General features: G+C 67.1%; 85 protein-coding genes (1 of these 85 running past the window's edge). 52 read left to right on the plus strand and 33 right to left on the minus strand.

Annotation, left to right across the window (positions count from 1 at the left end; translation table 11 throughout):
• From ASF61_RS19270 to ASF61_RS19280, 3 genes are all read right to left on the minus strand, one after another.
• A partial coding sequence (locus ASF61_RS19270; RefSeq protein WP_056159729.1) for a type VI secretion system Vgr family protein occupies positions 1–2068 on the minus strand: 2068 nt, incomplete at its 3' end.
• A 142-nt stretch (positions 2069–2210) separates the two neighbouring features.
• Positions 2211–3842, minus strand: coding sequence for an ATP-binding protein (locus ASF61_RS19275; RefSeq protein ID WP_056159732.1), 1632 nt, complete (start codon positions 3840–3842; stop codon positions 2211–2213).
• A gap of 1 nt (position 3843) precedes the next feature.
• The gene (locus ASF61_RS19280; RefSeq protein ID WP_082491826.1) at positions 3844–5277 is read right to left on the minus strand and encodes an ATPase domain-containing protein; all 1434 of its coding nucleotides are present in this window, start codon (positions 5275–5277) and stop codon (positions 3844–3846) included.
• A 209-nt stretch (positions 5278–5486) separates the two neighbouring features.
• Here ASF61_RS19280 and ASF61_RS19285 point away from each other — a divergent pair, with 209 nt between their 5' ends.
• Positions 5487–6377: a LysR substrate-binding domain-containing protein gene (locus ASF61_RS19285; RefSeq protein ID WP_056159739.1), complete on the plus strand. Its 891-nt coding sequence runs from the start codon at positions 5487–5489 to the stop codon at positions 6375–6377.
• Between the two features lie 4 nt (positions 6378–6381).
• Here the strand turns inward: ASF61_RS19285 and gudD are convergent, their stop codons facing one another.
• Complete coding sequence (gene gudD, locus ASF61_RS19290; RefSeq protein WP_056159742.1) at positions 6382–7725, minus strand: glucarate dehydratase; 1344 nt, start codon at positions 7723–7725, stop codon at positions 6382–6384.
• A 511-nt stretch (positions 7726–8236) separates the two neighbouring features.
• Between gudD and ASF61_RS19300 the strand changes: the two genes are divergently transcribed.
• A complete protein-coding gene (locus ASF61_RS19300; protein ID WP_082491827.1) occupies positions 8237–9469 on the plus strand; it encodes a glycosyltransferase in 1233 nt (410 codons plus the stop codon).
• A 104-nt stretch (positions 9470–9573) separates the two neighbouring features.
• Here ASF61_RS19300 and ASF61_RS19305 read toward each other — a convergent pair whose 3' ends face one another.
• A complete protein-coding gene (locus tag ASF61_RS19305; RefSeq protein WP_156369650.1) occupies positions 9574–10962 on the minus strand; it encodes a hypothetical protein in 1389 nt (462 codons plus the stop codon).
• A gap of 212 nt (positions 10963–11174) precedes the next feature.
• Between ASF61_RS19305 and ASF61_RS19310 the strand changes: the two genes are divergently transcribed.
• Both ASF61_RS19310 and ASF61_RS19315 read left to right on the plus strand, forming a co-directional pair.
• Positions 11175–12257 (plus strand): catalase family peroxidase, encoded by a 1083-nt coding sequence (locus tag ASF61_RS19310; protein ID WP_056159750.1) that lies wholly within the window; start codon positions 11175–11177, stop codon positions 12255–12257.
• Positions 12254–12790 carry a cytochrome b gene (locus ASF61_RS19315; RefSeq protein WP_056159753.1) on the plus strand — a complete coding sequence of 179 codons (537 nt, stop codon included), beginning with the start codon at positions 12254–12256 and terminating at the stop codon, positions 12788–12790. Before ASF61_RS19310 ends, ASF61_RS19315 begins: the two co-directional genes overlap by 4 nt.
• A gap of 12 nt (positions 12791–12802) precedes the next feature.
• Here the strand turns inward: ASF61_RS19315 and ASF61_RS19320 are convergent, their stop codons facing one another.
• Genes ASF61_RS19320 through ASF61_RS19335 form a run of 4 tightly spaced genes read right to left on the minus strand, consistent with a single transcriptional unit; the run spans position 12803 to position 18724 of the window.
• The gene (locus ASF61_RS19320) at positions 12803–15442 is read right to left on the minus strand and encodes an EAL domain-containing protein (RefSeq protein ID WP_056159757.1); all 2640 of its coding nucleotides are present in this window, start codon (positions 15440–15442) and stop codon (positions 12803–12805) included.
• A 1-nt stretch (position 15443) separates the two neighbouring features.
• The gene (locus ASF61_RS19325; RefSeq protein ID WP_056159759.1) at positions 15444–15899 is read right to left on the minus strand and encodes a hypothetical protein; all 456 of its coding nucleotides are present in this window, start codon (positions 15897–15899) and stop codon (positions 15444–15446) included.
• Positions 15900–15909: 10 nt separating this feature from the next.
• Positions 15910–17172 (minus strand): hypothetical protein, encoded by a 1263-nt coding sequence (locus ASF61_RS19330; protein WP_229205935.1) that lies wholly within the window; start codon positions 17170–17172, stop codon positions 15910–15912.
• Between the two features lie 55 nt (positions 17173–17227).
• Complete coding sequence (locus ASF61_RS19335) at positions 17228–18724, minus strand: tryptophan halogenase family protein (RefSeq protein ID WP_056159763.1); 1497 nt, start codon at positions 18722–18724, stop codon at positions 17228–17230.
• A 199-nt stretch (positions 18725–18923) separates the two neighbouring features.
• Between ASF61_RS19335 and ASF61_RS24425 the strand changes: the two genes are divergently transcribed.
• The 3 genes from ASF61_RS24425 (at position 18924) to ASF61_RS24430 (ending at position 23165) form a co-directional block, all read left to right on the plus strand.
• On the plus strand, positions 18924–20291 hold the full coding sequence (locus ASF61_RS24425; RefSeq protein WP_082491828.1) for an ATP-binding protein: 1368 nt from the start codon (positions 18924–18926) through the stop codon (positions 20289–20291).
• A 153-nt stretch (positions 20292–20444) separates the two neighbouring features.
• Positions 20445–21278, plus strand: a complete 834-nt coding sequence (locus tag ASF61_RS19345; RefSeq protein WP_056159766.1) for a response regulator — start codon at positions 20445–20447, stop codon at positions 21276–21278.
• Positions 21279–21542: 264 nt separating this feature from the next.
• Complete coding sequence (locus ASF61_RS24430) at positions 21543–23165, plus strand: methyl-accepting chemotaxis protein (protein WP_056159769.1); 1623 nt, start codon at positions 21543–21545, stop codon at positions 23163–23165.
• A gap of 160 nt (positions 23166–23325) precedes the next feature.
• Here ASF61_RS24430 and ASF61_RS23500 read toward each other — a convergent pair whose 3' ends face one another.
• On the minus strand, positions 23326–23667 hold the full coding sequence (locus ASF61_RS23500; protein WP_156369651.1) for a hypothetical protein: 342 nt from the start codon (positions 23665–23667) through the stop codon (positions 23326–23328).
• A 409-nt stretch (positions 23668–24076) separates the two neighbouring features.
• Here ASF61_RS23500 and ASF61_RS19355 point away from each other — a divergent pair, with 409 nt between their 5' ends.
• Entirely contained in the window at positions 24077–25330 is a 1254-nt protein-coding gene (locus tag ASF61_RS19355; RefSeq protein WP_082491829.1) for a sugar MFS transporter, read from the plus strand.
• A gap of 73 nt (positions 25331–25403) precedes the next feature.
• The gene (locus tag ASF61_RS19360) at positions 25404–26360 is read left to right on the plus strand and encodes a glycoside hydrolase family 6 protein (protein WP_082491830.1); all 957 of its coding nucleotides are present in this window, start codon (positions 25404–25406) and stop codon (positions 26358–26360) included.
• Positions 26361–26441: 81 nt separating this feature from the next.
• Here the strand turns inward: ASF61_RS19360 and ASF61_RS19365 are convergent, their stop codons facing one another.
• From ASF61_RS19365 to ASF61_RS19375, 3 genes are read right to left on the minus strand one after another with little or no spacing between them, the layout of a single operon-like run.
• Positions 26442–28187, minus strand: coding sequence for a bifunctional diguanylate cyclase/phosphodiesterase (locus ASF61_RS19365; protein WP_056159773.1), 1746 nt, complete (start codon positions 28185–28187; stop codon positions 26442–26444).
• Positions 28177–29523: a sensor domain-containing diguanylate cyclase gene (locus ASF61_RS19370; RefSeq protein WP_229205949.1), complete on the minus strand. Its 1347-nt coding sequence runs from the start codon at positions 29521–29523 to the stop codon at positions 28177–28179. Before ASF61_RS19370 ends, ASF61_RS19365 begins: the two co-directional genes overlap by 11 nt.
• 5 nt (positions 29524–29528) lie before the next feature.
• A complete protein-coding gene (locus tag ASF61_RS19375) occupies positions 29529–29918 on the minus strand; it encodes a PAS domain-containing protein (protein ID WP_056159776.1) in 390 nt (129 codons plus the stop codon).
• Positions 29919–30180: 262 nt separating this feature from the next.
• On the opposite strand from ASF61_RS19375, the gene ASF61_RS19380 reads away from it, so the two are divergent.
• The 8 genes from ASF61_RS19380 to ASF61_RS19420 all read left to right on the plus strand — a co-directional run bounded on the left by ASF61_RS19380 (position 30181) and on the right by ASF61_RS19420 (position 45628).
• Positions 30181–31713: a CitMHS family transporter gene (locus ASF61_RS19380; RefSeq protein WP_056159780.1), complete on the plus strand. Its 1533-nt coding sequence runs from the start codon at positions 30181–30183 to the stop codon at positions 31711–31713.
• Positions 31714–31786: 73 nt separating this feature from the next.
• Positions 31787–31972, plus strand: a complete 186-nt coding sequence (locus tag ASF61_RS19385) for a hypothetical protein (RefSeq protein ID WP_056159783.1) — start codon at positions 31787–31789, stop codon at positions 31970–31972.
• The gene (locus ASF61_RS19390; protein ID WP_056159786.1) at positions 31969–32946 is read left to right on the plus strand and encodes an alpha/beta hydrolase; all 978 of its coding nucleotides are present in this window, start codon (positions 31969–31971) and stop codon (positions 32944–32946) included. The genes ASF61_RS19385 and ASF61_RS19390 overlap by 4 nt, the downstream gene beginning before the upstream one ends.
• Before the next feature lie 67 nt (positions 32947–33013).
• Positions 33014–34735: a ubiquinone-dependent pyruvate dehydrogenase gene (poxB, locus tag ASF61_RS19395; RefSeq protein ID WP_056159789.1), complete on the plus strand. Its 1722-nt coding sequence runs from the start codon at positions 33014–33016 to the stop codon at positions 34733–34735.
• 13 nt (positions 34736–34748) lie between these two features.
• Positions 34749–35882, plus strand: a complete 1134-nt coding sequence (locus ASF61_RS19400; RefSeq protein WP_056159792.1) for an NADH:flavin oxidoreductase/NADH oxidase — start codon at positions 34749–34751, stop codon at positions 35880–35882.
• Between the two features lie 46 nt (positions 35883–35928).
• Positions 35929–42444: a DUF4011 domain-containing protein gene (locus ASF61_RS24250; protein WP_229205936.1), complete on the plus strand. Its 6516-nt coding sequence runs from the start codon at positions 35929–35931 to the stop codon at positions 42442–42444.
• A 316-nt stretch (positions 42445–42760) separates the two neighbouring features.
• Positions 42761–44359 (plus strand): mechanosensitive ion channel family protein, encoded by a 1599-nt coding sequence (locus ASF61_RS19415; protein ID WP_229205937.1) that lies wholly within the window; start codon positions 42761–42763, stop codon positions 44357–44359.
• 303 nt (positions 44360–44662) lie between these two features.
• Positions 44663–45628, plus strand: a complete 966-nt coding sequence (locus ASF61_RS19420) for an MBL fold metallo-hydrolase (protein WP_056159795.1) — start codon at positions 44663–44665, stop codon at positions 45626–45628.
• On the opposite strand, the gene ASF61_RS19425 is transcribed toward ASF61_RS19420, so the two are convergent.
• Both ASF61_RS19425 and ASF61_RS19430 read right to left on the minus strand, forming a co-directional pair.
• Positions 45610–48210, minus strand: a complete 2601-nt coding sequence (locus ASF61_RS19425) for an ATP-binding protein (RefSeq protein ID WP_056159798.1) — start codon at positions 48208–48210, stop codon at positions 45610–45612. The genes ASF61_RS19420 and ASF61_RS19425 overlap by 19 nt on opposite strands.
• 169 nt (positions 48211–48379) lie before the next feature.
• On the minus strand, positions 48380–49687 hold the full coding sequence (locus ASF61_RS19430) for an MFS family transporter (protein ID WP_056160252.1): 1308 nt from the start codon (positions 49685–49687) through the stop codon (positions 48380–48382).
• A 188-nt stretch (positions 49688–49875) separates the two neighbouring features.
• Between ASF61_RS19430 and ASF61_RS19435 the strand changes: the two genes are divergently transcribed.
• The 3 genes from ASF61_RS19435 (at position 49876) to ASF61_RS19445 (ending at position 52497) form a co-directional block, all read left to right on the plus strand.
• Complete coding sequence (locus ASF61_RS19435) at positions 49876–50220, plus strand: hypothetical protein (RefSeq protein ID WP_056159801.1); 345 nt, start codon at positions 49876–49878, stop codon at positions 50218–50220.
• Between the two features lie 232 nt (positions 50221–50452).
• Positions 50453–51925, plus strand: coding sequence for a hypothetical protein (locus ASF61_RS19440; RefSeq protein ID WP_056159804.1), 1473 nt, complete (start codon positions 50453–50455; stop codon positions 51923–51925).
• Positions 51922–52497, plus strand: a complete 576-nt coding sequence (locus ASF61_RS19445) for a TadE/TadG family type IV pilus assembly protein (protein WP_082491831.1) — start codon at positions 51922–51924, stop codon at positions 52495–52497. The genes ASF61_RS19440 and ASF61_RS19445 overlap by 4 nt, the downstream gene beginning before the upstream one ends.
• Before the next feature lie 30 nt (positions 52498–52527).
• Here ASF61_RS19445 and ASF61_RS19450 read toward each other — a convergent pair whose 3' ends face one another.
• Positions 52528–52923: a RidA family protein gene (locus ASF61_RS19450; protein ID WP_056159807.1), complete on the minus strand. Its 396-nt coding sequence runs from the start codon at positions 52921–52923 to the stop codon at positions 52528–52530.
• 104 nt (positions 52924–53027) lie between these two features.
• Between ASF61_RS19450 and ASF61_RS19455 the strand changes: the two genes are divergently transcribed.
• The 5 genes from ASF61_RS19455 (at position 53028) to ASF61_RS19475 (ending at position 59558) form a co-directional block, all read left to right on the plus strand.
• Positions 53028–53957, plus strand: coding sequence for a LysR family transcriptional regulator (locus tag ASF61_RS19455; protein WP_056159810.1), 930 nt, complete (start codon positions 53028–53030; stop codon positions 53955–53957).
• A 124-nt stretch (positions 53958–54081) separates the two neighbouring features.
• Positions 54082–54891 (plus strand): ABC transporter ATP-binding protein, encoded by an 810-nt coding sequence (locus tag ASF61_RS19460; RefSeq protein ID WP_056159811.1) that lies wholly within the window; start codon positions 54082–54084, stop codon positions 54889–54891.
• A 2-nt stretch (positions 54892–54893) separates the two neighbouring features.
• Positions 54894–56330: a DUF3526 domain-containing protein gene (locus tag ASF61_RS19465; RefSeq protein WP_056159816.1), complete on the plus strand. Its 1437-nt coding sequence runs from the start codon at positions 54894–54896 to the stop codon at positions 56328–56330.
• Positions 56327–57730, plus strand: coding sequence for a DUF3526 domain-containing protein (locus ASF61_RS19470; RefSeq protein WP_056159818.1), 1404 nt, complete (start codon positions 56327–56329; stop codon positions 57728–57730). The genes ASF61_RS19465 and ASF61_RS19470 overlap by 4 nt, the downstream gene beginning before the upstream one ends.
• Before the next feature lie 91 nt (positions 57731–57821).
• The gene (locus ASF61_RS19475; protein WP_082491833.1) at positions 57822–59558 is read left to right on the plus strand and encodes a pyridoxal-dependent decarboxylase; all 1737 of its coding nucleotides are present in this window, start codon (positions 57822–57824) and stop codon (positions 59556–59558) included.
• On the opposite strand, the gene ASF61_RS19480 is transcribed toward ASF61_RS19475, so the two are convergent.
• A complete protein-coding gene (locus ASF61_RS19480; RefSeq protein WP_056159821.1) occupies positions 59559–60335 on the minus strand; it encodes an OBAP family protein in 777 nt (258 codons plus the stop codon).
• Positions 60336–60531: 196 nt separating this feature from the next.
• Here ASF61_RS19480 and ASF61_RS19485 point away from each other — a divergent pair, with 196 nt between their 5' ends.
• A complete protein-coding gene (locus ASF61_RS19485; RefSeq protein WP_056159824.1) occupies positions 60532–62814 on the plus strand; it encodes a bifunctional diguanylate cyclase/phosphodiesterase in 2283 nt (760 codons plus the stop codon).
• 41 nt (positions 62815–62855) lie between these two features.
• Here ASF61_RS19485 and ASF61_RS19490 read toward each other — a convergent pair whose 3' ends face one another.
• Positions 62856–63854, minus strand: coding sequence for a YihY/virulence factor BrkB family protein (locus ASF61_RS19490; RefSeq protein WP_056159827.1), 999 nt, complete (start codon positions 63852–63854; stop codon positions 62856–62858).
• A gap of 146 nt (positions 63855–64000) precedes the next feature.
• Here ASF61_RS19490 and ASF61_RS19495 point away from each other — a divergent pair, with 146 nt between their 5' ends.
• From ASF61_RS19495 to ASF61_RS19520, 6 genes are all read left to right on the plus strand, one after another.
• Positions 64001–66298 (plus strand): FdhF/YdeP family oxidoreductase, encoded by a 2298-nt coding sequence (locus ASF61_RS19495; protein ID WP_056159829.1) that lies wholly within the window; start codon positions 64001–64003, stop codon positions 66296–66298.
• An 84-nt stretch (positions 66299–66382) separates the two neighbouring features.
• Positions 66383–67963: a bifunctional diguanylate cyclase/phosphodiesterase gene (locus ASF61_RS19500; protein WP_056159832.1), complete on the plus strand. Its 1581-nt coding sequence runs from the start codon at positions 66383–66385 to the stop codon at positions 67961–67963.
• Positions 67964–67991: 28 nt separating this feature from the next.
• Positions 67992–69212 (plus strand): SpoIIE family protein phosphatase, encoded by a 1221-nt coding sequence (locus ASF61_RS19505; RefSeq protein WP_056159834.1) that lies wholly within the window; start codon positions 67992–67994, stop codon positions 69210–69212.
• Positions 69213–69223: 11 nt separating this feature from the next.
• Positions 69224–69781 (plus strand): SiaB family protein kinase, encoded by a 558-nt coding sequence (locus ASF61_RS19510; RefSeq protein WP_056159837.1) that lies wholly within the window; start codon positions 69224–69226, stop codon positions 69779–69781.
• Positions 69782–69786: 5 nt separating this feature from the next.
• Positions 69787–70167, plus strand: a complete 381-nt coding sequence (locus ASF61_RS19515) for a DUF1987 domain-containing protein (RefSeq protein WP_056159840.1) — start codon at positions 69787–69789, stop codon at positions 70165–70167.
• Positions 70164–70898 carry a GGDEF domain-containing protein gene (locus tag ASF61_RS19520; protein WP_056159843.1) on the plus strand — a complete coding sequence of 245 codons (735 nt, stop codon included), beginning with the start codon at positions 70164–70166 and terminating at the stop codon, positions 70896–70898. The genes ASF61_RS19515 and ASF61_RS19520 overlap by 4 nt, the downstream gene beginning before the upstream one ends.
• Positions 70899–71060: 162 nt before the next feature.
• Here ASF61_RS19520 and hmgA read toward each other — a convergent pair whose 3' ends face one another.
• Positions 71061–72356 (minus strand): homogentisate 1,2-dioxygenase, encoded by a 1296-nt coding sequence (gene hmgA, locus ASF61_RS19525; RefSeq protein WP_056159846.1) that lies wholly within the window; start codon positions 72354–72356, stop codon positions 71061–71063.
• A 135-nt stretch (positions 72357–72491) separates the two neighbouring features.
• On the opposite strand from hmgA, the gene ASF61_RS19530 reads away from it, so the two are divergent.
• The 9 genes from ASF61_RS19530 (at position 72492) to ASF61_RS19570 (ending at position 85580) form a co-directional block, all read left to right on the plus strand.
• On the plus strand, positions 72492–73400 hold the full coding sequence (locus ASF61_RS19530) for a LysR family transcriptional regulator (protein WP_200919917.1): 909 nt from the start codon (positions 72492–72494) through the stop codon (positions 73398–73400).
• A 158-nt stretch (positions 73401–73558) separates the two neighbouring features.
• Positions 73559–73975, plus strand: coding sequence for a hypothetical protein (locus ASF61_RS19535; RefSeq protein ID WP_156369652.1), 417 nt, complete (start codon positions 73559–73561; stop codon positions 73973–73975).
• Positions 73976–74149: 174 nt separating this feature from the next.
• Entirely contained in the window at positions 74150–76303 is a 2154-nt protein-coding gene (locus ASF61_RS19540) for an ATP-binding protein (RefSeq protein WP_229205938.1), read from the plus strand.
• Positions 76304–76646: 343 nt separating this feature from the next.
• Positions 76647–76835, plus strand: coding sequence for a hypothetical protein (locus ASF61_RS19545; protein WP_056159857.1), 189 nt, complete (start codon positions 76647–76649; stop codon positions 76833–76835).
• A gap of 107 nt (positions 76836–76942) precedes the next feature.
• A complete protein-coding gene (locus ASF61_RS19550; protein ID WP_056159860.1) occupies positions 76943–77521 on the plus strand; it encodes a (2Fe-2S)-binding protein in 579 nt (192 codons plus the stop codon).
• Complete coding sequence (locus ASF61_RS19555) at positions 77518–78567, plus strand: xanthine dehydrogenase family protein subunit M (protein WP_200919913.1); 1050 nt, start codon at positions 77518–77520, stop codon at positions 78565–78567. The genes ASF61_RS19550 and ASF61_RS19555 overlap by 4 nt, the downstream gene beginning before the upstream one ends.
• Positions 78564–80855 carry a xanthine dehydrogenase family protein molybdopterin-binding subunit gene (locus ASF61_RS19560; RefSeq protein ID WP_056159866.1) on the plus strand — a complete coding sequence of 764 codons (2292 nt, stop codon included), beginning with the start codon at positions 78564–78566 and terminating at the stop codon, positions 80853–80855. The genes ASF61_RS19555 and ASF61_RS19560 overlap by 4 nt, the downstream gene beginning before the upstream one ends.
• A gap of 175 nt (positions 80856–81030) precedes the next feature.
• Positions 81031–83364 (plus strand): glycoside hydrolase family 2 TIM barrel-domain containing protein, encoded by a 2334-nt coding sequence (locus ASF61_RS19565; RefSeq protein ID WP_056159869.1) that lies wholly within the window; start codon positions 81031–81033, stop codon positions 83362–83364.
• Positions 83365–83477: 113 nt separating this feature from the next.
• A complete protein-coding gene (locus tag ASF61_RS19570) occupies positions 83478–85580 on the plus strand; it encodes a LamG-like jellyroll fold domain-containing protein (protein ID WP_056159875.1) in 2103 nt (700 codons plus the stop codon).
• 21 nt (positions 85581–85601) lie between these two features.
• Here ASF61_RS19570 and ASF61_RS19575 read toward each other — a convergent pair whose 3' ends face one another.
• The 6 genes from ASF61_RS19575 to ASF61_RS19600 all read right to left on the minus strand — a co-directional run bounded on the left by ASF61_RS19575 (position 85602) and on the right by ASF61_RS19600 (position 92944).
• Positions 85602–87143: a cryptochrome/photolyase family protein gene (locus ASF61_RS19575; RefSeq protein WP_056159878.1), complete on the minus strand. Its 1542-nt coding sequence runs from the start codon at positions 87141–87143 to the stop codon at positions 85602–85604.
• A 16-nt stretch (positions 87144–87159) separates the two neighbouring features.
• Positions 87160–87585 carry a BLUF domain-containing protein gene (locus ASF61_RS19580; protein WP_056159881.1) on the minus strand — a complete coding sequence of 142 codons (426 nt, stop codon included), beginning with the start codon at positions 87583–87585 and terminating at the stop codon, positions 87160–87162.
• 29 nt (positions 87586–87614) lie between these two features.
• Positions 87615–88322 carry a GTP cyclohydrolase I gene (gene folE / locus ASF61_RS19585; RefSeq protein ID WP_056160258.1) on the minus strand — a complete coding sequence of 236 codons (708 nt, stop codon included), beginning with the start codon at positions 88320–88322 and terminating at the stop codon, positions 87615–87617.
• A 30-nt stretch (positions 88323–88352) separates the two neighbouring features.
• On the minus strand, positions 88353–89399 hold the full coding sequence (locus tag ASF61_RS19590) for a MerR family transcriptional regulator (protein ID WP_082491835.1): 1047 nt from the start codon (positions 89397–89399) through the stop codon (positions 88353–88355).
• Positions 89400–89578: 179 nt separating this feature from the next.
• Positions 89579–91780: an ATP-binding protein gene (locus ASF61_RS19595; RefSeq protein WP_056159884.1), complete on the minus strand. Its 2202-nt coding sequence runs from the start codon at positions 91778–91780 to the stop codon at positions 89579–89581.
• Between the two features lie 3 nt (positions 91781–91783).
• A complete protein-coding gene (locus ASF61_RS19600; protein WP_056159888.1) occupies positions 91784–92944 on the minus strand; it encodes a pyridoxal phosphate-dependent aminotransferase in 1161 nt (386 codons plus the stop codon).
• Between the two features lie 121 nt (positions 92945–93065).
• Here ASF61_RS19600 and ASF61_RS19605 point away from each other — a divergent pair, with 121 nt between their 5' ends.
• Positions 93066–94235, plus strand: a complete 1170-nt coding sequence (locus ASF61_RS19605) for a branched-chain amino acid ABC transporter substrate-binding protein (RefSeq protein WP_056159892.1) — start codon at positions 93066–93068, stop codon at positions 94233–94235.
• Between the two features lie 58 nt (positions 94236–94293).
• Here ASF61_RS19605 and ASF61_RS19610 read toward each other — a convergent pair whose 3' ends face one another.
• A complete protein-coding gene (locus ASF61_RS19610) occupies positions 94294–96594 on the minus strand; it encodes an outer membrane beta-barrel family protein (protein ID WP_056159895.1) in 2301 nt (766 codons plus the stop codon).
• A gap of 169 nt (positions 96595–96763) precedes the next feature.
• Here ASF61_RS19610 and ASF61_RS19615 point away from each other — a divergent pair, with 169 nt between their 5' ends.
• Positions 96764–97156 carry an OsmC family protein gene (locus ASF61_RS19615; RefSeq protein ID WP_056159899.1) on the plus strand — a complete coding sequence of 131 codons (393 nt, stop codon included), beginning with the start codon at positions 96764–96766 and terminating at the stop codon, positions 97154–97156.
• Between the two features lie 93 nt (positions 97157–97249).
• Positions 97250–98920 carry an ATP-dependent DNA helicase RecQ gene (locus ASF61_RS19620; RefSeq protein WP_056159902.1) on the plus strand — a complete coding sequence of 557 codons (1671 nt, stop codon included), beginning with the start codon at positions 97250–97252 and terminating at the stop codon, positions 98918–98920.
• On the opposite strand, the gene ASF61_RS19625 is transcribed toward ASF61_RS19620, so the two are convergent.
• The 3 genes from ASF61_RS19625 to ASF61_RS19635 all read right to left on the minus strand — a co-directional run bounded on the left by ASF61_RS19625 (position 98886) and on the right by ASF61_RS19635 (position 102058).
• The gene (locus tag ASF61_RS19625) at positions 98886–100130 is read right to left on the minus strand and encodes an esterase-like activity of phytase family protein (RefSeq protein WP_229205939.1); all 1245 of its coding nucleotides are present in this window, start codon (positions 100128–100130) and stop codon (positions 98886–98888) included. The two genes, ASF61_RS19620 and ASF61_RS19625, sit on opposite strands and share 35 nt — an antisense overlap.
• 140 nt (positions 100131–100270) lie before the next feature.
• Complete coding sequence (locus ASF61_RS19630) at positions 100271–101527, minus strand: GTP-binding protein (RefSeq protein WP_056159904.1); 1257 nt, start codon at positions 101525–101527, stop codon at positions 100271–100273.
• 102 nt (positions 101528–101629) lie between these two features.
• Positions 101630–102058 carry a Fur family transcriptional regulator gene (locus ASF61_RS19635; RefSeq protein ID WP_056159907.1) on the minus strand — a complete coding sequence of 143 codons (429 nt, stop codon included), beginning with the start codon at positions 102056–102058 and terminating at the stop codon, positions 101630–101632.
• Positions 102059–102291: 233 nt separating this feature from the next.
• Between ASF61_RS19635 and ASF61_RS19640 the strand changes: the two genes are divergently transcribed.
• Positions 102292–103074: a Crp/Fnr family transcriptional regulator gene (locus tag ASF61_RS19640; protein WP_056159910.1), complete on the plus strand. Its 783-nt coding sequence runs from the start codon at positions 102292–102294 to the stop codon at positions 103072–103074.
• A gap of 37 nt (positions 103075–103111) precedes the next feature.
• On the opposite strand, the gene ASF61_RS19645 is transcribed toward ASF61_RS19640, so the two are convergent.
• Positions 103112–103336: a hypothetical protein gene (locus tag ASF61_RS19645; RefSeq protein ID WP_056159913.1), complete on the minus strand. Its 225-nt coding sequence runs from the start codon at positions 103334–103336 to the stop codon at positions 103112–103114.
• Positions 103337–103549: 213 nt separating this feature from the next.
• Here ASF61_RS19645 and ASF61_RS19650 point away from each other — a divergent pair, with 213 nt between their 5' ends.
• Together ASF61_RS19650 and ASF61_RS19655 are read left to right on the plus strand one after the other, a co-directional pair.
• A complete protein-coding gene (locus ASF61_RS19650; protein ID WP_056159917.1) occupies positions 103550–104998 on the plus strand; it encodes a SulP family inorganic anion transporter in 1449 nt (482 codons plus the stop codon).
• 44 nt (positions 104999–105042) lie between these two features.
• Positions 105043–105270, plus strand: a complete 228-nt coding sequence (locus ASF61_RS19655; RefSeq protein ID WP_056159920.1) for a hypothetical protein — start codon at positions 105043–105045, stop codon at positions 105268–105270.
• Between the two features lie 64 nt (positions 105271–105334).
• On the opposite strand, the gene pal is transcribed toward ASF61_RS19655, so the two are convergent.
• The 3 genes from pal to ASF61_RS19670 form a co-directional block, all read right to left on the minus strand.
• Positions 105335–105865: a peptidoglycan-associated lipoprotein Pal gene (gene pal / locus ASF61_RS19660; RefSeq protein ID WP_056159922.1), complete on the minus strand. Its 531-nt coding sequence runs from the start codon at positions 105863–105865 to the stop codon at positions 105335–105337.
• Between the two features lie 114 nt (positions 105866–105979).
• On the minus strand, positions 105980–108217 hold the full coding sequence (locus ASF61_RS19665) for a UvrD-helicase domain-containing protein (RefSeq protein ID WP_082491836.1): 2238 nt from the start codon (positions 108215–108217) through the stop codon (positions 105980–105982).
• Positions 108218–108220: 3 nt separating this feature from the next.
• Positions 108221–109375: a LacI family DNA-binding transcriptional regulator gene (locus tag ASF61_RS19670; protein WP_056159926.1), complete on the minus strand. Its 1155-nt coding sequence runs from the start codon at positions 109373–109375 to the stop codon at positions 108221–108223.
• Positions 109376–109568: 193 nt separating this feature from the next.
• Here ASF61_RS19670 and ASF61_RS19675 point away from each other — a divergent pair, with 193 nt between their 5' ends.
• From ASF61_RS19675 to ASF61_RS19695, 5 genes are all read left to right on the plus strand, one after another.
• Entirely contained in the window at positions 109569–110831 is a 1263-nt protein-coding gene (locus ASF61_RS19675) for an Hsp70 family protein (protein ID WP_056159928.1), read from the plus strand.
• A complete protein-coding gene (locus ASF61_RS19680; RefSeq protein WP_056159931.1) occupies positions 110824–111441 on the plus strand; it encodes a PolC-type DNA polymerase III in 618 nt (205 codons plus the stop codon). Before ASF61_RS19675 ends, ASF61_RS19680 begins: the two co-directional genes overlap by 8 nt.
• A 102-nt stretch (positions 111442–111543) precedes the next feature.
• Positions 111544–112983 carry a tetratricopeptide repeat protein gene (locus ASF61_RS19685; RefSeq protein ID WP_056159935.1) on the plus strand — a complete coding sequence of 480 codons (1440 nt, stop codon included), beginning with the start codon at positions 111544–111546 and terminating at the stop codon, positions 112981–112983.
• Between the two features lie 88 nt (positions 112984–113071).
• A complete protein-coding gene (locus ASF61_RS19690) occupies positions 113072–113710 on the plus strand; it encodes a methylamine utilization protein (RefSeq protein ID WP_056159938.1) in 639 nt (212 codons plus the stop codon).
• Between the two features lie 10 nt (positions 113711–113720).
• Positions 113721–115343 carry the 5' portion of a bifunctional diguanylate cyclase/phosphodiesterase gene (locus ASF61_RS19695; protein ID WP_056159941.1) on the plus strand. The gene runs 798 nt beyond the window's last position, so only the first 1623 of its 2421 coding nucleotides appear in the window; it begins with the start codon at positions 113721–113723; its stop codon lies beyond the right edge, outside the window.

The following is a 115343-nucleotide window of genomic DNA, read 5'->3' on the forward strand; positions in this document are numbered from 1 at the left end:
GGGCGCTTTCTTCGATCTGGGTGATGGCTTCGCTGGCGTCCATCTGGCTGCCGGTGGCGCTGCCGCGGGCGTTGGTCGTGAGCAGCAGGCCTTTGCCGGCGCGCAGGGCAACGCTGTGTTCGGTTTTCAGTTCGGCGCCGAAGCCGGCTGTTTGCAGGCGCTGGTTGTCGCTYTGGTGGCGCAGGTGRCCCAGGTTSAGCTCGGCCGTGCCCTGGTGGGCGGTGGCGTGGCGTTGCAGCGCCAGGCGCGACTGGCCGGGGCTGTCGTCGAACACCAGCTGGCTGTAGGCGCCGCTGCCGCCCTGGCTGGCCTGCATGGCCTGGGTCTTGATGCCTGACAGCGCGGCCGGGTGGGCATGGSCGCCGGCTTCGCCGGGGAACCAGGCCGGGGCGTTGCCGGTGGCCGCGCCGGCGCCGCCGCTGACCTGGTTGTGCTGGGCGTCGGCCTGGCCGCGGCCGTTGTAGACGSTGCCCARCACCACGGGGCGGTCAATATTACCTTCCAGRAAATCGATCAGCACTTCCTGGCCGACGCGGGGCAGGGCGTTGCTGCCCCAGTTGGCGCCGGCGATCGGCGCCATCGGCGTGGCCACGCGTACCCAGGTGCCGGCGCGATCGTCGCCGGGGTGGCTTTGCGCGCCGCGCTGCCAGTGGAACTGCACCTTGATGCGGTGGTCGCGGTCGGTGTGGATCGGCGTGTCCGCCGGTCCCACCACGATCGCGGTCTGCTGGCCGTGGATGGTCGGACGCGGGTGCAGCAGGCGGCCATGGGCGTCGGCACCGCTGCTGCGGTAGGGGATGTTATTGCGAATGGCGTCGATGCGGTTGCGGTAGAGCGGCCGCTGGCCTATTTGCTTGCCCACCGCGTGCAGACTGGTGTTTTCCTCCAGTTCCAGCACGGCATCGAGCATACCCTGGCCCAGGCGCTGCATCAGCCCCGCCTTCATGTCGGCGCTCAGGTTGTTGTGCATCAGGTGCACCACGCGCACGACCAGGAGGCTGCGCTCGTCGTCGCTGGCGGCCAGGTCGAACTGGGCCTGGCCGGTCAGCGCAAACGTGGTGCCGGGCGCCAGCGTACGCACGGTGCCGGCGCCGACGTACACTTCGCGCGCTGCGTCGAGCGCCTGCAGTTGGTTGTCGGCGATGCGCTGGCCTTGCTCGCGCGACGGGTAGGCATAGGCGCCCGGGTGGTCGCGGCTGAGCAGCGGCATCGGCGCGCCGTCACCGCCGGCGCCGGTGGCCGAGGCGGTCACGGTCCGGGTGTCGAGTGCGCGGTAGTCCCAGCTGCCCAGTTCGATGGCATTGGTTTGCAGGCGCAGCTCGGCACGCCAGCGGTCCATGCTGTCCTGTTGCATGGTCGCGCCTGGCTGGGTGTAAGCGATGGTAGCCTGCGCGTTTGGTTTGAAGCTGCCGTTATGGTCGGCAATCACCATCGTGTGGCTGCCGAGCCCGGGGCTGGCGCTGTCGCCGCTGTGCTCGAAATAGTGGAACAGGCCTTCCTCGTGCATCAGTCTTTCGGCGAAGGCCAGGTCGCTTTCCTGGTACTGGGTGGTGATGCTGCGTTTCGGATAACTGGCCCGGTCGAGGATGTCGAAGCGCCAGGCCGGTGCCAGTTTGCCTTGCCCCTGGTAGGCGGCGAAGACGGTGTCGAGGATGTCGAACACCGTCACGTCCTGGAAGATGCGGCTGTCGCGGCCGGTGGCCAGGAAGGCGGTCCATGGCGCGATGGTCAGGTTGTAGCGGGCGAAGCCGCCGTTGGCGCCAGCCATTTCCACTGCCGTCACATGACCGTGAAAGGGGCGCAGCTGCTCGCGGCTGGCGGCTGTCATCAGTTCGATCAGGACCGGCTGGCCGATCAGCGCCTTGAGCGCGATGTCGGCATCGAGCGAAAGCGCGGCCACCTTGAAACTGAAACCGCTGCTGAGACCTTCTTCGCCGCGCACGCATTCGGCCAGCAGCTTGTCCGGGCCGAGCGGAGTGTGCAGCTGAATGATCCGGTTGGTCTGGGCGTAGCCGGCAAACAGCGATCCGGGATCGCCTGACAGGGTAAAAGGCGTTGTTTGCGACATCGATAAAGTACTCCGGTGTGACAACCGCTGGCGCAATGCGGTCCTGGCGATAGAATCCAGGCAACATTACACCCTAGAAAATAGTCGCTGACAAGAGCGATTCGATTGACGCCAGCCAGGCCCGCGCGCGGTTGGAGCGGGCCTATCTGGCCAATCCTGCCGACAAGGTTGCCGCCAGCACGCTGGGCGTGTAGGGCTTGCGCACGAACTGCACGGGCAGGTTGCCGAGCCGCTCCGGCTCGCCGATGAAGCCGCTGGTCAGGATCACCGGCAGGGCCGGGTGGCGCGCGAGGATCTGTTTTGCCATTTCCACGCCGTCGATCGAACCGGGCATGCGCACGTCGGAAAAGACCAGGTCTATCTGGTCCAGCGGACTTAGCATGGCTTGGTCGGCGTCGTGGGCGATGCAGACCCGGCAGCCGAGCGACGCCAGCATTTCAGTCGCATATTCGGCCACGAAGATATCGTCTTCCACGCACAGCACCTTGAGCCCGGCCAGCGCTTCCGGCGCCACTCTGGCTTCGTCGGAGGCCGCCGTCGGGCCCGTCGCATCGGTAGCTGCGCTGGCCGGCAGCACGATGCAGACCGTGGTACCTTCGGGCGAACTGCGCAGGTAGGCGGCGCCGCGGCTCTGGTGGGCATAGCCGTACACCTGCGACAGCCCGAGCCCGGTACCCTTGCCCAGCGGCTTGGTGGTATAAAACGGCTCAAATGCCTGGCGGGCGACGGCCGGCGACATGCCGTGGCCGGTGTCGCGCAGGGCGATCTGCACGAAGCGCCCCTTGAGCGCTTCGAGCTCGGGAAAATCGTTGTCGGGCAACTCCAGGTTCGCGATTGACAGGGTGACCGCGCCGCCGGCGACCATGGCGTCGCGCGCATTGACCACCAGGTTCAGGATGGCGATTTCGAGCTGGGCCAGGTCGGTTTGCACCAGCCATGGCGTCTGCGCGACCTCCACCTTCAGCGTCATGTCGCGTCCGAGCGAATGGCGCAGCAGGTCGGCCATCGACAGCAGGTGCTCGTCGAGCCGCACGTCGCTCAGCTGCATCGGCTGGCGGCGCGAGAACGACAGCAGCTGCTGCGTCAGCCGCGCGCCCTGGTCGGCCGCGCGCAGGATGCTGTCGACCGGCTTATTCAGTGCCGGCATATCCTTGCCCAGCATCCGGACCAGGTGGCTGGCGCCCACGATCACCTGCAGCAGGTTGTTGAAGTCATGGGCCACGCCGCCGGTCAGGCGACCCAGCGATTCGAGGCGGCGCGCTTCCAGCAGCGAGGTTTCCACCTGGCGCCGCTCGCGGATCTCGCGGGCCAGCTCGACGGTGCGCTCGTCGACACGCTGTTCCAGTTCGGCAGCGTGCGCGCTCAGCTGCGCCAGCTGGTCGCGGACCTGGTATTGCAGCTGGCGGTTGGAATGGGCCGAGACCAGCGCCAGCATCAGCGCTTCGCGGCGCAGCGGCCGGGTGATCAGCGTCACATTGCCGAGCCGTTCGATGACGGTGACGGCGCCGCCGGGCAGCAGGGCGTTGCCATCGGCCAGTGCCAGAATGGGCAGGTTCGACCACAGCGGCTGGCGCTGCAGCTGCTGCACCAGCTTGTCTGCGGAGCAGCGCGTCAGGCCTTCTTCGGTGGCAATCGCCAGCCAGGCTTCCTCGTTGAGGGCGGCCGTAAAATCGGCGCACGTCGTGCAGATCAGCGGCTGCAGGTGCAGCAGCTTGAGCAGCGTTGCCAGGATGTCGGCATCGCGGCCGACGGGCGCGAAGATGGCGACATGCATATCAGCGGCTGCTCCCCGACATCAGCATCCGCTCCGCTCCGATCGCTTCGTCGCTGATCACGAAACCATCCTCCACCAGCTGGAATTGCCGGATATCGAGGCTGTGCTGGCTGTGACGCTTCTTCAGCACCGAGATGGCCTTGCCGATCGCTCCGCCTTTTTCCGTGTAGCTGAGCGAGATGATGTTGTCGGTGATGAGCGACAGCGCATCCGGCTCGCGGGTGGTGTCGAGCGGGGCAGAATGGGCGCCCACGATAATCAGGATCACGCCCATGTTCGACAAGTAGGAAAACAACTCGTTCATCTGCAGCAGCAGCGAACGCTCTTCGCGGATCAGGTCGAGGTAGGAATTGATGCTGTCAATGATCACCACGCGCACATTGTCGTCTTCGACCCGGCGCCGCACGCGCCAGATGAAGGCGCCGCCCGAAATGCGCGAAGGATTGATGCGGGTGATCAGCAGACCTTTCGGCGTGCCTTGATCGTCGCTGACGCCGAAACGTTCGATCATCCGCGAACGCAGTGTGATCTCGGCTTCATCGAGGGCAAAGTATGCAGCCTTGTCGCCGCCCTTGACTGCCGCCAGCGCGTATTGCAGCGCGACCGTGGTCTTGCCGACGCCGGTCGGACCGATGATCATGGTGGACGTGCCGTCCACCAGCCCTCCGCCGGCCAGCTGGTCCAACGACGGTACGCCGCTGTCGAGCGTGCGCGGCTTGTAGTCGCGGTGGTGTTCTTCGGCGATCAGGCTGGGGAATACATAGACATCGTCTTTTTCGATCGCAAAATCATGGCTGCCGCTCTGGTAGTCGGCTCCGCGCAGCTTGACGATCTTCAGCACCCGCCGCGCTGCGCCGTACGACCGCTCCTTCTGTTCGAGCGTGATGGCGCCATGCACCGCGCTCTGCAGCTCGAATTCGTGGTTCAGCGAGGTCAGGTCGTCGAGCAGCATCACGGTGGCGCCCACCTGCGTGAGGCGGTCGCGCAGCGCGATGATCTGGCGGCGGTAATGGGAGCTGTCGCGTGCCAGCAGGCGCACCTCGGCCATCGAATCGACGACGATCAGTTCCGCCTTGCTCGCTTCCACGCGCTTGGCAATGGTGTCGACCAGCCGCGACAACTCTGCGTCGCTTGGCAGCATGATGGTCTGCTCCTCGTACTCGTGCGGCGCGATCAGGTCGGGTTCATAGATCTCCACCCCGTCAAGGCTCCAGCCATGGCTGGCCGCCGTGTCCTGCAGTTCGCGCGCCGATTCCGACAGGGTGACATACAGGCAGGAAGCGCCGCGCGCGGCGCCGGCGATCAGGAAGCGCATCCCGATCGTGGTCTTGCCGGCGCCGGGCCGGCCTTCGAGCAGGTGCAGCCGGCCGGGCAGCAATCCGCCGCGTAACACAGCATCGAGTTCTTGCACACCGGTGGGGATTCGGGAATTCACGGTATTTACACTTTCAAGTTTGCATTATTTCATCATACCCACTTTAGCGGCGAAGCCGCGTTCGTTCCGAGAGGAAACGCACAGAACGCGAGGTTCGGCGTCCTGCCGTAGACATGGTGGAACGCCCGCCGGTCAGTGGGCGACGGGGTCGCGCCTGACTATAATGGCGTCTTGCCACCTGCCATGCCATTTCCGAAAGAGCAATCACCATGTTTGAGATCAGCCAGCTGCGCTGTTTTGTCGCCGTCGCGGAAGAGCTGCATTTCAGCCGGGCAGCCCTGCGTTTGAACATGACGCAGCCGCCCCTGAGCCGGCAGATCCAGCTGCTCGAACACAGCGTCGGGGCGCAGTTGCTCGACCGCAGCAGCCGCGTGGTGCGGCTGACCGCAGCGGGCAAGGCGTTTTTGCCGGAGGCGGCGCGCATCCTGCGCCTGTCGGAAGAGGCGGGACTGATGGCGCGCCGGGTGGCCAAGGGCGAGCAGGGCAGCCTGGCGATCGGCTTCACGTCCGCCTCCGGCTACACCCTGCTGCCGGAAGTGGTGCGCCGCCTGCGCCAGCGCACGCCCAGCATTGCGCTGACCCTGAAGGAACTGGTCAGTACGGCCCAGGTGGAGGCGCTCAATGCCGGTCAGCTCGATCTGGGGCTGATGCGCGCGCACACGGTGCAGAGCGAGCTGCTCAGCCTTCCGATCAGGACCGAGGGGCTGTTGCTGGCGGTGCCGCAGGCCGAAGCCGACAGCTGGCCGCAGCAACCCACGCTGGCCTGCCTGCACCAGCGGCATTTCATCATGTATTCACCGTACGAGGCGCGGCCGTTCTACCAGATGCTGAGCGCCCGTTTCGAGCAGGAGGGCGTGGCGCCGGACGTGGTCGAGCATATCGGCCAGGTCCACACGATGCTGGCGCTGGTCAGCGCCGGCCTGGGCGCAGCGCTGGTGTCGGAATCGTGCGCCAGGCTGCAGTTCGACGGCATCGTGTTTCGCCGCATGCAGACCGAACCGGTCAGCACGGTCTGCACGTTCCGGCGCGATAACGACAATCCCATCCTGCAGATGTTCATCCGCGATATCCTGCCGACCTTCGAGGCCGGCAGCGCCTGACGCTTCAGCGGACCAGGCAGGGCCGCTTGTTGTCGAACTGCCAGCCCGGTACCAGGAATTGCATGGCGGCGGCATCGTCGCGGGCGCCAAGGCCCATGTTCCTGTAGGCCTGGTGGGCCTTTTCCAGTTCCGCTTCGTCGAGTTCGATGCCCAGGCCCGGCCTGGCCGGAAGATGTACCATGCCGCCTTCGATCTTCAGCGGTTCGCGCGTGAGCCGCTGGCCGTCCTGCCAGATCCAGTGGGTGTCGATGGCGGTGACCTTGCCCGGCGCCGCCGCGCCGACATGGGTGAACATGGCCAGCGAGATGTCGAAGTGGTTGTTCGAATGCGAGCCCCAGGTCAGGCCGAACATCTGGCACAGCTGGGCCACCCGTACCGAGCCCTGCATGGTCCAGAAATGCGGATCGGCCAGCGGAATGTCGACCGACTGCAGCGCGATCGAGTGGGCCATCTGGCGCCAGTCGGTGGCGATCATGTTGGTGGCGGTCGGCAGGCCGGTGGCGCGGCGGAACTCGGCCAGCACTTCGCGGCCCGAGTAGCCGTTCTCGGCGCCGCACGGATCTTCGGCGTAGGCCAGGATGCCGTGCTTGTCGCGGCAGACGCGGATCGCCTCGTCAAGCGACCAGGCGCCGTTCGGGTCAAGCGTAATGCGCGCCTCGGGAAAGCGCTCGTGCATGGCAATGATGGCGTCCATCTCGGCATCGGCCGACAGTACGCCGCCCTTCAGTTTGAAGTCGTTGAAGCCATAACGTTCGCGCGCCGCCTCGCACAGGCGCACCACCGCTTCCGGTGTCAGCGCCTCTTCGTTGCGCAGGCGGAACCAGTCGTTGTCGGCCCCGGGTTCGCTGCGGTAGGCCAGGGTGGTCTTGTTGCGGTCGCCCACGTAAAACAGGTAGCCCAGCATTTCGACCGCCTGGCGCTGCACGCCTTCGCCCAGCAGCGCGGCCACCGGCACGTTCATGAACTGGCCCAGCAGGTCGAGCAGCGCCGATTCCACCGCCGTCAGGGCGTGGATGGTGGTGCGCAGGTCGAAGGTTTGCAGGCCGCGGCCGCCGGCATCGCGGTCGGCAAAGGCCTTGCGCATCTGGTTCAGGATGCCGTTATAGTCGCCCAGGGTCTTGCCGACGATGAAGACGCGGGCGTCTTCGATGGTCTGGCGGATCTTTTCGCCGCCCGGCACTTCGCCGAGGCCGGTATTGCCGGCGCTGTCGGTCAGGATCACGATGTTGCGCGTGAACCATGGGCCATGGGCGCCGCTGAGGTTGAGCAGCATGCTGTCCTGGCCGGCAACGGGCACCACGCGCAGGTCGGTCACGGCGGGGGCATGGGAAACGGTGTTGGTGTTCATATCATCCTCGGGTAGTCTGGAAGGGAAATCAGGGGCAGCGACTTGACCAGTGTAACGCGCCGGATGTCGCCCACCGGCAGCAGGTAGCCCACGATGGCCAGTGCGGCATTGCCGCCCGCGTCGTGCTGGGGCGCGCGGGGCCAGGACCTGCCGCGGTGCTCGATGTCGTCATGGTCTCCGTTATGACAGTGCGATGCTGCAACGATGATAGACGCACATCCATGCCTGCGCAAATTAAACACTGGATGCATCGATTCATTATTTGAATGGATGCGTGGCTGCGTTCGCCATGCTGTCGCCCTGCAGCGTAGTCTGCCTCTGACACAGTCCCAAGCATTTACGGCCGGTCTTGGCGTTCCCGGATTGATACCATCTTTTTAACATTTTTGGGTATCCGGAGCGCCGTTCAGTACTTCGCCACCCTACGTCCGCAGCTGTGCCCAGGGGCCGGCCTCGCTCAACGGCGACGCGACCGTGCGCCCGGGTGTCCGGCAATCTCAGGGAGAGCATCATGCAAACCGTCGTCGTCTTCTGTCATCTGCGCTGGGATTTCGTGTACCAGCGGCCCCAGCACCTGCTGACACGGCTGGCCCGGCACTACAGGATATTGTTTGTCGAGGAGCCGGTGTTCGATGCTGCCGGGCCGCGTCTGCACACCTATGAGCCGGCGGCCAATATCACCGTGTGCCAGCCGCACACGCCGCTGCTGGCGGTGGGCTTCCACGATGACCAGATACCGGTGCTGCAGGCGCTGCTGGGCACGCTGGTGCCCGATGGTGCAGAGCCGATCGTCTGGTTTTATACGCCGATGGCGCTGCCGCTCCTGGCCGGCCTGCGCCCGGCACTGGTCGTGTACGACTGCATGGATGAACTGTCTGCATTCAGGAATCCGCCGCGCCAGCTGCTGCAGCGCGAGAGCGCCTTGCTGGTCATGGCCGACCTGGTGTTTACGGGCGGACCCAGCCTGTACGAGGCCAAGCGTCCGCGGCACCCCGATGTCCATTGTTTCCCGAGCAGCGTCGATACCGCGCATTTCGCCCGCGCGCTCGACCGCAGCAACAGCCATCCGCTGCAGGCAGGCATCCCGCACCCGCGCCTCGGGTTCTACGGCGTGATCGACGAGCGCTTCGATATCGCGCTGATTGCCGCCATGGCCGACGCCCACCCGCACTGGCAGCTGGTGCTGGTCGGACCGGTGGTCAAGATCGCGCCAGCCGACCTGCCGCAACGCCCCAACATCCACTACCTGGGCCAGCAGGCCTACCAGGCCTTGCCGCAGCTGCTGGCCGGCTGGGACGTCTGCCTGCTGCCGTTCGCCCTCAACGCAGCGACCCGCTTCATCAGCCCGACCAAGGTGCTCGAATACATGGCCGCCGAACTGCCCATCGTCAGTACCGCCATCACCGACGTGGCCGAGCCCTACGGCGACATCGTCGCCATCGGGCACGATCACCGGCAGTTCATCGCCCGCTGCGAGGCGGCCCTGCAGCTGGCGCCGGAAGGCCACATCGAAATGGCCGCCCACATGCGGGGCGTGGTGGCGCGCACGGCGTGGGACGAGACGGTGGACCGGATGCGCGCGCTGATCGACCGCCGGGCCAGGGCGGACGACACCGCCGGCAGTGCCGCCCCGCGCGTGGCGGAGCCGGACGGCGGCAACCGCGACCCCGCCAACGTCAAGCTGCTGCCCGCCCGCGCCCAGGTGCGCGGTGGACGCGGCGCCCGTTTGACGGCGACGCCCTGATTCGGCGCGGCAGCGGCGCCTGCATGGCGGTCGGCATGATGACGCTGCGCGCGACGGCGGCAGGAGCAAGAGCGGCCGTGCCCGGACCGGGAACGCGCGGTAAATTAGCGTGGAGCAGCCCCTTTGTTGCCAGGCGCGGCCTGCGCGCGGCCGAACAGGAAGCTGAAGCCGGTGGCAAATTTTGCCTGCGGGTCGGCGACCTTGCCATACGCATGGCAGGCCATGCAGCTGCGCTGGGCCGCATTTTGCGCCTGGGTGACCTGCATATAGGTCTCGATCACCGGGTTGAGCAGCTGCTGCGTATTGGGCGGGCCGGCCGGCGTCGTCAGCGACAGCGGCGCGTTCTGCGGCTTGGGCGGCGTAGCGGAATACGCACCACGTGGCCACTGTGTATTGATCAGCTTGTAATACTGCCAGGGCGCCTTGGCCGCGCCCGCGCCGATCAGGCCCTGCGCATACTTTGTCACCGCTGCCGCGTCGCTGTCGTCGGGCCAGACCTGCGTCACCTGGGTGACGGCCGGCACCTGCTTGCCGTTGACCTTGACGGGGGTGTTGGACACGGCATTCGACGCAGGATTGTAGAAGCTGTAAGTGATTGCAGGCTGGGCCTGGTTGGCGAGCGGTGCGTTGTCCACCTGCGCGAAGGTCGCCCACAGGCCCGCACTATTGCCCTGCGTATCGGAACCGCCACCTGCAAACACGTGCAGCCCGACCAGGCCAACGGTCTGGACACTGCCCTTGCCGCCGGGCGGGATCACGTAGGCGCTGGTGGTGAAGAAGCGCCCGCTGCTGGTCTCGGCGCCAGACAGGATTTTCCAGGCCGCCTTGATCTCGAACGAACCGACCGGCGGCGCGATCGCCCTGGTCGCTGCATAGGCGGACTGGGATTTCAGTTCGTACAGGCGGTTGCCGACGATGTAGTCGTACAGCGTCTTGTTCAGCGCGACCTCGTAGTACACGGGATTGGTCTTCTGGTCGTACAGCACCAGGCCGTCGACCTGCTCGAGGTCCTGCAGCCGGGCCTGCCGGTCGGTAAACTTGACCACGTGACGCAACACGCGCAGCTTGCCGGAGCGAACTTGCGCTGCAACGGCAGGCGGGACATCGGCACCGACCGCCGCCTGGCCCCACGGCGCCGGCTGCTGCCCGTTCGGCAGGAAAACCTGGTCGGGCGAGATAAAGGTCTGCCACACCGTGGGCTGCGGCGCGCCGAACGGCGCCTGCTGGTCCGGCACGCCTGCCTGACCAGCCCTGGCCGGCCAGTTAAGGTAGAAAAAGTTCTGCCAACTATTGCAGGAAGCAATGCGATTGATGAAGCCGCCATTGCTGTCCGGTGGCGAGGCGGTGTGCGGCGCCAGCGTCAGCAAGTTCTGCTGAAGTTCACTCATGCACACGTTTGCCGGACCGGCACTGCCGGTCTGGGCCATGCACGGCATCACGCACGCCGCGCCCAGCAAGGTACCGAGCGCCACCCGTAGATCATTTGCATTCATGCGACAGCCTCCGAGAGTAGGGGTAGGGGACAAAGACGTCCAGTCATGTTGACTCCAGGAACCTTAGCACGGTGAAATGCGACAGAAATGCGCACTCTGTCACAGCGCACACCACACTTGTCGAAATGCACAGCTTTTGCGGAAGCGTTATGATCGCGGTCAATCCGACTACACCCCGTCGTCAGCCATCGTTGCCAGGAGAGCCAACCGACATGTCCACCCCCAATCCGCGCCGCGGCTCCATGCTGCTGCTGTTACCGATCGCCGCGATCGTCGCCGTGCTTGCCGCGCTGTTTGCGTGGGTCGGCGGCTGGTTCGGCAACCACCAGCTGACACCCCAGAAAATGATGGATTTCGCCCAGGCGTCGGGCAAGCAGCAGCCCGGGTTCCGGCGTGCGCACAGCAAGGGCGTGTGCTTTGCCGGTACCTTTGCGGCCGCTCCCGGTGCAGCCACGCTGTCGAAGGCGCGCGCCTTCTCGCAGCCATCGATTCCCGTGATCGGCCGTTTCTCGGCGTCGTCCAACAACCCCTACACGCCCGACGGCGCCTCGCCGGTACGCGGCATGGCGGTGCAGCTGAAGACCAATGACGGCCAGGAATGGCGTATCGCGATGAACAGCTTCCCGTTTTTCGCCGCGTCCACGCCGCAGGCCTTCCAGGCCATGAACGAGGCGGGCAAGCCCGACCCGGCCACCGGCAAGCCCGATCCGGAAAAAATGAAAGCCTTGCTGGCCGCCCATCCCGAAATCGCCGCCTTCATGGCGTGGGCCAAGTCCGCGCCCAAGTCCGACAGCCTGGGCAACACCCGCTTCAATGGCGTCAACGCCTTCCGCCTGACCAATGCCCAGGGCGAGCAGCGCATGGTGCGCTGGTCGATGCGTCCGCGTCTGCCGGTCGTCGCCCTCACGCCCGAGCAGCTGAAGACGGCCGATCCCGATTTCCTGATGAAGGACCTGGACCGGCGCCTGGCGAACGGTCCGCTGGTGTGGGACCTGGTGGCGCAGATCGCCGCACCGGGCGACCCGGTCACCGACCCGTCCAAGGCCTGGCCCGATTCGCGGCCCGAAGCGACGATCGGCACGCTGACCATGGTGCATGCCGAACCGCAGGCCACCGGTCCCTGCCGCGACCTCAATTTCGATCCGTTGATATTGCCTGATGGCATAGCGGGTAGCGACGATCCCGTGCTGCGCGCGCGCTCGGCCGCGTACTCGGTCTCGTTCAACCGTCGCGAGCGCGAAATCGCCGAAGGCAAGTCCGCCTATCCTGTCAACCCGCACGGGAGCGCCCGATGAACCGTCCACGTCACTTCAATCTGCTCGCCCGCGTGCTGCACTGGTCGATGGCGCTGGCCATCCTGGCGATGCTGTTCGTTGGCGCCGGCATGGTCGTCTCGCTGCAATACCGCGCGTCGCTGCTGGACCTGCACCGCCCGCTCGGCATCGCCATCCTGCTGCTGGCGATCGTGCGACTGGTCAATCGCCTGACCCGGCCCACGCCGCCACTGCCGGCCGATTTGCCGGCCATCCAGAAATTCGCGGCCCATGCCTCGCACTGGCTGCTGTATGCGCTGATGCTGGCCATGCCGCTGATCGGCTGGGCCATGCTGTCGGCCGGCGGTTATCCGATTCCGCTGTTCGGCAGCGTGCACCTGCCAGCCATCCTGCCGCACAGCCCCGAGGTGTACGGCATGCTGCGTCCGCTGCACACGGTGCTGGCCTACGTGCTGTTCGCTACCATCCTGGCCCACCTCGGCGCGGCGCTGTTCCACGCCTGGGTGCGGCGTGACGCGGTATTCGGCCAGATGGCGCGCGGCGACGGCCAGTAGGCCGCCGTCGGCTCAGGCTGCCGGTCGCAGCAAATTCGACTGTGCGGCCAGCAGCGCCGAGACCTGGTCGGGGCGCGACGGGCGCGCGAACAGATAACCCTGCACCTGGTCGCAACCGTTATTCTTCAGGAAGTCGAGCTGGGCCTGGGTTTCGACACCTTCCGCGATCACGCGCAGCGTCAGTTCGTGCGCCAGCGCGATGATGGCGCGGGCGATGGCCTGGTCTTCGGGGTTGCCAGCCAGGTCGGCGACAAACGATTTGTCGAGCTTGAGCGTGGTAATCGGGAACGATTTGAGCGACGACAGGCTCGAATAGCCGGTGCCGAAGTCGTCGATCGACATCGACAGCCCCATCTGCTGCAACGCGCGCATGGTGGACACTGCCTTGTCGAGGTCGCGCATGATCAGGCTCTCGGTGATTTCCAGCTCCAGCAGGGCCGGCGTCAGGCCGCTGCGCTCGAGCGCTGCGGCGATATCGTGCAGCAGCGTGGCATCGTCGAACTGGCGCGCCGAGACATTGACCGACATCACCAGCGGCGGCAAGCCCATCTGCTGCCAGGCCGCGCTCTGGGCGCACGCCGTGTCCAGCACCCAGCGGCCGATATCGAGGATGATGCCGGTTTCCTCGGCCAGCGGAATGAACTCGGCCGGCGAGACGGCGCCGCGCGTCGGGTGCTGCCAGCGTACCAGCGCTTCCACGCCGAACAGGGCGCCGGTGCGGATATCGAATTTCGGCTGGTACACCACCTGCAACTGTTGCGTATCCACCGCCGCCCGCAGGCTTTCGACCAGCGCCAGTTTGTCTTCCGCGTGCGCATGCATGGCTTCCGAATACAGCCGGCATTGGTTCTTGCCCGCGTTCTTGGCGCTGTACATGGCGACGTCGGCGCGGGTGAGCAGGGCGCCGGCGCTTGCGCCATGCTGCGGATAGACGGCCGTGCCGGTGCTGCAGCTAATGCGGATCGCGTGGCCGTCGACCTCGACCGCCTGGCGTACCGCTGCCGTCAGCTGGCCGAGCATGGCCAGGCACTGGTCGAGTTCGTCGTGCCGGGCCGGCATCACGATCACGAATTCGTCGCCGCCGAAACGCCCGAGGGTATCCTGGGCGCGCAGGTAGCTCAGCATGCGCGCGGCGATGGCCGACAGCACGGCGTCGCCGGCGCCGTGTCCGAGGCCGTCGTTGATCATCTTGAAATCGTCGAAGTCGATGAACGATACCAGCACCAGGTCGCCGCGTTGGCCGGCCGCGGCCTCGGCCACTGCCGCCTCCAGCCGCGCCTGCAGCAGCGCGCGGTTGGGCAAGCCGGTCAGGGCGTCGTGCTGGGCCATGTGCAGGATTTTTGCTTCGGCCGCCTTGCGCTCGCTGACATCGCGCACGATCGCGACCACGCCGCCTTCCACTCCCACCAGCTGCTCATGGAACCACTCGCCCCGGAAGCGGGCCACCGTGTTCCTGATCTCCCGTTCGTGCACGCCGCCCTGCGTGGCCGCGCGCACCAGCTTGTCGAACACGCCGTTGTCCATCGTCTCCGGCAGCACGCCGAGCAGCAGGGCGTTGTGCAGTGCGTGCCGGCTGGCGCCGGTCATGAACTCGGCCTGGCGGTTGGCTGCGGCGATGCGGAAGTCGACGATGGTGTTGGTCTGGTCGTACACGCTGTGGAACACGAAGAACGCATCCTGGTTGCTCTCGGAGGCCGCTTCGTAGGTTTGCTGGGCCATGCGGATGCTGCGCCGGGTCTTTGCGCCCTGGCGGTTCCAGCCCCAGAACGCGGCGGCCACGGCCAGCACGGCCAGCGACGCCCCGGCCGCCTGCCACAGGTGGGCGCGGCGGCGCGCCGCGAAGCCGCTCATCTGCTCGGCCTTGCCGAGACCGGCCGTGGCGGACAGGTGCACGCGGCCGATGCGGTGCACGGCCGTGTAGCGCTCGACGCCGTCGCCCATCGCGGCCAGCGATGTGTTGTCGCCGATCCGCAGCGCCAGGATGGTGCCGTCTTCGCCCGACAGCGCCAGCATGCCGTCGCGGCCCAGGCGCGACAGCTCGTAGCTGCTGGTGAAATACCCGGCATCGACGGTCAGCATGGCAACGCCGGCGAAATGGCCGGCGCTGTCGGTCAGGCGCTTGGTAAAGCGCACCGAGGCGGGGCGCTGTCCGCCGTCGTGGATGGCGCCGACCATGACCCGGTCCGACGGGTCGGCGCGGTGCCGCAGGAAAAATGGCTGCGCCGCCAGCGACGTCAGCGCTGCTGGCGCCACCGCTGACGGGTAGGTATCGACCAGGCGGCCGTCGCTGTCGATGACGCTGACGGCAAACACGATGGCTGGCGGCAGCAGGTCTTCGTTACGCATCGCCTCCAGGGCGTTGGCGGTGCCGTTGACCCGCACCGCATAGTTGACCGTCTTGAGGGTTTGTTCGATGCCGCCGACATTGCGCGCAATTTGCGCCTCGTAGGTGTCGACCAGGTCGGCCAGCGACGCCTGCACCGCGCGCACGGTAGTGTCGCGTTCGATATTGATGAAGTGCCAGGTCGCGCCCCAGATCGCCAGCAGCAGCGCCACCGTCAACAGCGGCAGCGGCAGGCCGGACCAGAACCGCCACTCGGTGCGCTGGCCCAGCAGCTCGAGGCTGGCGTTGCCTACCTTCATCGTTGGCATCTTATTTTCCTACCGTCAGAACGACCTGGACGCTGTCGTCCAGCGCAGCGCTGTCGATGTAGCCGATCAGCGTCGGGTTGGCGGCCACCAGGCGCCGCATCGCGGCACTGCTGGCCATTTCGCGCGGCGGCAGGCCACGCCCGGTGAACACCATCTTGGTCCAGTAGGCGCGCACCAGCGCCGGCGACATGGCGCTGACCTTGCTGTAAAAGTGCTCGCGCAGCGGCGAGTCGATCGACAGGTCGAGCGGCATCACGCTGTCGCCGTTGGGGAAGCGCTCGGTTTGCGCGAGGAAAATATCGGACACCTGGCTGGCGCTCAGCTGCAGCGGCGGGCGCTTGGCCGAGACGATGACCACCAGTTCGGCTGCCGCATCGGCGCAGGTGAAGGTGATGGCCAGCGCCAGCGCGGCCAGGCATGCTTGCAGAGACGGAAAAGACCGTTGACGGAGTTTCATGTCGCCGTCCTCAGAAAACGAAGTCGAGCATCGCGCTCACCACGTGCACCGGGTCGGCGGTCCGGAAACCCGGTTGCACATTGATCAGCGAGCCATTGCTCTGGCCTTCAGGGCGCAGGCGGTCGTACTGGACTTTCAGGCTGTAATCGCGCGCGACATCCCAGCGCACGCCGGCGCTGACCGTGTGCTGGACGGTGATCGTGCGCAGCAAGCCGTTCAGTTCCGCGTTCAGGCCGCTCGCGAGCGGCGCCAGCGCGGCCGGGTAGGACGACACCGGCAAGCCCGGGTCGGACAAGGCCTGGTGCGAGCGTGCGCCGGAATAGGTGACGTACGGGGTGAACGCCCGCCAGCGGTAGCCGCTGCTCAGGTAGTACACCGATTTGTTGCCGAGGTAGGAGCGCGTGTTGAGGCGCCCGGTTTCACCCATCAGGAACCAGGAGCCGGGATCGTAGGTAAACCCGATCGCCGCCACCGAGGTGCGGGTGGCGGCCACGTCGTAGCGGTGCGCCAGCGCCGTACCGGGAGCGCCGAACTGGCTGAAGGCATCGAACAGCGGCTTGGCGATATCGACCGTCAGCGCAGCAGTCATTACGCTGGCGCGCACGGTCAGGTTATTCGTGGTAGTGGTATTGGACACGCCGACCAGCTGGCGGGCAGTGGCGTGCGAACCGTTGCCCGTGCGCACCTGGGTGCGGCCGAACGAACCCTGGCTGACATTCTTGACGCCGCCTGCGCGCCAGCTGTAGCTGACATCGACGCCGTCGCTGTTGGAGATCGGCAGTCCGCCATAGACCTCGATCGGCGGGCGTACCCAGGGCAGCGCGTAGCTGGCCTTGCGATAATCGCCGAGCAAAAATATCGGCAGCGCGGTGCGGCCGATCCTGACGCTGAGCTCGGGCGAGATCCGGTAGCGCAGGTTGGCCCATTCCACCTTGGGCACGAAGTCGTTATCGAGGTTGCGTTCGGAAATCACCTGCAGCACGGCCGACCAGTCCGCGCCCGATTCGTAGTTGACCTGGCCGGCCAGCCGGCTGTCGACGTCGTAACTGTAGCGTTTGGTGTAACCGGCGCGGCCGGGGTTGATGACGTTCGATGAAAAATCCGACTGCCGGTCGCTGGAGTGGACGACGCCGGCGCTGCCATAGCCGGCGAAGCTCCAGTGCTGGCCGGGCATGTCGTCGGCCGCCTGGGCGGCGGCGCCGGCGGCGTGGGCGCCCGCCAGCAGCGTGGCGAGGCGCAACAGTCGAATCAGAGAGGGTGGGTGGCTGGCCATGATTTGATGCATTTTTGCAATAACTATTGTCTTGCATTCTAGCATCGGTTTGCGCCTAGGGTGTGTCCGATTGGAAATGTCGCTCGACATACGCCTGGTGACCGGGCAGCTTGGCAACCGTGTCGCCGATGCCGGTGCGGATGTCCGCGAGGAAGGCGGCCAGCTCGGTTGCGCCCATGACGTCGGCGGTGGGGTGGTGGGCGCAGGGCATCAGGCCCTGGCCCAGCATCACCTGCACCCACGAGTTTTCTGAAAATAGCTCGTTTTGGTGGCGGAATACCTGGCCGGCGCCGCCGAACAGGTCGATCCGGTGCTGGAGTGCGTCGGGCACGGCCATGTCGCGGGCCGCGCGCCAGTAGGGCGTGTCGTCGCGCTCGGTCACCTTGTAGTGGAGGATGATGAAATCGCGGATGGTGCGGATGTCCTCGGCGGCCTGGCTGTTGAATTCCTCTACCATGGCCGGCCGGATGCCGGCGCCGGGGAACAGTTGCAGCAGGCGCACGATGGTGCGCTGGATCAGGTGGATGCTGGTCGATTCGATCGGTTCCAGGAAGCCGGACGCCAGCCCCAGGCCGATCACGTTGCCGGCCCACACCTGGCGCCGCTGGCCCGGGGTGAAGCGGATCACGCGCGGTTCGGTCAGCACCTCGCCCTCGAGATTGGCCAGCAGCGCCGCGCGCGCTGTGGCGTCGTCGGCATAGCGGCTGGCATAGACGATGCCGTTGCCGGTGCGGTGCTGGAGCGGGATGCGCCATTGCCAGCCCCAGTCGTGGGCGATGGCGCGCGTGTACGGCACGGCCGGGCCGACCGACGCGGTCTGGACGGCGATGGCGCTGTCGTTGAACAGCCACTGCGACCAGTCGTCGTACGGCACGCCCATGGTCTGCCCCAGCAGCAGCGAGCGGAAACCCGTGCAGTCGAGGAACAGGTCGGCTTCGAGCCGGCGCCCCGAATCGAGCGCCAGCGCGGCCACGTCGCCGCTGGCCGGATCGCGCTCGACCGCGGCGATCTTGCCTTCGACCCGTTCGATGCCGAAGTGCTCGGCATAACGGCGCAGATAGCGCGCGTAGCGCCCGGCGTCGAGATGGTAGGCATACACGAGGCCGTCGTCGGGCAGGTGGCCGAAGCGCAGCGCCCGCGCCGCTTGATGTTCGAGGCTGTAATCGCCATAGTCGCCGGCAACGCCGGCTGCGCGGCCCTTGTGCCAGAAATGGTGGAAGCCGGCCGTCCAGTGATCGGTGCCGGTGGCGCCGAATGCATGCATATAGTGCTGGCCGCGTGCGCGCCAGTGCTCGAAGCTGATGCCGAGCTTGAAGGTGGCCGAGGTGGCCTTCATGAAGGCGCGCTCGTCGATATCGATCAGCCGGTGGAATTGCGCCAGGCTGGGGATGGTGGCCTCGCCGACGCCCACGGTGCCGATGTCGTCGGACTCGACCAGCGTGATGTCGAGCACCTTGCCCAGGGTGCGGGTGAGGGCGGCGGCGGCCATCCAGCCGGCGGTGCCGCCGCCGGCGATGACGACCCGGCGTACCGGGCGCAGTGATTGTGACATGTCTCGGAATCCTCTCTGCGTGGAGATGGTTGTTATCGTGATGGCAAGCCGGATTCTACACGCAGCATTGCACGGCGTCAGCATCGCCGTCCGCCCCGCGATCGCCCGGCCAGTGCGCAGGCACGTTACATGTTAGAAAGCCGACGTGTAATCGTGACAAGCCGTGGTACCGTGTGTTTTTTTACACGGAGCGGATGACATGACGATCGGCAAACCAGTGCGCCTCCAGGGTCCCCAGGGGCACCACGCCCCGGCCGCTGGCGCCAGCGGGCTCGGGGCCGACGGCGAACCGGATGGCAGCAGCGCTGATACGCTGGGCACCCCCGGCATCGAGCACTGGCAGGCGACCTACGTCAGCAAGGATGGCCTGGAGCAACGCGGCAATGTCTTCTTTGCCGCCATCGAGATGACGCGCATGCCGATGATCATCACCAATCCGCGCCGGCCCGACAATCCCATCGTGTTTGCCAACAGCGCCTTCGTCGAACTGACCGGCTACCCGCAGTCCGCGCTGCTTGGGCGTAACTGCCGCTTCCTGCAGGGACCCGACACCGATCCCGGGACGGTGGCCGAGATCGGCCGCGCCATCCGCGCGCAGCGCGCGGTTGCGGTCGATATCCTCAATTACAAGGCCGACGGCACGCCGTTCTGGAACGGCCTCTACCTCGGCCCCGTGTTCGACAGCGACGGCAGGCTGCTGTACTACTTTGCCTCGCAGCTCGATATCACCGAAAAAACCAGGCAGCTGCAGTCGTCGCTGCAGTCGCAGAAAATGGAGGCGATCGGCGCCCTGACGGCCGGACTGGCGCACGATTTCAACAATCTGCTGCACGTGGTCAGCGGCAACCTGGAACTGGCCACGCGCCAGCTGCACGGCGCCGAGGTGGCGATCGAAGCGCTCGCACGCAGCCGCAGCGCGCTCGACAAGGCGACCCGTCTGACCCAGCAACTGCTGACGTTCGCACGCAAGCAGCACCTGCAGCCGCGCCTGGAATCGCTGAACCAGATCGTCCTGGCATTGACCGACATGCTGGCGCCCACGCTGACGCCGGCGGTCAGCCTGCGACTGGACCTGGCGCCCGGTCTGCCCCAGTGCCGGGTCGATGCCGACCACCTGCAGACCGCCTTGCTCAACCTGGTCAAGAACGCGCGCGAAGCGCTGGCCGACGGGGGCACGATCACGGTGTCCACCCGCCTGCTGCGGTCCGATCCTGGGTCGGCGCCGGCAGAGGAGCGCGAGCAGGCTGCTGCCGACACCGCGCTGCGCTACGTGGAATTGGCGATCCGCGATGACGGACCCGGCATGACGGACGACATCATGCGCCGCGCGACCGAACCGTTCTTCACCACCAAGGGCCCGGGCACCGGTCTCGGCCTGGCAATGGTGCACGGCTTTGCCGAGCAATCGCAGGGCAAGCTGCTGATCGCCAGCACGGTCGGCAACGGCACGACCATCACGCTGCGCTTCCCGGCAGTTGCGGCGGACTATGCCGACGGCGCAGGCGCCCGCAGCGGCCACGATGGCGCTGCCGCCGGGGCCGACAGGCGCAGGGAAGAAGGTGATTAGGATCGCAGCCAGCGCAGCAGCAACGCACGCAGCGAGGCGCGCGCGGAGGCGGGGCGCCGGCAACGTGACGACGAGCGCAGCGCGGAAAGCAGCGAGGAGAGCAGCGAGGAAAGCAGCGAGGAGAGCAGCGAGCCCGGAGGAAAGCAGCGCAGCGTGCAACGCGGTGACCAGGGCAGCGACGAGGCCAGCGAGCCCGGCGGAAAGCAGCGGAAAGTGCAACGCGGTGACCAGGGCGAAGACACGGACAGCGACCAGCACAGCAACGCGGGCAGTGACCAGTGCAGCGACGCGTCTAATGACTTGGGCAGCGACGCGGACAGCGACCAGCGTAGCGACGCGAGCAGTGACCAGTACAGCGATGCAGCCAGCGACCAGCGCAGCGACGCGAGCAGTGACCAGTACAGCGATGCAGCCAGCGACCAGCGCAGCGACGCGAGCAGTGACCAGTACGGCGACGCGGCCGGCGACCAGCGGCTCGACGCGAGCAGTGACCGGCGCAGCAACGCGATCAGGGACGCGCGCAGCGGCGGGGACGGAAATGACCCTGGCCGGCAGCGCCGCGAAGATGGCAACCACGGACGTGACCACGTTGGTGGCAACCAGGCCGGTTCCGAACATAGCCGCTGGCGCGCCAAGCGCATTCTGATCGTCGATGACAACCCCGAGATCCTGCTCGTCACCACCGAGTTCCTGGCGGCGCAAGGCTACACGGTGGAGGTTGCGTCCAGCGGCGAGCAGGCGCTGGAACTACTGGCGGCGGGACGGCCGATCGACCTGCTGTTCACCGACATCGTGATGCCAGACGGAATGAACGGCATCGACCTGGCGCGCGCGGTCGCGCGTCGCTACCCGCACATAAAGCTGCTGGCGGCAAGCGGATACATGGACCAGTTGCCGCCGCAGCAAGCCGGGTTGGTGCTCGAAATCATCCCCAAGCCGTTCCGCTTCGACATGCTTGAGGAAAAGGTCAGGCGGCTGGTGCAGTAACGGTGCAGTAGATGCCGGCTTCACTTATGCAAGTCGCACCATTGCCAAAATGGCGAATATTATTGCATTTTAGAACGTTATTAAGTATGATAACCGTGTGGCGCGGAAAGCCGTGCCACGCTGTTCCGCCTGCTCCAAAAGCCGAGCTTGCGTTGTAGTTTCTCTCCCCGGCCTCCGATCCGCCGTCGCCATCCCACCCTTATTGAAACCGACAGTGGCAGCGGCGTTGCATGCTGCGCGACCGTCATGCGACAGGAAAAAATTATGAACAATCAAGGCCTCAACATGGGCATCGGCACCCGCCTGTACGCCGGCTTCTCGCTGATCGTGGTGATCATGGTCACCCTGCTGACGGTTGCCTACTTCAACTTCTCCAAGCTGAACCAGGCCAACGACTGGAACGACCACACCTACAAGGTGCTTGACAGCGGCCGCGCCATGCTGGAAAACCTGATCAATATGGAGACGGGCGAACGCGGCTTTGCCCTGACCGGGGCCGAGGCCTCGCTCGAGCCTTTCGTCGGCGGCAAGGAGGGCTTCAAAAAAGCATGGACCGAAGCCAGGTCGCTGACGGCCGACAATGCGCAGCAGCAGGAGCGCCTGAAGAAGCTCGAAGACGCCGAGCAGCAATGGCGCACCACGGCCGCCGAGCCGGCCATCGCGCTGCGCCGCGCCAGCGGCCAGGGCGGGGCCGGCATGGAGGCGGTGATCGCTTTCGAGCAAGCCAACAAGGGCAAGGCGCTGATGGACCAGATGCGCTCGATCCTGTCGGAGATGGCGGGCGCCGAGCGCGTCCTGCTCGACGAGCGCGCCAGCAAGGCCGCATCGCTGCAGGACGCCACCAAGCTGACGCTGGTCGGCGGCGGTACACTGGCGGTGGTGCTGGCCATCTTCCTGGCACTGATGCTGGCGCGCATGGTGCTGCAACCGCTGCGCGCCATCCTGCTCGCGACCGAAGACTTGCGCAGCGGCGAGGGCGATCTCACCTACCGGCTGCCGGTGCTGTCGGCCGAATTCGGCCAGGTGGCGATCTCGCTCAACGGCTTTATCAAGAAGCTGCACGACATCATCCACGAAGTGCGGCGCGGGACCGAAACCATCGCGTCGGCCAGCCAGCAAATTGCCACCGGCAACCTCGATCTGTCCGCGCGCACCGAACAGCAGGCCAGCTCGCTCGAGGAAACGGCATCGTCGATGGAGGAACTGACCTCCACCGTCAAGCAAAATGCCGACAACGCCCGCCAGGCCACCGCCATGGCCGGCAGCGCGGCCGAAGTGGCCGTGCGCGGCAGCACCGTGGTTACCCAGGTGGTCAACACCATGACCGCCATTAACGAATCGGCGAAAAAGATTGCCGACATCATCGGCGTGATCGACGGTATCGCGTTCCAGACCAACATCCTGGCCCTGAATGCGGCTGTTGAGGCGGCCCGTGCCGGCGAACAGGGCCGCGGCTTTGCAGTGGTCGCCAGCGAGGTGCGCAACCTGGCCCACCGCTCGGCCGGCGCCGCCAAGGAAATCAAGGTGCTGATCAACGACTCGGTGGACAAGGTCACCACCGGCACCGAGCTGGTGGGCACCGCCGGCGCCACCATGGACGAGGTGGTCGGCAGCGTGCGGCGCGTGACCGATATCATGAGCGAGATCAGCGCTGCCAGCACCGAGCAGGAAGCGGGCATCGTGCAGGTGAACCAGGCCGTCAGCGAGATGGACAGCGTGACCCAGCAAAATGCCGCCCTGGTCGAAGAGGCGGCGGCCGCCTCCGAATCGATGCAGGACCAGGCTCGCCAGCTCGAGCAGCTGGTCAGCGTCTTCAAGCTCGACGGCATGGCGCAGCAGCACACGCCCGGCCCGGCCCGTCGCCCGGTCCCGGCCCTGGCGGCCTGACCGTCGCACCGACGCTGGCGCTTGCCGCCAGCGTCTCTGCCTTGGCGCCTCTCGCCAGTGTCTCCGCCTCGGCGCCTGCCGGCAGCGTCTCTGCGTTGACGCGTGCCGCCAGCGTCTCTGCGTTGGCGGCTCTCGCCAGCGTCTCCGCCTCGGCGCCTGCCTACACCGTCTCCGCGTTGGCGCCTGCCGGCAACGTCTCTGCGTTGGCACCCACTGCCAGCGTCTCTGCGTTGGCGCCTGCCGCCTGCATCTCCGCCTTGGCGCGTGCCGCCAGCGTCTCTGCGTTGGCGCCTGCCGCCTGCATCTCCGCCTTGGCGCGTGCCGCCAGTGTCTCTGCCTTGGCACCCGCTGCCAGCGTCTCTGCTTTGGCGCCTGCCGCCTGTATCTCCGCCTTGGCGCCGCAGTAGCCGCCGCGCCGCGCATTCCCAGCAAGATCCGCGCTGCCCCGGCGCCGCCGGAGCCGACATTGTCCCCGACCGGCCGCCCGCCATCGAACAGCCATCAGCCGGGCCAATTCTCCGCGATTCGAATGAAATCGGTTTCAGCGAGAGCGGCCGGTGCCATCACGCCTAGTCAAGCAAAGTCGACAAAACGCCGGAAAAACGCACGGTTTTTGGTATTTTTACTACGTCCAATGAGAAATACTCAACTTACCGTTGACGAGGCTTTTGCAAGTGACGTAACTTCGCAGGCTGGCAAAGCGAATTCGTAATCGCAGTTGGTGAAAAACATAATCAAACCGCTAGTTACGGTTGGCTGAGGGCGCGATAATCGATCCTCGCCCCGACTCGCAGGTGGCTTTGACAACGTTTTCAACAGCGTGATTGAGCGCTGCGAGCGTTCAAGCCGGACCCGGTGACAGCCTGGCACGCGTTACACTGCGCAAATAATTTCAACTTATAAGGAATACCGTGGCATTCATCAACACCAGCCAGCCGGCAGCGGCAGCGCAAGCGACACCAGCAGCAGCAAGCACCAGTTACAGCGGCGCGCTGTCCATGGTCACCATGCTGTTCTTCATGTGGGGCATGATTACCGCGCTCAACGACGTACTGATTCCGCACCTGCGCGCCGTCTACACGCTCAGCTACGTGCAGGCGATGCTGGTGCAATCCTGCTTTTTCGGCGCCTATTTCCTGATCTCGCTGCCGGCCGGTGCACTGGTGCGGCGCATCGGCTACCAGCGCGGCGTGGTAGTCGGCCTGACCACGGCCGGCATCGGCTGCCTGATGTTTTACCCGGCCGCGCAGGCCGGCTTCGGCCTGTTCCTGGCGGCGCTGTTCGTGCTGGCCGGCGGCATCACCACCTTGCAGGTGGCGGCCAATCCCTACGTCACCGTGCTCGGCCCAGCCGCGACCGCGTCCGGCCGGCTGACGCTGACCCAGGGCTTCAACTCGCTCGGCACCACGGTCGGCCCGGTGGTCGGCGCCTGGCTGATCCTGTCGGACGCCACGTCGGCCGGCGCGGACGCGGTCAAAGTGCCTTACCTGCTGCTGGCGGGCACGCTGCTGGCGCTGGCCGGCGCCTTCGCCCTGGCCAAACTGCCGCAGGTCGGCGCCACCGACGATGCCGGCGAGCGCACGCCGCTGCGGCAGCTGGTGCGCAGTCATCCGCGCCTGCTGTTTGCGGTGCTGGCGATTTTTCTGTATGTCGGCGCCGAAGTGGCGATCGGCAGCTTCATCGTCAACTTCCTCGGCGAACGCCATATTTCCGGCCTGAGCGTCGCCAGTGCCGCCCACTACGTGAGCTTCTACTGGGGCGGCGCCATGGTGGGCCGTTTCGTCGGCGCGCTGGTGATGCGCCGGGTGCGCGCCGGTCTGGCGCTGGCCGTCAGCGCGGCCATGGCCGTGGCGCTGGTGCTGGTGGCGGTGCTGGGCAGCGGACCGGTGGCGATGTGGGCGATCCTGGCCGTGGGCCTGTGCAATGCCATCATGTTCCCGACCATCTTCAGCATGGGCCTGCATCAGCTCGGCGCTGGCGCCGGCCAGGCGGCCGGCCTGCTGTGCATGGCAATCGTGGGCGGCGCCGTGGTGCCGGTCGGGCAGGGCATGCTGGCCGACATCGTCGGCGTGCAATGGTCGTTCCTGCTGCCCGCCGTGTGCTATCTGCCGATCCTGTGGTTCGGCGCCCGCTATGTCAATCTTTTCCGCGAAAAGGCCGCGTAATGCCTTAACCGTGTCACCGTAGTGCCCGCTAGTGGGGACCTAGTCTTTCCATAAAAAATCAAAGGAGACAAAGATGAAAAGCGTTAAATCACCAAGCAAGTTGCTGCACGCACTGCGCCTCGGCGCGGTGTTGGGCGCGGGGCTGGGGGCCTGCGCCGCCGCCCTGGCGGCCGACCCGACGCTGTATGTCGATCCGCAGACGACCGCTGCGGTCTGGGCCCGCAGCAATCCCAGCGACGGCCGCTCGGGCGACATCGCCAGCCGCATCGCCAGCCAGCCGCACGCCAAGTGGTTCGGCGACTGGAGTGGCAACATCGCCACGGCGGTGGGCAATTATGTGGGCACGGCGGCAAGCCAGGGCCGCACGCCGGTGCTGGTGTCGTACAACATCCCCGCGCGCGACTGCGGCCAGTACAGCGCCGGCGGCGCCAACTCGCTGCAGGGCTACCGCGACTGGATCCGTGCGTTTGCCGGCGCCATCGGCAACCGGGCGGCGATCGTGATCCTCGAACCGGACGCGCTGCCGCAGCTCGACTGCCTGGACGCGACCGGCAAGGCCGGGCGGCTCGACCTGTTCCAGTACGCCACCACGCAATTTGCCACGCTGGCGCCGCGCGCCTATGTCTACCTCGACATCGGCAACAGCGCCTGGCTGGCGCCGGCCGAAGCGGCCACGCGGCTGGTCAATGCCGGCGTCTCGAAAGTGCGCGGTTTCTCGCTCAACGTCTCCAACTACCGCACTGACGGCGAGAGCAACCCGTACGGCATCGCGGTTGCCAACGCGCTGCGCCAGCGCGGCCTGAACAAAACCTTCGTGGTCGATACCAGCCGCAACGGCAACGGCCCTGACGGCAGCAAGTGGTGCGACCCGACCGGCCGCAAGCTGGGCGTGACGCCGCGTTACAACAGCGCCACCAGTTCGCCGGAAATGACGCTGTGGATCAAGGCCCCCGGTGAAGCGGACGGCTGCGCAGCAGCGGCCGGGACCTTCCTGCCCGAGTATGCCTACAAGATGATTTACGGTTATTAAGCACTGCGGCGCGGGTGCCATCATGACGGCAGCCGCGCCGCGCCGCTTCGATGCGACTTGCCCGGCTTGCCTGACGGGATGCTAAGCCTGGCGTTGCAGCCACTGCTGCAGCGCCAGGCTGTCGAGCGGGCGGCTGTACAGATAGCCCTGGCCCTTGTTGCAGCCCTGCGCGCAGGCCACTGCCGCCTGTTCGGCCGTCTCGATCCCCTCGGCCACCGTGTTCATGCCCAGGCTGTGGGCGACCATGACGGTCGCTTCGATCAGCACCTGGTGGTGGCGGCTGGTCGCTGCCAGGGTGACGAACGAGCGGTCGATCTTGACCGTATCGACCGGCAGCAGGTGCAGGCTCGACAGCGACGAATAGCCGGTGCCGAAATCGTCGAGCGCGAGCTTGACCCCCAGCTGCTTGAGTCCATGCAGCTGCTGCTGGATATCGGCGCCTTGCGCGGCCAGGCTTTCCGTGATTTCCAGTTGCAGCGCAGGCGCCGGCATGCCGCTGGCAGCCAGTATGCCTGCTACCTTGCCGCAAAAATCCGGCTGCACCAGCTGGGCGCGCGACAGGTTCACCGCCATTAGTTGCGGCGCACGTGGTCCGAGCTGCCGCTGCCAGTCCATGAAGTCGTGGCATGCCCTGGCCAGGACCTGCTCGCCCAGCTGGTCGATCAGCCCCGTACTCTCGGCGATCCCGATGAATTCGACCGGTCCCACCATGCCGCGCACCGGATGGCGCCAGCGCACCAGCGCCTCCACGCCGGCGCCCGGATCGATGGCGCCGTCCGCCAGCAAGCCGACGACCGGCTGGTAAAGATTAAACAATTCCTCGCGCTCGACGGCCAGGCGCAGGTCCGCTTCCAGGCAGCCGCGCTGCAGGACTTCGTCGCGCATGTGCTGCGCGAAGCGGACCAGCCGGTTGCCGCCCTGGGCTTTCGCCACCGCCACGGCGATGGCGGCGTGCCGCAGCAGGTCATCGGCGTCGCGGGTGCCGGCGTCGAGCGTCACCATGCCCAGGCTGAACGAGAACGTCAGCTCGTGGGCGCCCACCCGGTACGGCAAGCCCAGCCGCTCCAGCAGGCGCGCCGCGACCAGCGCGCCGGTATCGCCGTCGCGCAGGCCGTCGAGCACGATGGCAAACTCGTCGCCGCCGATGCGGGTCGCAATTTCGGCGCCAGCCCCCGCGCCTGATCCCGTACCGACTCCCGCAGCCACCGCCTGGCCGGTACGGCTGGCGGTGCGCAAGGTGGCGCGCAGCCGTTCCGCCACCAAGGCAATGACCTGGTTGCCGACCTCGATGCCATGGGCATCGTTGATGTGCGCGAAGCGGTCGATGTTGATCAGCACCACCGCGCAGTGATCGTCGGCCGCGGCGCGCGCCCGTACAGTCATCTGCTGCAGCAGGGCCAGCGCGCCGGCGCGGTTGGGCAGCTGCGTGAGCGTGTCCACCCGGGCGGCGCTGGCCAGCAGGCGCTGTTCGCGGTCCACCTCGTGCGAGGCGTCGACCAGCACGGCCATCAGGCGCTGCTGGTCGATTTTCAGCAGTCCCAGCGCCAGCACCGTGGCATGATCGACCACCATGCGCTTGCCTTCGCAGATGACCCCTTGCGGCGCGCCGAACGCCGCGCACAGTGCCGGCAGATCGGGGGCGTATGCTTCCAGCACCCGGAACAGGTTGCTCAGGTCGGCATCGCGGGCGAGCGGCATCAGCAGGCGCGACGCCATCGGGTTCAGCATCTCGATGTCGCCGTCCTGCTGCAACTGGATCAGCGCCACCGGCGCCCGGTACATGAACTGGATCAGTGCTTCGTAAGCGAGGTCGCCGTCACTGCCCATGGGTCACTCCCGCCACCATGCCTGACGCCTGCCAGGCGGCAACGCGGTTGCGGCCGCCGCGCTTGGCCGCGTACAGGGCCTGGTCGGCGCGCTTGATCAGCTGGTCCAGGTCCTCGATGCCGTCGCCCATGGTCGCCACGCCGATGCTGACCGCGTACGCGATCGATGCCTGCTCGTAGCTTGCCGGCTCGCGTTGCACCAGCGCGCGCAGCCGCTCGGCCACCGCCAGCGCATCGGCCAGCGCCACGGAAGGCAGCAGGATGGCAAATTCTTCGCCGCCGATGCGGGCGACGATGTCGACCTGGCGGCAGGCCTTTTTCATGGTCGCGGCCAGGTGGCGCAGCACGGCGTCGCCGGCCGGGTGGCCATGGCAGTCGTTGACCGCCTTGAAATGGTCGGCGTCCACCATCAGCAGCGAGACCGGGCGCGCAGCCTTGCGGCGTCGCATCAGTTCCAGTTCGGCTGCTTCGAAAAATGCGCGCCGGTTGGCCAGGCCGGTCAGGTAGTCGCTGAACGTGGCCTTGCGCAAGCCTTCGCTGATATCCTGTTTGTCGGAAATGTCGCGGATGATCATGCAGTAGGCCGGCTCGTCGTCGCAAGGCGGCGCGTCGGCGCAGCGGCCGGGCAGGGGCGCGATCATGATGCTGGCCCAGAAGCGGCTGCCGTCGGCGCGCAGGCGCATGCCTTCATCGAGGATCCAGCCGTTGTCGTCCGCTTCGCGCAGGCGGTCGAGCTGGTGGGCGTCGGTGGTCGATTCCGGCGGGTAGAAGACATCGTAGCCGCGTCCGACGATGCCGCCGGCATCGTAGCCGGTCACGCGCGCGATGCTGTCGTTCCACGCCTCGACCCGTCCCTGACCATCCAGGCTCAGCAATGCGTAATCGGTAATATTGCTCATGATGGCATTGAGCCAGGCATCGGTCTTGCGCAGCTGGCGCTCGCGCCGCTCCTGCAGCGTGATGTCGCTGAGCACCACCATCAGGCGGTCGGCGCCGAGCTTGAGCATGCTTAGCGACAAGACCTGCGGGCCGTTGCTGCCGTGGTCGGCGTGCAGGAACAGCCGCGTGGCGTCGCAAATCTGGCCCTGGTCGGCATCGAATGCCGCGCATTGCTGGCGCAGGTCGGGCACCACCGGCGCCAGCCCCTCGAACAGGTTGGTCAGTTCGCCATCGCGACACAGCGGCAGCAGCAGCTGGGCCGAGAGCGGATTGAGCATCTGGATGGTGCCGTCCGCGCTCAGCTGCACCAGGCCGACCGGCGCCATGTACAAGAACTGCAGCAGCGCCTCGTAATCCTGGCAGTCCTGGCCGTCCCGGTCGTCGTTGTGAAGGCCCACGATGTTCAAGCTCTTTCCACCAGCACGAAAGCGAGCTCGCTTTCCGGCTGGGACAGCAGACGCAGCTTGACCTTGGTCGGGCGCATGCGCAGCGTCAGCACGTAGTTGAGGGTCTCGTCGAGCGGTGCGCCGTCCTGCCGTGCATCGGCAAAGCGCTGGGCGACCAGGTCATTGTTCATGCAGGGCGCCACGGCCACGAAAACATCGAGCCCCAGTACCCGCTCCGGCCGCAGCCCGGCCGCCTGAGATTCGAACTGGTTGTAGCGCTGCACCCGGCCGTCGCGGTCGAAGCCGATCACGCCAAACCGCAGCACGTCGAGCTGCTCGGCGTCGCTGTGGGCCAGCAGGTTGGCCAGGTCGGGGTGGTCGTAGGGCAGGTCGGCAGCGAGCGTCATGTGTATCTTCCAGTTGGTTACAGAGTGCAACGATAACACCTGCGTTTCATTTCCAAAGGGAAATTGTCAATCGTGCGACGAAAAGTTTGCGTGCTCGCGTCGTGCAGCGCTGCTGTGGAGCGGGACAGCGCGCTGCCGCACTGAAAGTGAATTGAAAGCTTCCAGCCTTTAAAGTATTCACGTCGCTTATGTTGCATATGCGAGAAAACTATAACCCCGGCGCCGACATGGCGCCGGTGACGATATGCTTGGAGGAAATTAAATGCTGACCGTGCTTGCTTATTCGATGGTCGTTGTCTTCATGTTCCTGATCATGACCAAGCGCCTGCCGGCGCTGGTGGCGCTGATCCTGGTGCCGGTCATCTTCGGTGTCATCGGCGGCTTCGCGCCCGAACTGGGTCCGATGATGCTCGCCGGTATCAAGCAGCTGGCGCCGACCGGCGTGATGCTGATGTTTGCCATCCTGTACTTCGGCGTGATGATCGACGCCGGCCTGTTCGATCCGGTGGTCAGGCTGATCCTCAAACTGGTCAAGGGTGACCCGATGAAGATCGTGGTCGGCACGGCCGCACTGACGATGATCGTCTCGCTCGACGGCGACGGCGCCACTACCTACATGATTACCGTGTCGGCCATGCTGCCGCTGTACCAGCGCCTGGGCATGAGCCGGCTGGTGATGGCATGCGTGATCATGCTGGCCGGCGGCGTGTTCAACATCCTGCCGTGGGGCGGACCGACTGCCCGCGCCGCCAGCGCGCTGGGCGTGGACGTGGGGCAGATCTTCGTGCCGATGATCCCGGCCATGATTGCCGGCATTTGCTGGGTGCTGTTCGTCGCGGTGATGCTGGGCCGCAAGGAGCGCAAGCGCCTGGGCGTGCTGGAACTGCAACCGCTGGGCGCGAAAGCGGCAAAAGCGGCCAAGGTGCAGGAGCAGGCGCAGGCCGCCGCGCAGGCAGCGCAGCAGCAGGCGTACGAGCAGCCGCTGCAGGCCAATGCGGCAATGGGCGGCTACGCCCCGGCGGGCGGCGCCATGCAGTTCGGCCACAGCGACGGCGCTCGGTTCGTGGCCCGCCGCGCCAGCGGCGACCGCAAGGTGGTGCACCTGAACTGCCCGCCGGACGTGGTGCCGTGCGACGATATCAAGGTCGGCGACCCGAACACCGCGCGCCCCAAGCTGATCTGGGTAAACTTCCTGCTGACCGTGGCGCTGATGGCGATGCTGGTGCTGGCCGTGCTGCCGCTGCCGGTGCTGTTCATGATCGCGTTTGCCATTGCCATCATGATCAACTATCCGAACATGGAAGAACAGAAAGAGCGCATCACGGCCCATGCCGGCAACGTGCTGCCGGTCGTGTCGCTGATCTTTGCCGCCGGCATTTTCGTCGGTATCCTGCAAGGCACCAAGATGGTCGATGCCATTGCCGCCAGCGTGATCTACGCGATTCCCGACTGGATGGGCCCGCACCTGGCCATCGTCACCGGCGTGCTCAGCATTCCATTCACGTTCTTCATCTCCAACGATGCGTTCTACTTCGGCATCGTGCCGATCCTGGCCAAGGCCGCTGCCGCGTACGGCATCACCGGCGCCGAAATCGGCCGGGCCTCGATCATCGGCCAGCCGGTGCACCTGCTCAGCCCGCTGGTCGCCTCGACCTACCTGCTGGTCGGCATGGCGAAAGTCGAGTTCGGCGACCACCAGCGCTACACGCTGCTGTGGGCGATCTCGGCCTCGCTGGTGATGCTGGCGGTGGCGCTGGTCTGCGGCGTGGTGCCCTTCATGGGGGCGGCAGGCTGACCTGACGCGCCACATCGCGTCCACTGTTCGCCGCCGTACCGTGCGGCGCAGCGCCTTGTGCGATAGTGGCGCGATGCATATCAAACAAGCACGCCGCACCGACACCCGCCAGGCCTCCATCGTCCGCCAGGGCCTGGACTGGGCGCTGACCTACGGCCAGCGCAGCGCCGCAGCATTCCTGCTGGCGCGCCAGGTGCCGCGCGCGGTGGTCGAACGTATTTTCTCTGCCGCCACGCGCCAGGAAGACCAGCCCCGATGAGTCTGGTGTTTTCTGCCGGGACCGTGGACCAGATGCGCAGCTTCAACCGCAAGCTGGCCTGGGCGCCCCGTTTTAAAATCAGCAATCGCGTGATGCCGTTCCTGATCCAGTCGCTGTTGCGACTGTCCCAGCTGGCGCCCGCCGTGCGCCTGCTGGGGCAAGGCGTGCGCATTGCTCGCCACACGGCGCAGTCTGACGGCGTGCAGGTACCGGTACGGCTGCTGCGCACGGCCAGTCCGGCAAAAGCGATAAGGGCGGTAGTGCTCGATTTTCACGGTGGCGGCTGGGCCATCGGCAACGCGCAGATGAACGACCGGCTCAACGCGGAACTGGTGCAAGCCTGCGACGTGGCCGTGGTGTCGGTCGATTACCGCCTGGCCACCGCTGCGCCGCTGGCCGCCATCATGGACGACAGCCTGGCTGCCGCGCGCTGGCTGCTGGCCGGCGGGCTGCCGGAAGTGGCCGGTTTGCCGGTCTTCGTGCTCGGCGAGTCGGCCGGCGGCCACCTGGCGGCAGCCACGCTGCTGCAGCTCAAGACCTGGCCGGCGCTGCTCGCGCGCATTGCCGGCGCCATTCTCTATTACGGCGTGTACGACCTGGCCGGCACGTCAGGCGTGCGCGCGGCGGCGGCCGACACGCTGGTGCTGCACGGGCCGTCGATGGCCGCCTCGCTGCGCCTGCTCACGCCGGACCTGACCGACGACCAGCGCCGCACCGCGCCGCTGTCGCCGCTGTACGGCGACCTGGCCGGCATGCCGCCGGCCATCCTGTTTGCCGGCACCCGCGATCCCCTGATGGAGGACACCACCCTGATGGCGCAGCAGTGGGGCGCTGCGGCGCCGGTCGAATGCCACGTGCTGCCCGAGGCGCCGCACGGTTTCATCCGGTTCCCGGTGGCCATGGCGGCGCAGGCGCGTGCCCGGGTCCACGCCTGGATCGGCGAACGGCTGACCGCCCGCACGCCTGCTCTCTAGCAGAGGCGCAGCGTCCCGGTGGTCGGCTACACTGTTTTTTATTAACGTTTTGCGAGGAGTGACGACCATGAGCGGTACCGCGGCAGATTATCTGGCAAGCACCCTGGCCCAGGCGGGCGTCAAGCGCATCTACGGCGTGGTGGGCGATTCGCTCAACGCCCTGACCGACGCGTTGCGCCGCCAGCAGGCGATCGACTGGGTGCACATGCGCCACGAAGAAGGCGCCGCCTTTGCGGCAAGCGCCGAAGCCCACCTGACGGGTGAGCTGGCTGTCTGCGCCGGCAGCTGCGGTCCCGGCAACCTGCACCTGATTAACGGCCTGTTCGACTGCCAGCGCAGCGGCGTGCCGGTGCTGGCGATCGCCGCCCACATACCGAGCACCGAGATCGGCATCGACTATTTCCAGGCCACGCACCCAGAAAGCCTGTTCAGGGAATGCAGCCATTACGTCGAGCTGGTCTCCAACCCGGCGCTGCTGCCGCAGATCCTGCACCGCGCCATGCGCATCGCCGTGGCCCGGCGCGGCGTGGCGGTGGTGGTGATCTCGGGCGATATCGCCACTGCCAGCCTGTCCGCTGCGGCGCCGCAGTGGCTGCTGCCGACGGCGCCGGCCATCGTGCCGCCTGAGGCCGAGGTGACGCAGCTGGCCGACATTCTCAATAGCGCCGAGCGGGTCGCGCTGTTCTGCGGCGCCGGTTGCGCCGGCGCCCATGCCCAGGTACTGGAACTGGCGCGCACGCTGCAAGCGCCGATCGTCCACACGCTGCGCGGCAAGGAGCACATCGAATACGACAATCCCTACGATGTCGGCATGACCGGCCTGGTCGGCTTTGCGTCCGGCTACAAGGCCATGAAACGCTGCGACACGCTGCTGGTGCTGGGCGCGGACTTCCCGTACCGCCAGTTCTTCCCCGAGCACGCGCGCATCGTGCAGGTGGACGTGCGGCCCGAGGCGCTCGGCAACCGCTGCCCGCTCGCGCTTGGCGTGCTCGGGGATGTGCGCGAAACGCTGGCCGCCCTGCAGCCGCTGCTCACCGCCAGGACCGACGGCAGCTTCCTGGCCAGCGCGCAGGAAGACTACGTCGAAGCGCGCCGCGATCTCGACAAGCTCGCTGCCCTCGACGAAGGGACGCGCCACATCCATCCGCAAGCGGTGACCCGCATCGTCAGCGACCTGGCAGCCGACGATGCGATCTTCACCTGCGACGTCGGCACGCCGATCGCCTGGACCGCACGCTACCTCAAGCTGAACGGCAAGCGACGGCTGGTGGGCTCGTTCAACCACGGTTCGATGGCCAACGCCATGCTGCAGGCGATCGGCGCCCAGGTCTCGCACCCGCAGCGCCAGGTCATTTCATTCTCGGGCGACGGCGGCTTCGCGATGATGATGGGGGAGTTCCTGACGCTGCTGCAACTGAACCTGCCGGTAAAGATCGTGGTGCTCAACAACGGCACACTGGGCTTCGTCGAAATGGAGATGAAGGCCAACGGCTACCCGGACGTGGGCTGCGAACTGAAAAACCCGAACTTCGCCGCCATGGCCGAAGCGATGGGCGTCAAAGGCATCCGCGTGGAAGATCCGCAGCAGCTCGAAAGCGCGATCGCCGCTGCGCTGGCGCACCAGGGGCCGGTGCTGGTCGATGTCGTCACGCCGCGCCAGGAACTGATCATGCCGCCGAAAACCACGATGGAAGAAGCCGGCAACTTCGGACTGTTCATGATGAAGGCCGTACTCGACGGCCGCGCCGGTGAACTGATCGACCTGGCCAAGGTCAACCTGTTACGCTGATCGAGGAGCACCCATGTCCGATCCACGCTTATTCACCCCGCTGCAGGTGCGCGAGCTGACCCTTCAGAACCGCATCGTCATCGCGCCCATGTGCCAGTACTCGGCCATCGACGGCTGCATGACCGACTGGCACCAGATGCACCTTGGGCAGCTGGCCCAGTCGGGCGCCGCGCTGCTGACCATCGAAGCGACCGCGGTGCTGCCGGAAGGGCGCATCAGCTATGGCGACGTCGGCCTGTACGACGACGCCAACCAGTCCGCCATGGCCACCGTGCTGGCATCGATCCGGCGCTGGTCCGACATGCCGGTGGCGCTGCAACTGAGCCACGCCGGCCGCAAGGCATCGACGCAGAAGCCGTGGGACGGCGGCGGCCAGATCGCGCCGGGCCAGCCAGGCGGCTGGGCCACCGTGGCGCCGTCGGCAGTGGCGTTCCGCGACGATGACGTGGCGCCGGCGGCGCTGGACCGGGACGGCATGCGCCGCATCCGCGAGGCCTTTGCCGCCGCCGCCCGCCGCGCTGCCGCCATCGGCATCGACGTGATCCAGATCCACGCGGCGCACGGCTACCTGCTGCACCAGTTTTTGTCGCCGCTGTCGAACCGGCGCAGCGACGAGTACGGCGGTTCGCTCGCCAACCGGGCCCGCTTCCCGCTCGAGGTGCTCGACGCGGTGCGCGCAGCGTTTCCGGTCGAACGCGCGGTGAGCGTGCGACTCTCCGGCACCGACTGGGTGCCCGGCGGCTTCACCATCGACGAGGCGCAAGCCGTCTGCACGATGTTCGAGGAACATGGCGCGGACGCCATCCACGTTTCCAGCGGCGGCCTGCACCCGGACCAGGCCATTGCGGTCGGTCCCGGCTACCAGGTACCGCTGGCGCGCGCCATCAAAAGCGTGGTGGGCGTGCCGGTGGTCGCGGTGGGCCTGATCACCGAACCGCTGCACGCCGAAGCCATCATCGCCAACGGCGACGCCGACCTGGTGGCGCTGGCCCGCACCGTGCTGTACGACCCGCGCTGGCCATGGCACGCGGCCGCCGCGCTCGGCGCCCGGGTGCACGCCGCCAACCAGTACCTGCGCTGCCAGCCGTCGCAGTACCGGCAGCTGTTTGTGCCACCTGCACAGCAGACGGAACCAGATTCGAGATAGTAAGATAGTAAAATTGCCCATCACGTCAACAGGATGGGAAAACCCAGTGGAACCAGCAGAAACTCCGGCGGCGGCTGCCGTCGTCGATGGGGGCGGTGTCGCCAGCGGCCACGCTGCCAACGCTGCCAACGCCGCCAACGCCGCCAACGCCAATTACGCGATCGACGTCGCGCATTCCGACAAGCTGAACCTGGCGGACTTCCAGAACGCGGTGCCGCTGCTGCGCGAACTGGCGGTGGTCAACCACAGCGACCGCGAGACCGGCCCGCTGCAGCTGCGGCTGGTATCGCATCCCCCGTTCATCCAACCGGCGATCTGGCGCATCGACGCTGGCGCACCCCGGGCGCGCCATGCCATCGTCGAGCGCGACGTGCAGCTCGACGGCGTGCTGCTCGCCCAGCTGACCGAAGCCGAGACCGCGACCATGACGTTCACGCTGGTCGAACATGCGGCCACGGCGCAGGAGCGCGTGCTGGCCACGGCGGTCCGGCAGGTCGGACTGCTGCCGCGTAACCAGTGGGGCGGCCTGTCCCATCTGCCCGACCTGGTGGCCGCTTTCGTGCAGCCGAATGCGCCGGCCATCGACCGCCTGCTCAAGCAGGCGGCGCAGGTGCTGCGCGACGCCGGCAAGCAGCCGGCGCTCGACGGCTACCAGGGCGGCGCCCGCCGCGCCTGGGAACTGGCGTCTGCGCTGTGGACGGCAGTTGCCGGTCTCGGCCTCGATTACGCCTTGCCGCCGGCCAGTTTCGAACACCGTGGCCAGAAAGTGCGCAGCGCCGACCAGCTGATGGACGGACGCATCGCCACCTGTCTCGACCTGGCGCTGCTGTTCTGCTCGGCGCTGGAACAGGCCGGGCTCCATCCGGTCATCGTCTTCACCAGGGGACATGCGGCAGCTGGCGTCTGGCTGCGTCCCGATGAATTTTCCAGCGTGGTGGTCGATGATGTGACGGCCATCCGCAAGCGCCTGCGCCTGCAGGAACTGGTGCTGTTCGAGACCACGCTGGCAACGGCGCGGCCGACGCCGTCATTCAGCCATGCCACCGGTATCGGCGCAGGCCTGCTGGCCGAAGCGGTGCAGGACCAGTTCGAGCTGCTGGTCGATATCCGCCGCGCCCGGCTGCAACGGATCAAGCCGCTGGCCAGCATCGACAGCGCCGGCCTGGCAGCGCCCGGCGATGCCGCGATCACTGCGACCGCCGCCACCTTCGACGACGGCGCGCCCGACCTGCGTGACGAGGCTGTCGCGCCGGCGCCCGCGCTCGATCCGCGCGACCGCCTGGCGCGCTGGCAGCGCAAGCTGCTCGACCTGTCCCTGCGCAACAACCTGCTCAATTTCAGGAGCGGCAAGAAGACACTGCGCCTCGATGCGCCCGAGCCGGCTGCGCTCGAAGACGCCTTGTCGGACAATGGACCGATCCGGCTATTGCCGCGACCGGAGCTGATGGAAGGGCGCGACCCGCGCGACCAGGCGCTGCACGAGCAGCGCACGCGCGAGGACCTGCGGCGCCAGCACGCGCTCGACGCACTGGCGCGGCGCGAAGTGTTCGTCAGCATCGACGCTGCGGAACTCGAAACCCGGCTGGTCGAGCTGTATCGCAGCGCCCGCACCACCTTGCAGGAGGGCGGCGCCAACACCCTGTTCCTGGCGCTCGGTTTTCTGAACTGGACCCGCGACGACAAGGCCGGACAGCGGTACAAGGCGCCGCTGATCCTGGTGCCGGTGTCGCTGCAGCGCAAGAGCGCGCGGGCGGGATTCACGGTCAGCCTGCACGAAGACGAACCGCGTTTCAATCCCACCCTGGTCGAGATGCTGCGGCAGGATTTCCAGCTCAATCTCGGCGTGCTCGATGGGCCGCTGCCGCGCGATAGCGCCGGACTCGACGTGGCGCAGATCTGGCGCACGGTCTCGCACGCGGTGCGCGATATCAAGGGGTGGGAGGTGTCGGACGAAGTGGTGCTGGCGCCGTTTTCGTTCGCCAAATACCTGATGTGGGTGGACCTGTCCCAACGCACCGACCAGTTGCGCGCCAGTCCCGTGGTGCGCCACCTGATCGACACGCCGCGCGAGCCGTACCGGGCCGACCCGCTGCCGGACGCGGCGGCGCCGATAGCGTTCCCGCTGCCGCAGCGGCTCGATGCCGATTATGCGCCGGACCAGATCTTTTGCCCGCTGCCGGCCGACTCGTCGCAGCTGTCAGCCGTGATGGCCGGCGCCAAGGGCAAGGACTTCGTCCTGATCGGCCCGCCCGGCACCGGCAAGAGCCAGACCATCGCCAACCTGATCGCCCAGTGCCTGGCCGAAGGCAAGCGGGTGCTGTTCGTGTCGGAAAAGATCGCCGCGCTCGACGTGGTGTACCGGCGGCTGCGCGAAGTGGGGCTCGGCGAATTCTGCCTCGAACTCCATTCGAGCAAGGCCCGCAAGCTCGACGTGATCAGGCAGCTGCAACAGGCGTGGGACGCGCGCGGCGACGCCGATCCCGCGCAGTGGCATGCGCAGGCGCTCAAGCTCAAGCGCCTGCGCGATGACCTCAACCGCTACGTCGAACGGCTGCACCACCGGCACTGCAACGGTTTGAGCATCTTTGCGGCGATCGGCAACGTGGTCGAGGGCGATGCCGGCGCCGTGCCGCAGGTCGCGCTGGGCTGGGCCGATGCCGACGCCCACGACCAGCATGGCCTGGACGCCCTGCGCGAATTGAGCGCGCGCCTGCAGGCCAATGCGGCAGCGGTCGGTGTGCAGCAGCTGCAGGAAGGACCGTTGACGGCAATCGGCCAGACCGAGTGGACGCCATCGTGGCAGCAGGCGCTGGTCGCCGCCGTGCGCGAGACGATGGCGGCAGCCGACGCCGTGCAGCAGGCGCTGCTGCACGTGTCCAGCGCCACCGGACTGGCCGGCCTGAGCAGCGGACCGCGCGCGCGGCTCGCCATTGCCGGCCTGCTGCAGGTGCTGCCCGCCGCCTATGGCCAGCAGTGGAGCTTCGCCTTCCGTCCGGAAGGACGCGCCGCGCTGGGCCGGCTGCGCCGCAACCTGGCGGCGCTTGCCTCCGATGGCGGGCAGGGGCAAGGACAATATCGCGCTCAGTTCGGTATCGCCGATATCCATCATGCCGGCCGCCAGCGCGAAACCGACGGCGCGCGCCTGGCTGGTACATACCTTGCCTCCGGCACGCAAGCGGGTGGGGCACTGTTTGACGCCACTGCGATCACACAGCCCGTCCACGCCGACGTGACCTCGTCCGGTACGCACCAGGTGAGCCAGACCGGACTGCATCGCGGCACGGCCCAAGCCATGCCCGATGGCAGCAATGGCGGCACGGCCCAAGCCATGCCCGATGGCAGCAATGGCAGCACGCTACACGCCCATGCCCACGCCCACGCCGACGCGGCCACGGCCGACGCGCCCACGGCCGGCGCGGCCCCGTTCATGCAGCGCATGACGCCAGGCGGCGTACCCGACAGCCTGCCAACGAGTGCCCGGGCCGAACCGTCGTCGCCATCGCTGCACGGTGGCCGCGACAGTCTCGGCGGGGCAGCCTGGCTGCAGGCAGCCAGCGTGCGCAGCAAGACGGTTCACGCGCTGCTGTCCGAGCGCGCCACCGTGATGGCGGCGCTGGGCAAACCGTGGGCGGCCGACATCGTGGCCGAGCTCGAGCGCGGATTGCAGCTGCTCGACGAGTACAAATCCGTCGCCGCCACACTGGCGCAGCGCTACGGCGAGCAGGTCGAACAGCTCGACGTGCAGCAGCTGCAGCGCAGCTGGCGCGAGGCCGAGGCCAGCATCTGGCCGCTGTCGTGGTGGCGCAAGCGCGGACTGACGCGCACCCTGGCGGCCTTTCTGCGGGGCATGGACCAGCCCGACGTGGCCCAGGACCTCGGCCTTCTGGCGCGCGTGCGCGAACTGCGGGCCGACATCGAGCATTGCTGGACCGAACTGGACAACAGCGCGTCAGCCGTGGCGCGCGTCGCCGCGTTCGAAGCAGCAGTGTCCGAGGCCATCGCGGCGCTGGCTGCGCCGCATGAAGATGGCAGTGCTCTTGACGCTTGGGGCAGCAATGGCCGCGGGCTGTCGGCATCGCACGATGATGGACGTGCGCTGAACGCGCAGCAAAGCGATGGCCATGCGCAGAACCGGCTGCACAGCGACGGCCCTGCGCAGAACGCGCCGAACAGCGATGGCCGTGAGCTAAATGCGGCCTACGGCAATGGGCGCGCGCTGAACGCGCAGCAAAGCGATGGCCGTGCGATGTCCGCATCGCATGATGATGGCCGCACCCTGAACGCGCAGCACAGCGATGGCCGTGTGCAGAACAGGCCGCATAGCGACGGCCCTGCGCAGAACGCGCCGAACAGCGATGGCCGTGAGCTAAATGTGGCCTACAGCGATGGGCGCGCGCTGAAGGCGCAGCAAAGCGATGGCCGTGCGATGTCCGCATCGCACGATGATGGCCGCACCCTGAACGCGCCGCACAGCGATGGCGGTACGCTCTTCGCGTCGCACGATAGTGGCCGCGCCCCGGCTGCGCCTGGCGACGACAGTGCCGCGCTGCGCCAGGCGGTCGAGATGCTGGTTGGCGACGGCAACACGCAGCTTGCGCCGGGCGGTGCGGTCGCTGCGGCCGGCAAACGCTATGCCGGCGCGTTGGACACTTTGCATGCTGCGCTGGACAAGCTGGTACGGATCGGCGTGATGCGGCCGGACGGCGTGTCGCCAGCGCAGCAACCGCCGGCCGACATGGCATTCGATGTGCTGCCGCTGGACCAGCTGATGCTGCGCTGCAGCTGCCTGCTGGCCGCCGAAGCGCGCCTGAAAAGCTGGTGTGCCTGGCGCAAGGTGCAGCGTGAGGCGCAGTCGCAGGCACTGGGGCCGCTGGTGGCCGCCATCGAATCGGGCGCCGTGTCGCCGGCGCAGGCCGTACCTGTCTTCGAGATCAACTACAGCCGCTGGTGGCTCAACCGTGCAGTGGACGGCGACGACGTGATCCGCAGCTTCGTCTCGGCCGAGCACGAACGGCGGATCGGCGACTTCCGCGCGCTCGACCGCCAGTTCACCGAGCTGACCCGCAGCTGGATCCGGGCGCAGCTGTGTGCCGGTCTGCCGCGCACCGACGAGGTGACCCGCCATTCCGAATGGGGCGTGCTACGCCACGAGATCGGCAAGAAAAAGCAGCATCTGCCGCTGCGCGAGCTGATGCACAGCATTCCGACCGTGCTTGGCAAGCTGGCGCCGTGTCTGCTGATGAGTCCTTTATCGATCGCCCAGTATCTGGCGGCCGACAGCACCGCCTTCGACCTGGTGGTGTTCGACGAAGCGTCGCAGATTCCCGTGTGGGACGCCATCGGCGCCATGGCGCGCGGCAGGCAGGTGGTGATGGTCGGCGATCCCAAGCAGTTGCCGCCCACCTCGTTCTTCGACCGCGCCGACGCGGAAGACGACGAGGAGGTCGATGTCGACCTCGAAAGCATCCTCGACGAATGCATGGGCGCCAACCTGCCGACCATGAACCTGGCCTGGCACTACCGCAGCCGTAATGAATCACTGATCGCGTTTTCCAACCACCGCTACTACGGCGGCGACCTGGTCACGTTCCCGTCGCCGGTGGCCGACGACCGCGCGGTCAACTTCCACCACGTGGCCGGCGTGTACGACAAGGGCGGCGCGCGCACCAACCAGCGTGAAGCGCAGGCGCTGGTGGCCGACATCGTCGCCAGGTTGCGGTCGCCGGGTTTCAGGCAGTCGAAGCTGACCATCGGCGTGGTCACCTTCAACACCGAGCAGATGCACCTGATCGAAGACTTGCTCGATGAAGAGCGGCGCAAGGATCCGGCGCTGGAACCGTATTTCCTCGACACGGACCTCGAACCGCTGTTCGTCAAGAACCTCGAATCGGTGCAGGGCGACGAGCGCGACATCATTTATTTTTCGGTCACGTACGGCCCCGATCAGAGCGGCAGCGTATCGATGAACTTCGGTCCGCTGAACCGCGATGGCGGCGAGCGCCGCCTGAACGTGGCGATCACGCGCGCGCGCCAGGAGCTGCGGGTGTTCTCCAGCCTGCGCGCGGAACAGTTCGACTTGACCCGCACCCAGGCGGCCGGGGTGCGCGACTTCAAGCATTTCCTGGCGTTTGCCGAACGGGGACCGCGCGCCCTGGCCGAAGCCGATCACGGCAGCCTGAAAGGCGCCGAGAGCCCGTTCGAAGCCGCGGTGGCGGCCGCGCTGGCGGCGCGCGGCTGGCAGGTACACACGCAGATTGGCGCATCGTCGTTCCGGATAGACCTGGGCATCGTCCATCCGGATGCGCCGGGCGTGTACCTGTGCGGCGTCGAATGCGACGGCGCCACCTACCACCGCTCGGCCACCGCGCGCGACCGCGACCTGCTGCGCGAACAGGTGCTGCGCGGGCTGGGCTGGGAGATCGTGCGCATCTGGTCCACCGACTGGTGGATCGACCGCAGCGGCACGCTGGACCAGGTGCACGGCCAGCTGGAACGGCTGCTGGCGGAGAGCCGGCGACAACGCAGCGCTGAAACCGGCCAGCCGGCAGCGCCGGTGGCTTAGTGCCAACGCAGCGCTGAATCCGGTCAGCCGGCGATAGTCTGGCGTCAACGCAGCACTGGATCCGACCAGCAGGCAGCACTGGCGGCACAGCTGGTGGCCGCGACCGCGCCGGAAGTGCAGGGCGGGGCGGCGTGGCCGCGTGCGGCCGCTCAACCGTGCGTGGCTGGCGCGGCCCGGATGCTAGACTTTGTGGCCATGCCCGATGTGCCGATCTGCACGTAGCGCAGCGCACGCGGGCGCCCACTTTGCATACGAGGTCCATTTGCCCAAGCGCTTACTTCACACCCTGCTGCTCTGGCTGATGCTGGCAGTGAACATGTCCGTAGCATTCGCCGCTGCGCCCAAGGCCGCCGACGACAAGGCCGACACACCGGCCGACACCCTGGGCCGCGAAACGCCGCGCTCCGCCGTGGCCGGCATGATTGCCGCGCTGGCCGAACTCGATTACGACCGCGCCGCGCTGTACTTCGACATCCCCGAGCCGGCCAACAACCGGCAGCAGCTGGCAGCGGCCACCCAAGCCCGCAATTTTCACGCGCTGCTCGACGAAAAGGGTTCGATCAAGCCGTTTGCCGCGCTGTCGAACCAGGAGTCCGGCAAGCTCGATGACGAGCTCGACGCCGACCAGGAAGACGTGGGCGAGGTCACGCTCAAGGACAAGAAAATCCCGATCCTCATGACCCGCAGCGCCGACGGCGATCCGCGCGTCTGGCGCATTTCCAGGGAAACGCTGGACCAGATCTCGGCCGCCGCCCGCCGCGTGCCGCTGCCGGCGCCGCCGGCCAAGGACGATACGCTGGTCGGCGGCGCGCCCCTCAAGGACTGGGCCACGCTGGTGGGCCTGGGCGTGGCCATCTTCGGCGGCCTGTGGATCGTCTCGGTGCTGCTGGTGGCTGCCGTGCGCCGCATGATTGCCGACCCGGCCGGCAGCAGCCCTTACCGCTTCTTCGAAGCCGCGCTGCCGCCGTTCAGCCTGCTAGTTGGCGTGTTCGTGTTCTATACCTGGGCCGACCAGTTGCCGGTCTCCATCGTGGCGCGCCAGACCTTGCTGCGCTATACGGGCATCATCACGGCCATCGCCCTGGTGTGGTTCGGCCTGCGGCTGGTCGATGGCGTGGCAGACCTGGCCATCACGCGCATGCAGCGTCACCAGCGCCGGCAAGTCGTCTCCGTGATTATCCTGGTGCGGCGCGCGGTCAAGTTCCTGCTGCTGGCATTCTCCGTGATCGCCATCCTCGATACCTTCGGCATCGATGTCACGACCGGTATCGCCGCCCTCGGTATCGGCGGTATTGCACTGGCGCTGGGCGCCCAGAAGACCGTGGAAAACCTGGTCGGCAGCGTGACCCTGATCGCCGACCGGCCCTTGCAGGTCGGCGACTTCGTCAAGGTCGGCGACGTGGTGGGCACGGTCGAAGACGTCGGCATCCGCTCGACCCGCATCCGGACCGGCGAACGCACCGTGGTGACCGTGCCCAATGGCGACCTGTCGGCGCGCCAGATCGAGAACTACGCCGACCGCGACCGCTTCCTGTTCAACCCGGTGATCGCGATCGGATACCGCACGCCGTCGGCCAAGTTGCGCGAAGCGATATCGATCGTCCAGCAAGTCATCGGCGGTAACGCCAACATGGCCGAAGGCGGCCGTGCGCGGCTCGGCAACATCAGCGACCGCGCTTTTCATATCGAGACCTATGCGTACATCAACGTCAAGGAATTCGATACCCAGGTCATCATCCGCGAAGAACTGCTGCTGACCATCTATGAACGGCTGGAGGCGGCCGGCATCGACCTGGCGTTCCCGACCCAGACCGTGGTGTATGCGGACCAGCACGGCCACCGCGATGACCAGGAGCAGGAGCAGGACCGCAAGGCCGCAGGCCGTCAGTCGCCGGCGGGCGCCGGCGGCGCATAGGCGCACAGTGCTTGGATGCTGAAGCGCGCGGCCGCACCGCCTTCGGCTGCGGCCGGTGTCAATGGTGCCCAGGCGCTCGACCGGTGCCGCAGCGCACACTGCGGGCGGTGCAGCGCCGGCTGCCAGCAGGGGGCGCTGCCTGGAGAACGAGGCGATGACGGGCCGTAAGCCGGAGCGGGACGCCCACTGCGCTGCAATGTCTGCCTTTATGCGGATATCATTCGTGGCAACACTGCCTATAATTCCTGGCGTGGATGTACGGTGCATCTGCATGCCAACCAGGCGCCAACGGAGAGAAACCAGATGAAAAATTTACGGGATGTGACACCGATGATGAAGGCGCTGACCGCCGCCGTGCTGGGTATCACGGTGCTGGCGGCGCAGGCCGCCGCGCCGCTGGCCAAGCTGACCACGCCCGGCTTTGCGCGGGTGATGGTCGGCGACTTCGAAGTGACCCCGCTGAACGACGGCACGGCCGACCTGCCGATGGTGGACCTGCTCCACAACGACAAGGACAGGACCCAGGCGGCCCTGAACAAGGCCCACCTGGGTTCGCCCACCACTACGTCCACCAACGCTTTCCTGATCAATACCGGCAGCAAGCTGGTGCTGGTGGATACGGGCGCCGGCACGCTGTTCGGTCCCACGCTGGGCAAGCTGGTGGACAACCTGAAGGCGTCCGGCTACCGGCCCGAGCAGGTGGACGACATCCTGATTACCCACTTCCACCCGGACCACGTGGGCGGCCTGATGGCCGATACCAAGGTGGCGTTCCCGAACGCCACCGTGCACGCCGACCGGCGCGACGCCGACTACTGGCTCGATGCGGCAAGGATGGCCAAGGCGCCCAAGGACGTGGCAGGCTTCTTCCAGGGCGCGCAGGTGTCGCTGACGCCGTACATCAAGGCCGGCAAATTCAAGGCGTTCGACAGGAACGGTGAAGTGGTGCCCGGCATCAGCTCGTATGCGAGCTATGGCCACACGGCCGGCCACACGTCGTACGTGGTCGAGAGCAAGGGCAAGAAGATGGTGGTCGTAGGCGACCTGATCCACGTCGCTGCCGTGCAGTTCGATCATCCCGGCGTGACCATCGGCTTCGACAGCGATCCCAGACAGGCGGCAGCCGCGCGCGCTGCCGTGTTCGGCAAGATCGCGCGGGAGGGCGACCTGGTCGCAGCCGCCCACCTGCAGTTCCCCGGCATCGGCTACATCGCCGAGAACGGCAAGAGCTGGACCTGGACCCCGGCCAACTACACCTTGCGTCCCTGATCGTCAACGTCCGCCGCCAGGCGGGCCAGCGCGGCATCGAGCGCCCGGCGCAGCGCCGGCAGCTGATCGTCCGCGTCGGCGAGCCGGCCGGCGTCGGCCAGCGCTTCGATCTGGCCGCAGCACGCCGACACCTCGGCAGCGCCAAGGAAGGCAGCCGCGCCGCGCAAGCTGTGGGCAGCCAGCGCCACGGCGTCGCCATCGCCTTGCACCAGTCCCTGTTCCATGACCCGCAACAGCCGCGGACCTTCGGCAGCAAACGCGGCGCGCAGGGCGGCGCGCAGCCGCGGTGGCGGTGCACTGTCGCCGCTGCTTTCGCCTGCGCGATCGCGTCCACCATGGCTTGAAACGCGCTCGGCATGCTCGCGCGATGCGCTGCCATCGTTGCAGTTGCCATCAATGCTGCCGACATTGCCATCGATGTCTTCGCGGCTTGCGCCGCTTGTGCTGCCGCTGTTGCATGCGTCGCCACCACTGCCTGTGCGGGCCCTGTCGGTTCCTGCGTGATGTCCGGTCCCTGGCCTTGAAACGCTGGCAGCGCGGTGGCCTGTCGCGCGCAGCGTGCTGACATCGCTGCTTGCGCTGCTGCCGGCGTCGCCGGCGTGGCCGGGGTGGGGCCCTCCGGGCGGGGCTGCTGCGCGAGCGTCGGTCGATGCGCCCCCTGCATGGGCTGCAAGCGGAACACCGTTATCGGCGAGCGCGTCCGCCGCCGTCACGCCGAACAGGGCATCCAGTGCTGCCAGCCGTTCGTCCGGCGCCTGCGCACCGGCCAGCGGCTTGCCCAGTGCCTGCAGCGTTGCCAGCTGGCGCCCGATTTCGGCGTGCAAGCCGGCTTCGTCGATGGGTTTGGCCAGGAAGCCGCTGGCGCCGGCTGCCAGGAAGCGCTGCCGTTCTTCGGCCGTGGCATTGGCGGTGAGCGCAATCACCGGTATCTGCGGATTGCGCACACCATCCATGCCGGCGCGCAGCCTGCGCAGCGCGGCGAGGCCGTCCATGCGCGGCATGCGGCCATCCATGATCACCAGGTCGTAGTCGTGCGCTGCCAGCTGCTCGAGCGCGGCGATGCCATCGGCAGCGATCGTGATGGCATGGCCCATGTCTCCCAGCAGTTCGCGCAGGATGATCTGGTTGGTGCTGCCATCTTCCGCGCACAGCACGGCCAGCCGGGCAGCGTGCGGCCCCGGCGCCGGCGCTGCTGTCTGCGCGGTGCGATCGGGCACCGCTGCGCTGCGCGCCAGCGGCAGATGGACGCGGAACACGCTGCCCACGCCCGGTTCGCTGTCGGCCTCGATCCGTCCGCCCATGGCAGCCGCGATGTGCTTGCAGATCGCCAGGCCCAGACCGGCGCCGCCGTATTTGCGGGCAGTGCCGGGGTCGGCCTGCTCGAATTTCTGGAACAGGCGGGCCAATGCGTCGGCAGCGATGCCGATGCCGCTGTCGCGCACGCTGAGCATGAAGCCGCCGGCGGGGGCGCCGTCGAGCGTGGCGGCCAGGCTGACCTCGCCGTGCTCGGTGAATTTGATGCCGTTGCCCACCAGGTTGACGATGATCTGGCGCACCCGGACCGGATCGCCGAGCCACCAGACCGGCAGTCCGGGATCGAGATCGGCGGTGAGCGCGATGCCCTTGGCGTCGGCCCGGTCGGCCAGCAGCTCGACCACCTCGTGCAGCAGAGCGGGCAAATCGAACGCCAGGGTTTCGAGCGGCATCTTGCCGGCTTCGAGCCGCGAGAAATCGAGGATGTCGTTGATGATCTGCAGCAGCACTTCCGCATTGTTGAGACTGACGCGCAGCTTGCCGGCCGTCCCGGCCGCGAGACCGCGGTCTTTCAGCGCCGAGCGCAGCATGCCGATCACGCCGCCGAGCGGCGTGCGGATCTCGTGGCTGATCATGGCCAGGAAATCGCTCTTGAGCTGGTTGGCCGCTTCGGCCGCCTGTTGCGCAGCCTGCGAGGCAGCCTGGCGCGCCTGCGACTCGCGCAAATCCGCTTCGCGCTGCTGCAAGGCCAGGATATGCGTGCGCTGGCGCTCCAGTGCGCCTTGCAGCCCATGCAGCAGATAGGTGCACGAGACGGTCAGCACGGCGCCGATCAGCAAGAAGTTGATGGTGAGGATGGTCCAGTGCGCCAGCGGGCTGAGCGACAACACGGCGATGCCGTTGTCGATGCCGCCTGCCATGCCGGCCGCGAACAGCGTGGCGCCGCACCAGAGCAGCACCGAGAGCGAGGCGCGGCTGCCGATCAGCACCGTGCACAGCACCGGCGTGGCCAGCAGATAGATCTGCGACAGCGGTCCGATGGTGAATAACAACACCAGCGCCATCAGGTACACGATCAGCAGCAGCGCTGCGGAGCGCCAGCGGTAGGGCAGGCGGCGCTGGAAATTGAGCACCGCGACCCCGGCAACCGCCAGCACATCGGCCGTGACCAGCAGCCAGTGGCCCTGCCGCGCGCCACCCCACATGCTGGGCGCGACCACCAGCAAGCCCAGCCAGAAGGCGGCGCTGCACAGGCCATCCAGCAGGCGGCCGCGCCAGCCTTGCAGATCGAGGTCGCCATGGCGCGGCCCGTCGATCCGACGCTGCAAGGCGATGGATAACGCGCGGAGCGGTCGTCGGTCTGCCAAGGTAAGCTCGCGTTCGGTTGAAAGGTTCAAGCGCGCGATTTTACTACCTTTTATTCCCGGAATTGTGTAACGGCCGGTGATTTTATCGGACGCTGCGGCTGGCGCCCTGTGGCGCCAGCACCGTCACGGCTCAGTGATCGGTATGCAGATACGACGGCGACTTCGGCAGGCGCGTGCTGACCAGGAAGGCAATCACCATCATCAGCGTCACGTACACGAAGAACCAGTTCTCGTGGCCCAGGTTCTTGAAGGCCAGGCCGACAAATTCGGCCGAGCCGCCGAAGATGGCGTTGGCGATCGCGTACGAAAAGCCCACGCCCAGTGCGCGCACTTCGGGCGGGAACATTTCCGCTTTCACCAGCCCGCTGATCGAGGTGTACAGGCTGACGATGGCCAGGGCCACCGTGATCAGCACGAACGCCAGCACCGGGCTGTCGTTGCCGCGCAACATGGCAAGGATGGGATAGGTCGCGATTGCGCCCAGGGCGCCGAACAGCATCATCGAATGGCGCCGGCCGATGCGGTCGGCCAGCATGCCGAACAGCGGCTGCATGCACATGTAGAGGAACAGCGCGCCGGTCATCACCACGCTGGCGGTCTTGGCCGGCATGCCGGCGCTGTTGACCAGGTATTTCTGCATATACGTGGTAAAGGTATAGAAAATCAGCGAGCCGCCGGCCGTGTAGCCGATCACGGTCAGGAACGCTGCGCGGTGATGCTTGAAGATGTAGGCCAGCGTACCGGCGCCCTCGTTTTTCAGGTCGGCCGCCTTGCTGGTCTCGTGCAGCGTGCGGCGCAGCAGCAGCGACACCACGGCCGCGATCGCCCCCAGCACGAACGGGATGCGCCAGCCCCAGGCCTTCAGCTCCGCCTCGGTCAGGAACACTTCCAGCACCACCACCGTCAGCACCGCCAGCAATTGGCCGCCGATCAGGGTCACGTACTGGAACGACGAGAAGAAGCCGCGCCGCCCGCGCAGCGCCACTTCGCTCATGTAGGTGGCGGTGGTGCCGTATTCGCCGCCCACCGACAGGCCCTGGAACATGCGCACGATCAGCAGCAGGATCGGCGCCGCCACGCCGATCGAGGCGTAGGTGGGCAGCACGGCAATGGCCAGCGAGCCGCCGCACATCATCATCACCGAGATCATCATCGACTTCTTGCGGCCCACGCGGTCTGCGATGCGGCCGAACAGCCAGCCGCCGATCGGGCGCATCAGGAAGCCCACCGCGAACACGGCGGCCGACTTCAGGAACTCGGTGGTCGGGTGGCCGCTGGGGAAGAACTGGCTGGCGAAGTAGATCGACGCGAACGAATACACGTAAAAGTCGAACCATTCGACCAGGTTGCCGGACGAGGCGCTGATGATGGCAAAGATGCGCTTGCGTTTTTCTTCTGGCGTGTAGTGCGGGTGGGGTGGTTGTGCTGTGGCTGTCATGGTGCTCCCGTTGTTGTTGTCGATGTACCGCCTGCTGTGCAAACGGCCAATGTTGCTTATTGTAAAACATCTTTTTTGACCACGGGTGTCGCATTGAACGGGCGAGGTCGGGACCGCGGTTATGCAGCGCACGTTGTGCCACAGCGGCGGACTGTATTGTGAATCGATCTACAACCAGGAGTCTGACCATGAATCTCAGCAAGCTTGCCGAACACCTCAGCAGTTACGCCGCCGCCGCCGCACAGCAACCGAACGACGCAGCCGCCACGGCGGAAGACCCGCTGTCGCGGCGCGTCAAGCAGCTGCTGCAGCAGACCGGTTCCCGCCTCGCGCAAAACGAGTTGCGCGAATGGGGCAAGCTGCTGCTGACGCAGGCGCCGGCGGTAAAGCCGCCGACACAGGGCGGGCATGGCAAGCATGGCAAGCATGGCAAGCACGGCGCTGCCGGCGGGATCGACAAGCGCCTGGTGAAAAAAACGGCGGTGGCTGCCGTGGCGCTGGGCGTCGGCTACTACCTGCTCAAGCGCCGCTAGGTTTCGCCCGCCAGCTTTGACTTCGCTGCGCGCTGGCTGGCGCAGTCGCCCGTTGCCCGTTGCCCGTTGCCCGTTGCCCGTTGTATTACGCCCGTTGCACGACGCCCATTGTACGACGCCTGTTGCACAACGCCTGTTGCACGACGCCTGTTGCACGACGCCTGTTGCACGACGCTGATTTTGCATTGCGCGGTCGCAAAGCCGGAGATTTGTTGCGACTTAAAATTTCGCAATGGAAACTTTTAATCCGATCGGCAGCCGGCACCAGGGCGGCGTCACCGCGCTGATGTTCATCATGACCGTGGTCGGTCTGCTGGCCCTGTCAGGCATGGTGCTGGACGTGGGACTGCTGTACCACCGGCGCCAGGAACTGGACCTGATGGCGCGCACGGTGGCAGTGGCGGCTGCCGGCCAGCTCAATGGCAACAGTGCAGGCATCGACAAGGCGCTCGAGCAGGGCGCCGATGCGCTGCGCAAGCTGAGCTACCGTTACGGTACGCGGACGCCCGCGTGGCGCGACGACATGCTGTCGTTCGGCCCTGCGGCAGACGGCAGCTGGCGCGATGCGGCAGGAGCCCGCTCGGGACCGGCCGGCCTGACCCACGTGCGCGCCGATACCGCCAGGCTCGATGCGCCGGTGGGCTCGGTCACGCTGTTCATCATGCGCCTGCTGTCGCCGCGCTTTGCCTCGATGGCGGTCGCCACCACGGCAGTGGCGGCACGCACCGGCATCGACGTGCTGCCGCTGGCGCTGTGCGCGATGTCCAGCCAGCCCGGCGCGGCGCGCACCAATCCGGGACCGCCGGTGACGGTGGAGCTGGTGGAATACGGTTTCCGGCGCGGGGTCGCCTACGATCTGATGCAGCTCAATCCGCACGGTATCGATCCTGCCAACTTTCTGGTCGATCCATTCCGCGCGCCGGGCCAGGCCGGCGCTGCATCGGCAGCGGCAGCCGGCACCCCTGCCGCGTCGGCAGTGGGGCCGTATGTGTGTACCGGACAACTGGCGTTCGCCCCGCTGCTGGCCGGGGCCGCACTGAAGGTGGCGCAGCCGTTCCCGCTGGCGCTGCTGTACCGGCAGCTCAATTCCCGCTTCGGCCAGTACGACAGCAGCGTGTGCAGTGCTGCCACGGCCATGGTGGACCGCAACCCGAAGTCCTACCAGCGCGACCAGGCGGTACCGTGGATGAGCGCGATGCCCGACGAGCAGGGCGCGCAGACCACGACCACCGGCAACCAGCGCCGCACCATTGCCGACCTGGCCGCGCCGCCCGCCGGCGTGCAGGCCAGGATGTACGGTCCGCTGTGGGCCTATGCGCGCGCGGTACCGTTCAGCGCCTGGTCGGCCGGCGCCGATGAACCGGCAGGCGGGTATCCGAGCTTCGGTCCCGGCGACTGGGCCAGCCTGTACGGGCCGTCCGCGCCGGCGGCCAAGAATTATCCGGGCGCCACGCCCTACCTGAGCACCAGCGGCGCCAATTACCAGTTGCCGCCGGTCGGCCAGAAGGGACAGAGCAACCGCCGCGTGCTGCATGTTCCGCTGCTGGCTTGCCCGGTAACGGGGTCCGGTTCCGCGTCCGCCTCGATGCTGGCGGTCGCCAAGTTCCTGATGACGGTGCCGGCCACCCCGACCGCACTGTATGCCGAATTCGGCGGCCTGGCGCCGGTGTCGGCGCTGGGCGGCCCGGTGGAGCTGGTCCGGTGAGCGCCGTGCGCAGACCGGGCGGGCTGGTGACGGCCGAGTTTTCCGTGGTGCTGCTGCTGTTCCTGCTGTTTACCTGCGGTGTGCTGGAAGTAGGGCGCGCCATGTATCTGGTCAATGCGCTGCGCATGGTCACCCAGCGCGCGGCGGCAGCTGCCGCCCGGACCGATTTTTCCGATCCCGCAGCATTGCAGGCCGTGCGCCAGCAGGCCGTGATGCGCAGTACGCCCGGCACCCTGGTGATGGGCGCGCCGGTCAGCGACGCCCACGTGCGCATCGACTACCTGTCGCTGTCCGGGCCGGCGGGCGACACGATGCAGCCGGTGTCCGCGGCCGACATGCCGGCCTGCCCGGTCAACAACCGCATCGCCTGCATGAAGGATCCGTATGGCGCCGGCTGCATCCGGCTGGTGCGCGCGCGGCTGTGCGACCCTGCCGTGAGCGACCGCTGCCAGGGCACCGCCTACCGCGCCCTGTTCCCGCTGGTGCGCCTGCCGATGGCGCTGCCGGTGTCCACCGCCATTGCCAGCGCCGACACGCTGGGCGCCTCGCCCGGCGACGGACCGTGTCCCTGAACGGTGGGCCTGGCCTGGCCTGGCCAGCGCTCAGGCGGGCGGCAACTTCGCCACCACCTTGATCTCGAACTGGAAACCGTACAGCCAGGTCACGCCCACGCCGGTCAGCGTCGGGTACGGCGCGTCGCCCCAGTACGCGGGCAGCACCTGCCACACGGTGTCGATGGTGCGTTCCGGGTCCACCATGAACACGGTAACGTCCACCACGTCGTCGAACGTGCAGCCGGCCGCCGCAAGCACCGCGTTCAGGTTGTCGAACGCCAGGCGTATCTGCGCCGCCAGGTCGGGTTCGGGGGAACCATCGTCGCGGCTGCCGACCTGGCCCGAGACAAACAGCAGGCCATTGGCGCGTACCGCCGGCGAATAACGGTTACGTTCATACAGGGCCCGACGGCCTTCGGGGAATACCACGTCGCGTTTCGGCATCTCGATCTCCTTGAAAAGCAACAAGTGTAAAGTCCGCCGCCTGCATGATAAACAGCGATAATGCGGCATCACTATTTGTAATTCTCAATCAATCGAGGAACACCATGGATCGTTTCGACGCCATGCAGGCCTACGCGCGGGTGGTGGAAGCGGGCAGTTTTACCCGCGCTGCCGCCACGCTGGGCATCAGTCGCACCAGTGCGACGCAGCTGGTCCAGCAGCTGGAGGCGCGACTCGGCGTCAAGCTGCTCCACCGTACCACGCGCCGGGTCACCGTGACGGCCGACGGCGCAGCCTACTACCAGCGGGCGATCCGCCTGCTGGCCGATCTCGACGAACTCGAGGCCGGCCTGTCGCAGGCCGCGACAGCGCCCCGGGGCAGGCTCAAGGTGGACGTACCGAGTCCGCTGGCGCGGATGATACTGATGCCGGCGCTGCCTGCCTTTCACGCACGCTACCCGGAACTGCAGATCGAGATGGGGGTGAGCGACCGCGCCGTCGATATCATCGGTGACAACGTCGATTGCGTGGTGCGCGGCGGTGTGCTGGCCGATCAGTCGCTCAGGTCCCGTCATGTCGCCGACCTGCAACTGGGGCTGTACGCGGCGCCGGACTACCTGGCCCGCGCCGGCATCCCCGGCCATCCGCGCGAGCTGGAAAACAGCCACCATCGGATTGTCGGCTTTCTGTGGGGACGCGCCGGCAAGACCTATCCGGTGACGATGCGGCGCAACGCGCAAAGCCTCGACATCGACGGCCGCTACGTGGTGGCGGTGGACGATGGCAACGCCTACCTGGCTGCCGGACTGGCCGGCATGGGCGTGCTATGGCTCCCGCATTACATGGCCCTGCCGCACCTGGCCAGCGGCGAACTGGTGGCGCTGCTGGACGACTGGCAGCTGGCGCCGATGCCGCTGCACATCGCGTTTCCCTCCCACCGCTATGTGAGCACCCGGCTGCGGGTATTCATCGACTGGGTGGTCGAACTGATGGCCGAGCATGCACCGGTGGTGCGGCCCACCCGAACCGGGTAAGCCGGCGTCCGCGGGGGAAGGAGGGATGGGACTGGCGCTGCACGGCATTAATGAGATATGATTCTCATTAGTAAACGCAACCATGTTGCGATTATCACGTTTGCCATTGTTCCGGGAGTACCGCTTGACCACTGATCGTCCCTATCTGCCCGCACCGGGCGCCACCTCCGCCGGCGATCCGGTGCTCGACGCGTCGGCCGTGGTGGCCGGCTATGGCGGCAAGACCATCTTGCAGCAGCTCGATTTGCAGGTCCATGCCGGTGAAATCTACGCGCTGCTCGGCGCCAACGGCGCCGGCAAGACCACCACCGTCAGCCTGTTCCTCGGATTCGTGGCGCCCGTTGCCGGCACGGTCAGGGTGGTCGGTCACGATCCGGTTGCCGCGCCGGCGCAGGCGCGCCGGCACCTGGCCTATATTCCGGAAAATGTCGCCCTGTACGAGCACCTGAGCGCCCGCGAAAACGTCGCTTACCTGCTGCACCTGGCGGGCCAGCAGGAAAACGACGCCGTCATCGGCGCTGCGCTGGCGGCCGCCGGCCTCGATGCCGCGGCGTTCGACCGCCGCGTGGGCGGCTTCTCGAAGGGCATGCGGCAAAAGGTGGCGATCGCGCTGGCGCTGGCGCGCAAGGTGCCGGCGCTGCTGCTCGACGAGCCGACGTCTGGCCTCGATCCGCAGGCCACGGCCGAATTCAACCGCCTGCTGGGCGTGCTGCGCGCCCGGGGCGTGGCGATCCTGATGGTGACCCACGACCTGCTCAGCGCCGCCGACGTGGCCGACCGTATCGGCTTCCTCGAGGCGGGGCGCCTGCGTGAGGAGGTGGCCGCCGCAGGCGCCGACCGCTTCGACGTGCGCGCGCTGCACCGGCGCTACGCTGCACCATCGTCATCCTTGGCACCCTTGGCATCCTCGGCACAACCCGTGCAGGTGGCGTGACCATGGCCGTTTCCATCACTGCGCGCATCGCCCGCGAAGAATGGCGGGCGCTGGTGCGCGACCGCGCCGCTGTCGTCGGCCTGCTGCTGTTGACGGTGCTGATGCTGGTCGCTGCGCTGACCGCCTACGAACAGCAGCGCGGCGCCAACGCCGAACGGGCGCGCTACCAGGCGCAAGCCAACCACGAATTCCAGGCCCAGCCCGACCGCCATCCGCACCGCATGGTCCATTACGGCCACTTCCTGTTCCGGCCCGTGAATCCACTGGCCGCCTTCGATCCCGGCATCGACGGTTACACGGGCAGCACGCTGTTCGTCGAAGGGCACCAGCAGAACAGCGCCAACTTCGGCGACGTGCGCCAGACTTCGCTGCTGCTGCGCTTCGGCCAGCTGACCCCGGCCTTCGTGCTGCAGGTGCTGGCGCCGCTGTTGCTGGTGTTCTTCGGCCACGCGGCGGTCGCGCGCGAGCGCGAGTCCGGCACCTTGCGGCTGCTGCTGGCGCAAGGCGTGGCCAGCCGCCAGCTGGTGCTGGGCAAGCTGCTGGCGCTGTGCGGCTTTACCGGCGTGATGCTGGTGCCGGCGCTGGCCGGCCTGGCCTGGATGGCGGCCGGCGGCCATGCACCGTGGCTGCCGGTGCTGCTGCTGGCTGCCGCCTACGGCGGCTGGTTGCTGCTGTGGTCGGTGGGCGTGGTGCTGGTGTCCACCCTGTTTGCGCGCGGCCGCGACGCCTTTCTGGTGCTGCTGGCCGTGTGGGCGGTGACGGTGATCCTGCTGCCGCGCTGGGTGCCGGACCTGGCCAGCAGCGCCATCGATCTGCCCACGCGGTACGAAAACATGATCCGCGTCCAGCGCGACTACCTGGCGCTGGGCGACTCGCACAATCCGCAGGATCCGCAGTACGCGGCGTTCCGCGACAGTCTGCTCAGGCAGTACCACGTCACCCGCGTGGAAGACCTGCCGGTGAACCTGAAAGGGCTGATCAGCATGGAAGGCGAGCGCAGATCGACAGAATTGTTCAACCGCTATGCGGCGGCCGGCATGGACCGGCAGCAGGCGCAGAGCCGCCTGTTCGACCACGCCGGCTGGCTCAGTCCCGCGCTGGCCTTGCGGCGCCTGTCGATGACCGTCTCCGGCACCGATCTGGCCAGCTTCCGCAGCTTCCTCGAGCAGGGCGAGGCCTACCGCTACGCACTGGTCCAGCGCCTGAACACGCTGCACGCGGAAGAAGTCCATTACGCCGACGACGGCAAGCCCGGCAAGGAAAACCGCATCGCCAGCACGCACTGGAAAGGCTTCCCGCCGTTCCATTACCGTGCGCCGCCGCTCGATGATGTGCTGGCGCGTGCAGCGCCTGCCGGCGCCGCGCTGATCGTGTGGATCCTGGTGCTGACCGGCGCAACCTGGTGGCTGGCCGGCCGCCTGGGGAGGATCGCACGATGAACGGAAATTCACTGGCGACCTGGCTGGCCTTCGAGTGGCGCCTGGTCGTGCGCGCGCGCCTGTCCCTGGCGGCCCTGCTGCTGTTGCTGCTGCTGTCGGCCGTCTCCGTGTGGTCCGGGCTGCAGGAGACGGCGCGCCAGCGCGCCACCATCGCCCGCCTGGCCGGCCTGCAGGCGCAGGACGCGGCCGTCGCCACCCAGCGCAATGCCACCGGCGGCGATGCCGGCAATGCCGCCTACTACACCTATCACCATACCTGGGATGCGCCGCAGGATGCGGCCTTCCTGGCGCTCGGCCTGCGCGACGTGGCGCCGTACGCGCTGCGCATCCGTGCGCTCGGCCTGCAGGCCCAGCTCTACGAGGGCGAAAGCTTCAACCCGGAGGTGGCGCTGCCGGGCCGCTTCGATTTTGCCTTCGTGCTGATCTACCTGTCGCCGCTGTTCGTGATCGCGCTGCTGCACGACCTGGTCTCGGGCGAGCGCCAGTCGGGACGGCTGCGCATGCTGGCCGCCATGCCCGACGGCGCGCGCCTGTGGCGCCGGCGCGTGGCGCTGCGCTTTGCGCTGCTGCTCGGATGCCTGGCCTTGCCGCTGCTCGCTGGCGCGCTGTGGTCCGGCCTGGGCGCCGGCGCGACCGTGCTGGTGCTGGCGGTGTCGGCCAGCTACCTGGCGTTCTGGATCGGCGTCTCGCTGCTGGTTGGCGCGCGCGGGTGCGGCTCGGTCACCAACGCCACGGTGCTGATGGGGACATGGGCCGTGCTCACGCTGGTGCTGCCCACGCTGGCCAACGTGGCGCTGACCCGCGCCATCCCCGTGCACCAGGGCGTGGACCTGATGCTGGCGCAGCGCCAGACCGTGCACGGCGCGTGGGAAGTGCCGCGCGAGGACACCATGCGCAGGTTTTATGATGGCCATCCGCAGTGGCGCAACAGCGCACCGTTGACGCCAGGCTTCCAGTGGAAATGGTATTACGCGTTTCACCAGCTCGGCGACGAGAGCGTCGCCGGCCAGGTGGCGCACTACCGTGCCGGTCTGCTGGCGCGCCAGGACTGGACCGACCGCCTGGGCTGGCTGATGCCGGGCGTGGGCGTGCAGGCCGTGCTGCACCGGCTGGCCAACACCGACCTGCCGGCGCAACTGGCCTACCAGCAGCGCATCGCCAGCTTCCACCAGGCGCTGCGGCATTTCTACTACGGCTATCTGTTCACCGGCAAGCCGTACGGACCGGCCGAGGCTGCGCGGCAGCCCATATTCACCCCCGCCAGCGGCCGTGTCGCGCTGCCGTGGCAGGCGGCAGGCGTGGTGTGTCTGGTGGCGTCGCTGATGCTGGGGGCGGGGGTGAGGAGTTTGCGGCGGCTGTCACGTCCTGCGCGGCTGGCGGGCGGAGGGCAGGCGCGCTGAGGCGACACCGTATCCGGTTTTTGCCAGCTTGCTGCATTTTCCATCAACCTTGTTTTATAATGCCCACCCCGCAAGGTTGGAAGGGCAGGAGATGAACGACAGCGACTTGCGCGAAATGTTGACACGGCATTTCGCCGTCGAACAGGTGGAGGCGCATGTGCTGCAGCAGCTGGCAGACATGGTGCGCGACTGGCTGACGCCCGCGGGCAGGTCGCCGTATCCCGTCACGCCCATCGACCAGCTGCTGCCGCTGTTTTCGAGCCTGGCGCCGCCGGCCGACGGGATGGCGCCGGCCCAGGTGCTGGAGACGCTGCAGCACAAGCTGCTGCCCCATACGGCGCGCCTGAACCATCCCAAGTTCATCGGCCACATGACCCAGGCGCTGCCGTGGATGACGGTGCTGGTCGAGGCGCTGGCTGCCGCCCTGAACCAGAACCAGGTCAAGATCGAGACCGCGTACGCCTCGACGCTGATGGAAAAACAGGTGCTCGGCTGGCTGCACCGCATCGTCTTCGGCGCCCATGACGCCGTCTATGCGGACGCCATGCGCGCGAAAAACCAGGCGCTCGGCAATATCGTCAGCGGCGGCACCATGGGCAACCTGACTGCGCTGGCGGTCGCGCTCGAGCGCGCGCTGCCCGGCGTGCGCAAGCACGGCCTGTTCGCGGCGCTGCAGCAGTCGGGCCTGCGCGGGCTGGCGGTGATTGCCTCGGCCCGCGCCCATTACTCGCTGAAAAAGGCGCTCGGCACGCTGGGCCTGGGCGAAGATGCCCTCTACCGGGTGCCGGTGGACGCCGACAACCGCATCGACCTGGCGGCGCTCGAAGACACCATCGCTGCGCTCAGGCGCGACCGCATCGGCATCGTCGCCATCGTCGGCATCGCCGGCACCACCGAGACCGGCGCCATCGATCCGCTCGCCGCGCTGGCGGCGATCGCGCAGCGCGAGCGCACCTGGTTCCATGTCGATGCCGCCTGGGGCGGGGCGCTGCTGATGGCCGAGCGGTTCCGGCCGCTGTATGCGGGCATCGAGGCGGCCGATTCGGTGGTGATCGACGGTCACAAGCTGTTCTGGGTACCGATGGCGCAGGGCATGGTGCTGTTCCGCGATCCGTCCAGCCTGGACCGGCTCAGGCACCATGCCAACTACATCATCCGCAGCAATTCGGGCGACCTGGGCCAGACTTCACTGGAAGGCTCGCGCCGCTTCGACGCGTTGAAACTGTGGGTGTCGCTGACCCTGCTGGGCCAGCGCGGCTACGCCACGCTGCTCGAGCACGCGGCCGGCCTGGCCGGCGCCATGCGCGCGCTGCTCGCCGGTCAGCCCGATTTCGAGCTGACCAGCGACTCGGACAACTTCATCCTGACCTACCGCTACCTGCCGCCGGCGCTCGGCCAGCGCCTGGCGCAGCTGCTCGCTGCCGGCCGCGCCGACGAGGCGACCATCGTCAACCGCGCGATCAACGCACTCAATGCGCGCCTGCAGGAGCGGCAAAAGGCCAATGGCCACAGCTTCGTGTCGCGCACGGTGCTGGAACGGGCGCCGTTTGCCGATGGCATCACCGTGCTGCGCGTGGTGCTGAGCAATGTGTACACCACGCCGGCCCACCTGCGCGAGATCGTTGCCGAGCAGCGCCAGCTGGGCGCTGCATTAGCTGAACACATGGCTGAACACGCGGCTGAAAACATGGCTGAAGACATTGCCGGCAGCACGCCTGACAATGAGGCGGACAACGTAGCCGGCAACGAGGCGGACAACGTAGCCGGCAACGAGACGGACGACGCAGCCGACCAGGTGTCCGGCCACAGGCCTGCCGTCGCGCCCTGATCAGCGCCGGGCCGCGCTGCCGCTATCGACGACACCGGGAATCTCGGACGTAGGCCGGCCGAACTGCCCCTGCATCGCATCGACGCCCGCCTGCGGGCGGGCCAGGGCGCGCAGGTCGGCGCGCTGGCTGCGCAGGCGGGCCGGGTCGAGGTCCAGGCGGCGGTCGCGCTGTTCGACCAGCCCCGGCGCCGCTTCGCCGTCGCGGTTGAACGACCAGGCCAGCATCGGTTCGCCGAACGGCAGCGCATCGTTGGGCTGGCCGTGGTGGCCGGTGTTCCAGAGGTGCCAGGTCTTGCCGTAGCTGTTCATCTTGGAGCGCATCAGCGATTTTTCTGCTGCGGCCGGCAGTCCTGGCGCGACCAGCTGGCCGCTGAGGATTTCGCCGTTGTGCGGATGCCAGTAGCGGCGCTCGGCCGCGGGCAGGGTGGCGAACAGCTTTTCGGAAATGATGTACTCGACGCCGTGCAGGTTGGCATTGCGGCTGTTGCCGTCGAATAGCATGCACTGGGCGAAGTCCTCGTTTTGCTGGTGGCAGTAGTGGTGGGCCTCGATCTGGTTACCGGGCATGTCGCGCATCGGGTGGAAACCGACCAGGTAGATGTCGAAACCCGGCACCGGGCCGCTGCCCTGCAGGATCTTGGCGCCGGCTTCGAGCGCCCGGGTCTTGGCCGATTTGTCGGCGCCCGGCGGGGTTACGGTCTGGGCAGCGCACAGCGCAGCGGCAAGGCTGCCGGCGACGAATGCGCAGCGGGCGAGGGTGGCGGCAATTGACTGCATGACGGATCTCCTCGGAGAACGGAAACGGACATGCAGTCTAGCGACGCCTGGCCGGCACCGGCGCCACCTTTATGTATTGCAATTTATGCAGTCGCGCCGCATCAACAAACCGTGTCTGTGAGGAAATAAGATTACCACCGTCCAGATTTACTGAATTACAATCGATTTTGCTACCGACCCTGCATAACGCCTCCAGATGAACGTCGATCCACAGTTATTTATCCTGTTTTCGCTTGGAATCGACATCTTCCTGTGCCTGGTACTGGTCACGGTGTGGTGGCGGCACAACGACGAACTGCAGGCGCCGGCGTGGGCCATCGGACAGATCGCCCTGACCGCCGGCACCGTGTTCTGGCGACTCGGGCCGGCGTTCGGGCCGAGGATGCCGGCCGTGGCGCTGATGCTGGTCGTCAGCGTGGCGGGCTTCTGGGCCGGCACCGAGTTTTTCCTTGGGAAACTCGACCAGGCCAGGCTGCGCCGGGCAATCGCGGTCACCGCGCTCCTCGGCCTGGCCTGCTACGCGCTGTTTGCCGTCGCCGACGACGCTTTCGTCACCACCACCACGGTTGCCCTCAGTTACGCCATCACGTTCATCTGGGTGGGCTGGCGCCTGCTCAGCCACCGCACCGGCTACGGCGTGCTCGGATGGGTGTGCGTGCTGCGCGGCCTGTTCAACCTGGCCAATGCCCTGCAGCTGGTGCCGACCAGCTTCGAACTGTGGCTGGTGGCGTCGCTGCTGGTCAAATCGGCATCCATCCTGTGCCTGATCCACGCGGTGCAGGACAAGATCCAGAAGCGCTACACCCATGCCATCGACAGCCTGAGCAAGGGTTTCCTCGTGTACGACCGCCAGGGGGTGATCCGCACCGCCAACGAGCGCTGCGCCCGCTTATTGCGGGCGCCGGCGGTGCGCCAGCTGATCGGCAGCAATATTGCCGACTGGACCACGGGGCTGACCCGCAGCGAGGTCGAAGACCACTTCCAGCGCTTCGCTGCGGCCACCGCCTATCCCTACGTGGAAACCAGGGTGTTCCGCCAGGGCGCGCCCGACGAGCTGCCGGTCGAACTGATCGCCTCGCCGCACTACGAGCGCGGCCAGCTGCACTGCATGATGCTGGTGATGGACATTACCGACCGCAAAAAGAAAGATGATGAACTGTATCGCGCCGCCCATTACGACAGCGTGACTGGCCTGCTCAATCGCCACGGCCTGACGATCGAGCTCGACAGACAACTCGTGCAGGCCCGGCAGTCCGGTCTCGTGTGCGCGGTACTGTTCATCGACATCGACAAGTTCAAGCGGATCAACGATTCGTTCGGCCACGCCACCGGCGACCTGTTGCTGCAGCAGCTGGCCGAACGCTTGCGCGGCTGCATCGGTGAACACGACCTGCTCGGCCGTTGCGGTGGCGACGAGTTCGTGGTGGTGTTGCCCGGCCTGGCGCCGGAGCAGGCGTCGGCGCAGGCGGCTGCCTGCGGCGAGCGGGTGTTGGGTGCGCTTGGCGCCCGGTTCGACCTGGCGCAGCACGCGATCACCGTATCGGCCAGCATCGGCGTGGCGTGCCAGGACAGCGACGGCATGGCAGCCGACACCCTGGTGCGCAACGCCGACATCGCCATGCACGACGTCAAGAAGTCGGGCCGGGGCGACATGCGCTTCTATGACGAAGGCATGAGCGCCTATGCGCGGGAAGCGCTGGTGATCGACGGCGCGTTGCGGGGTGCGATTCCGAACGGCGAACTGCGCCTGGTCTACCAGCCCATCGTCGATGCCCGTACCGGCCGCATGGACAAGGTGGAAGCGCTGCTGCGCTGGCACAGCGCCACGCTCGGCAACGTGGCGCCCGATCGGTTCATCCCGGTGGCCGAGGACAGCGGCCTGATCATCGACCTCGGCGCCTGGGTGCTGGCCGAGGCCTGCCGCCAGCTTGGCGCCTGGCGCGAGGCGCTGCCGCAGCTGGCGGTCAGCATCAACGTCTCGGCCCGGCAACTGCTGGAACCTGCGTTCGTCGGCCTGGTGCAGCGCGCGCTGGCCGAGCACGGCCTGGCACCGCAACAGCTGGAACTGGAGCTGACCGAAAGGGTGCTGATCGGTACCGGCGGACAGGTGCACGCGACGCTGGCGCAGCTGCGCGCGCTGGGCGTGAGCATCTCGCTCGACGATTTCGGCACCGGTTATTCGTCGCTCAGCTACCTGACCCGCTTCGAGATCGACACCATCAAGATCGACCGCAGTTTCGTCACCGGCATGGTGGACTGCCCGCGCAGCCAGGCGCTGGTGGCCACCATCGTGGCGCTGGGGCAAAGCCTGGGGCTGCAGCTGGTGGCCGAGGGCGTGGAGACTGCCGACCAGGCCAGCTCGCTGGGCGCGACCGGCTGCCATTATCTGCAGGGCTACCATATTTCACGGCCGGTGCCGGCCGACGCGCTGCTGCGCTTTGCCGGGACATCGCTGCCGGCCGCCGAAGCCGGCCATTAGGAGTCGGGCGGCAGGAGCGCCCGGTCCGGCGGCGCTGCGCGCTAGCGCACGCCGGAGCCGCCGTCGGCGCCCGGACCGCCATCGATGCGGCGGCTGCCGAGCGTGGTCGCGTATTCGTGGGTGAACAGGGCGCCGAAAAAGAAGATCTGCGCCGAATAATAAATCCAGGTGATCAGGGCGACGATCGAGCCGGCCGCGCCATAGGAGCTGCTGAAGTCGCCATGCCCGAGGTACAGCCCGATCAGCAATTTACCGACCAGGAACAGCAGCGCGGTCAGGATGGCGCCGACGATCACGTCGCCCCAGGCAATGCGGGTGGCGGGCAGGAATTTGTACACGAAGGCGAACACCACGGTGATGATCGCCACCGACAGCGCCGCAAACGCGTACTGCAGGATCTTGCCGGGATCGGTCGGGTCGGCCCAGCTGCTCTGGAACGCGGCCAGGCCGGCATTGATCGCCAGCGACATCATCAGCATCAGCGCCAGCACCATCAGCAGGCCGAACGACAGGAAGCGCTCGCGGACGAACAGCCAGACACCCGAGCCTTGCGACGGCGGTATCTGCCACAGCTCGTCCAGGCTTTCCTTGAGTTCGGCAAACGCGCTGGTGGCCGTGACCAGCACGATCACGCCGGAGATGATACTGGCGGCGACGCTGCCGTCGGTCTGGCGGGCGCCGGCAATGATCACCTTGAGCGCTTCGCTGCCCTGGCTGCCGGTCAGGCCGCCAAGTTCGGTCAGCAGCGCCGTGCGCACCACGTCCTCATCGAAGAACAGGCTGGCCAGCGCAACGACCAGCATCAGCATCGGCGCCAGCGAAAACAGCACGTACAAGGTCAGTGCCGCGCCCTTGCTGGCCGCGCGCCGGTCCAGCCATGCGGTGGCAGCGGCCTTGGCCATCTGCGCCACCGCGTACAGGTAGGCTGACAGGCCGCCGTGCTTGACGCGCAAGGCGATCTCGCGGCGGCGGCGGGCGACGGGATCGTCTGCGCCGCTCTGGTGGGGGGAATCCGGGTGCGCGAGCGTGGTGCTGGTCATGGTGTCGGGGAATGGATATCAGGATGCACCATGGTGGCCGTCGTGCCATTCTGCGGTCGGTGCGCACGCGCACGGAAGGCTGGACGGCGCGGCCTCACACTGGCTTGCACCATCCTATCCATCTTCCCACTCAGCCAGGAACACCGATGACCGAGAACACGCACGCCGAACCCTATCCCCATCCCGCCGGCGGCTGGGGATCCGTCAAGGAAGTCAGCACGATCTTGCTGGAGCAGGGCGTGCTGTTCAAGGGCGGCAACCTGATGCTGCACCAGAACAAGACCGACGGCTTTGCCTGTGTCGGCTGCGCCTGGGCCAAGCCGGCCAATCCGCACCCGTTCGAGTTCTGCGAAAGCGGGGCCAAGGCCACGGCCTGGGAAATCACCAGCAAGCGCGTCGCGGCCGACTTCTTCGCCCGCCATACGCTGACCGAACTGCGCACCTGGTCGGACCTGCAGCTCGAATCGGCGGGGCGCCTGACCGTGCCCATGCGATGGGACCCGGAGAGCGACCGCTACGTGGAAGTAGCGTGGGAAACCGCGTTCGACGAGATCGGGCGCGAGCTGAAGGCGCTGGCGCCGACCAGCACCGTGTTCTACGCATCGGGCCGGGCCTCGCTGGAAACGTCGTATATGTACCAGCTGGCTGCCCGCCTGTACGGTTGCAACAACCTGCCCGACAGCTCGAACATGTGCCACGAAAGCACGTCGGTGGCGCTGCCCAGGACCATCGGGGTGCCGATCGGCACCGTCAATCTCGACGACTTCGAGCAGACCGACTGCATCCTGTTCTTCGGCCAGAACGTCGGTACCAACAGCCCGCGCATGCTGCACCAGCTGCAGGCGGCGCGCAAACGCGGGGTGCCGGTGATTACCTTCAATCCGCTGCGCGAGACCGGCCTGCTGTCGTTTGCCAATCCGCAGTCGCCGGTCGAGATGCTGAGCGGGGCCGAGACGCAGATCAGCACCCAGTACCTGCAGGTGCGGGCCGGCGGCGACAGCGCCGCCATCCTGGGCCTGTGCAAGGCGCTGATCGCGCGCGACGACGCAGCACAGGCGGACGGCGGCCAGCGCGTGCTCGATGCCGACTTCATCGCCGCCCATACGGCCGGCCTGGACGACTTCGCGGCCGTGGCGCGCAGCACCGGCTGGGACACGATCGAGCGCCAGTCGGGCCTGGCGCGCGCGGCGCTCGAGGAGGCGGCCGCCACCTATGCCGGTGCGCAGCGGGTGATTGCCGTGTACGGCATGGGACTGACCCAGCACCGGTATGGCGTGCAGAACGTGGAGATGGTGTCCAACTTGCTGCTGTTGCGCGGCAATATCGGCAAACCAGGCGCCGGCATCTGCCCGGTGCGCGGCCATTCCAATGTCCAGGGCCAGCGCACGGTCGGCATCACCGAAAAGCCGAAACTGGCGCCGCTTGACCAGCTGGAAAAACAATATGGCTTCGCGCCGCCGCGCGAGGAGGGGTTGAATACCGTCACGGCCTGCCGCGGCATGCTCGACGGTTCCGTGCAGGCGTTTATCGGCTTGGGCGGCAACTTCCTGCGCGCCGCGCCCGATACCGAGCGGCTCGAAGCGGCGTGGTCGCAGCTGCGCCTCAATGTCCAGATTGCCACCAAGTTGAACCGCAGCCACGTGGTGCCGGGCGCCGTCAACTACCTTCTGCCTTGCCTAGGCCGCATCGAGATCGACCGCCAGGCCGGCGGCGAGCAGTCGGTGGCGGTGGAAGACAGCACCGGCTATATGCACGGCTCGCGCGGCCGGGCCGAACCGGCTGCCGCCACCTTGTGGTCGGAACCGGCCATCGTCGCCGGGCTGGCGCAAGCGATGCTGGCCCCGGAACGCGCAGCACTGGTGCCGTGGGCGGACTGGGTGGCCGACTATGGGCGCATCCGCGACGCGATTGCCGTCACCTTCCCCGAGATCTTTGCCGATTTTAATGCCCGCATGTGGCAGCCGGGCGGCTTCCGGCGCCCGGTGCCGGCCGCCCACCGCGAATGGAAGACCCCGAACGGCCGCGCCAACTTCATCGCGCCGGTCACGCTCGAGGAAGATCCCGACCAGGCGCCGGTCTCCGCCGATGTGCTGCGCCTGTTCACCATCCGCAGCGACAGCCAGTTCAACACCACCGTTTACAATGACGACGACCGCTTCCGCGGCGTGTATGGCGGACGCCGGGTGCTGCTGGCCAATCAGCAAGACATGGCGCGCCTGGGCCTGGCCGAAGGCGACCTGGTCGATGTCCACGGCGTCACCGACGACGGCGTGCGCCGGACCGTCCACGGCCTGAAGCTGGTCGGCTACGATGTGCCGCCTGGCTGCATTGCCGGCTACTACCCCGAGTGCAACCCGCTGCTGCCGCTCGAACACCATGCGCTCGACAGCATGGTGCCGGCCGCCAAGTCGATCGCCGTGCGGCTGGCCGCTGCCACCACCTGATCCTGCCGCGCCATCAACTGTTGGTGTCACGCTGCTGACATACTGGCGCGATAACATACGGAAACTTTTGTTCTTCCGGATGTTATGTTGCGCTCGCTTTATCCCCATGGCCGGCTCCGCGCCCGCCAGCTGCTGGCCGGTGCGCTGACGGCAGTCTTGCTGGTGGCAGCCGCCGCCAGCGCAGTGCAACTTCGGTCTCCGACCGCGCTGCAAGTGGGGGCAGCGGCCTACGCCATGCCGCTACTGGTCACGGCCGTGCTGCTGGTGACGCTGCTTGCCTGCGTTGGCGTGGCCCGGCACCGGCGTGACCGCCAGCAGGCGCTGCGCGACCCGCTCACCGGCCTGCCGAACCGGCCGTGGCTGATGCGCGAACTGGCGCGCCGCCGCGATGGCGTCACAGCCCGCCACGACGCCGTGTATCTGCTGCTGGTGGACCTCGACGATTTCAGGCAGGTCAACCAGAGCCTCGGCCATGTCGCCGGCGACCAGCTGCTGCAGGCGGTGGCGCAATGCCTCGCCGGCCTGCTGCGCGCCGGGGACTGCGCGGTGCGCCTGGGCGGCGACGAGTTCCTGTTGCTGGTGCGCGTGCCCGGCGCCGAGCCGGCCGCGCTGGACCGGGTGAGCGAACTGGCCCGGCAGGCACTGGCCGCACTGGCCGGCCTCGATGTCGAGGCTTCGATCGGCATCAGCTGCGCGGCACGCTGCACCGCGTGGTGCGGCGCCGACCATGACACCGTGCTGCGCCAGGCCGGCCTGGCCCTGGTCAGCGCCAAGACCGAACAGAAAGGTCATTACCGGTTCTTCGATGCTTCCCGCAACGTGCAATCCGGCATGCGCTCCCAGCTCAGGCACAGCCTGGCCGGGGCCATCGATGCCGGCCAGCTCGCGCTGCACTACCAGGTCCGGGTCGATGTGGACAGCGGCTTGCCGGTCAGCATGGAGGCGCTGCTGCGCTGGCAGCATCCGGCGCTGGGCATGGTGCCGCCGGCACAGCTCATTCCGTTGGCCGAGTCCAGCGGCCTGATCAGCCGGCTGGGCGACCTGGTGATGCAGCAGGCTTGCGCGCAACTGGCGGCCTGGCGCGACCAGGGACTGGCGCTGCTGCCGGTGTCGATCAACGTATCGCCGCGCCAGTTCGGCTACGGCAGCGTGGCGGCGCAGCTGGCGCGCCATCTCGCCGATCATGCACTCGCGCCCGCGCTGCTCGAAGTGGAAATCACCGAATCGGCGATGGTGGCCGACCGGGTCGAGATCCAGGCGGAACTGGCCGCGATCCGGGCGCTCGGCGTGCAGGTGTTCGTCGACGATTTCGGCACCGGCTACTCGTCGCTGTCGCAACTGCAGCGGCTGCGCCTCGATGGCATCAAGGTCGACAAGGCCTTTACTTACGAGCTGGACCGGTCGAAACAAGGCCGGGTATTTTTCCAGGCCATCATCTCGATGGCGCGGGCGCTGGGCCTGACGGTGGTGGCCGAGGGCGTGGAGACGCCGGCCCAGATGGCGCTGCTGCGCGAGCTCGGTTGCCAGCAGGCGCAAGGCTATCTGCTGGGCCGCCCGCTGCCGCCCGCGGCAGTGGCGGACACGCTGGCCGCGCTGGCGGTCCCGCAACCGAGCGTATCGGCCGCGCCGGCCCGATGTCATCCTGGGGTCATATTGAATTGCTAGTATGCACTTTTATTTGATCAGGTGAACTGTGGAATTCGACGCTTCACGCCAGCATCTACCGCGCTACCGCCAGTCCACCGCCGCCGACCTGTGCCGCGATTCGGTCTTTGTCGCTGCCGACGCCTGCAATGCCGACGTCCACGCGCTGTTCAGCGAGCGCCGCGATCTGCTGAGTTTGCCCGTGCTCGACGGCGGCCGTCCCATCGGCCTGATCAGCCGCAACATCTTCATGTCGCACATGTCCAAGCCGTTTTACCAGGAGCTGTACAGCAAGAAGAGCTGCATCGCCTTCATGGACAAGGATCCGCTGATCGTCGAATGCGATGTCAGCATCGAGGACCTGGCGTTCCGGGCGGTCGCTTCCGGCGAAAAGGCGCTGGCCGACGGCTTCATCATCACCAACCGTGGCGAGCTGGCCGGCGTGGGCTTCGGCCTGCAGCTGATGAACGTGGTGGCCACCCTGCAGGCCGAACGCAACCGCCAGATCATGCACAGCATCGAATACGCCAGCGTGATCCAGCGCGCGGTGCTCAAGCCGTCGCGCGATGCGCTGGCGCGGCTCGGCGACAGCCACCTCGAATGGCAGCCGCGCGACTTGGTCGGCGGCGATTTCTACCTGGTCGAGCAGCACGACGACGGCTGGTTCGTGGCGCTCGGCGACTGCACCGGCCATGGCGTGCCGGGCGCGTTCATGACCCTGATCGCGTCGCAGGTGCTGAGCCAGTCGCTGCAGCGCGTGGGACCGCGCGACCCGGGCCGCCTGCTGCAGCAGGTCAGCGGCGGCATCAAGTCGCTGCTGGGGCAGACCGCCGAACAGCGCGCCGTGGCCGAGTCGGACGATGGCCTGGACGCCTGCCTGCTGTGGTTCGAGCGCAGCACCCGCCGCCTGCATTTCGCCGGCGCGCGCATCGCGCTGCATCTGCTGGCGCCCGGCCAGCCTGTGCAGGTGGTGGAGGGCGAGCGGGCGGGCCTCGGCTATGTCGATACCGATCCCGGCCAGGTCTGGCCGACCCACGTGGTGGAGCTGGCCCCCGATGCGCTGGTCTTCGTCACCACCGACGGGCTGATCGACCAGATCGGCGGCGGCAAGGCGATCGCCTTCGGCAAGCGGCGCGTGCGCGAGCTGCTGGCAGCCCAAGGCGGCGCCAGCGCCCGCGCGCTGGCGCAGACGCTGCTCGCTGCGCTGGGTGCGTGGCAGGGCGCCCAGCCGCGGCGCGACGACCTGACTTTCTTTTGTTGCCGGCCTTGAGGAGTAGCACCGTGTTGTACCAGGAATTCGACGAATTATGGCAGGTGGCGCAAAAGCGCCACGTGATCTTCTTTTATGCCGGCTATTTTTCACAGCCGGTCGTGGCAGCCATTTCCGAAACCATCCGCGCCCGGCTCGACAGCGCCGGCGCGGCCGGGCCCACGCGGCGGCGCATCTTCTCGGCGTTTGTCGAGATGTCGCAGAACATCATGCACTATTCTTCCGAGGCGCTGACCCCGGGCGACCAGCGCGATCGCCAGATGCGGCGCGGCTCGTTCTGCATCGGCACCAGCGGCGAGCACTTCTTCCTGCTGTGCGCCAACCCGGTCGCATCCGACCGCGTGCCGGGCCTGCGCAGCCGCCTCGAAGGCCTGCGCACCATGACGGTCGAGGAAATCAAGGCCGCCTACCGGCAAGCGCTGCGCGCCGAAGTGCCGCACGACAGCAAGGGCGCAGGACTCGGCTTTCTCACCATGGCGCGCGAGGCCAGCGAGCCGCTCGAATTCGAGTTTGCGCCGTCGCCGAACGAGCCCGATACCACCATCTTCTGCATCAAAGCCATCATCTGACCACCATGGACGCCTTATTTATCGCTGCAACCCCCACCTCGCCCGAGGTGGACTTCCGTTTTCCCGACCACGTGCTGTCGCTCAAGGGCGAATCGTATCCGGAAAATGCGGCCGCCTTTTACGGCCCCGTCATCGAGCACCTGCGCCGCTACCTGGCCGACTGCCACGAACAGACCGTCACGGTGCACGTCTCGCTGGCGTACTTCAACAGTTCCTCGACCAAGATGCTGTTTGCCCTGTTCGAGGCGCTCAATCACGCTGCGCTGGCCGGCAACGATGTGCTGCTCAACTGGTACCGCGACGAGGAAGACGACACCATCATGGAATTCGGCGAGGAATTGCGCGACGATTTCGCCGCGCTGCAGTTCACCGACTGCCCGGTATGACCGTGCCGGTCGCCGCGTCATGCGCTGCAGCCGGGGCGCAGCCCGACCTGTTTGCTGCCGAGCAGCTGGCGCTGGACCAGGCGCGCAGTGCCGCCGCCGGCCCTGGCGACCATGCGGGTGCGCTGCGCGAACTGGTGGCGCATTACGAGCGGCTGCTGCGCGAGAGCCGGCGCCTGGTCCAGCGCAGCGACCGCGCCGAACGTCAGATGAACCAGCTCAATGCCCGCCTGCAGGAGCTGACCAGGCAACTCGAATACCGCGCCAGCCACGACCCGCTGACCGGCGCCCTGAACCGCGGCGCCGTCATCGAGCACGCCCGCAGCTGCCTGCTGCTGCACGACATCGTGCTGGTGGTGCTCGACATCGACTTCTTCAAGCAGGTCAACGACAGCTTCGGCCATCCTGCCGGCGACGCCGTGATCCAGACCGTGGTAGCCTGCCTGACGGCACTGGCCGACGGGCAGGCCTATATCGGCCGCGTGGGCGGCGAGGAGTTCTCGGTGGTGTGGCCGGGTTTGTCCCCGGATGCTGGCAGGGCGCTGGGCGAGCGGCTGCGCCAGGCGATTGCCGGCGCCACGTGGCCGGCGCCGATCACGGTCGCCGTCACCGCCAGCGTGGGCGTGAGCTGGAGCGCGCGCGGCAGCACGTTCGAACAAGCCTACAGCCGCGCCGACCAGGCGCTGTACTGCGCCAAACGCAGCGGCCGCAACTGCGTGCGCATGGCGGACTGAGTGCGCAGGACTGGCCGTCCAGGTGCGCCGGCATTGCCTGCCAAGTGCGTGAGCCTGGCCGCCGGTGAGCAAGCCTGGCCGTCGACGCGCGCAAGGCTGGCCGCCAGAGTACGCAAGCCTGCGCGGCCTGACGTGGAAGTCTGGCCGCCCGGGCGCGGACGCTCAGGGCCGCTGAGGGTCGAAGCGCCTGGCCATGCCGGCCCAGCACTGCGCGTAGTCGGGCTGCAGATCGGGCGAGGCCAGCGCGCCGGCGGTCGGATGCAGCACGTGGCGCGTCTCGAACATGAAGGCCATGGTGTCGGCCACCTTGTGCGGCACGCTGGTATCGCTGGCGCTGGCCTTGTCGAAGGTCGCCGCATCGGGACCGTGGCCGCTCATGCAGTTGTGCAGGCTGGCGCCGCCGGGGCGAAAGCCGCTGGCCTTGGCGTCGTACTGGCCGTGGATCAGTCCCATGAATTCGCTGGCGACATTGCGGTGGAACCAGGGCGGACGGAACGTGTCTTCCGCCGCCAGCCAGCGCGGCGGAAAGATCACGAAGTCGAGGTTGTCCACGCCGGGCGTGTCGCTCGGCGATTGCAGCACCAGGAAGATCGACGGGTCCGGGTGGTCGTAGCTGATCGAGCCGATGGTGTTGAAGTGGCGCAGGTCGTACTTGTACGGCGCATAGTTGCCGTGCCAGGCCACCACGTCGAGCGGCGAGTGGCCGATCGCGGCGCTCCACAGGTTGCCGCAAAACTTGGCCACCAGTTCGAAATCGCCTTCGCGGTCTTCGTAGTGGGCGCACGGCGTCAGGAAGTCGCGCGGATTGGCCAGGCCGTTGGAGCCGATCGGCCCCAGGTCGGGCAGGCGCAGCAGCGCGCCGAAATTCTCGCACACGTAACCGCGCGCCTCGCCGTCGGGCAACAGCACCTGGAAGCGTATGCCGCGCGGAATCACGGCAATCTCGTGCGGGGCGATGTCCAGCACGCCCAGCTCGGTGCGCAGCTGCAGCCTGCCGTGCTGCGGCACGATCAGCAGTTCGCCGTCGGCCGAGTAGAAATAACGCCGGTCCATGTCGCGGTTGGCGGCGTACAGGTGGATCGCGCAGCCCGTTTGCGTGGCGGGCGAACCGTTGCCGGCCATCGTGACCCAGCCGTCGATGAAGTCGGTAGGCGCCGAGGGCAGGGCCAGCGGATCCCAGCGCAACTGGTTCGGCGGCGTGGCCAGTTGCTCGAAGCCGGCCACGATGCGGCCGTTCTCGCGCTGCCGGAACGGCTCGTGCATGGCGGCCGGACGGATGCGGTACAACCACGAGCGGCGGTTGTGGCTGCGCGGCGCCGTGAAGGCGGTGCCCGATATCTGCTCCGCGTACAGGCCGTAAGCCGCGTTCTGCGGCGAGTTGCGGTGCGCAGGCAAGGCGCCGGGCAGCGCTTCGGTAGCGAATTCGTTGCCGAAGCCGGACTGGTAGGCGTTATGCATGTCGTGGTCTCCATGGAGGCAGTTTTTTATCACTGTAAGCACCGATTACCTGTTTTGCGAGCCAAATGGATCAATACAGAGTATTTACAGGCGAAATAATGGTAGGCTGTGGCTCCCGTTTTTCCAACCATGTCCATGCCCGACCTGCGCAATATCGACCTCAACCTGCTGGTGGTATTCCACGAGGTGTACCGCGAGCGCCAGATCTCGCTGGCGGCCCGGCGCCTGCACCTGACGCAATCGGCGGTCAGCAATGCGCTGGGACGGCTGCGCCGCACCTTCGACGACGCGCTGTTCGTGCGGACCGCGCAGGGGATGCAGCCGACGCCGTTTGCCGAACGGCTGGCCGAGCCGGTGGCCGGCGCCCTGGCCGCCATCGGCGAGGCCGTCAACGCGCCGCAAGCGTTCGATGCGACGTCCAGCGTGCGGCACTTCCGGCTGGCGATGACGGACGTGGGCGAGGTGTACTTCATGCCGGTGCTGATCGACCTGCTGCGCCAGCGCGCGCCAAAAGTGCAGGTGAGCACGGTCAGGGTGGCCGGCGCCACCGATCTCAAGCGTGAAATGGAAGTGGGGCGGGTGGACCTGGCGGTCGGCGCCTTTGACGATGCCTCGCCCGCGCTGTACCAGCGGCGGCTGTTCGAACAGCAGTACGTGACGATGTTCCGCAAGGGCCATGCGCTGGCCGCCGGCAAGCTCACGCTCAGGCGCCTGCTGGCGGCCGAGCACCTGATCGTGTCCGCGTCAGGCAGCCCCTACGATCGCGTCAACGCCTTGCTGGAAAAAGCCGGCGTGCCGGTGGCCGCCGCCTGCCAGGTGCCGCATTTCATGGCCGTGCCCTACATCGTCGGCAGCACCGACCTGGTGGTGACGGTGCCCGAAAAACTGGCGCAGCGGGCAGCCGCGCCGTTCGACCTGGTCTTTGCAAGGCCGCCGCTGCCGCTGCCGGCCTTGCAGACCAGGTTGTTCTGGCACCGGCGCTACAGCGACGATGCGGGCAATCGCTGGCTGCGCGAACTGATGGCCGAAACCTTTGGTGACTAATGGTGTCTCATGAGCGGTGACTGGCGTTGGCCGACAATCGTCATTGTCGCGTTCCTACCTGCCGATACGCGTCCGTCCTACGCGAACCGGGCTCTGGCAGGCGCACAATCGTCCTGCAAGTTGAGTGTAGCGTGACAAGCGAACCAGGGAGGACCGAGATGAATCTGACTACTGCAACCACGATGGGCGAACTGCGTCGCCTGATTGCCGAGGCCGACGACTGCGCCGGCACCCACACCTTGTGGATCGACACCGGTGGCGAAGTGCACCTTTCCACCGACGACAGCGCCGCCGACGACAGCGTACGGCTGCGCTTTACGCCATTCCAGCCGGGCGCCGGCATGGTCGGGCCGCTGGCGGCGCATGACGACGGCCTGATCGGGAAGATGTATTTCAGCATTTTGCACCACTGGCTGCATGCCGGCGATGCGCCACCGGGCACGCTGGACGCGGAACTCGACGATTTCGAGCGCGAAGGCGGCTGGCACGTTGCTGCCGGCACGGTTGCCGGTGTGGAGATGATGAACCTGGCCGCGCGTGACCGCGGCGGTCGCTGCCGCGCCCGCACGCATTAACGCGCATCGCGCCGGCCCCGCCATGGGTGCCGGAGCGACCGCTGGCGTAGTTTATTTTGCAACTGTGACGCAACAATAATGGGCATAAGTTAAACTGCCGAACCGATTATCGTTCTCTGGCAACTTATGCTCCCTCGCTCCCGGCGTACCTGGCCCCTGCGGCACTTGCTGATCATGCTGACCGCGATCGGCCTGCTGCCACTGGCGCTGGTCGGCGCCTGGAGCATCCACGACGCCAGCCGGTACCAGCAGCGTGAACAGAAGCGCCTGATGCTGGACCTGGCGCGCGCCCTGTCGAGCGCCGCTGACGCAGAACTGGACAGCACCGTCGGCGTGCTCACCGGCCTGGGCCGCGCACCGGAACTGCAGCAAGGCGACCTGCACGCGTTTTACGGCGTCTCCCGCATGCTGGCCAATACCCAGCCCGAATGGATCGCGGTCATGCTGGCCGACAGTACCGGCAAGGTGCTGTGGTGGACGGCCGACCCGATCGACGCGGCGCCGCGCAAGGTGGCCGATCCCGACAGCCTGCATGCGGCGCTGGTCTCGCGCCAGCCCGTGGTCGGGCGCATCGTGCGCGGGCCGCGCGGCCAGCATGCCTTTCCGGTACGGGTGCCGGTCATCACCGCGTCCGGCAAACTGTATATTCTTACCGCCGTGGTGCGGCCCGACCGCATGGTGCGCCTGCTCGACCGCCAGCAGGGCCTGGGCGGCGCCCTGACCGCCATCCGCGACAGCAGCCAGTCGGTGGTGGCCCGCTCGCGCAATCAGGAGGGCCGGGTGGGCGCGCCGCCGAGCGCCTCGCTGATCGCGCTGATGGCCGAGCACGGGGCCGAGGGCGTGGGCATAGCCCGTACCAGCGAAGGCCAGGAGATGGTGACCGCCTACACCACCCTGTCGCATTTCAACTGGCTGGCGGTGGTGGGCCGTCCTGCCGAGCAGCTGTCTGCCGCGTCCATGCAGGGACTGGGCTTGTACGGGGCGGGCATTGCCGTCTCGCTGCTCGTGTGTTTCGGCCTCGCTTCGCTGCTGTCGGCCCGGCTGGTGGGCACCATCGGCGCCTTGCAGCAAAATGCCGCGGCACTCGGATCCGGGGCGCCGCTGACGCCGTCGGCCTCGTCGGTGACCGAGGTGGAACAGATCAGCCAGGCGCTGGCCCTGGCCGATGCCCAGCGCAATACCCGCGAACACGAACGGATGCTGTTGCTGGACTCCCTCAACCAGGCCCTCACCAGCCACCAGGCGGCGCTGGCCGAGGCGCGCGAGGCCGGCCGCGCCAAGGACGAGTTCCTGGCCGTGCTCGGACACGAATTGCGCAACCCGCTCAGTCCCATCGTGACCTCGCTCGATCTGCTCGATCTGCGCAACGACCCGGCCAGCCAGCGCGAGCGCGGCGTGATGCGGCGCCAGGTCGAACACCTGCGGCGCCTGGTGGACGATCTGCTCGACGTTTCGCGCATCATTTCCGGCAAGCTGCAGATCGACCTGCGCCCGGTCAACCTGGCCGACGTCGCGCGGCACGCGGTGTCGGCCGTGGCCGACCAGTCGGTCTCGGCCAGCCTGCCGCCCGCGCTGTGGGTGCAGGGCGACGACAGCCGCCTGACCCAGGTGCTCAACAACCTGTTGTCGAACGCGTCGCGTTTCGGCAGCAGCGCCACCCACGTGTCGCTGACGGCAGAAGCCGAGCAGGCGCGGCTGGTGGTCAGCGACAACGGCATCGGCATGTCCACCGACTTGCTGGCACGCGTGTTCGAGCCGTTCCAGCAGGCGCCGCAATCGCTAGCGCGTCGTACCGGCGGTCTCGGGCTGGGCCTGGCCATCGTGCGCAAGATCGTCGAACTGCACGGCGGCCAGGTGACGGCCAGCAGTCCCGGCCCGGGGCAGGGCAGCCGCTTCGAGGTATTGCTGCCGCTGGCGGCGCCGTCAGAGCTCCTGGCAGCGCACCGTGTCGACGCCGCGCAGGCGGGCTTGCAGGTGCTGCTGGTCGATGACAATGTCGATGCCGCCGCTGCCGGCGCCGAGCTGCTGACCCTGATGGGACACGCGGTGCGCACTGCCCACAGCGGCGCGGCCGCGCTGGCAGCGGTGCGGGAGGCGATGCCGCAGGTGGCCATCCTCGATATCGGCCTGCCGGACATGGACGGCTACACGCTGGCTGCGGCGATCCGCGCCGAAGCCGGCGGCAGCGCGGTGCGGCTGGTGGCGTTGACCGGATACGGCCAGAAGGAAGACGTGGAGCGCGCCTATGCGGCGGGGTTTGACTTGCATTTGACTAAGCCTGCCTCCCTCGACGATCTCCAGCTTGCCACCGCCGAGCGCCCGCGCTGACCTCCAGCGCGGCGTTGCAGCCGCTCGCCGTACTGGCGTACTGTCTTCGCGGCTGCGCCTTGCGCTGAAGGCCAGCGCGGGCGCTCGCTCGCCGAACATACTGACCTCGAGCGCGGCGTTGCAGCCGCTCGCCGTACTSRCGTACTGTCTTCGCGGCTGCGCCTTGCGCTGAAGGCCAGCGCGGGCGCTCGCTCGCCGAACATACTGACCTCTAGTGCGGCGTTGCAGCCGCTCGCCGTACTCACGTACTGTCTTCGCGGCTGCGCCTTGCGCTGAAGGCCAGCGCAAACGATCAGCGTGGCGTGGTATCATCGACATCCGTTCCAGCTCCATCCAACACGCCATGTCTTCCCAGAAGTTCAGCAAAATCGTCATCCTGTGCGCCATGGTGGCCGTCGCTTTGTCCGTGATCGGCTACGTGTTCGTGGTCGTCGCCGACTATACCGATTGCCAGCGCATCGAGGCTGCTTATCTCAAAAAAGGTAAGAAGGTTTCATGCCGCGACGTCAAGGCGGGCATGGTTGCCGGATAAAGGCGGCTTATTACGGCAACAGCGGGGAGCAGTGTTAGCTGCCCCACACAGCGCATGGGCGCGCCCGGCTACAGTGGGAAGACTCCACTCAGACCATAAATGCCCCCATGAACGCACCCGAAACCCTCGTGCCCCCGGGCACCGCCCAGCCTGGCCACAGCCATGGCGCGGCACAAACCTATCCGCTCACCCTGACCATCAACGGCCGCCAGCAGGAATTCCGCGTGGAAGCCTGGGTCACGCTGCTCGACCTGCTGCGTGAGCACGCGGGCCTGACCGGCTCCAAGAAGGGCTGCGACCATGGCCAGTGCGGCGCTTGCACCGTGCTGGTCGGCGGCCGCCGCATCAACTCCTGCCTGACCCTGGCCGTCATGCAGAACGGCAAAGACGTCACCACGGTCGAGGGCCTGGCGGACGGTGACCGGCTGCATCCGCTGCAGCAGGCGTTCATCGACCACGATGCTTTCCAGTGCGGCTATTGCACGTCCGGCCAGCTGTGTTCGGCCGTCGGCCTAATGAACGAAGGCACGGCCTGCACGGCCGGCCAGGTGCGCGAGCTGATGAGCGGTAACGTCTGCCGCTGCGGCGCCTATCCCGGCATCGTGGCTGCTGTCACGGAAGTGATGGGCATCCCCGGCCACGACGACCCGTCCCGTCCATTCCAGCCCGGCACGGTGCCCGCATGAACCCGGTCACCTACGTGGCGCCGCTCGACGTCAACGGCGCGCTGACCCACCTGTACGCGGGCGCCGACGCCAATGCCGCGCCGTCGAAAGTCATTGCCGGCGGCACCAACCTGCTCGACCTGATGAAAGAGCGCGTGATGGGCCCGCAGCAGCTGGTCGATATCAACGCGCTGCCGCTGGAGCAGATCGCGCCGGCGCCGGACGGCGGCCTGCGGCTCGGCGCCATCGCGCGCAACGCGGACACCGCCTACCATCCGCTGGTGCGCGCACAGTATCCGGTGCTGACGGCCGCGATCCTGGCCGGGGCGTCGCCGCAGATCCGCAACATGGCCAGCAACGGCGGCAACCTGCTGCAGCGCACGCGCTGCCATTATTTTTACGATGCCACCACCGCCTGCAACAAGCGCGCGCCGGGCAGCGGCTGCAGCGCCGTCGGCGGTCTCACGCGCCAGCATGCGATCCTCGGCGCCAGCGAGCATTGCATCGCCACCCATCCATCGGACATGTGCGTGGCGCTGGCCGCACTGGACGCCGTGGTCTGCGTGCGCTCGAGCGCCGGCGAGCGGCGCATCCCGTTTGCCGAGTTCCACCGCCTGCCGGGCGAGCACCCGGAGCAGGACACCGTGCTCGAAGCGGGCGAACTGATTACCCATATCGACCTGCCGCCGGCGCCGCAGTTCGTGCGCCATTCGGCTTACCTGAAGTTCCGCGACCGGGCGTCGTATGCGTTTGCGCTGGTCTCCGTGGCCGCCATGCTCGATGTCGGCGAGGACGGCATGGTGCGCGAGGCGCGAATCGCCGTCGGCAGCGTGGCCCACAAGCCGTGGCGCGTGCCGGCTGCGGAAGCGGTGCTGGTCGGCCGCCAGGTGGACGAACAGGCGTTTGCCGAAGCGGCCGACCTGCTGCTGGCCGGCGCCAGGGGCCAGGGCCAGAACGATTTCAAGATCACCATGGCGCGCCGCGCCGTGATCCGCGCCCTCACGCAAGCCGTGGAGGGCACCCATGACAACACCGAGGAACTGACCGAAGGCGAGGACTTATTGTGAGCGAATTGATCCAGGCATTGCGCACCCCGGGCGCGGCCCCCGGCACCGGCCAGGTGCGCATCGGCGACGCCGTTTCCCGCGTGGACGGGCGCGACAAGGTCACCGGCCAGGCGCGCTACAGCGCCGAATACGTACCGGAACCGGACCACGCCGGTCTGCTGTATGGCGTGGTGATCAGCGGCACCATTGCGCGCGGCCGCATCAGGGTGCTCGATCCGGCCGCCGCGCTGGCGGTGCCGGGCGTGGTGGACGTGATCTGGCACGAGAACCGTCCCAAGATCCGCTCGTTCGACATCTTTTACAAGGACATGACGGCGCCCGGCGGCTCGCCCTACCGGCCGCTGTACGACAGCGAGGTGCACTACAGCGGCCAGCCGGTAGCGCTGGTGGTGGCCGAGAGCTTCGAGGCGGCGCGTCACGCGGCCGCACTGGTGCGGGTCGACTACGACGTCGAGCCGCACGAAACCTACCTGCTCGAACACCAGGGCCGCGCCAAGAAGCCGAGCCGCCTGAAGGCCGGCTACACGCCGCCGCCCGACGTCAAGGGCCACCCGGACGAGGTGTGGGACAAGGCCGCCGTCAAGATCGAGGCGTCGTACTACAGCGGCGTGGAGCACCACAACCCGCTCGAGATGTTTGCCACCACCGTGCTGCACGGCGCCGACGGCCACCTGACCATCTACGACAAGACCCAAAGCTCGCAGAACAGCCGCTGGTACGTGTCCCATGTGTTCGGGCTGTCCAAGGACAAGGTCACCGTGCGCAACCCCTACGTGGGCGGCGCCTTCGGTTCCGGCCTGCGCCCGCAGTACCAGCTGCCGCTGGCCGTGATGGCCGCCCTCAAGCTCGAACGCTCGGTGCGGGTGGTGCTCACGCGCCAGCAAATGTTCACCTTCGGCCACCGTCCGGAAACCCAGCAGCGTCTCAAACTGTCGGCCGATGCCGACGGCACGCTGACCTCGATCATCCACGAAGCGGTGGCAGAAACGTCGCGCTACGAGGACTACGTGGAAGTGGTGGTCAACTGGTCGGGCGAGCTGTATGCGTGCGAGCATATCCGGCTCGGCTACAAGATCGTCGATCTCGACCACGCCAGCCCGATGGACATGCGCGCCCCCGGCGCCGCCCACGGCGTGCACGCCCTGGAAGTGGCGATGGACGAACTGTCGTATGCGCTGAACATGGACCCGCTGGCGCTGCGCCTGAAAAACTACGCCGAGCTCGATCCTACCCACGGCATGCCGTATTCGACCAAGGAGCTGCGCGAATGCTATTTGCAGGGCGCCCAGCGCTTCGGCTGGGAGCGGCGGCCGCTGGAACCGGGCACCATGCGCGAAGGCCGGGAACTGATCGGCTGGGGCATGGCCACCGGCATGTGGGATGCGATGCAGATGTTCGCCCGCGCCAGCGCCGTGCTGCACGCCGACGGCAGCCTGGTGATTAGCAGCGCCGCCTCCGACATCGGCACCGGCACCTATACCGCGATGAGCATCATCGCAGCCGAAGCCATGGGGCTGCCGCTGGAAAAAGTCCGGTTCCAGCTCGGCGACTCCACCTTGCCGGTGGCGCCGATCGAAGGCGGCTCGTCGCACGTGGCCACGGTCGGTTCGGCGGTTGCCGGCGTGTGCGAAAAGCTGCAGAAGAGCGTATTCAAGCTGGCCAAGGATCTACCGGGTTCGCCGCTGGCGACCGCGCGCCTGGAGGACGTGGAGTTTGCCGACGGCGAGGTCCGCCTGCGCGGCATCCCCGGCACCAGCGTGCCGCTGCTGCAGGTACTGGGCGGCCTGACGGCGCCGCTCGAGGAAAAATACCTGATGCTGCCCAATATGCTCAAGCAGATGAAATACCAGCGCGCCACCCACTCGGCGGTGTTCGTCGAGGTGCGGGTCGATCCCGAATTCGGCACCGTGCGCGTCACGCGCGTGGTCAGTGCCGTCGCAGCGGGCCGCATCATCAACGCCAAGACTGCGCGCAGCCAGATCATCGGCGGCGTGGTGTGGGGCATCGGCCAGGCGCTGCACGAAGAAACCCACTGCGACCACCGGCTCGGCCGCTTCATGAACCACAACCTGTCCGAGTACCACGTCTCGGTCAATGCCGACATCCATGACATCGACGTGCTGTTCGTGCAGGAGGACGACCGCATCGTCAGCCGCATCGGCGCCAAGGGCGTCGGCGAAATCGGCCAGGTGGGCGTGGCGGCGGCCGTGTGCAATGCCATCTACCACGCTACCGGCCAGCGCGTGCGTAGCACGCCGATGACGCCGGAGAAGGTGATGCGTGCCTAGGCAGCCCGGCAAGCGGGGCGTATAACAAAGTCGGTGCAAACCATGAATAATTTGTATACGCCCCGCACCCCAAAACAATCCTCGATATACTGCGCCGTGATCACCGGCCCGGTCGCCTGCAACCGCCCGCCGCTGGTCCGTCCATTGATCCAGTTTCGGGGGAGTTCCAGGTACCATGTCCAGTTTTATCGCGAGGCTTACGAAGCATTTTCCATCCATCGGCTTGCTGACGCTGGCCGCGGCAGCGCCGGTGTCAGGCAGCGCAGCCACCAGCCTCAATCAGTCCTGGGACTTCTACCGCGACGACGCCAGGGTCGCCGCCACCGTCGACCAGGTGCCGGCCAACGGCTGGACCCGCGTCAACCTGCCGCACACGGCGCGCCTGGAGGCCAAGGTGCCGGTCAATTCCTGGCAGGGCACGGCGTTCTACCGGAAAACGTTCGACGCCAGGGTAACGCCCGGCGAGCAGGCGATTGTGCGCTTCGAGGGCGCGATGAACGTGGCCGACGTGTGGGTGAACGGCAAGCACCTGGGCCAGCACCTGGGCGGCTACCTGCCGTTCGCCTACGACGTGACGCCGTACCTGAAGGCGGGCGGCGCCAACGAACTGGTGGTGCGCATCAATAACGAAGACAATGCGATCACCGGCCCCAAGCCGCTCAAGGACCTCGACTACATCCAGTACGGCGGCATCTACCGCGACGTCACGCTGACGATCAAGCCGGCCGTCCATATCAGCGACGAGATGCTGTCCAACACCGAAGCCGGCGGCGGCATCTTCGTCACCTATCCGCAGGTGGACAAGGCGCAGGCCACCGTGCGCGTCAAGGCGGAAGTGTGCAACACCGCTGCCGAGCCGCGCACGGCCGAACTGCGCCACCAGCTGATGAGCGGGGCAACGCGCGCGGCCAAGGACGCTGAAAGCGTCAAGCTGGCCGCCGGCGAGTGCCGCCACATCACGCGCGATCTCGCGGTGCCGCATCCGCAACTGTGGTCGCCGAAGGCGCCCAACCTGTACGCGCTGCAGACCACGGTCGTCAGCAACGGCCGGTCGGACCTGGTCACCACCCGCATCGGCATCCGCCGCATCGAGATGGGCAAGGGCAAGCTGCTGATCAACGGCGAGCCGACCTTCCTGCGCGGCGTGAACCGGCACCAGGAATACCCGTATGTCGGCTATGCGCTCTCGCCGCAGGCCGACTACCGCGATGCGCTGCTGATCAAGCGCGCCGGGTTCGATTACATCCGCCTGTCGCATTACCCGCATTCGCCCGCGTTCATGGCTGCCGCCGACGAACTGGGCATCATGGTCCTGCCCGGCATCCCCGGCTGGCAGTATTTCAATCCCGATCCGGCGTTTTCCAGCCAGGTGGTCAAGACCTGCGCCGACATGGTGCGCCGCGACCGCAACCACGCCAGCGTGCTGGCCTGGGAATGCTCGCTCAACGAAACGCAGATGCCCGACGCGCTGATCGACCGGCTGCACCGCACGGTGCACGCCGAATTCCCCGGCGACCAGGGCTACTCGGCCGGCTGGGTGCCGCAGACCTATGACGTGTACCTGCAGGCGCGCCAGCACCGCCTGGAAGACAAGCGCCCGCTGCCCGACAAACCCCTGATCGTCTCCGAGTACGGCGACTGGGAATACTATGCGATGAACGCAGGGTTCAACCAGACGGCCTGGGGCGATCTGAAGGCGGCCGACCGCAGCAGCCGCCAGCTGCTGACCGACGGCGAAGCCCGGCTGCTGCAGCAGGCCAAGAACCTGGCCGAAGCGCACGACGACAACTTCACGACCGGCGCCATCGCCGACGGCTACTGGGTCATGTTCGATTACGGGCGCGGTTATGCACCGGACCTGGAATCGTCGGGCATCATGAGCATCGACCGCCTGCCGAAATTCTCGCACGCGTTCTTCCAGTCGCAGCGCAGCGCCCTGGAGACCGGCAAGTGGGGCGGCGGTCCGATGGTCTTCATCGCCAGCTACTGGACGCCCGCATCGTCGCCGCTGGTGCGCGTGTTTTCCAACGCCGACGAGGTCGAGCTGTTGCTGAACGGGAAAAGCCTGGGCCGCGTGAAAAGCGCCCCGACCAAGACCTATCCCAAGCTCCGGCATCCGCCGCTGGAATTCGATGCCGGCCAGTTCGCGCCGGGCGAACTGAAAGCGGTCGCCTACCTCGGCGGCAAACAAGTCGCCGAACACGTGGTGCGCACGCCCGACGCGCCGGCCCGCCTGGGCGTGGCAGTGGACGACCTGGGCGTGAAATCCGCCGCCGGCGACCTGGTGTTCGTGCGTGCACGGCTGCTCGACGCCAGCGGCAACCTGGTGACCGCCAGCGGTCAGTCGGTCACATTCACCGCGGGCGGCGCCTACGAGATCGTCGGACCGGCCAGCGTGACGACGGAAGCCGGTATTGCCAGCGTGCTGGTACGGGTGACCGGCAAAGGCGCGAAGGGCGCCAAGGGTGCTATCGTGGCGACTGCCGGCCAGCTGCGCGGCGCGCTGTAGCAAGGATGCCATCGAGGCAGCTGCCGACCGACACTTTCGATCGGCAAGCCTGTCATGGCGGCGTCACAAGCGGGCCCTAGAATCGTTGGCATTCCAACCTTCCAGGGCCGGCCATGCGCAACGATGTCAGCAACGATCACACTCCCGCCGCACCGACGGACACCCCGCGCAGCGGTCGCCGCACGCTGCTGAAAATGGGTCTGGCGTCGGCCACCGGCCTGTCGGTGGGCGGCCTGCTGGCCGGCTGCGGCGGCGGCAGCGCGGCGGTGAGTGACACACCGGCACCGGCGCCTGCCACGGCCGCAAAAATCTCGAGCTTCGCGCTGGCCGTACTGCCCGATACCCAGTTCTATGCGCGCTACGCCACGTCGGGCGAGAACAACCAGTACGAGCGCCATTACGGCAACGAACCGTTCGCCGCCCAGACCAGCTGGGTGGCGCGCAACGCCCAGGCGCTCAACATCCCGTTCCTGATCCACCTCGGCGACGTGGTGGACCAGGTGGGCAAGCCCGAACAATGGAAGGTGGCCGACAGCGCCATGCAGGTGCTGGAAGTGGCCAAGCTGCCGTATTCCATCCTGGCCGGCAATCACGATGTGCTCAACGACCTCGATTACAGCGGCGACCAGACCCGTGGCACGGACGCCCAGCGCGTGCTGGCCAACGAGCCTTATCTGCAGTGGTTCGGCACCCGTCGGGCGCAACGCCAGGCTACCTTCGGGGCGCGCGATGACAGCGGTTTCCACGAGTACCACATCTTCACGGCCCAGGACCAGCGCTTCCTGGTGCTGTCGCTGTCGTGGCGCATCTCGGACGAAGGCATCGCCTGGGCGCGCAAGGTGCTGACCGACCATCCGACGCTGCCGGTCATCCTGGTCAACCACCAGCTGCTCAATATCGCGCCGGACGCCGTCAGCCCGCTGGAAACCGACTACGGCAAAATGGTATGGGACAAGCTGATACGCGATAACGACCAGATCTTCATGACCTTGAACGGCCACCACCATGGCGCCGCCCACCTAACCAAGACCAACGACTTCGGCAACCCGGTCGAGGAAATGGTGGTCGATTACCAGATGGCCTACCAGGGCGGCAATGGGCTGATGCGGCTGTACGAGTTCGACCTGACCAACAAGCAGATCAAGGTGCTGTCGTTCTCGCCGTGGGTGCCGATGAAACCGGCGGACACGCTCAACAGCTTCGACCGCGCGGTGCTGACCGAGACCAACCAGGCGTTCACCATCGCGATCGATTTCGCCAGGCGCTTCGCGCGGTTCAATCCCACGTTCGGCACCGGCCAGGCCACGGTGGCGTCGTCGCTGGTCGAGCAGGCCAGGGCGCTGGTGCTCAAGGGGTACACGGAGCCGGCGGTGGTGGCGCCGGTGGCGCCGAAGGATGCCGACGATTATCCGAAAGTGGCGTCCACGGTGGCGCACTGGCGTTTCTTCGGCGGCAGCGACGGTGCAGCGGTGGCGCCCGGCACCCGGATCGCCGACGTCAGCGGCGCCAACCCGCTGGTGCGCGACGCGCTCGACAACCAGGGCGTAAGAAATGCCGAGGCGGGCGACATCGTCTGGAGCAGCGACCGCCACCACCTGTCGGCGGCGCCCGGTTCGGTCAGCTTCCTCAACACCGACAAGAACGTGCCACGCCTCAGCTACTTCCTGACCAACCCCTCGGCTGCGATCAACGCCCAGACCTTCGCCACCACCGGCTACACCATCGAAGCGTTCATCAAGATCGCGCCCGGCTGGAACAAGGCCAGCCACGCCTGGATGAACATCATGACCCGCGACGGCCGGCGCAGCGACCTGCCGGGCTTCGACGGCGGCGACGGCGAATCGCCGCCGCTGCTGTTCGCCATTTCCAGCCTGCGCGAAGTGCAGTGGGAAGTGGTGCCCGACGTGAGCGGCGCACGCGAGGGGCTGGCCAGCTGGTCCGGAGAAATCATCGCCGGCACCTGGGTCCATATCGCCATCATCAACGACCCGGTCACGCACGATACGGTGATGTACGTGGAAGGGGCGCCGGTACTGCGCAACAGCAGCAATGTCGCGGGCCTGGCGACGCTGTCGGCCAGCGCGCCGTGGGTGGTCGGCGGCGGTTCGTGGGATGGCGTGCGCGCCGATGGCTTCTTCGGCAATATCGGCGAGATCCGCATCGCGGCCGGCGCGCTGAAGGCGTCGCAATGGCTGACGGCCCGGCGCACCTCGTAAAACGGGTGCGCGCCTGCAGGCCTACAGTTCGTTCACCCTGGTGCGCGTGAGCGTTGCCTGCTCGCGCACGGCGTCCAGTGCCGGGCCGTCCATCCGCTTGAGCTGCTGGTACACCATGCCCAGGCGCTGGTTGCCCGCCAGCCTGGCGCGGTTGCGATCGAAAAAATCCCAGTACAGCGCGTTATACGGACAGGCGCGATCGCCGACGCGCGCCTTCTTGTCGTAATGGCAGCCCTTGCAGTAGTCGCTCATGCGGTCGATATAGGCGGCGCTCGACACGTACGGCTTGGTCGCCAGCAGGCCGCCGTCGGCGAACTGGCTCATGCCGAGCGTGTTGGGCAGCTCGACCCATTCGAAGGCGTCGATGTACACGCCCAGGTACCAGCCGTGGACCGCCTGCGGCGACAGGCCCCCCAGCAGCGAAAAATTCCCGATCACCATCAGGCGGTTGATGTGGTGCGCGTGCGCGTGTTCGAGCGACTGGCCGATGGCGGTGGCCAGGCAGCGCATGCGCGTGTCGCCGGACCAGAACCAGTGCGGCAGCGGCGCCTGGTGGTTGAAGGTATTGAGCTGGTCGTAACCGGGCATGCGATGCCAGTACACGCCGCGCACGTATTCGCGCCAGCCGAGGATCTGCCGCACGAACCCTTCCACCGCCGCCAGCGGCGCCGCCTCGTCGGCCAGCGCCTGCACCGCCCGGTCCACCACCTCCGCCGGCGCCATCAGCTTGACGTTCATGGCGAACGACAGCAGCGAATGGAACAGGCGCCAGGCCTTGAAGCTCATGGCGTCCTGGTAGCGACCGAAATGGGGCAGCGCCTGTTCGACGAAATGTTCGAGCTGTTCCAGCGCTTCGTCGCGGTTCAGCGGCCAGCGCAGGTCGTCCGCGTTCGGCGCACCGAAGCTTTGCGCGCCAGACGCCTCGATCGTCGCCCACAAGGCGCTGTGATCGTGCGACGGGCGCAGGTCGGACGGTTCCCACGGCATGCCTTTCCACGCTTCGCGGTTGTCGTGGTCGAAGTTCCACTGGCCGCCCAGCGGCTTGCCGGTGTCCGAGACCAGCACCTTGTGGCGCAGGCGCATCTGGCGGTAGAAATGCTCCATCAGCCAGCTGGTGCGGCCCTCGAACAGGCGCGCCGCGTCGTCGCGCGCGGTGTAGAAATGCTCGGTGTCGGCCATCGCCGACGGAATCGACAGGCCGGCAGCATAGTCGGCCAGCTGGCGGTCGAGTCGGTATTCATCGGGCGCCTGCCAGGCAAAGCTGCCGGCGTTGTAGTGCGCCAGCAGCCGGTCCAGGTTGTCCGGCAGCGATTGCAGATTGGCGGGATCGTCGATCGTCAGGTAGTGCACGCGGTGGCCGGCAGAGCGCAGCCGGGCGGCGAAGTCGCGCATCGCGGCGAAGATGGCGATGATTTTCTGCGCGTGGTGCAGCACGTAGTCGGTTTCCTGCCGCACCTCCATCATCACGAACACCACGCCGGCGTCACGCGCCCTGAACCAGCTGTGCCGGCCGTTGAGCTGGTCCCCGAGGACCAGCCTGAGCGAGGTGGCGGCAGCGTTCAAGGGACGAGACGCGGAATCAGACGCGGCCGAGGATGGACGCAGCCGCCATCAGCTCGTCGATCAGCGCCAGCGAGCTTTTGCCCGACAGGGCGTGCGGATTGAACTCGGGCAGCGCCGAATACCGCAGCAGGGTGCCGGGATTGATCTTGCCCAGGTTGACCTGGCCCATGGTCCATCCCGAGTAGCGGCGCTCGCTGATTTCCTCGTAATGAAGCAGGACGGCGCCCGTGTGGCGCGGGTCGCGCAGGATTTTCGCGTACAGCGCGTTGACTTGTGCGCGCCCGCCTTCGAGCACCTGCAGGTACAGGCGGTCGCTGTGACAGAGCACGCCGGTGATGCCATGGCGCGGGTTGTAGTTGTGCGACTGCTGCATGATGGTGGCGATGGTGCCCGGGGGCGTGTCGCTGGCGGCGTGGCTGGCGTACAGGAGGCGAACGAGCATGCTGGTAACTCCAAGATGTCGAATACGGATTAGCGCTTGATCAGGGAAAGGAATTCGCGGCGCAGTGCCGGGTCCTTGAGGAAGGAGCCGTGCATCACGCTGTTGATCATACGCGCATCCATATCTTTCACGCCGCGCCACTGCATGCAGAAATGGTCGGCCTCCATGATCACGGCCAGGCCGTCGGGCTGCATTTTTTCCTGCAGCAGGTCGGCCAGCTGCACCACCGCCTCTTCCTGGATCTGCGGGCGGCTCATGATCCAGCTGGCCAGGCGCGCATATTTCGACAGGCCGATCAGGTTCGAGTGCTGGTTCGGCATCACGCCGATCCACACCTTGCCGATCACGGGGCACAGGTGGTGCGAGCAGGCGCTGCGCACGGTGATCGGGCCGATGATCATCAGTTCGTTGAGGTTGGCCGCGTTCGGGAACTCGGTCACCGGCGGCATGTCCACGTAACGCCCGCCGAATACCTCGGTCATGTACATCTTGGCCACGCGGCGCGCCGTATCCTGCGTATTGTGGTCGCTGACCGTGTCGATCACCAGGCTTTCCAGCACCTTCTGCATATGGCCGCTGACCTCGTCGAGCAGCTGATCGAGTTCGCCCGGTTCGATGTAGGCGGCGATGTTGTCGTTGGCGTGGAAGCGGGTGTTGCTGGCCACCAGCCGTGCGCGGATGCGTTCGGAAGCGGTGGTGGTGACAGGCAGGTATGCCGTTTGCGGCTCGGTGGTCATGCGGAAATCCAATCAAAAAAAATATAATCGCTACTGCGGCGGCAGCGGCAGGCCTTCGGCATAGGCCAGCCGTTCCAGCGCCTGTTCCATCAGCATCCGGGCGTGGCCGGCGCTGCGCGCCAGGTCCTGGTGCAGCGCGGCGTCGGCGGCATTGCGGCTGACGCAGCCCGCGCTGTACCGCTCGAAACTGGTCAGCATCAGCAGTATATCCGCCAGGTGGCGCGGACATTCGCAGTCGATGCTGGACGACATGGCGGCCAGTTCCGCCAGCTGCTGGTCGTCGAGCCGGCGCGGCGCGGGCGGCGTGGCCGGCGGCGCCGGCGGACGGCCGCCGCCGGCAAAGGCGGTCGCGCACAGCAGCGCCACCTCGGCGGCGTCGGACGGCGCCCGCGCCACCAGGCAGTCCCGCTCGCGCAGGCGGCGCACGGTGGCGCTGTCGCAGAAGCGGTAGAGCACCACCACGGCGCGCACGTGCAGCGCGGCGCGGGCGGCCGCCACCAGCGGCAGGGCCTCGGCGTTCATCTCGGACGCTTCGATCAGCAGCAGGTCGGCCGTGGCGCCGGCCAGTGCCTGCGGCGCCTGCGCCAGCTGCTGGCAACTGGCGACGATGTCGAGCGCCGGCGTGGTGGGCACGGCCGCCAGCTGACGCGTCAGCGCAGCGCCGACCACGGCCAGGCGCAGTTCGGCCGGCTCGGCTTCCACCGGCGGCGCCACGCCCGTCAGGGCCAGCAACTCCGCCGTGTCGAGCCGCGCCACCGTGGAAATTGCGTGACCCTGGTCGACGGCACGCTTGAGCAGCCCGAGACGGCGCACCTGCTCGGACGAATACAGCCGCTGTCCCCGCGGCGAGCGTCCCGCGTCGGACACCCCGTAGCGCCGTTCCCATACCCGCAGCGTCTCGACCGGCAGGCCCGCCAGGCGCGCTGCGACGCCGCTGCGGTAACCGGGCTGCTGTCCGGTCGCGGATGCGGACCCGGTCCCGGTCCCGGTCCCATGTCCGGTCCCGGTTCCGGCAACGTTGCTGCTGCCGGGCCGACTGCCGTCGCCGGGCGGTATGTGGTGGTCGGAGTGCGCCATGGTGTGCCTTGTGGATCAGTAGCCGGATTGTAACAGTTTCATGGACGAGGGCAAAGTTGACCCGGCATTGTCCCGCTGTTCGGGCGGCAGGTCGCGTGAGCCGGCACCGGCTGTGCTCCGGTAGCGGGACATCGGCGCGACAGTTGCTGCTGCCGCGCAGCCGCTGCGCGGCAATGCGGCTACAGGGTGGCGATCACCGCCAGCAGCGCATCGACGTCGATCGGCTTGACGAAATAATGGTCGAAACCGGCTTCCTTCGACGCTTCGCGGTCTTCGCGCCGGCCGTAGCCGGTGACCGCCACCAACGTGGCGCTGCGGCTGGCCGGCAGCAGGCGCAGGCCGCGCGCCAGATCGTTGCCGCTCAGGTCGGGCAGACCGATGTCGAGCAGGCAGAGCTGGGGTTCCAGGCGCTGGGCCGCTTCCAGCGCGGCGTGGGCGGTGTGCGCCACCACGACGTCGTGACCCGCTGCCTCGAGCAGCAGTTGCAGCGTCTGCGCGGCATCGACATTGTCGTCCACCACCAGCACCCGCATACGGGTATCGGCCACCTGCACCGGCGCCGCAGGCGGCGCCACCACATCGGCCTCGATGGCCGGCAGCATGATGGTAAACGTGCTGCCCTGGTGGGCGCCGGGGCTGTCCACCGTGACCGTGCCGCCGTGCAGCTCGACCAGCATCTTGACCAGCGCCAGGCCCAGTCCCAGCCCGCCTTCGGAGCGGTCGGACGTGCGGTCGGCCTGGGCGAACAGTTCGAACACGCGGCCGCGCAACTCCATCGACATGCCCACGCCGTTGTCGACGATCTCGATCCTGACGTGACCGTCCACGCCCTGCACGCGCAGCGTGATCTCGCCGCCGACCGGCGTGTATTTGGCAGCGTTGTTGAGCACATTGACCAGCACCTGCACCAGCCTTTTATGGTCGCCTGCCACCTGCAGCGGCTGGTCGGGCAGCGCCAGCAGGAAGCGGTGGCCGCGCGAGCGCATCATGGGTTCGGCCTGCTCCACGGCGTCGGCCACGATGCTGCCCACGTCGAGCGGCACGCGGGTGATGGTGACCAGGCCGCGCGTGACACGCGAGACGTCGAGCAGGTCGTCGATCAGGCGCGTCATGTGGTTCACCTGGCGCACGATGATGTCGGCGGTGCGGTCCACCGCGGCCGGCGTGGCGTTCCCGCTGCGCAGCAACTGGGCGCCGGCGCTGATCGGCGCCAGCGGATTGCGCAACTCGTGCGCCAGCATGGCCAGGAATTCGTCCTTGCGCTGGTCGGCCAGGCGCAGCTGCGCCTGGGCCTTGATGTGCTGGGCTTCCTTGTCCTGCAGCGCGGCGGCCATTGTGTCGAGTGCAAGCGCCAGCTCGCTGATCTCTTCCTTGCCGTAGCGGATGCCGCTGCGCGCGTTGAGCGCTCCCGAGGCGATGCTGTTGGCGGTGCTGGCCAGCAGTTTTACGCGGCGCAGCACCAGCACGTCGCCCACGAACCACGCCGCCAGCATCGCCAGCACCAGCGTCGCGGTCAGCGCCATCAGGTCCATCATCTGGTCGCGGCGCGCGACGGCGGTGATGTCGTCCACCGGAATGCCGATGGTGACGGTGTAATCGGTGAGACCGTTGTTGCCGACGCGGGCAAAGCGGTGCAGCCGTTCCACACCGTCCGGCCCCGTGAGCAGCACCGGCTTGCCCGGTTCGGCGGCCATCGCCGTGCGCAGCGCGGGCCACACGGCCTTGCCGAACCATTGTTCCGGATTCGGCTTGCGGGCGATGATCACGCCTTCCGAATCGGCCGTCATCAGCACCGATCGCGGCGGCAGCTGCACGTCCGCCACGAAGCGATCGAGCTTGGTCAGATCGAGCGCGGCAAACACCACGCCCTGCACCTGCTCGTCGTCGTCGAGGATCGGGTAGGTCAGGTTGACCGTGTGTTTCTGGATCACCCGGCCGAAGATGTAGCCGCCGGCGACGAAGCGCTTCAGGTGCACGGCACGCCGGAAATGCGGCCGGTCGCTCAGGTTGACCTTGCCCGGCGAGGGAATCGCCGTGCAACTGACATCGCCGTTCAGCTGGATCACGCCGAAGTTGGCGTAGTCGCTGTTGCGGCGCTGGATGCTGTCGAGCAGGTTGCTGCAGCGGGCCTGGTCTTTCATCAGGTCCGGCACGCTGGCCAGGTCGCGCAGGATCTGGCGCGCGCTGGCGATCGATTGCGCCTCGTTGGCGGCCGCCAGGTTGGTCAGGCGCTGCAGGTTTTCCTCGGCCACGCTGATCGCGTGGTCATGCTCGCGGATGCCGCTGACGATGGTCATCACGGCGATCGGCGCGATCGCCAGCGCCACCAGCAGCAGCAGGCGACCGCGCAGGCTGTTCAGGCTGAAGAGCAGGAAGGCCATCGCTCAGCGGCCGCCGTGATGACGGTTGCCGAAAGCGACCAGTTCCTGCACCCCGCGCCGCAAGGTGGCGATATCGTCGGCAATGAAGCCGATACGCAGGTAGCCGGGCATGCCCAGTGCGTCGCCCGGCATCACCGCGACCGCGTGCTCGGCCAGCAGCATTTCTGCGGCCTGCACCGTGTCCAGGCCCAGCGGCGCGACGTCGAACCACAGGTAGGGGCCGGACGCAGGCGCCGCCACGGTCAGCCAGGGCAGGCCGGCGGTCAGGTCCAGCACCAGGTCGCGGCGCGCGCGGTAGTCGGCCAGCATGGCCTGCGACTGCTCGCCATCATCGGACTCGAACGCGGCTGCAAGCGCCAGCTGCATCAGCATCGGCGCGGCGGCGGTGATCGGCCCCTGGACGTTTTCCATGGCGGTCACCAGCGCCGCCGGCGCCACCGCGAAGCCGGCGCGCCAGCCCATCATGGCGTAGCTTTGCGAGGCCGAAAACAGCGTTACCACGCCCAGCGCGCGCCAGTCGGGACGCGCCGCCAGGCTGGCGTGGACGCCGTCGAACACCAGTTTTTCATAGCTTTCGTCGACGATGGCGCGGGTGCCGGTTTTGGCCATCCAGGCCGCGATGCAGTCGAGCTCATCTTGCGAGAGCAGGACGCCGGTCGGGTTGTGCGGATTATTGAGGATGATGACCGTGGCCGCTGGCAGGCTGTCGAGAAAGCCGGCCGTGAACTGCGGCGGCAGGTCCACCAGCACCGGCTCCAGGCCCAGCAGCCGGCTGGTGGCGACATAGGCCGGCCAGTACGGTTTGAAGATGATGACCGCGTCGCCCGGATCGGCCATGACGTACAGCGCCTGGTACAGCGCCTGCTTGGCGCCGTTGGTGACCACAATGTCGGCGGGCCCGGCGTCGATGCCGTTGCGGCTGGCGACCCGTGCGGCCAGGCGCGCGCGCACGCCGGCGTCGCCGGCCACGCTGGTATAGGGCAGGGCGGGGCGTTGCAGTGCTTCGTGCATCGCGGCCAGCACCGTGGGCGGCGCCGGAAAATGCGAGATGGCGATGGAAAAATCGATGACAGGTTCACCGCGTTCCTTCATGGCGTCCACGCGGCCGTGCATGGCGGTGGTGGCCAGTGGCCGGGACTGGGCAATGCGGCGGGAAATTTCCATAATTTCAATGACTTATGCGAGCGAGTAATAAGTATATTACGTAAATAGCCGTGCGGCATCTACTGATGGCGGACTGTGGAAGCGGATGGTATCCTAACCGGCTCATTTCGTAAGGAGTTGTATGCCGTACCCAACAAACGTAGTGCATCTCGCGCTCGCCGCCACGCTCGCAGCGGCCGGCGCCGCCAGTACCGCCTCGGCCCATGCCGAGGACATCATCCGCATCGGCCACGCGGCCGGCACCTCGGGCACCGCCGCCCACCTGGGCAAGGACAATGAAAACGGCGCCCGCATGGCGGTCGAAGAACTGAACGCCAAGGGCGTGGTCATCGGTGGCAAGAAATACAAGATCGTGCTGCAGGCCGAGGACGACGGCTCCGATCCCAAGCAGGGCACGGCCGTGGCGCAAAAGCTGGTGGACGCCAAGGTCAACGGGGTGATCGGCCACCAGGTCTCGGGCACCACGATCCCGGCCTCGCGCATCTATTTCAACGCCGGCATCCCGCAGATTTCGCCGTCGGCCAGCAATCCGCAGTACACGCGCCAGCGTTTCGGTTCCGCGTTCCGCAATATCGCCAACGACGAGCAGCAGGGCGCCGCGCTGGCCCGTTATGCGCTGCAGAACGTCAAAGCCAGGCGGATCGCCGTGATCGACGACCGCACTGCCTACGGCAAGGGCCTGGCCGATGAATTTTCGAAAAATATCAAGCGGCTCGGACCTGCAGCCGGCGCCACCATCGTGTCCACCCAGTACACCAACGACAAGGCCACCGACTTCAATGCGATCCTGACCACCGTCAAGGCCACCAGGCCGGACCTGATTTTCTACGGCGGCATGGATGCGGTGGCCGCGCCGATGTTGCGCCAGATGAAGCAGCTGGGCTTGCCCGTCAAGTTCATGGGCGGCGACGGCATGTGCTCGGACTCGGTACCGCGGCTGGCGGGCGGCGGCATGAACGACGACCAGGTGCTGTGCGCGGAAGCGGGGGGCGTGGCGCCGGCGCAGGAAAAGGCGCTGGCCGACTTCAAGGCGGCCTATAAAAAGCGCTTCGGCGTCGAGGTGCAGACCTATGCGCCGCAAACCTACGACGCCTTGATGACGATGGTCGATGCGATGCAGCAGGCCGGTTCGCCCGACCCGGCCAAGTACCTGCCCTACCTGGCGAAGATCCACCACAAGGGCGTGACCGGCGACATCGCTTTCGATGCGCACGGCGACATCAAGGATGGTGCGCTGACCATCTACACCTTCGAAGGCGGCAAGCGGGTCAAGGTGGCAGTCGTCAAATAACCGTATCGCACAAAAAAGCGCCCGGCAGCCGCAAGGCCCCGGGCGTTTTTTTTGCGTGTCAGACGCCCGGCGGGCCGAAGCCGCCGGGACCACCCGGACCACCGGGGCCGCCGGGGCCGGGCGGACGCGGACGGAAGCCGTCACCGTCGTCGCGCTTGCTGCCGGCGCCGCCGAAGCGGTACGACAGTCCCACGTAGAACACGCGGCCGTCGAAGCGGCGGGTGCTGATCTCGCGCAGCGTGGTGCTGTCCACGATGGTTTCCATCTTGTTGCTGTCGAAGATGTCGGTAACGTTGGCCACTAGGTTCCACTGGCTGTTCAAGGCGTGACGCACGCTCATGTTGAGCGTGTTGTTGGGCGAGCGATAACCCTGGCCGGACAGCGTCTTGCCCTGCATCTGCAAGGCCAGTTGCGCCTGGGTGGCAGTGGTCATCTGCCAGTTCAGGCGGACGCGCCCGCTCAGCGAATTGGCGGTGCGGCTGGTGACCACGCCCGCATCGTCTTGCGACCGCTGCTGGTTGCGCATCAGGTTGCCGCTGCTGTTGAGCGTGAGCGTCGGTGTCAGCTTGCCGCTGATCGTGAATTCCAGGCCGCTGGCGTGGCTGCCCTGGCCGTTCTGGCGGGTGGTCAGCAGCACGTTGTCGGCGATGAAGTAGCGGTAATCGACGATGGCGTCGGTGTCGCGCCGGTAGTAGCCGCGCAGATTGGTTTCCAGGCCGCCGAACTTGGTTTCGTAACCGACTTCGAACGAGTCGGTCTTGGTCGGTTTCAGGTCCGGGTTGCCGGCCGAGACATTGAACTCGTCGCGGTAGATCACATACGGATTGAGGTCGCCCGCCTGCGGACGGCGCAGCCGGCGCGCGTAGGCAAAGCGCAGGTTGGCGTCGTCGGCCACCTTGTAGGTGGCGAACATGCTCGGGATGAAATTGATGTAGCTGTTCTTTGCTGTGATGTCGCTGGTGCGCTGGTGGATGTCCATGTCGGTATGCTCGGTGCGCAGGCCGCCCAGCAGGCCCCAGCGCTCGGACAGGCGCATCTGGTACGTGCCGTACAGCGCCAGCACGGTTTCCTCGACATCGAAGCGGTTGGTGCGCGACGGATCGATCGCGGCGACCGTGGTGGCCGGATCGATGTCGGTGTACAGGGTATTGAAGCGGTTGGTGGTGCGCGCGATCTTGTAGCCCATGTTGGCCGTGCCATCCCACAGCGGCCGGCCGTAGTCGCCGGTGAAATCGACCACCCGGGTGCTGGTGTCGTTGTGCTGGAAGGCGCGGCTGGCCGTGCGGCCCAGCGTATCGGCGCCGCTGGCATAGGTGCTGGCGTAGTCCGTGTCGCTGTCGTTGTCGGAGGCTGACACGCGCAGGTCGATCTTCAGTGTTTCGCCGGGCAGCGCGCCCTTGTGGTCGTAGCGCGCGCCCCAGCTGGTGTTTTTGGCGTCGCCGCTGCGCGCGGTATCGCGCACATACTCGTTGGCGGCAATGAAACCGGTGGCACCATTGACATAGTGCTCGGTCGAGCGCTGGTCGTTACCGCGCGCCATCAGCGAGGCGCTGCCGGTCAAGGTATCGGTCTGGTTCAGGTTGTAGCTGACCGTACCATTGGCGCCCACCATGTTGTTGAGGCCCTTGCTGAGCGCATCCTGGCCGCTGTGGACATCGTTGCCGGTGCGCGGATCGAGACGGTCGCGGCTTACCTCCGACGTCGAGTTGCGGCCGTCGTGGCGCACGTTCATCCCGCCCTGGAAGCCCCACGCACCTTCGTTATAGCTGCCGTTGACGGCGCTGTTGTAGCGCCCCTCGGTGCCGGCGTTGGCGTTGACCGAGCCGAAGCCGCCCGGCTTGCGGTTGCGGCGCATGACCAGGTTCAGGATCGGACCGCCGCCGCCTTCGTTACCGAACTGCGCGCCGGGATTGTTGATCACCTCGACCGATTCGATATCGTCGGCCGGCATCGCCTGCAGCGCCGCGCCACGGTTGTCGCCCTGCAGCATCGCGGTCGGTTTGCCATCGACCATGATCTGGACATTGCTGCTGCCGCGCAGCGTCACCGTCCCGTCCGGGTCGACCGCGACCGAAGGCACGTTGTTGAGGGCATCGGCGGCAGTGCCGTTGGTGCTCGAGACGTCGGACTTGACGTCATACACCTGGCGGTCGATGCGGTTGGTGGGGCGTTCGGCAGCCACCGTAACCGAGGGCACGACGGCGTCCTGGGCCTTGACGGCGCGCTGGCCGGCATCGGCACCGGCCTTGGCGGCCGCTGTGGACGATGTGGACGATGTGGCCGATGTCGCCTCGCTGGACTGGGCCAGCGCCGCAAGCGGCGCCGCGATCAGGGAGCAGGTCAGGAGTATCTTTTGCATGGATGGTGGCAGGGAAGCGGGTGAGTCGTGGCTGCCATTTTACAGAAACAGCCGCTCTGAACTTGCCTTACATAAATCGCTTTACAGAACTTTACTTAAGTATAGGGACAGTAAAGTCGGCCTCCCGGGCTGCCCGCTTGCCTTTACAATGGCGCAAAGGAGAATCATCATGGCCCAGGCAGTTGCCCGCATCGGGCGCGAAACGTATGCCACCGAGATCGAGGTGGGCGGACACCGGCTGACCGGCGACGAACCGGCGCGCAACGGCGGTCGCGACGCCGGCCCGGCCCCGTATGATTTTCTGCTGGCGGGGCTGGGCTCCTGCACCGCCATCACGCTGCGCATGTATGCCGACCGCAAGCAGTGGCCGCTGGCGGCGGTGGAGGTCGGGCTGCGCCTGGCGCGCGGCGACGATGGCACCGTGATTGCCCGCACCCTGCGCCTGACCGGCGCGCTCGACGCCGACCAGGTGGCGCGGCTGGCCGACATCGCCGAACGCACGCCCGTCACGCTGACCCTGAAGCAGGGCGCGCGCATCGACACCACGGTGACTGCCGGTTAAACCTGGTCAGCGCCGCGCGGTGTGCTGCCGCACATACCAAAACCGCGGGCTTGACTACTCTGGGGGCAGTTTCTACCCTTTAGAGAGTCTCCCATGGCAAGCCCCAACACCCGACAGATCAACACCTTGCTGCGCAAGGTATTCGGCATCACGGCGCTGCGCGACGGCCAGCGCAAGGTGATCGACAGCGTGCTGGCCGGCCACGATACGCTGGCCGTCATGCCCACCGGCAGCGGCAAGTCGCTGTGCTACCAGTTGCCGGCGCGGCTGCTGCAAGGCCTGACGGTGGTGGTGTCGCCGCTGATCTCGCTGATGAAGGACCAGGCCGAGAAGCTCGAGGAAGCCGGCATTGCCAGCGCCGCCCAGATCAACAGCAGCCTGTCGCGCGCCGAGGAGCTGGCAGCGCTCGACGGCATCGAAAGCGCCGACCACGATATCGTGTTCTGCACGCCCGAGCGCCTGATCACCCCGGACTTCCTGGCGCTGCTCAAGCAGAGCCAGATCGCGCTGGTGGTGATCGACGAGGCCCACTGCATTTCGCAATGGGGCCATGATTTCCGCCCGGCCTACCTGGAAATCGGCGCGGCACTGGCTGCGCTCGGGCGCCCGCAGGTGCTGGCCCTGACCGCCACCGCGACCGACGACGTGATCGGCGATATCCGCACCCAGCTCGGCCGATCGCGCATGGCGGTGGTCAACACCGGCATTTACCGGCCCAACCTCCATTACCGCGTCAAGCAGGTCACCAATCCGTCCGAGAAGGCGGCGCAGGCGCTGGAACTGGTGCGCAAGACCGAGGGCGTGGGCATCATCTACGCCGCCACCGTCAAGGCGGCCGAGGAAATGCACGCGCAGCTCAAGGAAGCCGGCGAAAGCGTGGCCATCTACCACGGCAAGCTGCGCGCGGCCGAGCGGGTGGAAAACCAGAACCTGTTCATGAGCGGCGAGCGCCGGGTGATGGTGGCCACCAACGCCTTCGGCATGGGCATCGACAAGCCCGATACCCGCTTCGTGATCCACCTGCAGGTGCCCGCCAACCTGGAGGCGTATTACCAGGAGTCGGGCCGCGCCGGGCGCGACGGCCTCGATGCCGAATGCACGCTGCTGTACTACCACGCCGACAAGCGCCTCCAGCAGTTCTTCCTGGTCAAGCACTATCCGCAGGCGGAGGAGTTGCGCGCGGTGTACGAGCAGGCGCGCCAGGCGGCCGGCACCGGCGAAGGCGCATTCACCGAAGCCGATCTCAAGCCCAGGCTCGAGCACATGCCGGCCAGCCAGCTCAAGATCTGCCTCAAGATGCTCAAGGACGGCAAGCTGCTCAAGCGCAGCCGCAAGCTCGATTACACGCTGGCCAGGCTGCCCGCCGGCGCCACCGAACCCAAGGCCGCCCGCTACGCCGAAATGGCGCAGGTGTACGCGGACAAGCACGAACGCGACCGCGAAGGACTCGAGCAGATGGTCGGTTATGCGCAGAGCGGTTACTGCCGCTGGAAGCTGCTGCTCGACTACTTCGGCGACGCCTCGCCCGGTTTCGAAAAGTGCTGTCAGTGCGACAACTGCCTGTCGCCGCCGTCGATCCAGCTGTCGGCGCACGATCTGGTGGAAACGCAAGCCCCGGGCGCCGGTGCCGGCAATGCCGTCGGCGTGCAGCCTGCGGCGGGACCGATCGGCGTGGTCGACACGCCCGAACTGGCGCCGGCGCCGCTGGTGGCTGCTGTCGGCACCGGCGCTATGGCAGGACCTCGAACAGCAGGAACTGCGTGACCTGCTGGTGATTGAAATTGTCGTCCGAGATCAGCACCAGGCTGGCATGGCCGTTGGCCAGGCGCGGACCGAAGGCCATGCCTTCGAGGTTGTCCACCCGCGCCAGCCCGGCCTGGTTCAGGTCCTGCACCAGCCGTTTGCGCATCGGCACATAGCTGGCGCCCTGCAAGGTCGATAGCTGGGCGATGTCGGTAGCGCCGTCCGTATCGACCTCGTACAACCGCACGTAGTTGTGGTAGATCCCCTTGTCGTCCTGCACGCCGGCGCGCTCGAGCACGAGCAGCCGCTCGTCGCCGAGCGCGACGATCTCGGAAATGCCGTTGTCGGCGTTCTTGCCGGCACCCGGCGTGGCGGGCAGCGCGTCGAGCCGATAAGCGTATTGTCCCAGCACCTTGCCGTCGCGCGCAAAGCGCGTGATGCGGTTGACCGCGCCCCGGTCCGGCGTGGGCACCGGGCCGTCCTGGTACATCGGCCCCTCCAGCGACACCCACAGCGAGTTGCCGTCCGGTGTGAAACCGAGGCCTTCGAAGCTCTGGTTGTTGCGCGGTCCGCGGCTGCGGTCCACCGCCACGTCGAACAGCGGCGGCAGCGGCAGCTCGTACTGCAGCCGGCCGTCGGCGCCGGCGCGGCGCACGAAAGGATTGAGATCGAGCGACACGTCGCCCTCGCTGCCGTACCAGATGGCGCCATCGCGCGGATCGACACGCAGCGTTTCCAGGTCGGCCACTGCGCCGCCGCGGCGGGCAAATTCGTCCTTGGACGGATACGGCGTGCCGTCGGCCTGCAGCAGCGTGGTGACGCCGGTCAGCTGCACGGCCTTGAATGCCTGCAGATCGTAATCGAGCCGTGCGCGGTAGTAGCGCGCCGGGTTGTGCTCGGAGCGGTCGTCGCAGATCATTACCCAGTCGCCGTGCACGGCGTCGTAATCGATGCCGGACAGGCCGCCCACCATGGTGCCCTGGAACGGCATGCGCCATGGCAGGCGCTGTTCGCCGATCAGGCGCAGCGCGGAGATGGTGGCGGGCGTGCGCGCAGCCGGCGCCACTGCCGGCTCGGAAGCCGCCAATGCATCGGCGCCCAGCATCAGCAGGGCCGCGGCCAGCGCGGCGCGCAGGACGGACAACAGCGGGGCAGGGCGCCGGGGGCGGGGCGAGGTCGAGGTCGAGGGCAGGGCCAAGAGCAAGGATAGGGACTGGGGCAGGGCGGCCATGACGTATGCTGAAAAAAACACGCAGTATAGCCGCCTCGGCGCCCGCCTGTCAGTCGTCTGTCGGTTGCCGCTCAGTTGCCGATCAGTTGCCTGTCAGTTGCCGATCCGTTGCCGGTCAGTGGCCTTGCGATCGCGTGGATTCAGGCCAGATATTCTTCGAAGTCGTCTTCCCGGGTCCAGGCCGGGAATGGGTCGGCAAAGCTGCGCCACGCGGCAGCGCCGGCGGCCAGCTCGCGGTCGGTGAGCACGCAGCGGCGGAAGGCTGCTTCGAGCGCCGCGCGGTCCAGGTCGGCGCCGATGAAGACCAGTTCGTTCTGGCGGTCGCCGAACGGTTCCACCCAGGCTGCTTCGATGCCGGCGCGGTCGGCGTCGCCCACCGGCGGCCAGTCGGCGCGGTCGCTGGCAGCCCACCATTGTCCCACCGGTTCGACCGAGGCGATGCGTCCTGCCCGTGAATAGGCGACCGCCCAATCGGGCCGGCTGGCAAACCAGACATAACCCTTGGCGCGTATCAGCCCTGGCAAGGCCAGGTCGAGGAAGTCGTTGAAGCGCAGCGGGTGCAGCGGCCGGCGTTCGCGCACGACAAAACTGTTGATGCCATATTCTTCGGTCTCCGGCGCGTGGAGGCCGGCCAGTTCGCGCGCCCAGCCGGCCATCTGGCTGGCCTTGTCGAGATCGAACTTGCCGGTGCCGAGCAGCTGGTGCAGCGGTACCCGGCCCCGCTCGGCCAGCACCATGGTGGCGGTGGGATTGAGCGCCTTGATCACGGCGCGCACGGCGCCCATCTGTTCGATCGTCACCAGGTCGGTCTTGCTGACCACGATGACGTCGGCGAACTCGATCTGCTCCGACAGCAGCGCCGCCAGCGTGCGGTCGTCGCCTTCGCCGGCACTTTGTCCGCGCTGGGCCAGGAAGTCGGCGCCATTGTAATCGTTGAGCAGGTTGAGCGCATCGACCACGGTGACCATGGTGTCGATGCGGGCGACGTCGTTGAGCGACTCGCCGTGCTCGTCGGCGAAGTCGAAGGTAGCGGCCACCGGCATCGGTTCGCCCACGCCGGTCGATTCGATCAGCAGGTAGTCGAAGCGGTTCTCGGCGGCCAGCTTGCGCACTTCGAGCAGCAGGTCTTCGCGCAGCGTGCAGCAGATGCAGCCGTTGCTCATTTCGACCATTTTTTCCTCGGTGCGCGACAGCGCGGCGCCGGCATTGGCGGTGCCGTGACGCAGCAGCGATGCGTCGATATTGACCTCGCTCATGTCGTTGACGATCACGGCCACCCGCAAACCTTCGCGGTTGGCCAGCACATGGTTGAGCAGGGTGGTCTTGCCGGCGCCGAGAAAGCCGGAGAGAACGGTCACGGGAAGCCGCGTGTCGGCCAGTGGGTGCAGGGTGGTCATGGAAGGCCTGGAAAGTAAATGCAATCGAGTTGCATCATAAGCCGTCCTCGCCGCTAATGCAAGCCTATTGCATCTTCAGTGGAGGGGGAATGCGGTGACGCCTTATTTTTTGGCGGCGCAGTGCGGGCAGGTGCCCTTGATCAGAAAATCCATTTCCTGGCTCTGGAAGCCGCTCGGCAGCTTGATCGTGCGTGGCAGGGGCACGTCGGTGAAGCAGGTGACTTCCTCGCAGCGGGTGCACTGGAAATGCGCGTGCTCGTGCGAGTGATGGCCGGCACCGGCGCGGAAGCGCCAGACCTGGTCGGCTCCGGCGATGCGGTGTACCAGCTCATTATCGGTCAGCCACTCGAGCACCCGGTACAGCGTGACCGAGTCGAGCGCATCGTCTGACAGCAGGGCCTGGATATCGTGATGGGTCAGCGACTTTTCCTGCCGCATCAGGCAGTCGAGCACGGTCACCCGCTGGCGCGTCACGCGTGCCCCGGTAGCGCGGATCAGTGTTTCTGCCTGGTCTGAGATCGAAGTTTGCATGACGCTTATGTTACCACGTGGTACCAGTAGGGGTCTGGACATCGCATCGTGCCTGCGGCAGCGCAGAAGATGTCTTGATGTCAACGTAGGACAAGGACGACATTTCCTCTTGCTTGGAGCCTACATTTGCCTACATGCCGCTCCTATACCGGCGGATCGGCCTGCTAGATATAGTGTCATCAACGGTGAGCAAGAAACAAAGTCACCCACACCATTATCAGAAGGCAGACACCATGAACGCATACCACACCACCTCCGCAACGACTTCCGCCAAGGCCATCGCAGGCAACGGCGGTGCCGGTTCGCAGATCAGTCTGATTGGCGCGCAACAGAACGACCTGCTGCGCGCGCTGTCGCGCGAGGACCTGCTGGCCCTGTGCAGCGAGCTGGAGTTGGTGGCGTTGCCTGCCGGTAAACATCTGTTCGACTTCGGCGACAAGGTCGAATACACCTACTTCCCGACCAATGCGATCGTCTCGCTGCAATACGTGATGGAAGACGGCGCCACCACGGAGATCGCCGTGGTTGGCCGCGAGGGCGTGGTCGGCGTGGCGCTGTACCCGACCGAGCGTGCGGCCTACTCGGCCGTGGTGGAAGCAGCCGGTTACGGCTACCGCCTGCGTACCGACGTGCTGCGCGACGTGTTCTACGCCGGCGGTCCGCTGGCTCAGCAACTGATGCGCTACACCAGCGTCATGTTCGCCCAGCTGGCGCAAAGCGTGGCTGGCAGCCGTCATACCAGCATCGAGCAAAAGCTGTGCCGCTGGCTGCTCGAGCGTCTGGACCGCTCGATGAGCAACGAATTGAAAGTGACCCAGGAAATGATCGCCAACATGCTGGGTGTGCGCCGCGAAAGCGTCACCGGCGCCGCCGGCAAGCTGGCCGAGGAAGGACTGATCTCCTACCGCCGGGGCTGCGTGACCGTGCTGGACCGTGCAGGCATGGAAGCGCGCGCAGGCAGCTGCTACCAGGTCGGCCGCAACAAGACCGCCGGCGTGGAGCAGCGCGCTGCGTAAGACGGAAATGCCTGCGGAGTTTTGAGCGACTGAACGATCAATGCAGGACGCGGGACGGCGGATTGACCAGGAATCCGCTGAACTGCACGTGGTGGGCAGGGCGGCTTGCCATGTTGTCGAGCTTGCGCTGAACCAGCTTGTGCCAGGCAGCAGCCCACCGTGCGGCCAGTTCCGATTCTTCGGCCGACTGTGCGCACAGCGTTCGTTCGACGGCGATCTTTTGACGGTACAGGGCGCGGGTAGCGTTCATCATGGTGGTCATATCGGGCTCGGCTTGACAGTTGTTGAGTGGAAAGCAAGTCCATTTTGCCCGCCCTGAACGGTTTTGAATGTGCGCCATTTCACCCAAGCACTGCTGTACACCAACTCTTCAGTGTAAAATAGGTCTGCTGCGTTGCATCAATGATGCTTCGCAGCTATTTTTTTTGCACGCCGTTCGCGTGTGTCGCCCTGGATCCCTTTCCTGTCCGCTTCTATGTCGTCCAAAGATTTGACAAAAAACGCCCTGGCTGGTCTCACCACGTCGTTTGCACTAGTCCCCGAATGCATCGCTTTTGCGCTGGTCGCCCATCTCAACCCGCTGGTTGGACTGTATGGCGCCTTTTTCATCTGCACGATCACTGCCATCTTCGGCGGTCGCCCCGGCATGATCTCCGGCGCTGCCGGTTCAATGGCGGTGGTGATCGTGGCGCTGGTGGCCCAGCATGGTCTGCAGTATTTCCTGGCGACAGTGGTGCTGAGCGGCATCATCATGCTGCTGTTCGGGGTGCTGCGCCTGGGTAAGCTGGTCAGCATGGTGCCGCACCCGGTCATGCTGGGCTTTGTCAATGGGCTGGCGATCGTCATTGCCTGGTCGCAGCTGCAGCATTTCCGCGTCGACGGCGGCTGGCTCAGCGGCGCTGCCATGGGGTGGATGTGCGCTCTGGTGGCGCTGACCATGGCCATCGTCTACCTGCTGCCGCGCGTCACGCGCGCCGTGCCGCCGGCCCTGGTGGCGATCGTGGGCGTCGGCCTGCTGGCCGAACTGCTGCACCTGCCGGTGCGCACGCTCGGCGACATGGCCACGATAGCCGGCGGCCTGCCGACTTTCAACGTGCCGCAACTGCCGCTGACCATGGAAACGCTGCGCATCGTGCTGCCGTACGCGCTGCTGATGGCGGTGGTCGGCCTGCTCGAGACGCTGCTCACCTTTAACCTGACCGACGAAATCACCGAAACCCGCGGCTTGCCGAACCGCGAATGCGTGGCGCTGGGGGCAGCCAATGTCGCCTCGGGCCTGTTCGGCGGCATGGGCGGTTGCGCCATGATCGGCCAGACCATGATCAACTTGAGTTCGGGCGGCCGCACGCGGGTGTCCGGTACGGTGGCCGGCGTCATGATCCTGTTGTTCATCCTGTTCCTGTCGCCGCTGATCGAGCGCATACCGCTGGCGGCGCTGGTGGGCGTGATGTTCGTGGTGGCGCAGCAGACCTTTGCCTGGAGTTCGCTGCAAGTGCTGGGCAAGGTGCCGCGCCATGATGCGCTGCTGATCGTGGTGGTCACCTGCATCACCGTGGCGACCGATCTTGCCGTGGCGGTGCTGTGCGGGATCGTGATCGCGGCGCTCAGCTTTGCCTGGCGCCACGCGCGCGAGGTGCGCACGGATGCCGTGCTCGATGCGGCCGGGGTCAAGCACTACACGCCGCACGGCACGCTGTTTTTCGCCTCGATTGCCCACTTCAACGATCTGTTCTCGCCGCACGATGACCCGCAGACGGTGGTGCTCGATTGCCGCCACCTGCGCCTGGTCGATCATTCGGCGGTGGTGGCGGTGGCCGCGCTGAGCGAGCGCTACGTGCGCGCCGGTAAGTGCCTCCAGGTGCAGCACCTGTCGCCGCGCTGCGAACAGCTGCTGCAGCGCGCCGGCGTGCCGGTGACCGCCTGAAGCGTTCGTGGTATTCTGCGCATCCCCGACAGAAGAGCGTTCCAATGCAGATAGCAACCATCATCAGCCTGGCCGGCACCGTCACCTGCGTCGGCCTGTTCGCCAAACAGAAGGAATGGGTCCTGGCCACCGCGTTTGCCTTCGGCGCCGCCTTCACCGCGCTGGGCGCCTTGCGCCCGTCGTTCGTGCCCGGCTACCTGATCCCCTGGTGCGCCTACACCTTCTTCGCCCTTGCGGCGATCGAGTTCATTCGCAAGGTCATCCTTAAGTAGGCGGATGCAAAAACGCCCGGCGCGCAGGCCGGGCATTCCAGGAAACTGCGCTGACGCGCCGGTATTACTTGCTTGGGTAGACGATGTCGTCGCGGCGGTTCTGGGCGCGCGATTCTTCATCGGAGCCGGTTGCTTTCGGCTTTTCCTTGCCGTAGCTGACGGCTTCCATCTGGCTGTCTTTCACGCCTTGTACTTTCAGGGCGGTGATCAGCGCCTGCGCGCGTTTCTGGCCCAGGGCCAGGTTGTACTCGGCGCTGCCGCGATCATCGGTGTTGCCTTCGACTTTGATCGACACGTTAGGGTTGGCGGCCAGGAATTTACCGTGGTCGGCCACCAGTGCATCGAATTCAGGCTTGACCGTGTACTTGTCGAAGTCGAAGTAGACGCTGCGGTTTTTGTAGATCGAGCTGTTTGGATCCAGGTAGGCGGCCAGTGGCGCCTGGACTGGTGCGGCGACCGGCGCAGGTGCTGGTGCAGGTGCTGGCGCAGCCTTGACTGGCTCAGGTGCCGGTGCTGGTGCCGGTGCCGGGGTCGAGCAGGCGCTCAGCAGGGCTACGGTGCAGGCTGCCAGCAGGATGTTGGTGTTTGCTTTCATCGATATACTCCCGATTCGAATTATGTTGTGGGGCACACTAAAAGGTGTGAGGCTGTCAAGCCAGCCGCGAGCGATATTATATAAGGTTTCTCTGGATATAATTGGCGCGCTGCATTATTTTTTGAGCCAGCGGGCGAACGGCGCCAGATCGGCGCCGCGCTCGACATACCAGGCGCGGCGCGCCATGTCGAACTGTGCGCCGAGCGCCTTGACCGCATCCCTTTCCTGGTACGTGGCCGTCAGGTAGTGACGCCCCGGGGCCGCCGCCGCGGCCGCCAGCTGCGCCTGGTTGCGGGCGATGGCCGCATCGGCCGCCGCGCTGCCCTGCGCCAGGCGCAGGCGGGCGAGAAAGGCGCTGCGCTGGCCGTTGTCGGCGGGCGACAGCAAGGTCAGTTTCAATCGTGCGCGGGTGGCCGCCACGTAGAACAGGTTGTCCTCGTCGCGCCGCGGCTGCTGCGGATGGGGAAATTCGTCCGCTTGCAGGTACGGCAGGATCACGTGGTCGTATTCCTTGCCCTTGGCATTGGCGACGCACTCGATCAGCACCGCCTTCGGTGCGCGCTTGCGGCGGATAAACGCCTCCCTGGCGTTCATCGCCGCCCAGAAATCGGCCAACCCGAGCCCGGAACCCGCCGCCCACGCCAGCAGGCCGGCAACCGATTTGTTGACCACGTCCGCGTCGTAGGGGCGCACGAAGATGCGCCGCGCCGCCGCCACCAGCTGCACCCGTTCGCACAGCCCGGTCAGCACCGCAGCTGCCGGCGTGGCCCGGTCGAGCGTGGACAGCCAGGCGATGGCATCGATCACGGCTCGCTTGGTGCTGGCGCTGGCGGCGTCGCGCCAGCCGGGTTCGACGCCGTCGCGGTGTTCTTCCTCGATCAGGAACAGTTCGCCGAGCAGGTCCGGCGCCTTGGCGATCTGCGACTTGAAGTGGTCGATGCGGCGTGCCGTAAAGGCCATCTCGGAAAACGCCACCAGCGCGTCGACCACCGCGCTGCGCACCTCTGCGGCCTTGATGGCGCCGAAGTCGCGCAGCGCGATGGCCAGCATGCCGCGCAAAAACAGGATCTCGTCGCGCTGCAGATAGCCGGCCATGGCCGGGGTGCGGTAATCGATTGCGGCCTCGATCAGCGCGTTTTCGATGGCCACCGACTGGTGGCGGTCGCGCAGCAGGATGGCGCAGCCGTCGAGCGGATGGCCGTCCGCCTGCCAGCGCCGCACCGCCGCCACCACCTGGCGCGCACAATGGTCGGCGTCATCGTAATGCGGCTGGCTGATCTCGGTGTGCAGCGCCAGGTGCGAATCGACCGGCTTGTCCTTGAAGGCGGCCATGGCGTAGGCCAGGTGCGGTCCGTGGCGGTAGCTATAGGTCAGCCGATGGCGCACCAGCCTGGGAAAGCGGGCCGCGAAGCGCTGGTTCAGGTACGTATCGCTGGCGCCGAGCCTGGCGTAGATCACCTGGTCGCGGTCGCCGGCGCCGACGAAAAAGCATTGCGAGCGGTCGATCAGCGCGGCCAGGATGCGGAACGCCGCCTCGTTCAGGTCGTGCAGCTCGTCGCACAGCACCAGCCGGTAATCGGGAAACCGCTCGGCCAGCCGCGCGCCGCCGGTCAGGTTGCAGGCCAGGTCGTAGGTGGCGTCGAACGGGCCGCGCCAGCGGGCCCCGGCGCCGCCGTCCAGACGCAGGGTCTCGTACTCGAGCGTGGTCAGATAGTCGGCCACCGGCACACCGAGCTGCTCGGCCGCTTCCTCGGGACCGATGAATTCGACATCGGCCTCGAGCGCCATGGTGGCCTTGAGCGTCAGCTGGGTCTCGATGAACTGGCTGACCGCGATGCTGTGGGTGTGCAGCTCCAGGCTGTCGAGCCGGCCCGCGTAGCGTTCGCCCACGCGGTCCATGGCGGCCAGCGCCATCTGCTTGAGCTGGCGCGGCTCGCTACAGGTGCGCACGCCGTCGATGTCGATGGCGTCGAGCTGGCGCGCGCTGAACTGCTCGAACGTCGCCACCGCGATGCGCTCGGCCTGGCCGGACGGTATGCCCACTTCCAGCAGGCGCTGGCGCATGACATCGCGCGCCTCGGGCGTAAAGGTCAGCACCAGGATCTGTTCGGGCGCCAGCTTGCGCGCCAGTGCTTCGCCGGCGCGCAGGGCCAGCGTGGTGGTCTTGGCGGCGCCGGCGTTGGCGTCGACCAGCGTCACCTTGTTCTGCGACAGCTGGACGGCGCGCTGCTCAGCGGTCGGCACCAGGCCGCGCGCAATGAAGCGGGGCAGGTTGGCGGGCGCTGGCGCCGGTGTCTGGGGCTGGTGCTGGGTCTGGGGCTGGGGTTGGGGTTGGGTCTGGGCGGGGTTCATCCCCTACATTATAGCCACCGGCGCGGGCAGGCCGGTGCCGTGGACCTGGGCTGCACCGAGCGCCGGGCCGAGCACCGAGCTGAACACGGGTTCGAGGCGGGCGGTGGCGCCGTTGATGAACTGGGCGCTGAACACGCGGCGTTCCGGTGCGGCCACGCCGCCGCTGCGATCGATCACTGTGCACAGCAGCTCGGCAGCCGCCATCGCCATCCTGGGCATCGGCTGGCGCAGGGTGGTCAGGTTGTAGCTGAGCCAGTTCGACGATTCGACCGCGTCGAAACCGGCCACCGACAGCTGGCGCGGCACCTCGATGCCCAGTTCGTGGCGCGCGCAATCGAGGCAGCCGATCGCCGTCACGTCGCTGCCGCAGATAATCGCGTCCGGCACCGCGCCCATGGCGCTGATAATGGCGCGCAGGCCGGCGGCGCCGCTGGCGTAATCGGCCTGGCCCGGCACCACCACCGGCGCCGGCAGCCCCAGCTCGGCCAGGCGTTCGCTGGCGCCGCGGCGGCGCTCCTGGGCCACGCTCGAGTCCTCGAGACCGGCGATGATGCCGAAGCGTCGATGCCCGGCCGCGGCCAGGCGCGAGACCAGCATGCGGCCCGCCTCGTGGTGGTCGCAGGTGACGGTGTTGACGGCGCGCTCGCGCAGCGAGCGGTTGAACAGCACCAGCGGCATCCGGCGGCGGTCGAATTCGGCGATATGCTCGGAGCTCAGGCGCGCGGCGGCGATCACGCCATCGACCTGGTACTGCCAGACGTCGGCCAGCACGCGATCGACGTCGGTTTCCCTGGCCAGTGTAAACAGCAGCACGCGGCGGCCGCGCGCACCGATGTGCTGGCTCAATTCGCCCAGCAGCTCCGGGTATTGCAGGTTGGCCTGGCTCGCGATCAGCACGGCCACGATGTTGGAGCGGCGCGTGATCAGGCTGCGCGCTGCGGCGTTGGGGATGTAGTCGAGCAGGGCGGCGGCCTTCATGACCCGGGCCAGCGTGGCGTCCGAGACGCTGGCGCCTTGCTGGAAGCAGCGCGACACGGCCGATTGCGACACGCCGGCCACCAGTGCCACGTCGTACGACGTCACGCGGCGGGCCTCGCGGGCGATCAGGGCTTTGTGGGCGATGGCGGCGGTCTCCACGCACGGCTTGGTTCTGTTCATTATGTCGGCGGCAGTTGTCGTGGCTTGAGCATAATCAAAAACTTTCCATGTGGCAATATCAACCGGGCACCTTGCGCATTTCTATGTGGAAACTACGTAGATGGGCGGCTGGCTGTTGTGACCACGCTGCAAATCTCCTGCCGGCCGCCGTTTTCTGCTAACATGTTGCCCCTTTATCAGTTGAAGGGGCGACATGGCCAACGCATGCGGCGTCGATTTCGGAACATCCAATTCCACGGTGGGCTTGATCCGTCCCGGCCACCCGGTGATGCTCGGCCTGGAAGACGGCAAGACTACGCTGCCATCGGTCGTGTTCTTTAATGCCGACGAGGAAGAGGTCAAGTTCGGCCGCGCCGCACTGGCCGACTACCTGGCCGGCTACGAAGGGCGCCTGATGCGCTCTCTCAAAAGCCTGCTTGGCACCAGCCTGATCGATGGGCAGACCGAGGTCGGTGGTCGTGCGCTGCCGTTCCGCATGCTGCTGGCGCAGTTCATCGGCGAGGTCAAGCAGCGGGCCGAGCGCGCTGCCGGCCGCCAGTTCAGTGCTGCCGTGTTCGGCCGCCCCGTGCATTTCATCGACGACAGCGCGGCCAACGACCAGCTGGCCGAAGACACGCTGGCCGAGATCGCCCGCTCGGTGGGCTTCACCGAGATCGCCTTCCAGTTCGAACCGATCGCCGCCGCGTTCGACTACGAGTCCCAGATCGACCGCGAGGAACTGGTGCTGATCGCCGACATCGGCGGCGGTACGTCCGACTTTTCGCTGGTGCGCCTGTCGCCGGACCGCGCCCGCAAGGCCGAGCGCCGCGACGACATCCTCGCCAACGGCGGCGTCCATATCGGCGGCACCGATTTCGATAAGTACCTGAGCCTGGCTGCGGTGATGCCGCTGCTCGGCTATGGCAGCAAGCTGCGCAACGGCAGCGAAGTACCGTCGAGCTATTTCTTCAACCTGGCCACCTGGCACACCATCAACCAGGCGTACACCAAGAAGATGTGGACCCAGCTGGCCGACCTGCTGCGCGATTCGGCCGAACAGGAAAAGCTGGGGCGCCTGCAGCGCCTGATCGACGACCGCGCCGGCCACTGGCTGGCCATGAAATCGGAGGAAGGCAAGATCGCGCTGTCCGGCGCCGAACAGCATCTGCTGGAACTGGACCGATTGAGCCCGCCCGTCACGCTCTCGCTCGACCGCGCGCGCTTCGACGACGCCATCGGCCACCTGGTCGGATCGGTGGAAACCACGGTGCTTGCCCTGCTGCGCGACGCCGGCGTGACGCCGGGCCAGGTCGACACCGTGTTTTTCACGGGCGGCTCCAGCGGCGTGCGCATGTTGCGCGAGCGGATAGCCGCGCTGGTGCCGGCCGCGCGCAAGGTCGAGGGCGACTTGTTCGGCAGCATCGGCGCCGGGCTGGCACTGGACGCGGTGCGCAAATTCGGCGGCGCCCATGCTTGAGCGGGCCATCGTCATGCTCGACTTCGAGACCACCGGTCTGTCGCCCGCGATGGGCGACCGCATCACCGAAGTGGCGGCGCTGCGCATCGTCGGCGGCGAAGTGGTCGAGCGGTACGTGTCGCTGGTCAACTGCAACGCACGCATCCCGTCCTTCATCACCGGCCTCACCGGCATCACCCAGGACATGGTCGACAACGCACCGCCGGCCCACCGCGTGGTGCCGGAACTGCTCGACTTCATCGGCAGCGATGCGCTGTCGGCCCATAACGCCAGCTTCGACGAAAAGTTCCTGTTGGCAGAGACTGCGCGCCTGGGTCTGGCAGCGCGCCACCAGTCGCTGGTGTGTTCGCTCAAGCTGGCGCGCCGCGTGTTTCCCCGGCTGCCCAGCTACAAGCTGGGCCAGCTTTCCGGCCAGCTCGGCATCCGCTTCCGCAGCGCGGCCCACCGGGCCGAAGCCGACGCCGAAGTGGCGGCCCAGGTCCTGATTCACATCGGCAAACATATCGGCAGCACCTACGGCATCGCAGCCGTCGATCCGGCGCTGCTGGTGTCGGTGAACCGGCTGGCCGCCGCCAAGGTTCACCAGTTTCTGCTCAAACAACAACCCTGAGTCCATCGCCCGGCCGGACACGTTTGACTCCGCGCAAACGCCGGGCTCGGGCGAGTTTTACACTTTGGTCAACTAAGTTGCCAAATTGTCTAGGGGTGCACCATGAACCAGCCACGCGCGGCCAGCAATGGCGACGACAGTTATCTGTGGTACTTGTGCGCGGCCGAGCGCGGTGATCCCTACGCGCAGTTCAATCTCGGCCTGCTTTTCAAGCATGGGCGCGGCGTGCCCCGCGACGACCGCCAGGCTGCGCAGTGGCTGCTCAAGGCGGCGCTGCAAGGACTGGCTTTCGCCCAGAACCATCTGGGCGTGCTGTATTACCTCGGTCGCGGGGTGCCGGCCAGCGACCGCGCGGCCGTGCGCTGGTTCCGCCGTGCGGCGCGCCAGGGCGACGCCTCGGCCCAGCAAAACCTGGCGCTGATGTACCGCAAAGGGCGCGGGGTGGCGCGCAGCGATGAAACCGCGCTGTCGTGGTGCTACCTGGCGTCCGAGCAGGGCGTGGCCAGCGCCCAGGCGACGCTGGGCCTGGCGTATGCCCATGGCGCCGGCGTGCGCCACAACGACGCACTGGCGCTGGCGTGGCTGCGCAAGGCCGCCTTGCAAAACCACGCGGGCGCGCAGCTCAGCCTCGGCCTGATGTACCAGCGCGGACAGGGCGTGGCGCCGTGCCAGCACCTGGCGCTGGCGTGGCTGCGCCAGGCTGCCGCGCACAACCACCCGGTGGCGCAGCGCCTGCTCGGCGTCGCCTACGCTCAGGGTCACGGTGTGACGGCCGATCCGCAGCGTGCCTACGCCTGGCTGCTGCGCGCGGCCGAACAGGATGACACCGACGCCCAGTTCAACCTCGGCATCCTGCTGGCCGGGGGCAGGGAGGCTGGCGCCGGCCCGGCGATCGCCCGCGACGACGGAATGGCGTTTTCCTGGTATTGCCGCGCCGCGCAGGCGGGGCACGCGCTCGCCCAGTACAACCTGGCCGGCATGTATGCGCGCGGGCGCGGCACGCCGCGCGACGACGCGCGCGCCCTGGCCTGGTATCTGCGTGCGGCCGACCAGGGCATGGTCAGCGCCCAGTTCAATCTCGGCGTGATGTACGCCAGCGGCCAGGGCACCTGCCGCGACCCGGTGCGCGCGGTGCAGTGGTACCGGCGCGCGGCCGTCGGCGGCGACGCCGGCGCCCGCAACAACCTGGGCGTGATGTACGCCAGCGGCCAGGGCGTGCCGGCCGACGACCGCCAGGCCGCCCACTGGTATGCGTGTGCCGCCCGCCAGGGGCACGCGCTGGGCCAGCTCAACCTGGGCGCCATGTACGGCAGCGGGCGCGGGGTGCGGCACGACCCGGTGCGCGCCTTCGTCTGGATGTGCCTGGCCGCGGCAAAGGGCGAAGCGGCCGCGATTGCCAATTGCGCCACGATGGCGGCGGCCATGAGCGCGCCGGCCATGGCGCAGGCACAGGCGCTGCTGCGGCGCCGGCAGGGGCGCCGGCTTCGCGCCGTCGGCGGCGCGCATGAGCGATTTTGCGACACAATGGCCGTCCGTTCATGAAATTTTGGGCGCAACGCTGTAACTATTGCCATGATGCATCGCCCAGGCGCTACAATGGGGTATCTATGCTCCCACCCCGGATAAGCCCATGCGACGTATCACGAGCCGCGCTGTCTTTGCCAGCGTCCTGACAGGTTATTGCATCGCCGCCAGCGCCACCGGCGTGGCGGTGCAGGTGCAGGACGCCACCGGCAAGCCCCTGCCCGATACCGTGGTGTACGTGGAGCCCGAAGGCGGCTTCGCCGGCGGCAAAGCGCCTGTCGGCGCCGAAATCGAGCAGAAGGGCCTGAAGTTCCTGCCGCTGGTGACCGTGATCCAGACTGGCGCCAGGATCAATTTCCCGAACAACGACAAGGTGCGCCACCACATCTACTCGTTTTCGCCGGCGCACCGCTTCGACCAGAAGCTGTACTCGGGCCAGTCCGCCACGCCCCAGGTGTTCGACAAGGCCGGCACCGTGGTCCTTGGTTGCAACATCCATGACAAGATGCTGGCGTACGTGAAGATTGTCGATACGCCGTATTTCGGCAAGACCGACGGCGCCGGCGCAGTGCGCATCGAGCTGCCTGCCGGCGGCAAGTTCACCGTCCACGCCTGGCACTACAACACCGTTGGCGGCGCCACGCCCGAGCAGGCGCTGGTGGTCAAAGCGGGCGATACGCTGGCCACCGCCATCTTCAAGCTGCCGATGAAACCGCCGGCGTCCGGCGACGGCGCGGCGCTGTAGCGAGCACGGCATGCGCGTCGGATTCCGCAGCCTCGAGAGCCGTATCGTCACCCTGTTCCTGGTGCTGATCGTGGTGCTGCAAGTGATCGGCCTGCTGGTGATCCAGCGCGGCATCGACAATAATGCGCGCCAGGCCATTGCCGGCGAATTGAGCAACGGCGCCAAGGTATTCGGCCGCCTGCTCGACCAGAATGCCCAGAGCCTGCGCTTCGGCGCCCGCCTGCTGGCGCGCGACACGGCCTTCCTGGCCGCCATCGGCAACAACGACGAGGGCGACCGCGCCACCATCGAATCGGCGCTGGCCAACAGCGGTCGCCGCATCAAGGCGTCGATGACGATGCTGGTCAACAGCGAGCGCAAGATCAGCGTGTCGACCAATGCGGCGCAGGCGGGCGCGCTGGAAAAAATCGTCGACGGCATGCTCGACGCGGCCGAAGCGGCGGACGGCGCCAACGGCATCGCCATCGTCGAGCGGCGTCCCTACCAGGTGGTGGTCATGCCGGTCAAAGCGCCGATCACCATCGGCTGGATCGTGATGACCTTCCCGATCGACCGCCAGCTGGCCACGGAAATGCGCGAAGTGACGTCGCTGCACGCCACCATCGCCACCCGCGACAAGGCCGGACGCTGGCTGCCGGCCGGCTCCACCTTCCTGGCGCCGTCGGCGCAGGCAGTGATCGAGCAGCTGCAGGCCATGCCGGCCAGGGATGTGACGGCGTTCGACCTCGACGTGGAAGAAAGCCGCTACAGCGCCCGGCTGCTGCGCATCGGCGAGGACGACGGCCAGTTTGCCGGCGTGATCCTGGCCCGCTCGATCGACGAGGCTACCGCCGAATACCGCCGCCTCGAGCGCTGGCTGATCTTGCTGACGCTGGGCGGCATCGTCATCTCCACCATCGCCATCGTGATCACTGCCAAGCGCATCGCCCAGCCGATCAGCGAGCTGGCAGCGACGGCGCGCCGGCTGGAGCAGGGCGACTACAAGGGCGAGATCGACACCCGTCGCGGCGACGAAATCGGTGCCCTGGCCGGCGCCTTCGACGCGATGCGCGACGCCATCGCCAGGCGCGAGCAGGAAGTGCGGCGCCTGGCGTACTGGGACACGCTGACCAATCTGCCCAACCGCGCCCAGTTCCTGGTGCTGCTCAACGACGCCTTGCAGGACGCGCGCCGCCGCGAAGAGGCGGTGTTCGTGCTGATGATGGACCTCGACCGCTTCAAGCATGTCAACGACGTGATGGGCCACAGTTTCGGCGATGCGCTGCTGCGCCAGGTGGCTGCCCGCCTGCAGCTGCTGCTGGTAAACCGTCTGCAGTCGTCGGCGCAGGTGGCGCGCCTGGGCGGCGACGAATTTGCCGTGCTGCTGCCGGCGTCCGACCTCGACGCGGCGCAGCGCATGGCCGGCGAGATCCTGCAGACGCTGGAGGCGCCGCTGTCGCTCGACGACCAGACCGTCGATATCGGCGCCGGGCTCGGCATCGCCGGCTATCCGGCGCACGGCGACGACGGCGAGGCCCTGCTGAGCATGGCCGAGGTGGCGATGTATGCGGCCAAGACGCGCAACGATGGCGCCGTGGTCTACGACGTGGCGATGGACCAGTCCAGCGCCAAGAGCCTGTCGCTGCTGACGGAA

The sequence above is a fragment of the Duganella sp. Leaf126 genome, assembly GCF_001423125.1.
Lineage (GTDB): Bacteria > Pseudomonadota > Gammaproteobacteria > Burkholderiales > Burkholderiaceae_D > Rugamonas.

Bases quoted from the DNA above. Each gene is read 5' to 3' on its own strand.
- ASF61_RS19555 (WP_200919913.1), top strand. From the start codon at position 77,518: ATGAACCCGGTCACCTACGTGGCGCCGCTCGACGTCAACGGCGCGCTG.
- ASF61_RS19595 (WP_056159884.1), bottom strand. From the start codon at position 91,780: ATGGCCTTCCTGCTCTTCAGCCTGAACAGCCTGCGCGGTCGCCTGCTG.
- ASF61_RS19390 (WP_056159786.1), top strand. From the start codon at position 31,969: ATGAGTCTGGTGTTTTCTGCCGGGACCGTGGACCAGATGCGCAGCTTC.
- ASF61_RS19590 (WP_082491835.1), bottom strand. From the start codon at position 89,399: ATGGCGCACTCCGACCACCACATACCGCCCGGCGACGGCAGTCGGCCC.
- pal (WP_056159922.1), bottom strand. From the start codon at position 105,865: ATGAAAGCAAACACCAACATCCTGCTGGCAGCCTGCACCGTAGCCCTG.
- ASF61_RS19580 (WP_056159881.1), bottom strand. From the start codon at position 87,585: ATGCTCGTTCGCCTCCTGTACGCCAGCCACGCCGCCAGCGACACGCCC.
- ASF61_RS19665 (WP_082491836.1), bottom strand. From the start codon at position 108,217: ATGAACCCCGCCCAGACCCAACCCCAACCCCAGCCCCAGACCCAGCAC.
- ASF61_RS19335 (WP_056159763.1), bottom strand. From the start codon at position 18,724: ATGTCACAATCACTGCGCCCGGTACGCCGGGTCGTCATCGCCGGCGGC.
- ASF61_RS19310 (WP_056159750.1), top strand. From the start codon at position 11,175: ATGTCCACCCCCAATCCGCGCCGCGGCTCCATGCTGCTGCTGTTACCG.
- ASF61_RS19530 (WP_200919917.1), top strand. From the start codon at position 72,492: ATGCCCGACCTGCGCAATATCGACCTCAACCTGCTGGTGGTATTCCAC.
- ASF61_RS19300 (WP_082491827.1), top strand. From the start codon at position 8,237: ATGCAAACCGTCGTCGTCTTCTGTCATCTGCGCTGGGATTTCGTGTAC.
- ASF61_RS19650 (WP_056159917.1), top strand. From the start codon at position 103,550: ATGTCGTCCAAAGATTTGACAAAAAACGCCCTGGCTGGTCTCACCACG.
- ASF61_RS19680 (WP_056159931.1), top strand. From the start codon at position 110,824: ATGCTTGAGCGGGCCATCGTCATGCTCGACTTCGAGACCACCGGTCTG.
- ASF61_RS19435 (WP_056159801.1), top strand. From the start codon at position 49,876: ATGAATCTCAGCAAGCTTGCCGAACACCTCAGCAGTTACGCCGCCGCC.
- ASF61_RS19285 (WP_056159739.1), top strand. From the start codon at position 5,487: ATGTTTGAGATCAGCCAGCTGCGCTGTTTTGTCGCCGTCGCGGAAGAG.
- ASF61_RS19325 (WP_056159759.1), bottom strand. From the start codon at position 15,899: ATGAAACTCCGTCAACGGTCTTTTCCGTCTCTGCAAGCATGCCTGGCC.
- ASF61_RS19605 (WP_056159892.1), top strand. From the start codon at position 93,066: ATGCCGTACCCAACAAACGTAGTGCATCTCGCGCTCGCCGCCACGCTC.
- ASF61_RS19515 (WP_056159840.1), top strand. From the start codon at position 69,787: ATGGACGCCTTATTTATCGCTGCAACCCCCACCTCGCCCGAGGTGGAC.
- ASF61_RS19615 (WP_056159899.1), top strand. From the start codon at position 96,764: ATGGCCCAGGCAGTTGCCCGCATCGGGCGCGAAACGTATGCCACCGAG.
- ASF61_RS19490 (WP_056159827.1), bottom strand. From the start codon at position 63,854: ATGACCAGCACCACGCTCGCGCACCCGGATTCCCCCCACCAGAGCGGC.
- ASF61_RS19305 (WP_156369650.1), bottom strand. From the start codon at position 10,962: ATGAATGCAAATGATCTACGGGTGGCGCTCGGTACCTTGCTGGGCGCG.
- ASF61_RS19415 (WP_229205937.1), top strand. From the start codon at position 42,761: ATGTCCGTAGCATTCGCCGCTGCGCCCAAGGCCGCCGACGACAAGGCC.
- ASF61_RS19670 (WP_056159926.1), bottom strand. From the start codon at position 109,375: ATGAACAGAACCAAGCCGTGCGTGGAGACCGCCGCCATCGCCCACAAA.
- ASF61_RS19475 (WP_082491833.1), top strand. From the start codon at position 57,822: ATGAACGACAGCGACTTGCGCGAAATGTTGACACGGCATTTCGCCGTC.
- ASF61_RS19600 (WP_056159888.1), bottom strand. From the start codon at position 92,944: ATGGAAATTTCCCGCCGCATTGCCCAGTCCCGGCCACTGGCCACCACC.
- ASF61_RS19465 (WP_056159816.1), top strand. From the start codon at position 54,894: ATGGCCGTTTCCATCACTGCGCGCATCGCCCGCGAAGAATGGCGGGCG.
- ASF61_RS19645 (WP_056159913.1), bottom strand. From the start codon at position 103,336: ATGACCACCATGATGAACGCTACCCGCGCCCTGTACCGTCAAAAGATC.
- gudD (WP_056159742.1), bottom strand. From the start codon at position 7,725: ATGAACACCAACACCGTTTCCCATGCCCCCGCCGTGACCGACCTGCGC.
- ASF61_RS19275 (WP_056159732.1), bottom strand. From the start codon at position 3,842: ATGCATGTCGCCATCTTCGCGCCCGTCGGCCGCGATGCCGACATCCTG.
- ASF61_RS19630 (WP_056159904.1), bottom strand. From the start codon at position 101,527: ATGACCACCCTGCACCCACTGGCCGACACGCGGCTTCCCGTGACCGTT.
- ASF61_RS19470 (WP_056159818.1), top strand. From the start codon at position 56,327: ATGAACGGAAATTCACTGGCGACCTGGCTGGCCTTCGAGTGGCGCCTG.
- ASF61_RS19450 (WP_056159807.1), bottom strand. From the start codon at position 52,923: ATGCCGAAACGCGACGTGGTATTCCCCGAAGGCCGTCGGGCCCTGTAT.
- ASF61_RS19690 (WP_056159938.1), top strand. From the start codon at position 113,072: ATGCGACGTATCACGAGCCGCGCTGTCTTTGCCAGCGTCCTGACAGGT.
- ASF61_RS19610 (WP_056159895.1), bottom strand. From the start codon at position 96,594: ATGCAAAAGATACTCCTGACCTGCTCCCTGATCGCGGCGCCGCTTGCG.
- ASF61_RS19375 (WP_056159776.1), bottom strand. From the start codon at position 29,918: ATGACGCTCGCTGCCGACCTGCCCTACGACCACCCCGACCTGGCCAAC.
- ASF61_RS19320 (WP_056159757.1), bottom strand. From the start codon at position 15,442: ATGCCAACGATGAAGGTAGGCAACGCCAGCCTCGAGCTGCTGGGCCAG.
- ASF61_RS19360 (WP_082491830.1), top strand. From the start codon at position 25,404: ATGAAAAGCGTTAAATCACCAAGCAAGTTGCTGCACGCACTGCGCCTC.
- folE (WP_056160258.1), bottom strand. From the start codon at position 88,322: ATGACCACCGAGCCGCAAACGGCATACCTGCCTGTCACCACCACCGCT.
- ASF61_RS19420 (WP_056159795.1), top strand. From the start codon at position 44,663: ATGAAAAATTTACGGGATGTGACACCGATGATGAAGGCGCTGACCGCC.
- ASF61_RS19685 (WP_056159935.1), top strand. From the start codon at position 111,544: ATGAACCAGCCACGCGCGGCCAGCAATGGCGACGACAGTTATCTGTGG.
- ASF61_RS19640 (WP_056159910.1), top strand. From the start codon at position 102,292: ATGAACGCATACCACACCACCTCCGCAACGACTTCCGCCAAGGCCATC.
- ASF61_RS19570 (WP_056159875.1), top strand. From the start codon at position 83,478: ATGCGCAACGATGTCAGCAACGATCACACTCCCGCCGCACCGACGGAC.
- hmgA (WP_056159846.1), bottom strand. From the start codon at position 72,356: ATGCATAACGCCTACCAGTCCGGCTTCGGCAACGAATTCGCTACCGAA.
- ASF61_RS19500 (WP_056159832.1), top strand. From the start codon at position 66,383: ATGTTGCGCTCGCTTTATCCCCATGGCCGGCTCCGCGCCCGCCAGCTG.
- ASF61_RS19620 (WP_056159902.1), top strand. From the start codon at position 97,250: ATGGCAAGCCCCAACACCCGACAGATCAACACCTTGCTGCGCAAGGTA.
- ASF61_RS19330 (WP_229205935.1), bottom strand. From the start codon at position 17,172: ATGGCCAGCCACCCACCCTCTCTGATTCGACTGTTGCGCCTCGCCACG.
- ASF61_RS19440 (WP_056159804.1), top strand. From the start codon at position 50,453: ATGGAAACTTTTAATCCGATCGGCAGCCGGCACCAGGGCGGCGTCACC.
- ASF61_RS19455 (WP_056159810.1), top strand. From the start codon at position 53,028: ATGGATCGTTTCGACGCCATGCAGGCCTACGCGCGGGTGGTGGAAGCG.
- ASF61_RS19520 (WP_056159843.1), top strand. From the start codon at position 70,164: ATGACCGTGCCGGTCGCCGCGTCATGCGCTGCAGCCGGGGCGCAGCCC.
- poxB (WP_056159789.1), top strand. From the start codon at position 33,014: ATGAGCGGTACCGCGGCAGATTATCTGGCAAGCACCCTGGCCCAGGCG.
- ASF61_RS19655 (WP_056159920.1), top strand. From the start codon at position 105,043: ATGCAGATAGCAACCATCATCAGCCTGGCCGGCACCGTCACCTGCGTC.
- ASF61_RS19635 (WP_056159907.1), bottom strand. From the start codon at position 102,058: ATGCAAACTTCGATCTCAGACCAGGCAGAAACACTGATCCGCGCTACC.
- ASF61_RS19315 (WP_056159753.1), top strand. From the start codon at position 12,254: ATGAACCGTCCACGTCACTTCAATCTGCTCGCCCGCGTGCTGCACTGG.
- ASF61_RS19495 (WP_056159829.1), top strand. From the start codon at position 64,001: ATGACCGAGAACACGCACGCCGAACCCTATCCCCATCCCGCCGGCGGC.
- ASF61_RS19430 (WP_056160252.1), bottom strand. From the start codon at position 49,687: ATGACAGCCACAGCACAACCACCCCACCCGCACTACACGCCAGAAGAA.
- ASF61_RS19545 (WP_056159857.1), top strand. From the start codon at position 76,647: ATGTCTTCCCAGAAGTTCAGCAAAATCGTCATCCTGTGCGCCATGGTG.
- ASF61_RS19535 (WP_156369652.1), top strand. From the start codon at position 73,559: ATGAATCTGACTACTGCAACCACGATGGGCGAACTGCGTCGCCTGATT.
- ASF61_RS24430 (WP_056159769.1), top strand. From the start codon at position 21,543: ATGAACAATCAAGGCCTCAACATGGGCATCGGCACCCGCCTGTACGCC.
- ASF61_RS19385 (WP_056159783.1), top strand. From the start codon at position 31,787: ATGCATATCAAACAAGCACGCCGCACCGACACCCGCCAGGCCTCCATC.
- ASF61_RS19550 (WP_056159860.1), top strand. From the start codon at position 76,943: ATGAACGCACCCGAAACCCTCGTGCCCCCGGGCACCGCCCAGCCTGGC.
- ASF61_RS24425 (WP_082491828.1), top strand. From the start codon at position 18,924: ATGACGATCGGCAAACCAGTGCGCCTCCAGGGTCCCCAGGGGCACCAC.
- ASF61_RS19675 (WP_056159928.1), top strand. From the start codon at position 109,569: ATGGCCAACGCATGCGGCGTCGATTTCGGAACATCCAATTCCACGGTG.
- ASF61_RS19485 (WP_056159824.1), top strand. From the start codon at position 60,532: ATGAACGTCGATCCACAGTTATTTATCCTGTTTTCGCTTGGAATCGAC.
- ASF61_RS19625 (WP_229205939.1), bottom strand. From the start codon at position 100,130: ATGGCCGCCCTGCCCCAGTCCCTATCCTTGCTCTTGGCCCTGCCCTCG.
- ASF61_RS19565 (WP_056159869.1), top strand. From the start codon at position 81,031: ATGTCCAGTTTTATCGCGAGGCTTACGAAGCATTTTCCATCCATCGGC.
- ASF61_RS19365 (WP_056159773.1), bottom strand. From the start codon at position 28,187: ATGGGCAGTGACGGCGACCTCGCTTACGAAGCACTGATCCAGTTCATG.
- ASF61_RS23500 (WP_156369651.1), bottom strand. From the start codon at position 23,667: ATGGCTGTTCGATGGCGGGCGGCCGGTCGGGGACAATGTCGGCTCCGG.
- ASF61_RS19480 (WP_056159821.1), bottom strand. From the start codon at position 60,335: ATGCAGTCAATTGCCGCCACCCTCGCCCGCTGCGCATTCGTCGCCGGC.
- ASF61_RS19380 (WP_056159780.1), top strand. From the start codon at position 30,181: ATGCTGACCGTGCTTGCTTATTCGATGGTCGTTGTCTTCATGTTCCTG.
- ASF61_RS19400 (WP_056159792.1), top strand. From the start codon at position 34,749: ATGTCCGATCCACGCTTATTCACCCCGCTGCAGGTGCGCGAGCTGACC.
- ASF61_RS19540 (WP_229205938.1), top strand. From the start codon at position 74,150: ATGCTGACCGCGATCGGCCTGCTGCCACTGGCGCTGGTCGGCGCCTGG.